A 113880-nucleotide genomic window follows, 5' to 3' on the forward strand; every position below is an offset into this window, starting at 1 on the left:
TGCGCCGCGCCGTGACGGCGCCGACGGAACCGCCGATCAGCAGCCCGAGCACGATCAGGCCGAAGCCACCGGCCGAAGGGAGCGCCAGCGCCAGCGTCGTGGCAATGGCGATGCCCATGCCGATCATGCCGTAGAGATTGCCCTGGCGGCTGGTGGTCGGATGCGACAGGCCGCGCAGCGCCAGGATGAACAGGATGCCGGAGACCAGATAGAGGAAGGAAGCGAAGTTGGCGTTCACGTCACTTGTCCTTCTTCTTGTACATGGCCAGCATGCGCTGAGTGACGAGGAAGCCGCCGAAGATGTTGACCGACACCAGCATCAGCGCAACGAAGCCGAAGCCGGTGGCGATGCCGGACGCCGAGATGCCGACGGCCAGCAGCGCGCCGACTACGATGACCGAGGAGATGGCGTTGGTGACGGCCATCAACGGCGTGTGCAGCGCCGGCGTGACCGACCACACGACATAATAGCCGACGAAGATCGCCAGCACGAAAATGGCGAAGCGGAAGACGAACGGATCGATGGCGCCGCCCGACAGTGCGTGCGCGGCGTCACCCGCCGCCTCGGTTGCGGGCGCCGTGGCCAGATCCTGTACGGCGAGCCGCACGGCGGCGGTCGCCTGGTCGAGCTGGTCGAGGGCTTTCTGCAAGGCTTCCATCACGCGATCCCCTTCGGCTTGGCAGCGGACTTGCCCGTGGCGGTTTTCTTTGCCGCAGCCTTCTTCGGCGCGGCATCGGCGACCATGGTCTTCGCCGGGATCGCCGCCGGTTCGAGATGTTGGCCCTTTGGCGGCTCTGCCGCCGCCTTGGCGAAGGCCGGATGCACCACCTTGCCGGCGTCGGTCAGCATGGTTGCCTTGACCAGTTCGTCGTCGCGCTTGATGGCGAGCGTCTTCGTCGTCTTGTCGACCAGCGTCTCCAGGAAGGCAAAGAGGTTCCTGGCATAGAGCAGCGAGGCCGAGGCGGCGACGCGGCCAGGCACGTTGAGATGGCCGACGATCTTGACGCCGTTGGCGGTCGTCACGACCTTGCCAGGCACGGCGCCCTCGACATTGCCGCCGCGTTCGACCGCGAGGTCGACGATTACCGAACCCGGCTTCATCGACGCGACCATCGCCGCCGAGACCAGCTTCGGCGCCGGACGGCCGGGGATCAGCGCCGTGGTGATGACGATGTCCTGTTTGGCGATGTGCTCGGCGGTCAGCGCCGCTTGCTTGGCCTGATATTCCTTCGACATTTCCTTGGCGTAGCCGCCGGCGGTCTCGGCCGCCTTGAACTCCTCGTCCTCGACCGCCAGGAATTTGGCGCCGAGTGACTGCACCTGTTCCTTCACCGCCGGACGCACGTCGGTGGCGGTGACGACAGCGCCAAGCCGGCGCGCCGTGGCGATCGCCTGCAGGCCGGCGACGCCGACGCCCATGATGAAGGCCTTGGCCGCCGGCACGGTGCCAGCCGCCGTCATCATCATCGGCAGCGCCCGGTCATATTCGGCGGCCGCGTCGACCACTGCCTGGTAGCCGGCGAGATTGGCCTGCGAGGACAAGACGTCCATCGGCTGCGCGCGGGTGATGCGCGGCATGAATTCCATCGAGAAGGCGGTGACGCCTGCCTTGGCAAGTGCGGCGACGGCGGCATCGTTGCCATAGGGGTCCATGATGGCGATGACGGCGGCGCCGGACTTGTAGCCATTCAGCTCCGCATCCGTTGGCCGGCGCACTTTCAGCACCACATCGGCCTTGGCGGCATCGCCAGCCTTGCCGATCACGGCGCCCGCTTTGGCGAACTCTTCGTCGGGGATGCGCGAGGCCGTGCCGGCGCCCGTCTCGACGACCACGTCGAACCCCAGCGCCGCCAGCCGTTTCACCGTGTCGGGCGAGGCCGCGACGCGCGGCTCGTTCGCATCGAGTTCACGAGGGATGAAAACCGTCTGTCCCACCGCATGATCCTTTCGGCTGGAACCTGTACTTGCTTGCTCAATGAGGCCATACGCAAGCTCTGTGCCAATACCACCAACTGCGCTGCGTCGCGCTTATCCGAGCGATCGGATACACTGCGTGTGTGTGAACGCGGACAGACTGTCGTTGTAGCAGGCAAAGCCTTGCCTGCTACGCGTACCCTTCGCTTGGCACGCACCTTGCAGCCCTGTCTTCGACAATTCTGAACACGGAGGAATATCGATGAGCCTTGGACTCAAGGGAAAGGTTGCGCTGGTGACTGGTGGCAGCCGTGGGATTGGTGCGGCGATCGCATGCCGGCTAGCAGCCGACGGTGCTGACGTTGCAATTACCTATGCGACGTCGGAGGCTCAGGCGACCGAAGTCGTGCGCCAGATCGAAGCACTTGGACGTCGCGGCCTGGCGATCCGCGCTGACAATCTCGACGCCAATGCGATGGACTTCGCCGTCGACGAGACGCTCACGAAACTCGGCCGGCTCGACATTCTCGTCAACAACGCAGGTATCTTGCACACGGCGCCGCTCGAGAAGCTTACGCTTGAGGACTTCGAGAAAACCATCACCATCAATGTTCGCGCGCCCTTTCTTGCAGCCAAGGCAGCAGCAAGTCACCTCGGTGAAGGCGGACGTATAATCTCTATCGGCAGCAATCTTGCGGCCCGTGCGCCGCGTCCGGGGCTTTCCCTCTATTCCATGAGCAAGGCGGCGCTCGTCGGGATGTCGAAGGCGTTGGCCCGCGAACTGGGTCCAAAAGGTATCACTGTAAATGTGGTGCAGCCGGGGTCTACCGATACGGAAATGAATCCCGCGGACGGTGATTATGCTGAAAACCAGCGTGCCCGCATGGCGCTGCCGGGACGATTCTGCAGTCCAGGCGATATTGCCGGCGTTGTTTCATGGTTGGCCGGCCCAGATGGTGACAGTGTCACCGGATCAGAATTCACGATCGACCGTGGCTCCAACGCTTGACCATTGCGGCCTGTTCGGCTCGAGGCAACAATACGCCTCGAGCCCGATCGCCAGTTGCGGCGCCGGTTGGGGCGCTAGTCAGATCTGGGAGCGGATATGGGGCGTGCGCGCATAGAGCGCGACCATCGGAATGATCAACAGCCCCACTACCGCCTGCTGTGCGGCGAAGGACATTCCCATCCCCACCAGCAGCGATGTGAGCACCGTCAGAACCAGTGCACCGATGACCGTCGAGCCATAGCCCCCGCCGCCGCCCAACAATGACGTTCCACCGATTACAACTGCCGCAACCGTCGTGAACAGGTAAGGATCGCCGACCGCGACGTAACCGCCACCTGAAAAGCCTAGTAGCAGCACACCAGTGAAGGCCGACATGCCACCGCTGATGGCGTGCACAGCCAGCCAGGTCCGAAACTCCGAGATGAGCAGGCGAGAGGCCGCGACCCGGCTTCCGCCGAGTGCATAGAGGCTGTGGCCGAACCACGTATTCCTAACGATGAACAGGGTCACAACGGTTACGGCGATCCAGATCACGATTACTGGCGGAATCGGCAGGCCGAAGAAGCGACCATTGAATGCTGCGATGTTGGTCAGCCAGGCGGGTATGGGCGCAAACACGTTTCCGCCCACCGCAGAACCCAGCGTCGTATAGATTTGCGCGGCGCCCACCACTGCAAAGCCGAAGCCGAGCGACATGATGAGCGCCTGGCCCTGAAGCTTATAGCTCAGTGCCCCGTTTAGCGCTCCTACGACCAATCCAGCAAGAACCAGGATCGCCATCGCCAAACCCGCTGGCATGCCGGTATTGATCAGTGAGGGAAGCAAGATGTTGGCCGCGCCAATCACATAGGGGATCGACAGGTCGAGCCCGCCAAGCAGGGCAACCATCGTTTGTCCAAGCGAGGCAAGTCCGAGAAAGGCCGCAAGCAACAGGATCGAGCGCGCATTCTGCACCGAAATGAAACCCGGAACGAGGAGCGATCCCATCACGACAAGGGCCACAAGGAGACCGACACCGATAACGCTGGGCCGGTTGCAACGGATCCATTGAAGCATCCTGCCACGAGCAGGCGCTTTCATGCGGGGGAATGTGGTATTTGGCGTCGACGTCATGGGATTATCTCATCGCCTGTATTTTGGGGGCAGTCAGAAGGACGTTGATCAACAGCGATATGATGAGGATCAGTCCGAACGAAATCTGGGTTGCGAAGCCAGAGAACATCCCGAAATTGAACGTAGCCAGCAGATGCGAAATCAGGAACATATTGAGCGCGCCCAGCACTGAGCCGATGGCGCCACCACGGCCGCCGCTGAGACTTGCGCCGCCCAGCACGAGAGCGGTGATCGCCTGGAGGGTATAGGTGCCTGCTTGCACTGGATCGCCGGATGAGATCAGCGCCGTGTGGCAGATAGCTGCCAGACCGACCAGCATGCCGCCCAGCAGATGTGCGCCGATGCGAACCCAGTTTGTGCGCACGCCGCTTGTGTAGGCCATCCTCTCGTCTGCGCCGGTCATCCTGAGATGGATATGGAATGCGGTCCGGGTGAAGACGAACCAAATGGCGAGCCCTGCGATCAGCACGAACAGGACCGGTGAGATGATGCTGGTACCAGCGCCCCATTTCGTCATCCATTCCGGCACGACGCCACCCGCCCGCGGCATGATCATCAGGTTGACGCCGGTTAGGAATAAATAGCTGCTGAGCGTCACGATAACCGGAGCGACGCGTACGTAGATGATGACCAACGCCTGCAGCACCTGGTAGGCTGCCCCCACGAATAGGGCCCAGGCAAAAATGGTTACCGGGCTGGTCCAGCCACTGCCTACGAGCCATTGAACGAGGGTCACATTGATGAAGCCGAGCAGCGGCCCCACGGCAAGGTCCACCGAACCGCGGCCGGCCATGACGATAGGAGTAAGCGCCATCGTAGCCAGGATCAGCGGAGCCGCCACCAGAATAGCACCGGCAACGCCGGAACTCGTGAAGAGGCCAGGGCTGCGCAGCGCGGCGGCGACGAGCAGGACGATGAAGAGCGCAATCGGAACGAAAAGATGTTCGTTTCGTCGCATCAGCGACCTAAAAGGTTTGGTATCGATCATGACGCTGCCCTTTGCATATCGAAGGTCATGGCGGCTTCCAGTGCCTGGCCGAACATTGCAGCTAGTATCGGTTCCTCGGCGATCTCGTCGCCAGTGAGGGAGCGGAAAATGCCGCCGTCGACGAACACGTCCACGCGGTCGGCGAATCCGATGAATTCCTCGATCTCGCTGGACAGATAGATGACGGCCCCTCCATCGTCAGCAAAGGCGCGAAGTTCGCGATAGAAGTCGCGTTTTGTGCCGAGATCCACGCCACGTGCGGGATCATTTAGGACGATCAATCTTGGCTTCTTGGCGAAGGCCCGGGCGACAAGAACCTTCTGCTGATTGCCACCGCTGAGCGATGTGATCTTGTTCGACGCATTGCCCACCTTGATCGAGAAGCGCTGCACTTCTCGTGCGAAAGCTGACACCGGCGCCGCCCTTTGGATGAATCCCATTGGCCCTAAATTGTCACGGTAAAGTCCCAGCGCGAGGTTTTCGAAAACGCTCAGATCCGGGAAAATTCCCTCGCGCTTACGATCGCCTGAGACATAGGCCACGCCCAACGCCTCTGCGTCGGAGAGTTTTTTGATAGCGGCGATGGAGCCGTCGGGCAGATGCACCAGTGGTGCGCCCTGATGAGCCGATGCAATGCCGACCGCCGTAGCGATGAAGCGTTCATGGCCTTGTCCGTCCAGCCCCGTGACGCCGACGATCGTGCCCGGCTCAAGCTTGAAATTGATAGGCTCAGCCCCTTGGACGGAGCGAAGATCGGAGATGCTCATGAGCGGCGGCAATGCCGCCTTCTTGCTGCTGCCGCGATTGTCTGCCTCCGATACATGGCGATCCCGAGGTGTCATCAGTTCAAGCAAGTTCTTTTCGTTGATGTCGACTTTGTCGAGCACGCCCATTGTGCTGCCATCACGAAGCACGGTTGCCCGATCTGCGATCCTGACAAGTTCAGAGATGCGGTGTGTGACGATCAACACGCATGTACCAGCGTCGCGCAGCCTGCTGATCTCCCCGTGCAACCGCATGGTCGCGTCCAGATCAAGTGCTGCCGAGGACTCGTCCAAAATAAGAAGCTTCGGCTGTCGCAAAATGGCCCGGCAGATCACGATCCACTGTTTGATGCTGAGTGGCAGCGTGCCGACAGGCATGGAGGGATCGATGTCGAGACCAGTGAAGCGTTTCAGAAGAGACCGCGCTTCTTGCTCTCGTTGGCGAGCCGAAAATTTTCGGCGCAATAACCCGTCAAGTCCGACATAGAGGTTGTCGATCACGCTGGCTTCATCCGCCACAAGTACTTCCTGGAATATGGTCGCAACACCTAGCGCCTGGGCCTCAACGGGATTTCGCGGCGTGGCACCAAGCACATGCACTTCGCCGGAGTCTTCCCTTAGGACGCCGGAAATGATTTTCGCTAGAGTGCTCTTGCCGCTGCCGTTTTCGCCGACGATCGCATGCACTTCTCCGGCCCGCGCCGAGAACTGGCAGTTTACCAGAGCTCGCGTCTCGCCAAAGGATTTGCTAACGCCGGAGAGATCTACGGCCAACGTTCTGTCATTCATTGTCGACCTCGGACTTTGACGAAGTGGTCAGGCCGGACCCGCTGTCAAGGCGTGTCCGGCCCACGTTGATGTGCCCTGTACGATCAAGGCTTCCAGGTAAGCGGATCGCTAGGTTTATCGAAGAAGCCGTCCAACACCTTGGATGGCGCCCAGTTGTCGCCTGTGGGCTCCAGCCAATCGGTAGAGTTCAGGTCGCAGTCCTCGGGAAGAGCGGCCTTCACATCATCGATTGTATAGGGCAGCGCAGGACGCAAGATCGATTGCACCTTGGGGCCTTGTCCTTGGAGCGTGCGCATCACGACATCCCAAACCATTCGTGCGTCGGCGCGCGGTGGCCAGAAATGGAAGCTCTTGCTTACGAATTCGGGATTCTTGCGCCAGAAACAGGCCGCCGAGGCCTCGCCGCCGAGCACGATAGGCATCAACGGACGGCCCGATTGCAGAACGGCGTTAACGACGCCATTTTCCGACGACGACTGAACCAGCATGCCGTCGATCTGCTGTGGGTTGGTTGCCAGGAACTTCTGGACTTCGACCTGCGCTACCTGGTCTGTCCAATTGCCCGCGACATTGCCCACGATTTTGACGTCAGGAAATGCCGTCAATGCATCCTTCGCACCGATGTCGAAGCTGTCCGACGTGGCGAAGCCGGGGATGCCCGATACGAGCAGTACATTGCCTTTGCCGCCAATCTCCTCGGCGAGCCACTTGCCGGCGATATAGCCGCCTGCGGCTGCATTCTCGGTGACGTTAATGGCGTATGGCGATGTCACGTAGCCCGAGAAGGAGAAGACCGGCACGCCTTTGTTATAAGCGTATTCGATTGTCTGGTTGATTGCTGTCACATTGGAGCAGCAGATGATGATTGCATCGACGCCATCATCAACCATCTGCCGCATCTGCTGGATCTGAACCGTGTCCTTCAACTCCGACTGGGTGACGACAAAGTCGGAAACCAATCCAGCTTCCTTGTATCGAGGCAGAAGCTTGTTCATGAACTCGTCCATGATCGCGGCACGCCAGCCATTGCCCGCATAATTGCTGGCGTAGCCGATCTTCCAGGGCGGGCCTTTCTTCGGCTTGAAGTCGCGAAGCGGACTTATGCCCAGTGGCACCTGCGGATCAATACGTTCGTATGCGGCCTTTTCGCTGGGCGGTATCTCATCGAGCCCTGCCGCGATACCGGCTTGCGATGACAACATCAACCCTGCGGTGATAAGCGTTGACGACAACTTAGCTTTCATTTTCGTTCTCCTCAGATGTCTAGATCAGTTCAGGATTTCGCGCGGCGCATGACGCCCGATCGCGAATTCAATTCCATGAATGTTGGCGCGGCTACGCCTGAGCATGAGCTTGCGACCCCCAGGTCGCACTCAGCGCAGACGGCCGACTTCAGTTGCTGAATGGGAGCACGATGGTCGCGGTCGTCCTCCAAAAACCCGCCTATCGCTTCGCTCGCAAGTTGGGATGGTTTTCAATAGTATCCCGTCAGCGGGACCCTCACCGCAAAGTTAAAGGCTATGCAGCTTCCATTCCTTGTCTACATGCGATCGACATAATTTCTTGTTCCCTATTGTTCCGGCCTCTTAGAACGGGCCGCCGGCAACTCTATTTGATACTTTGGCCTCCTTTCACTTGAGAGCGTTCTGGACATCATCGAGCGTGAGTCGGATTTCCCGAATCATGATGTCGATTTCCGTTTGAGTGATGACGAGGGGCGGCGAGAGCGTAATCCGGTCGCCTATCACACGTACAAGCAATCCCCGTTCACGGGCCGCCTGCATGACCATCGACCCTATGCGGCCGGCAGGTTCAAAAAAGCGCCTGGAAGCCTTGTCTTCAACCAGATCAATGCCGGCGACGAGACCGATGCCGCTTACGTCGCCGACGAGGGGATGCGACCTGAGTTCGTCGAGCCGATCCAGCATGTAGCCACCAACAGTGCGTACATGATCCAGAATATTGAGCTCGTCGTAGATCTTGAGAACTTCCAGCGCTACAGCTGCCGCTACCGGATGACCCGAGTAGGTTGACCCATGCGCAAAATTTCCATGCGTGCTGCTTTGCGCGAGCATAGATTCATAGACGCGGGAGCCGATCAACAGGGCGGAGATGGGCTGCATTCCGGCCGAGAGCGCCTTGGCAGAGGTGATGATGTCGGGTCGAAGATCATATGTGGTGCTACCCCACATATTGCCCGTCCGGCCAAACCCGCAGATCACCTCGTCCGCGATGAACAGGATATCGTATTTTGCCAAGACGGCCTGGATCTTGTCGAAGTAGGTCCTGGGCGGCGGAAGGGCGCCGCCTGCGCCGACGAGCGGTTCGGCTATGAAGGCGGCAATGGTTTCCGGACGCTCGGTGAGGATCATCAGCTCCAGCGCCTCGGCCAACCGGGTCGAATATTGCTCCTCGGTCTCTCCACTCTCGTGGAATTTGTAGTAGTGGGCCGGCAGCGTCTGCAGGAACCCGTCCAGCGGAAGATTGAAGGGGCGCTGCATGTCGGGTTTCCCAGACGCGCTGATCGTGGCGATCGTGGTGCCATGGTAGCCCAGATCCCGGCCGATTATTTTGCGCCGGCCTGGCTGGCCGCAGGCATTCCAGTGGTACCAGGCCAGCTTGATCGCAGTGTCGTTGGCTTCCGATCCGCTGTTGTGAAACAGCACGCGTGACATGGGCACCGGGGCCAATTTGAGCAGTTGCTCAGCCAGGTCAATGCTCTTCTCATGCGCAAAGTGCCAGTAGTTGTGGTAGTAGCCAAGCGTGCACATCTGCTCGTAGGCGACCTTGGCAAGCCGCTCACTGGAGAAACCCAATGTCGCGCACCAGAGCCCCGCAGCACACTCGAGGTAGCGGCGACCACTCTTGTCGAAGACATATACGCCCTCTCCCCGCGCCATGATCTCTGGCCCCCGATCCAGATGGGCGACCAGGTTCGTCTGCGGATGGATGAGCGATTGAATATCGCGCGCCTCGGCCGAATTCGGAGCACTCTGCAACATCTTCTTACCCTTATGTGCCGGCGCGGTTGAGTGAGTGCCAGCCTTCGATGGTTCGCTGGGCGGGTCGCTTCAGGATCTGGCGGTAAAGCCGGCGCGTGCCAGCGGGATCACTGCGCTGGCAATCGCGAGTTTGAGTATTTCCGCAGGCATGAACGGTAAAAGGCCGGCGGCGACAGCCCTCTCTGCGCCGATCATCCAGCCGAGCCACATCACTCCCGGCAGGTAAATTACGACCTCACCGAGTAACAGCACCGAGATGGTTGGCAGAACACCACCGCAGTAACCGCGATCGGATAGCCACCCGACGAGCGTGGCCGCGAGAAGGAAGCCCAAGAGGTAGCCGCCGGTCGGCCCAGCAAGATAGGCGAGCCCGGTACCTGTTGCGAAAACGGGAAATCCAGCGGCACCGCATAGGAGATAGGAAAGAAGCGTAGCGGAGGCATGGCGCATTCCATATGTCGCACCGAGGCATAATACCGCCAGCGTCTGAAGCGTCATGGGGACTGGCCAGAACGGCGCTTGAAGCTTTACGGACAAGGTCAGCACCGCAACGCCGCCCGCGACCATGACGAGTGATCGCATCATCGGCAAGGTGGCTGGGACTGCGACGAGGAATTCGTGCCTGCGGTCCATCCTCTCCTCCCTTACCTCGGTTTCCAATCTCCTGATGGTGCGGAAATTCCGCTAGAATGTAAAATTCAAAATAATGAGATCGCTCTATCTATTTTTTAGATAGAGAAATTCTCGATGGAGGCGATGATCGTTGACGGTTTCACTGCGTCAACGGCTCGCCACTGCATATGCGTTTGAGAAACGTAGAGAAAGTTCGGGCGGCTGGGCTAAGCCTTCGTTGTGTAGCTGTCACTATAGAGACGTCGACAGTAGGGATATGACCCTCCAGGTCGCGAGTCTCGATCCGTTGGCCGTCAAGTGACCATCGCCTGTAGATGATATCCGAGAGGATGGACACGCCTAGACCGGAGGCAACCATTGTGCGTATCGCCTCGACGGATTCGGTCCGATACAATACGTTTGGAGCGGCGGGCTGCCGGTCCCAGTACCGCCGTGCGTTATCCCAGGCATCGTCGATCGTCAGGGCGATGTATGGTTCTGACGCGATCATCTCAAGGCTGACGGAATCGTAGGCAAGCAGAGGATGATTGGCCGGCAGCCATAGCCGCCTGGACGACCGGTGCAGAGGGCGATAACTCAACTCGCCGTCCTCCGGAGCCTCCTGGATCATTGTGATGGCCAGGTCTGAGATACCCTTGGCGACTGCCTGTTCCGCCACGCGCCGAGACGACTCTTCAAGCGAGAGACGAATGTCGGGATAGACATAGTTGAAGCGGACAAGGAGCGGCGCAAGGAAATAGCCCGTGACAATAGACGTGACGCCTACGCGCACCTCTCCAGTGACATCGTGCTCTGCTCCACGTTGCAGGTGCAACGCCTGTTCAACCGTCGCCATTATGTCGCGCGCGCGCCGCAGGAATTGCTCGCCAGCCTGGGTAAGTGTGACACCGGCGGAGCTGCGGTTAAGCAGGACCATGCCGATCAGGTCCTCCAATTGCTTGATGGCCGTAGTCACCGCGGATTGGGAGACATTAAGCTGCATCGCCGCCCGGCTAATCTGTCCAGCTTCCGCGGTCGCAACGAAATAGCGGATCTGCTTCAAGGAAAAACTCAAGACCGGCTGCCTCCCATCTTTTCTATCTGAAATTCAGATAGAGCATCATCAGTATTCAATAATATCGCAATTGGCCTTGGTCGGCTAGCTTGTCTTGGCGCAGGCAAGGCGAAGGGACGATGCCGTCCTGGGAGCTTCAGCCATGATGGACGTCGCGGCGGGTTTCGCGAGCGCGTGCTCGGGCCGTCACCGAAGGGCGGCGGAAATCTCGCTTCGATCTGACCACGGTTGGGCAATTGAGAGGGAAGAGAATGAGCGGTCGAATTTTTGACATCAACCTCGACATGGGGGAAGGCTACGGCAACTGGCGCACCTGTGACGACGCCGCAGTTATGCCACTCATTAGCACAGCCAATATCGCTTGCGGTTACCATGCCGGCGACCCTTCGATAATGCGTACGACCATCGAACTGGCGCGGCAATCAAGCGTATCAATCGGAGCTCATCCTGGGCTGCCGGACCTTCTCGGGTTCGGTCGGCGAGTCATTGATGTCACCCCAAACGATCTTTACGCGTATATTGTCTATCAAGTTGGCGCGCTCCAAGGGTTCATGACTGCCGCCGGCCTGTCCTTGACCCACGTCAAGCCGCATGGTGCGATGTTTTACGTCCTGCGTGATCCCGTGCTGGCCGATGCGGCGCTTGACGCCGTTGCCGCGGTTGCTCCCGGAACCTCGATCTACCTTGCCGGTCCGGTGGGTCGCGAACTCTTTGCAACGCGCGCCATGGCGCGCGGTATCCGCATCTGTCCGGAAGCATACCCGGATCTGGAATATACCGACGATGGCTCAGTTATCGTCCAACGGCACAAGAAGCCGGTCGAGCCTGATCTCGTCTACGCGCGAGTCAAGGAGATCATCACAAAGAAGACTTTGACCACCCGCAGTGGCAAGGTGCTGCCGATGGATGTCAATAATGTCTGCCTCCACAGCGACGGACCCAATGTGCTGGAGGTCATCGATGCAGCGCGACGGGCAATTGCAGATTGCGAACTGACATTGGGCAGCATCGCGCAACACTGAGAATGGAGCGAAGTCATGGGCGTCAAAACTGTCCTAGCGCCTATCCCGGGCACCTTCTATCGCAGCGCGGCGCCCGATCAGCCAGCGTTGAAGAATGAGGGTGACGCAGTCGCCAAAGGTGACGTTATCGGCATCATCGAGGTGATGAAAACCTTCACCCAGATTCAGGCCGAAGAAGCCGGACAACTAGTCCGCTTTCTTGTCGATGACGAAGATGCGGTCATGGCGGGCCAGCCGCTGTACGAACTGGGGGTGTGATTTCCGTCCATGCCGATATCCAAGATACTTGTGGCCAACAGAGGTGAAATCGCGGTGCGGATCATTCGCGCAGCACGCGATCTCGGCATTGCAACTGCTCAGATTGTCAGCCGGGCCGACCACGACATGCTGGCTGCTCGCATGGCCGACGAAAAAATCGAGATTGGACCTGCCCAGGCGTCCAAGTCCTACCTGAATATCAATGCAATCATCGAGGCAGCGCGCGTCGTCGGCGCCGATGCCGTCCACCCCGGATATGGCTTTCTGTCGGAGAATGCCGATTTCGCGGATGCGGTCGAGGCCGCTGGCCTGATCTTTATCGGACCCAAAGGCCAAACTATTCGATCGATGGGAGACAAGGCCGCGGCGCGAAGCGTTGCCGCTCAGGCCGGCGTTCGCACTGTGCCTGGCAGCGAAGGCCGCACCTTGCCGTCCGGTGCAAGCCGCCTGGCCGAGGAACTCGGGTTGCCGCTGATGATCAAGGCTGCTGCCGGCGGTGGCGGGCGCGGTATCCGCGTGGCTCACAGCGTCCAGGATCTGGAGCAGATGATGCCGCTCGCCAGCGCTGAAGCACTCGCTGCCTTTGGCGATGGCGGTCTCTATCTCGAACGCTTTATCGAACGGGCCAGACATATCGAGGTGCAAATCCTGGGGGACGGGACAGACGCCATACATGTGTTCGAGCGCGAGTGCTCCCTTCAAAGGCGGCGGCAAAAGGTCTGGGAGGAAGCTCCGGCGGCTTGCCTCGCTCCAAATGTCCGCGCCGAGCTGTGTGCGTCCGCGGTGCGGCTGGCCAAGCATGTGAATTATCGGGGCGCCGGCACGCTCGAGTACCTCTACGACGACAAGACGGGAGAATTCTTCTTTATCGAGATGAATACCCGCATCCAGGTGGAGCATCCCGTCTCGGAAATGGTCACTGGCATCGATCTCGTGAAGGAGATGATCAAGATCGCGGGTGGAGATCCGCTTTCGATCCGGCAAGAAGATGTCACGCTTTCGGGGCATGCGATCGAGTGTCGGATCAATGCCGAGGATCCAACCGCTGATTTCCGCCCATCTCCCGGGACAGTCAGCTCCATCTCGTTGCCAGATGCTCCCTATGTCAGGTTCGATACAGGCGTCTATGCCGGCTACACGGTGCCGCCCTTCTACGATTCCCTGCTTGGCAAGCTGATCGTTTCGGGGGCGACACGCGGCGAGGCTCTGCAGCGGTTGCGTGAGGCGCTGGCGCGCTTCCAACTCACCGGCATCACGACGACAGCCTTGTTGCATGAGCATCTCGCCCGCGACCCCGACGTCGCTTCGCTCAACACACACACGCGCTGGCTGGAGCAGTGGCTGGAAGGCCGCTCACTCGAAGTCCCGGCCTTGGCCTCCTGAGGATAAGTCGATGGCCCGATATTCATTTGGCGGCGATGAACATATCGCGGTGGAAATGGACGAAGCAATGTCGCTTCGCGCATTCTTCGGTGCGCTGTCGATCTGCAATGCCGTGCGTGACAGCAAGATCCCCGGCGTAACCGAGATCTGTCCGGCCAATGCCTCCCTGCAGTTGCGTTTCGATCCGGACCTGATCGAACCAGACGACCTGATGAGAGAGGTCAAGCAGATCGAGGCTAGCGCCTCGGGACAGAAGCAGGCTTTGACCACGCGGATCATCGAAATACCAGTTTACTACGACGATCCGTGGACCCGTGAAACGCTCATGCGCTTTCGCGACCGGCATCAAGATCCGGACGCGACAGATCTCGAATACGCCGCCAGGATCAACAACTACGCCAGCGTCAACGATTTCATCGCCGCCCATTCGGGTTCGCCCTGGCTGGTCTCGATGGTCGGTTTTGGCGCCGGCAGCCCTTTCACCTTCCAGATGGTGGAACACGAGAAGCAGATCCAGGTGCCGAAATATGTTCGCCCCCGCACCGACACTCCCAAGCAATGCGTCGCACAGGGCGGCTGTTTTACAGGAATCTATCCGGTGCGTGGGGCGGGCGGCTATCAGATGTACGGCATTACGCCGACACCGATCTACGATCCTACCCAGACAACCAGCTATCTGCGCGAGTTTATGATCCTGTTTCGGCCGGGCGACATTGTGAAATTCCGGGGCATCGGCAGGGACGAGTACGATTCCCTTGTCGAAGACGTGAAGAAGGAAGACTTCTTCCTCAAGCAGCGGGCCATTTCCTTTTCGCTCGACGAATTCGAACAAGCACCCGCATTCTACAATCGGCAGGTTCTGGAGGCCCTCGATGGTCATTGAGGTGATCAAGCCGGGCTTGCGGACAACTGTCCAGGATCTCGGGCGTCCGGGTTACCATCATCTGGGAATTCCGATGTCGGGCGCGATGGACCGATATGCGTTGCGGGCCGCAAATCTGCTTGTCGGGAACAATGAGGAGGACGCTGCGCTCGAGGCCGTTTTCGCCGGGCCGGAGCTATCCTTTACGGACCGTCGCCTCGTCGCGGTTACCGGAGCAGAACTGCCGCCGAAGGTCGACGGCGAATTGCGCCAAACCTGGGAGGCCTTCATCGTCGAACCAGGCCAGATATTGTCCTTTGATTTTCTGAAGAAGGGCGCGCGTGCTTATATCGCGATCTCCGGGGGTATCGACGTTCCCCTCGTCCTTGGAAGCCGTGCGACCTATCTGCTTGGCGGACTTGGAGGCTTCCAGGGACGTGGTCTCGCGACTGAAGATCGCCTGCAACTTGGCCAGTCGATGGCCAGGACCCCAAAATCAACATCGGTGCCCGAAGATCTTCGCCGCGCCGATCCGGGGGAGCCGGTCCTGCGCGTGCTGCCAGGACTATACGCCCATCGCATAACCGAAGAAGCGGCACGGGGTTTCTACGAAGATGTATGGAAAGTCGCGCCGGAAGCCGATCGCGTCGGCTACCGTTTTCGTGGCGGTCGTCCACTTCAATTCGTGCCGCGCAAGCCACCCTTTGGCGCTGGCTCCGATCCATCGAATATCGTCGATGCGCCGTATCCCTATGGCTCAATTCAAGTTCCGGCAGGCACCGAACCCATCGTCCTGCACCGCGATGCAATATCGGGCGGCGGCTATTTCACACTCGGCACGGTGATCTCGGCTGACATGGACTTTGTGGGTCAGATGCAGCCGAACCAGAAGATCCATTTCACTCCGGTCGACATGAATGCCGCGCTTGCCGCCAGGCGTGTCGAAGCGGAGCGGCTGGAGCGCTTGCGTTCGCACTGCGTCTAAGGACTGCCGGCGACCTCGCCGCATACTTTTGACCGAACTTTTGGAGTGGGAAGGACGCGCTTCCCGAAGGAGGAGTTATGGACCATATGGTTGAAGCCAAAAACTACGCGATGCGCATCGGCGGCAAGGATGTCGCGCACGGCGCGATGATGGAGTCCGTCAACCCCTACACGGGCGTTACATGGGCCAAGGTTCCCGACGGCGACGCGTCGCACGTCGATGCCGCGGTTCGTGCCGCCCGCGAAGCCTTCGAAAGTGGCCCCTGGAGCACTTTCACCGCGACACAGCGTGGCCATCTCCTTCGCAAGCTCGGCGACATCGTCGCGCGCGACGCCGAGGAATTCGCGCGGATCGAGACGGCTGACAACGGCAAACTCTATCGCGAGATGATAGGTCAGTGGCGCTATCTACCGGAATATTTTTATTACTTCGCGGGACTTGCCGACAAAACAGCCGGCGATTTCCTGTCCTCGGATCGAACCAACTTCCACATCTTCACCAAGCATGAGCCGGTTGGCGTGGTCGGCGCCATCACGGCATGGAACTCTCCAGGCATGCTGCTGATTATGAAACTGGCGGCAGGCCTCGCCGCGGGTTGCACCTTCGTGGTGAAGCCTTCCGAGTTCACACCCATTTCCACCCTCGAACTCGCCAAGCGCATCGATGAGGCAGGCTTCCCGGCAGGCGTGTTCAACGTCGTCACCGGCGGCGGGGCGGTAGGCGCGGCACTGGTTAGTCACCCGGGAATCGACAAGATCGCCTTTACCGGGGGAACCGAGACAGGAAAACGCATCGCCGCCAGCGCAGCGGCCAACCTGACGCGCGTCTCGCTCGAACTGGGTGGCAAATCACCGAACGTGGTGTTTGAGGACGCCGATCTAGATGTGGCAGTCAACGGCGCAATCGCCGGAATTTTCGGAGCGAGTGGGCAATCTTGTTCAGCCGGCTCGCGCCTGCTGCTTCAGGACAGCATCTACGACCGATTTCTGGAGAAGCTGATCGAACAGACAAAAACTATCCGACTGGGCGACCCGATGGATCCGGAAACGCAGATGGGTCCTCTGGCCAACGAACCTCAGTACCGCAAGGTTCTAGCGTGCATCGAAATGGCCAAGAGCGAAGGCGCAAAACTGGTCGAGGGCGGCGACGCTGTCACCGATATCGGCGCTTACTTCGTCAGGCCGACAATCTTCGCCGAAGTCCGCAACGAAATGCGCATCGCCCAGGAAGAGGTTTTCGGACCGATCCTGAGCGTCATTCGGTTCAAGGATGAAGATGAAGCTATCAAGATCGCGAACGATACCCGGTTCGGACTGGCCGCGGCGGTGTGGACGCAAAACGTTCACCGAGCGCACCGCGTGGCAGCTCGCCTCCGCGCCGGAACAGTCTGGGTGAACGCCTATCGCGTCGTGACTTTTGCCGCGCCATTCGGCGGCTTCGGGGAAAGCGGAATCGGGCGTGAGAATGGCCTTGATGCAATCAAGGAGTTCATGGAAACCAAAGCGATCTATGTCGAGCTGTCAGGCCAGCCTCGCGATCCCTTCAAGATTGGGTAGTTGGGACGTGGCGGGATATGTTTACTTGGCCCAGCTCTCCATACCCGTGGAGCTCGATGTCGAGTTCAACGAGTTCTACGATTCCCGTTACGTGCCTGCGCTGCTCAAGGTTCCCGGTGTGCGCAGCGCCGCTCGCTATCGCCTCGAATGGACCGATGGCGACGCCATGCCTGAGTACCTGGCGGTCTATGAAGTGGATGGGGCGGACGTCCCCAAAACCGAGGCGTGGCGCAATGCCTCGGTGGATTGCGGCTGGGCCGAGGCGATCAGGCCACATCTTGCCACGCGTCGCCACGCCATGTTTCGCCGGCTGCCTTAGCCGACACCAGAAGCTGGATCAGCACCGACAAAAGGAACAATTGCCATGAAGGCTGTATGGGTTTCCGAGTTTGCGCCTTTCGAACAAATAAAAGTCAATGAGGTTGCGGCGCCGACAGCCGGTGAGGGTGAGGTGATCGTCGACGTGATGGCCGCCGAAGCCAACTATCCCGATATCCTGGTCATCGAGGGCAAGTACCAGATAAAGCCGGCGCTGCCGTTTTCGCCAGGCAAATGCGCCTCGGGTATTGTCTCGGCAATCGGGCTTGGCGTGAAAGGCCTCACGCCTGGTCAGCACGTCGTGGCTCAGACCGAATATGGGGCTTATGCCGAGAAGCTTCGCGTCCGGGCCGACAGCTGCTTTGCGATGCCGGACGGGATGCCATTCGACAAGGCGGCAGCGCTCGGTCTGGTCTACCAGACGGCCTGGTTTGCGCTTATGGACCGGGCTGGTTTAAAGCCCGGCGATAGCGTTCTGGTACTCGGCGCTTCGGGCGGCATAGGTGTTGCGAGCGTACAGCTCGCGAAGGCACTAGGCGCGCGCACCGTGATCGCCGGCGTCATCGGCGAAGGTAACGAGGCGATCGCGCGTCAGGCGGGCGCCGATCACGTGCTTGACCTCGGACAGGCCGATCTCCGGGATAGGCTGCGGGAGCAGGTCGGAGATATCACCGGCGGACAAGGGGTGGATATAGTGATCGACCCAGTCGGCGGCGAAGCCAATGCGGCTTCATTGCGCGCTCTCGCCTGGTGCGGGCGCATGGTGATTATCGGCTTTGCCAGCGGCACCATCCCGACAATCAAGGCGAACTACCTGTTGGTCAAGAATATCGCTGTGTGCGGGCTGCAATGGTCCGACTATCGCGATCGCCGCCCGTCGCGCGTCGTCGAGGCACAGCGAGAGATATTCTCGCTGTTCATGGCCGGCAAGATCGACCCCATCATTAGCCGCCTGCTGCCGCTGGAGGCTTTCGCAGATGGACTGGCGCTCCTGCGCGACGGTAGAGCGCAGGGCAAGATAATCCTGAAAATTGGCTAGACGCTATTGCCATGGAAGTAGGCGGCTCAAAGAACTCGATACAAATCGCAGCTACGAAATTGCTCGCGTTGTCGGTTCCGTGCTGGGAGACAACATGATGACTGACGCCTTCATCTGCGACTACATCCGCACGCCGATCGGCCGCTTCGGCGGCGCGCTGTCCGCGGTGCGCGCGGATGATCTCGGCGCCATCCCGCTGAAGGCGCTGGTCGAGCGCAATTCCGGTGTCGACTGGCAGGCGATCGACGACGTCGTCTATGGCTGCGCCAACCAGGCCGGCGAAGACAACCGCAATGTCGCGCGCATGGCGCTGCTGCTCGCCGGCCTGCCCCAGGACATTCCCGGCTCGACCGTCAACCGTCTCTGCGGCTCGGGCATGGATGCCGTCACCATCGCCGCGCGCGCCATCAAATCCGGTGAGGCCGAGTTGATGCTTGCCGGCGGTGTCGAATCGATGAGCCGCGCGCCCTTCGTCATGCCCAAGGCCGAAACCGCCTTTTCGCGCAACGCCGAGATTTACGACACCACCATCGGCTGGCGCTTCGTCAATCCGCTGATGAAGAAACAGTACGGCGTCGATTCCATGCCGGAGACCGGCGAGAACGTCGCCGAGGATTTTTCGGTGTCGCGCGCCGACCAGGACGCTTTTGCCGTACGCAGCCAGGACAAGGCTGTCGCCGCGCAAGCCAATGGCCGGCTGGCGAAGGAGATCACCCCGGTGGCCATCCCGCAACGCAAGGGCGATCCGGTTGTTGTCTCGAAAGATGAACATCCCCGCGCCGGTACCACGGTCGAGGCACTGGCAAAGCTGCCGACGCCGTTCCGGCAGGGCGGCACGGTCACCGCCGGCAATGCCTCAGGCGTCAATGACGGCGCGGCCGCCCTCATCATCGCTTCGGAAGCCGCTGCGAAAAAATACGGCCTGACGCCGATCGCCCGTATCCTTGGTAGTGCAGCCGCTGGTGTGGCGCCGCGCATCATGGGCATCGGCCCTACCCCGGCCACCAAGAAACTCTGCGCAAGGCTCGGCCTGGCGCCGGACCAGTTCGACGTCATCGAGCTCAATGAAGCCTTTGCCTCCCAAGGCATCGCCGTGCTCCGCCAACTCGGCATCGCCGAGGAGGCGGAGCACGTCAACCCGAATGGCGGTGCCATTGCGCTGGGCCATCCGCTCGGCATGTCGGGCGCGCGCATATCAGGCACGGCGGCACTGGAGCTTCGCGAGCGCGGCGGCCGCTATGCTTTGGCCACCATGTGCATGGGCGTCGGCCAAGGGATAGCCCTCGCCCTCGAACGGGTGTGAGTTTACCGGATGACGCGTGCTTAAGATTTGAAAATTATCTTTGAAGTACAGCTCGACGGCTTGAGACGGTGGTCTCCACCTCGCAAACAGGCATCGTAGCTGGACTGTCCCTGCCCCGACTTCCAGGGATTACCTGCTGAACATTGTGCGCCAAGACAATGATAGCGGTTACACAATCTGGCCGGCCGCGAGTGCGTCGCGCAGCTTGTTTCGCAGCCAGAGTGCGCCGCCGGCCGAATAGCCGCCATCGATGGCGATTTCTGCGCCAGTGATATACGTCGCCTCGTCGCTAGCGAGAAAAAGCACCAGCTGCGCACATTCGAGCGGCGTTCCCTGACGCTGCATGGGAACTGCACGGCGCCCCGATTCAGCGTGCCCGGCCTGGCCTTCCCGATAGAACGCGGTGTCGAGAATTTGCCCAGGATGGATCGAGTTGACGCGTATGTTCCACTCGACGAATTCAATCGAGGCCGACTTTGTCAGGCCACGCAAGGCCCATTTACTGGCTGTGTAGGCGGCATCGTAATGCGCGCTAAGCCCAGCAGTCGATGAGACATTGACGATCGAGCCGCCGCCAGAGTCACGCATGGCGGGAGCGGCATGCTTCATCCCGAGCATCGCGCCGGTCAGGTTGACGTCCATGGTCCGGTGCCAATCACTGAGCTGCGTGTTGGCTATGCCTTGCCGGCTGATCGTGCCCGCATTGTTGATCAGCGCATGTAAGCCTCCGAAGCGCGTCCGTGCGAGCGATACCGCTGTCTCCCAACCGGCCTCGTCGCGTACGTCGTACTCGCACCATGTCGCCTTGCCGCCTGACGCTTCGATCCCAGCGCACAGCTCTGCCAGTCTTGGTCCTGCAACGTCCGTCAGTATCAGTGACGCACCTTCAGCCGCAAAAAGCTGAGCCTCGGCCGCACCTTGTCCCCCGGCTGCGCCGGTAATGAGAACGACTTTCCCAGCCATCCGTTTCATAGAACTCTCCTGAAGTGTCCGGTTTGCCGCGGACTGCCTAAGCCGGCAGGGCCATTGCTCGCTGGTGGTTGACCGCATTGCGCAGCCCCAGCGAAGGGCGATAGCGGCTGTCACGTGTTGCGTCGAAAAGCGCCTCGATGACTGAAAGGACAGTCGACAGGCCGATCCGCTCTCCCCACGCTATTGGCCCAACCGGATAATTGACGCCAAAGCACATCGCCAGATCGATGGCTTGCGCGGACGCCACCTTGTGAAGAAGCGCCTCGAAGGCCTCGTTCACCAGCATGGCAACGATACGCATGACGACCATCCCTGGATGATCGGCTACCTGCGAAACGTCCAGGCCTTCTGCCCGCAGCGCATTGACAATCCTGTCGAGCGCCTCATTCGAGACATTTGGCGAGACGGCTATGCCGACCCGCGTGAGACCCTGGGTATCCAAAATGAGGTCGTGCAGGACCACTGGCAGGCCAATGGCAATCTCTAGTTCAGCGGCAGTTCGCCCATCTGTCTGGAGAATGCTTACACCATCGATCCTTACCGCCCGACCGCCTCCAAGCGCTGCCAGGATCGGCCGGTTGGACCGCGAACCTGAGGATGCGTCATTGGCGGCGGACGGCTTTTCCGAATAGTTGTAGAAACCGCGACCCGACTTGCGGCCGAGCCAGCCCGCATCGACGAGATCCTTCTGGATCAACGACGGGCGATAGCGCGGGTCCCCGAAATAGGCCTCGAAGATGGACCGTGTGACAGCAAAGTTAACATCGTTGCCGATCAGGTCCATCAGAGCGAACGGCCCCATGCGGAAGCCGCCGCTTTGCGTCATGAGCGAGTCGATGGTGGCGATATCCGCAACACTTTCCTCGAGAATGCGCAACGCTTCGCCATAGTAAGGCCGGGCGATGCGATTGACGATGAAGCCAGGAGTGGATCGGCAGCACACGGCTTTCTTACCCCATGCCTCGGCTGTGTCTGCAATCGTATCGATGATCGCGGCAGAGGTGGCTGCGCCCGCAACGACCTCGACCAGCTTCATCAGCGGCGCCGGGTTGAAGAAATGCATGCCAACGCACCGACTTGGGTCGTCAAGACCAGCGGCGATGGCCGTGATCGACAGCGAGGAAGTGTTGGTTGCAAGGATGGTTTCGGGGCCGACGCGTCGTTCGATCTCGCGAAGCAAAGCACGCTTTATCTCAAGATCTTCGGTGACGGCTTCGACAAAGAGGCGTGCATCGGCCAGTCCGTCCAGGTCGTTTACGGGTTCAATCCGATCAAGGATTCTATCACGATCGGCGCTCTCCAAGCGGCCTTTCGCAACCTGGATGGTCAGGCTCGCGGCAATGCCGTCACGCCCGCGCTGCGCCGCCCCTTCGAAGGCGTCAAAAAGCAGCACACGATGTCCAGCTTCCGCGGCCACTTGAGCGATGCCGGACCCCATCGCGCCCGCACCCGCGATTGCGACAATTGCGTCTATCGAAAGTGCGGTCATCAAGCCGTCTCCCCAGACACAACGACGGCCCCGCGGCCAGACGCTTTCGAGTGCTTCTCGTTTTCGGAGCCCAGAGTTGGGGCGGCGACTGCCGTTTGTGGGTTCGCCCTGAAGGCGGCGTCTATCGGCACCGGCAGCGCGGGCATGGTCGCTCCTTCTTCGTTGACGAGCCTGTGCTCGAAGATGCCCCGCGCCTTGAAATGAGGGTCGTTGAGGGCCTCCTCGATGCTCACGACGATGGAGCAGCAGCAGTCTTTGCCGGCGAAGCGATGGCGCCAGTGCTCAGCAGGCCTCGAGCGAATGATTTCAGCCGCGCGATGACCGGTCTTGTCAGCGTTCCGCGTGTCGTCTCGCAGATCGGCTTCGAGCTCGATAATCTCGCAGAATGTCTGCCAGAATTTCTCCTCGATTGGCGCCGCCGCGACGACCTTTCCATCGGCCGTGGGATAGAGCCGATAGCGTGGAGTTCCGCCCGTGACTAGGTCCGTCCCGTTGCCGGGCCACTGGCCGGATGCCAGCCCATTGCCGATCGCCCAGTACATGAAGGTGAACAGATTGTCCGTCATCGCCACGTCCAGACGCCGGCCCTTGCCGGTGAGGCGCTTTTCAAAAAGCGCAAGCAGGATGTTCATAACCGCCGGATAAGTGCCGCCGGCAATGTCGGCGATCAAGGCGGGTGGCACCACTGGATCAGCGGACGAACCCATCGACAGGCTCAAAAGCCCTGTATCGCCGATATAGTTCAGATCGTGACCCGCAAGGTCACGTTTCGATCCATCCTGGCCATAGCCGGTGATGGAACAGTAGATGATCCCGGGATTCATTACGGCGACGGTCTCGTAGTCGAGGCCGAGCTTGGTCATGACGCCCGGTCGGAACTGCTCGATCAGGACATCGGCTTTTTCAAGCAAGGGGCGCAACACCCGGCGATCGCCGGGATCCTTGAGGTTCAGCGCTAGACTTTTCTTGCCTCGGTTCAACAGCGAGAAATTGACGCTCTCACGCCCCCAGTTTGGTGCGTAGCCGCGCATGTCCTCGCCAGTGCCCGGACGCTCGATCTTGATGACGTCAGCTCCTGCTTCAGCCAGCAGGAGCGACGCCAGCGGGCCGGGCAGAAGCGTCGAGAAATCGAGAACAGTGATGCCTGCGAGCGGTCTCATTGTCAGGACTCCCGCCGGCGCGCAGCAACAACGGCGCGCCTCGCAGGTGCATAGCCAGGCGTGCCGTAGGTCTCGAAGAGCGCTTTTGTGATGTCATGATGATGAACGAGTCCGCCGCGGACAGCTCGCTCGATCGGCCCATCTGGATAGCCAAGCCCAAGCCGGCAAGTGAGGTCGATATCCTTCTGTATGGCCAATCCTTCATCGAGCAGCCGTAGAGCTGCATTGTATTTTGGCCGAACAAGGCGATCTACGATCCGCCCCGCCTGATCCGTGCAAATCGCGACCACCAGACCGGCAGCTTCGAAAATCGAGCGCGCGGCGGCAACAGCATCTTGCGGTGTCCGTGATTGAACCACCAGTTCGACCAGGCTCGACGGAGCATCCAACCCGTTGCGGTAGCGGGCAAAACCAACCACGTTGGAGCCCTCTTCGCCGAGCAATTCCCCGGTGTGCTCCCCCAGGCTTTCATTGCCGAGTTCGACCAAGACAACGCTCTTGGCATCGTTGTGGGCAAGTTTCGCGCCAGCCAGATAGATCACAGCTTCCGCTTGGCTGACCGCTACGCCCGCCGCTAGGAACGGGTCGCCGTCTGGAAACGACGGGCTTTCGCCTGCTTTGATAATTGCATAGTGCATCTTAAGCTCCAAACATCGCTTCGCCTTCATAGCGAAAGAAGCCTTGACCCGACTTGCGGCCGAGAAGACCGGCCGCAACCATTCTGCGCAGCAGCGGCGGTGCGGCTGCACGGCCGTCAAGGGTGATTGGATAGAAGGCTTCCGACAGGCGAACCTGGGTATCGAGCCCGATAAGATCGATCAGTTCCAGGGGTCCCATCTTGTAGCCAAGCGCCGTCTTGAGCGCCTTGTCGATGTCGGCTGCCGAGGCCACACCCGCCTCAACCGCCCGAATGGCGTCGTTGTTGAAGGGCACAAGCAATGCATTCAGGATGAAGCCCGGCTTGTCCTGCGTCTTGACGGGGATCTGTCCACACGCCAGCGTCCACTGCCAGGCTGACTGAAACGTCTCTTCGGATGTGAGCAGACCAGGCGACATTTCGATCAGTTTCATCAATTGCGCCGGAAGGCAGAAGTGCATCCCGACGACCTTGTGGGGACGCTTTGATCCGGCGGCTATCTCTGTGATCGAAAGGGTCGACGTGTTCGAGGCAAAGATCGTCCGCGGTTCGCAGACCGCGTCAAGCGCGCGCAGCAGGTCGCGCTTCACTGAGAGCTCCTCGAACACAGCCTCGATGATGAGATCGCATTCGCCCAGCACGTCCAAATCGGTCGTTGAGCGCATGGCTTTGACCGTCCGACCTCGCTCGCCGGGAGTCATCTTTCCCCGCTCTACGGATTTCTCGAAGAATGCGATGGTTGCATTGTGGGACCGCTCGAGAGCCTCCTGTGACCGGTCATAGGAGATTGTGTTGAAGCCTCCGCGCGCGGCGACTATGGCAATGCCGGCGCCCATGGTGCCACCGGCGCCGCAAATTCCAACGGTTCGAATTGCTGTCATCTGGAAACAAAGCTCCGGCCGATAAGTTGTCGATGTATCTGGTTGGTGCCTTCCCAGATCTGCGTAATCTTGGCGTCGCGCATCAGACGCTCGACACGATAGTCCTTGCAGTAGCCATAGCCGCCATGCATCTGGACGGCCTCGGTTGCCGCCCGCATCGCCAGGTCCGAGGCACGCATCTTGGCTATCGAGGCCTCGATGCCGAAGTCAGTCTCGCCATCCTCGACAAGGCTGGCGACATGGTCCAGCCAAAGTTCGGCCATGGCCAGCTCGGTTGCGAGGTCCGCGATGGTGAACTGGCTGCTTTGGAAGTCGATGATAGCCTTGCCGAATTGTCGGCGCTCGTTGATGTAGCCAACCGAATCCTTGAACGCGGCCCGTGCAATGCCCAGCGCATGGGCGGCGATGCTTGGGCGGGATTTGTTGAGCGAGCCAAGCAGGATTCTCAAACCGTCGCCCGGATCGCCGATCAAATTGTCGCGCGGCACACGGCACTCCTTGAAGGCAATCGCCGCGGTCGACGAAGCGCGATGGCCCATCTTGTCTTCCAGCCGGATGACCTCGAAGCCGGGTGTGTCTTTCTCAAAGACTAGTGTCGAAATCGACTTCCTTGGATCGTCGATGTCGCTCCATTTGCCGAACAGAAGAATGAGATCGGCGACATCGCCGCTGGTGATAAAAAGCTTGCTGCCTTCGATGATGATGTTGTCGCCGTCTGGCCGGAAGCGCGTCGTCATACCAGTCGCATCGGAGCCTGCCGCACTCTCCGTGATCGCGAGCGAACCGAGCCCACCCTCGGCGATCCGTGGCAGCAGCCGCTGCTTCTGTTCCTCGCTGCCGAAATCAACCAGTGGTTTCATACTGTGGAAGTTGGTGGCGTAGATGATGCCGGTCGACGCACATGCCTCGCTGATTGTCTTCACCACCTCCAGATAAAGGCGATACGACATCGGCGCGCCGCCATAGGCTTCGGGAATGAAGATGGCATTCAGGCCGAGCGCGTTGATCGCGTCTATGTTATCCGAGGGAAAATCCCCGGTGCGGTCATAGCGCTCGGCGTGTGGTGCGATCACGTCGTTGGCCAGACGCCGCACCTGGTCGAGCACCAGCTGTTCGTCGGCGGACCAGTTGCGGCGGCTGTCGAGTCGGTCGAGGATTTTCATCAGAGATAGGCCCCCTGCACGCCATCGAGGTAGATTGTCTCGCCGCTCAAAAATCCGATGTTCTCACTGAACAGGGCGCCGACCAGTTGCGCCACTTCGGGAGGCTGGCCGACACGCCCGACAGGAACTCTCTTATCGAGCCAGGCTTTGATCTTGTCTCTGGCCAGGAAGTCGCGATTGAGATCTGTCTCGATGTAGCCGGGCGCGACATTCATCACCCGAATGCCATCTCTCGCCCATTCTGCTGCAAGACATCTGGTGATTGCGCCAACGGCCGCTTTCGATGCGCAATAGGCAACGTTTTCCGGCACCGCCATCTTGTCGAGGAAAGAGCCGATGTTGACGATCAGAGCGTCGCCGGTTTCGGCAAGATGGGGATAGGTTTTCTGAGAGACGGCTAGCACCGATGTCGCATTGAGATGCATCATCGCCTCGAACTCGTCCACCTCGAGCTCGGTGCTCCGCTTCGAAGCATGGGCTCCCGCCGCATTGACCAAACCGACGATCGGACCTTTTGCCTTGACCGTTTCGATCGCCGCCTCGACCGAGGCAAGGTTGCCAACGTCGCAGATCAGCCCATAGCCTACCGGCGCCTCGCCCGATCGCGACAGACCCGCTACGGCAAAACCCCGGCGATCCAACTCTGCCGCGATCGCCGCGCCAATACCTCGGCTGGCCCCGGTCACCACAATCTGCGGCCTACTCATCGCGAAACTCCGGTTTGCGCTTTTCGAGGAAGGCAGCCATGCCTTCCTCGGCGTCGCGTGTCTGGTAGGCAAGGGTGGAGAGATCGGCCTCGACCTTCAACCCTTGATTGACAGGCAAGTCCAAAGCGCGCGCGACGGCTGACCGCGCCAGCTGCAGCGCGACCAGGCTGTGCGCGGTGAACTCCCCGGCGAATGCGATCGCGGCCTCGACTGCGTCGCCGTCGACGATACGATTGACCAGCCCGATACGCTCGGCCTCCTGCACTCCGATGGTGCGACCAGTCAGGATCAGTTCCGTGGCGCGCCCCTCGCCAATCAGCCGCGGCAGACGTTGCGTTCCGCCATATCCGGGGATCAGCCCGAGCTTGATTTCTGGAAGCGCCATGCGGGCGTGCGCGGTGGCGATGCGGAAGGTGCAGGCCAGCGCGAGCTCCAGTCCGCCGCCAAAAGCGTAGCCGTTTATGCAGGCGATCGAGACAATCCGAAGGTTGGAAAGCCGCTCGAAAACTGCCTGGCCAAACTCGGCGCTACTTTTTTGTTCGACAAGTGTGCGGCCTCGCAGCTCATCGATGTCGGCTCCCGCGCAGAATGCCTTTTCGCCAGCGCCGGTTATGACCAGTGCGCGCACCGGTCGCTTGTCAACCTCCGTCAATGCAGCGTCCAGTTCGGCTAGAATCGCAAAGGAGAGCGCATTGAGCTTCTCAGGACGGTTCAATGTGATGAGGGCGCAATCGCCCAATGTCGATATGTCGATTGTCATGCGTCCACCCGCGTCTTGTAGCGAATGGCGATCGGTCTGATCTCGTTGCTCTTGACGCTTTCGACCAGCTCGCGCTTCAAGACTTTTCCGCTCGGTGTGAGCGGAAATTCGTTCAGTCGAACAAAATATTCAGGCATGTCGAAGCGCGACAATCCCTGTTGGGCCAGATAGTCGAGCAAGTCGTCCGGTTCGATGTCGCCAATGATCGCGATGCAGACGCGTTCGCCCAGACGTGTGTCTGCAACAGGGAAACATGCCGCGCGGTCGACGCTTTCATGCCGCAGCGCCAGTGCTTCGATATGGGCGGGGTAGATGTTGTGTCCACCTCGGATGATCAGGTCTTTGATGCGCCCCTCAATACGCAGATTGCCATGCTCGTCGGTTGAGCCCAGGTCTCCGGACAAAAACCAGCCGTCGCGATTGAAGCTCGTCTCGGTCGCGACCTGATTGTCGAAATAGCCCAGCATCAAGGAAGGTCCCTTGCCGCCGATCTGGCCCACTTCGCCAGGTTTCGCGGGAAGATCAGCATCCACGGAGTCGAATATCTGCACTCGATACGCGCTGCCGCCGCGTCCGCACGTGTTGACGATCGTTGTCTCATCGTCATCGGGGTGTGTGTACTGGTGTGACGAGTTTTCGGTCATGCCATAGACGTTTTGCGCTTTGATGCCCTGGGAAAGAAACGCGCTGGCGACTGACGGGGGTATTGGTGAACCTGCCATGTAGAAAATATCGACATTGCCGAGACGCGGCAGTCCGCGTGCTTGCTGCTCGGCGAGGATGTCCATCGCATGGGTCGGAACGCCAAGCACATAAGTCGCCTTGGTGCGCATGATCCAATCCAGCCGGGTGGCACCACTCGGCGCATCGTCGGTTACGAACCGACATCCCGCCAGCAACCACTGTGCGACCGCTACCCACGCGATGTGATGTGAGAGCGGGGCAAGCGTCAACATCACAGTCTCAGGCCCGTGGCCCCAGTCGCGTACAAGTTCGCGGGCGTTTGCGAGGAGCGTATTGTCCGAATGCATCACGCATTTCGGGGTGCCCGTCGTGCCCGAGGTAAATGCGAGGTAGACGACCTTGTCGGGATCATCCGAAGGTTCGGTCAGATTGGGTGCAGCCTTGGGAAAACTCTCAGGCGTATAGACCATTTTCAACGAGCGAACGCCCGCCAGCACCGCATCGAACCTCGTTGTCGAGCGATCGGCTCCCCAGCCGTTCTCCGTGAGCAGCACGCGTGCCGACACGCGCTCCATCAGCGCTCCAACTTCGGCGCAGGTGTATGTCCGGTGCAGTGAAGGGTTGCACGCGAAGCCCTCGCGAGCGCAAGCAAGGAAAAGAATGACGGCCTCGACCTTGTTCGACATCCAGATCGACACTCGATCGCCGCGGACAAGTCCATAGATCCTAAGATCAGCGGCCACTCCGTCGACCTGAGCCAACACTTCGGCCCAGCTCAACGATTTGCGCCCATCCTGCAGAGCCAAGTCGTCGGGCCGCTCTTGTGCGTTTCGGCACAGAAGCGAATAGAATGTGTCGGACTGCCACAGGCCGTCCTCATAATATTGGCGTGCCACCGCGGGGTGATGCAGCGTCAGGAACGGTCGCATCTGCGTCAGCCCCCGAACTTCGAAGGGTCGGGCTTGCGGCGTTCGGCGAACGCACTGCCAAGTTCGTGACTTTCGTCAGTCTCGAGATAGGCCCGAAGAAGCAGGTCGTGGGCCATTCGCGACAGGCCGGATACGCCACCGTGGCGGGCGTTGAAGGCCGCCTTGATCGATGCCAATGCAAAGGACCCACGCTCGGCGATTTCAAGTGCGAACTTGCGTGTTTCGTCTTTCAGCGCGGCGTCGGGAACCACCTTGTTGATCAATCCCATCTCCAGCGCCTCGCGCGCCGCGATCTTCGGATTGCGGTACCAGATCTCCTTTGCCCGCTTCTTGCCGACAAGGTCTTCAAGATACCACGTCCCATAACCGGCATCGAAGGAGCCGACCATCGGGCCAACCTGGCGAAAGATCGCGCTTTCCTTCGCGATTGTGCAGTCACAAACCATCTGCAAGACGTTGCCGCCGCCGACTGCGAAACCGTTCACCGAGGCGATCACCGGCTTTTGCAATTTGTCGATCGCCTCGTACATTTCGAGCGTCGGGAGCGTGCCCGCGTAAAGGTTGGTATCCTCCATCCCATCCTTGCGCCCACCGAGACAGAAGAACTGCTCACCGGCGCCTGTCAGGACGATGACCCGGGTCCTGGTCTCGCGCCGGATCAACTCAATCACGTCGCGTAGCTCGTGACACATGGTGACATTGAACATATTGCCGTCATCAGGGCGATTGAGTGTAATCGTGCCGATCGGCCCGTCTTCTTCGTAGGTTATGGTTTCGTAGGTCATCGCGTTTTCTCAGTTGGCGCTGCGCCGGGCCGCGCGAGGTGTCTGGGCCGATTTCATCATATTTTGCAGGCGTTTACGATAGCTTCGAAAATGCGGTCGGCTGAAGAATCTGGTTGGTGATGTTCGCTGTGAGCGCGCCGTTTCTGTCGGTTTCCGCTCGGGCCGAAATCCAGTCCGGATCGCTCTGAAATGCGGTCCACCTCTGCTCGCGCTCCGCAAGCGATTCCCACGCGATGAGGTAGGTCAAATCGTTGTTCGATGCACCAACCATCGTGGTAAAGAAGCCGACCTGACGGATACCGTGCTTTTCCCACAGGTTCAGCGTTGTCGTCTCAAAACGCTTGAGCAGCGCCGGCAAATTGCCGACGGATGCTCGATAGACCCGTAATTCGTAGATCATCGAGTTCCTCCTTCCGTGCCGTTGCCGCTGCGGAGCGCTGCTATCTGGCGATCGTCGTATCCAAGCAATGCGCGAAGAATCTCGTCGGTGTGTTCTCCCAGCCTTGGCGGAGGCAGGCGAGCGAAGTTTGCCTCGTCGTCGACGCGAATACCTGTGCCGACCTGTGGAATCAGTCGTCCCTCGGACCGGAGGCTGTAGAACAGTCCCCGCTGTTGCAATTCGGGATCGGCCGCAACTTCGTCGATACGGTTGATGGGGCCTGCCGGAATGCGAGCCCGGCGAAACAATGAAAGCCAGTGCGCGCGTGTTTGAGTGAGCAACATTTCTTGGATCGCGGCCACAATCTCGGGCCTCGCCTCGCGGCGCTCGGCATTGGTTGAGAACCGTTGGCTGCCGCCAAATTCAGGCTTGCCGAGAACCTGCCAGAAACGCCCCCAGATCTTGTCGTTGCCAAGTCCCAGCGTGATCGGATGGTCCGCCGTCTGGAAGGATTGGTAGATAGCGATGACGCTGTCTTTTCCGCCAGAGCGCCTGGGCACTTCTCCCGAGCCCAAATGCGGAACGACCCGGCAGGCAAGGAATCTCACCATTGAATCCACCAGAGCGACATCCACGCATCCGCCGGTGCCCGTTGACATACGTCTCAGTAGTGCGGCTGTCGCGGCGAAAGCGGCGTCTTGTCCCGCCAACATGTCGGCAGCGGGCGCACCGATTTTCTGGGGCTCGCCGGTCATTTCACCGGTGATATCCATGATGCCTGAATAGCCTTCGGCGATCAGGTCGTAACAGGGCCAGTCCGCGCGCTCGCCTTCCATCCCGAAACCGGTGATTGACGCATAGACGAGCCTTGGGTTCAAAGCGCGCAATGCGTCAGCGTCGATGCCGAGCTTCCTGGCGACGGGTGCCGGGGTGTTGACGATCATCACATCACAGCAGCTGACCAGATCACGCAGTGCAACCAGCCCCTCTGGCGTTGCATAGTCGAGAACGACGCTGCGCTTGTTGCGGTTGACGCTGAGGAACCACAGGGACTGGTCATCGAGAAACGGCGGGCCCCAGGCGCGCGCGTCGTCGCCGCCTGGACGCTCGACCTTGATGACATCGGCACCCATGTCGCCCAACAGCATTGCCGAATAGGGGCCGGCAATTGATGTTGACAGATCCAAAACCCGAATGCCCTTCAGCATGTCGAAGCTAGGCCCGCAATTTGGGCTGGGAAGCTTCGCCAACGGGAAGTCTCGAATGTGTGCGCGATCTGCCATTTGATGCCTTGCGAAGCTATATCACCAAGCAATGAGCAATTCGCATGCCAAACTGCTTTTAGCTGCTACACATTGGCGAACATTACAGCTGTGGGGCTTGGAAATTTCCAATCCTCAGGTTTAGCTGGCTAGATTTGTCGCCGAGTGCTACACGACACCGTTTGCCTGTGTCTCTGTCGAAGACACAGCAGTTGGAGATATCTGGTGTCGGCCATTGATGGGATTGTCGTAACGCAGCAGGGAAAAGGGGTCGCCTTCTCGTCGGGAGTCGGCGCAGATCCGAGAGTTCAGACGCTTGCTACCGACCCTGCCTGGATCGAGGAAGCAGCCACACGACGCCTTCAGCCTTTGACCCTCGATCGTCGCCAATACGCAGTGCTTGTTGCCCCCGTTGCAAAGGGCCATCTCGTCCTGATCAGCATAGCTCGCGACGCTTTGCTTGAGTTCATCGGATCGGTGGATTTCGCTGCGGACATTATCGAGAAGCTTATCACCGATCCGTTCGATGCGATGACTGTCGTCGACGCGAATGCACGGGTCGTCTACGTGTCACCCGTACATGAAGCCTTCTTCGGACTGAAGCATGGCGAAGCAAATGGGCGACCTGTGCGCCAGGTGATCGAAAATACCCGCCTCGACACCGTTGTGCGGACGGGACGAGCTGAAGTCGGCGAAATCCAGCGGATGAAAGGCGTCGAGCGGGTTGTGTCGCGCCTTCCCATCCTGCGCGACGGCAAGGTCGTTGGTGCGGTTGGGCGGGTCATGTTCAAGGGTCCGGAACAAGTGACCGCGCTCAGCAATCGCATCAGCACTCTGGAAAGCGAGGTGGAATTTCATCGCCGCGACGCGGCGGCGTTGCGGCGTCGCAGCTACGGCCTTGACGATCTGATTGGCGACAGCGAGCCGATGCGCCGACTGAAGAGCGAGATTACCAAAGTGGCGCCTTTGGAGATTCCGGTGCTCATTCGTGGCGAAAGCGGAACCGGCAAGGAGCTCGTAGCCCATTCCCTTCATCGCCTGAGCCCGCGCCGCGATAATCCGTTGGTAATGGTCAACGCCGCGGCGCTGCCGGCGACGTTGGTTGAGTCGGAACTCTTCGGCTATGAAGCTGGCGCCTTCACCGGTGCCGACAAAAAGGGCAGGAAGGGCAAGTTTGAGCAGGCCGCCGATGGCACCATTTTTTTGGACGAAGTCGGCGACATGCCGCTCGATGTCCAGGCCAAGCTGCTCAGGGTACTGCAAGACCGCGTCGTGGAGCGTGTCGGAGGCGAACGGCCGCGGCAGGTCGATTTCCGCTTGGTGACCGCAACCAATCGCGACCTTCATACCTTCGTGTCGGAAGAGAAGTTCAGGCTCGATCTGTACTACCGCATCTCGCCGATCGTCCTCGAAGTGCCGCCCTTGCGCAGCCGTGTCGACGACATCGAGCTGCTTGTGTCGCATTTCCTCCAGGAGATATCGCGCATTCATCGCCAGCCCGCGCCGCAAATTACGGCAAGCGCAATCACCTATCTCATGGAGCAACCCTGGCCGGGCAACGTCAGGCAACTGCGGCACGAGATCGAACGCGCTTTTGTGTTCGCCGAAGAGGGTCTCATCACCACAGAGACGCTGGCGCGGCACAGCGATCGTCGCACGGTCGCGGCGCAACCAGTTTCGGTTATGGCGTCGCCCACCAGACCGACGATCTCCCGCCTGAAGGATGCGGTCGAACGCGCCGAGATCGATCTCGTTCGGGACGCCATGCAAATGTGCAATGGCAACAAGAAGCGGGTTGCTCAGGAACTCGGTATCTCGCGCTCCTATCTCTACAAGATTCTGGGCGAAGCCGAACAATAGTGCATCAGCGACGACACGTTCTGTCGTCACCGTGGACACTCTGTCTATGGCAGGGTCAACACGCGCTGAGGCGTGCGCTTTCCCTAGGCCGCAGGCAAATTGGCGCGGCTATTGCATGGTGCAAGCTATAGAGGGAGTTCCCTTCGGATGGATCCTTGATAGAGGACGTTTGCGATGAACCTAGCCTACATCGTTCGCTGCAATTTCAATGACGCGTCTCGCGAGACGGCGTGGAACGATTGGTACAGCGGACCAAAGCTAGCTCAGATGCTGCGAAAGCCGCATTTTCTAACCGTCCAGCGCTTTCATCGCACATCAGGCGTTGGTCGCGACTACCTGGCATTCTGGACCCTGTCCTCGGCCAATGCTTTCGACACCGTCGAATACACCAGCGATTGGGGCTTCTTCGAATGGAAGCCATACATCATCGACTGGAGCCGCGATCTCTTCGCCACCTTGAGTGGAGCATCCGTTACGGCGCCACGCCTGGAAGATGGCCAATTCCTGCGCCTCGTTTCGTTTGAGGGCCTCTCCGAAAGGGTCGCCGAAGCGAAGCAGGCAGAGCTCGAGGCGGTCCGGCCTGAGACGACCTGGCACAAATCAGTCGGTCTTGACCGCCACTCTCCGTTCCTAGGCATTTCCGTGGAGTCGAATGACAAGCTCCTGGGCGCGCCTGTTGGCGTGAACGAAGCCATCTATAGGCCGATATCGTTGCTGGCCATCACCAAGCGCCCTGCTGAATTCACCCTGGTGCGCTGACGCACCAGCGCGGCATTCAGAACTCGATACCTTGTCCGCGCGGCAGCCGTTGCGCGGGACTGGGAAGCATTTCCTGCGATGAAGTGGGCATCGCAGGAAAATACCGCGTCCCACTCATAAAATGGGAGACTATGAATGAAGAAGACTGTTGTGTTGGCCTTGACGCTCACCGCCGTTTTGTCCTTTTCCAACTTGGCGAAGGCCGATTTGTTGATCGGCGTCGCCGGACCGGTTACCGGGCCGAATGCAGCGTTTGGCGCGCAGCTCCAAAAGGGCGCGCAGTTCGCCGTCGACGCAATCAATGCGGCTGGCGGCGTCAATGGCGAGATGATTGTTCTGACGGTCGGCGACGATGCCTCGGACCCGAAACAAGGCATCTCCGTCGCCAACAAGTTCGCGGCCGATGGCGTGAAGTTTGTTGTGGGCCACTTCAACGCCGGCGTCTCGATCCCGGCATCCGACGTCTATGCGGAAAACGGCATCGTTCAGATCACGCCAGCAGCAACAAAGCCGGAGTTCACTGAGCGAGGCCTCTGGAATGTATTTCGGACATGCGGCCGAGACGACCAGCAGAGCACCGTCGCCGGCAAGTATCTTGTCGAGACATTCAAGGACGCGAAAATCGCGATCGCTCATGATAAGACACCTGGTGGCCAAGGCCTCGCCGACGAGACCCGCAAGGTCATCAATGCCGGCGGGCTTAAGGAGGCGATGTATGAAGGCGTGAATTTTGGGGAAAAGGACTTTTCCGCGCTGATCGGCAAGATGAAGGAAGCCGGCGTTTCGGTAGTCTACTGGGGTGGCATGCACACCGAAGCCGGTTTGCTGATCCGACAGATGGGAGACCAGGGCCTGAAGGCGAAGCTTGTTTCTGGAGATGGCATCGTTTCAAACGAGCTCTCTGCGATCGCGGGCGATGCGGTTGTCGGGACGCTCAACACGTTTGGTCCAGACCCGAGACTTGATCCCGCAAACAAGCAGGTGGTCGACACATTCAATGCCGCCGGTTTCAACCCCGAGGCCTATACGCTTTATTCTTACGCGGCAGTGCAAGTCATTGCCGCAGCAGCGACCGTCGCAGGTTCAAACGACCCGATAACGGTTGCCAAAGCCATGCACGAGAAAGGTCCGTTCAAGTCCGTACTCGGCGACTTGGCGTTTGACGAAAAGGGCGACCCCAAACTGCCTGGTTATATTATGTATGAATGGGTGAAGACCGCGGACGGGGCTTACATTTACAAGCCGCTCGGATCGTAGCGCCGAAGCTGGCCTTTCGCCGCAGCCGATGCGTGCCCAGCCTACGGTGTTGGCTTAGAGTTCAGGCCGGGAGAGAGGCCGGCATGGATGCGGTCTCGCCCCGGGTTAGGTGCCTCACGCGACAAGCTTCGGCAGCGTGGCCGCCAATGCATCGACGGCAAGACGTACCTTTAGCGGCAAATGAGGCGTCTGCAGCCACAAGGCATGGCAGTCGTAAAGAAAGTCTGGCTGGTCCACCAACAGCGGGACAAGCAGTCCGGCCTGAATGCGTTCGCGCACCAGCCACGACGGAAGCCAGGCAAGTCCCATTCCGACAACTGCGGCTTCGGCGATCGCGTCCAGATCGTCGAGCCGCAGCCGACCGAGCGGCATGACCTGCATGGGCGGTTGGTTGCCGAGCGGAAACAGCCATGGCTGAACGGTACGACCTGAGCGGTGGTAGATAATGGCACGATGGCCGCCGAGATCCTCTATCCGGCACGGCCGACCGTGTTTCTCGAGATAGGATGGGGCGGCGCAGACGACCATGCGCTGGCTCGCTACGCGCCGCGAGATGACCCCGGCCCTGTCCTGCAGATCGCCGGTGCGGATGGCAAGGTCGTAGCCATCCTCGGCAAGGTCCGCGAAGCGGTCGGTAAGTGAAAGATCCATTTCCAGCGCGGGATAGCGCCTCGCCAGCTCCAGCAGGATTGGCGTTACGCAGTGCCGGCCGAAATGGGCGGGCATGGTGACACGCAGCCTTCCTCGCGGCTCGGACAACTGGTCGGCGGCGAGTGCATCGGCGGCGTCGGCTTCGGCGAGCACCACCCGGCAGCGTTCATAATAGGCGCGGCCGAATTCGGTCAGGCCCTGGCGGCGTGTGGTCCGATTGAGCAGACGCATACCCAGACGCTCCTCCAGAAGCCGCACATGCTTGCCGATCATCGGAGCGGATAGTTCGAGCGCGGCCGCCGCCGCCGCGAACGAGCCAAGGTCAACGGCTTTGACGAACACCGCCATGCTTGCGAGACGATCCATATTCAAAACCCCTGGTTTCTACAGTCGTGCCAGTAGTGGCATTTATCCATCAAAAACCAGATGGCATAGCCTATTCGGTTCAAATATTTTGGAGTTCAATCGAATGGCACGCGTCATACGTTTTCATAAAACTGGTGGTCCAGAGGTTCTTCGCGTCGAAGACATCGATGTCCCGGCACCTGGTCCAAACGAAGTTCAGATCCGCGTGAAGGCGCTAGGTCTCAACCGTGCCGAAGCGCTGTTGCGCGCGGGCACCTATATCGAGACACCTACTTTTCCCTCGCGTCTGGGGCTGGAAGCAGCGGGTATCGTCGAGTCGGTAGGAGCAGGCGTCAAAGGCTTCAAAGCAGGCGATGGCGTCAGTCTCGTGCCGCCGATCTCGATGTTGCGCTGGCCGACCTACGGCGAACTCATCAACTTCCCCGTTGAGCATGTGGTCAAGCACCCGGAGACGCTTAGCTGGGAAGAAGCGGCTGCGGTCTGGATGAAGTACCTGACGGCCTATGGCGCGCTGATTGACATCGCCAAGCTCACCAGCAAGGATTTCGTGGTCATCACCGCGGGCTCGAGCAGCGTTGGCCTTGCCGCCATCCAGATCGCAAAAATGGTGGGCGCGACACCAATCGTCGTGACACGGACTTCAGCCAAGAAACAGGCTCTGATCGACTTCGGTGCAGTGCATGTCATTGCGCAGGCTGAAGAAGACCTTCTGTCCCGGCTCACCGAAATCGCCGGTCCCAATGGCGTTCGCGTTGTCCTGGATCCCATCGGTGGTCCGATCTTCGAGCCGCTGACGGCGGCGATGGCTCCGGGCGGCATTTTGCTCGAATTTGGTGGCTTGAGCCCTGAGCCGACGCCCTTTCCTTTGTTCACCGTTCTGGCCAAGACACTGACGCTGCGTGGCTACCTAGTCCACGAAATCGTCCGCGATCCGGTGAAACTCGAGGCTGCGAAGACCTTCATTCTCGGCGGTCTGAAGTCGGGAGCGCTCAAGCCGGTCATCGCCAAGACATTCGCGTTCGAGCAGATCGTCGATGCGCATCGCTACCTGGAGTCGAACGAACAATTCGGCAAGGTTGTCGTGACGGTTTGACCGGATATGCGAACTCCGGTCTGGCACCGCGCAGTCGGGTGGGTATCTTCAATGATTGTCAGACGCAGAAAGCCCGAATGCTGCGGCGCTTGGCCGCAGCGCCGGTCGGCGCTGCGATTGCTTGCGCAGGATAGATCTGCATTCGGCCTCAAACCAATCAGATCATCGATTGGTCTCTAAGTTTCGTGATTCAAGCTTGAACAGCGGACTTTGGATCATGGCGGGTGAATTCTGGCTGAGCGATCTGCAGTGGACAGCGATCGAACCATTGCTGCCGAGGAACCGCCCCGGCGCGCGACGGGTGGACGATCGCCGCGTCATCAGCGGCATCGTTCGACTGCCCCTATGATCGGTTCCATCGCTGGGGCAGGGCGCTTTCTGTGGCAGGGTCTGCTTGCAACTCTCTTCGCGGTCAATCCAGGCGACATGCAGATGATCGACAGCACGACGGCGAAGGAGCACCGTTCGGCCGCCAGCGGAAAAGGCTGCGCAAGCCCGCGGTGGCAGGACAACGAAGAATCCACGCCGTCATACACGGCTTCGGACGGCCGCACGCATTCGAACACGCCAGGACAACTGGGCGACTTGCGTGCCGCAACAGCCTCGATAGCGCCTTTGCCGCCCGCTCTCTTCCTCGCCGTGGATATGGCCCACGAAAACTACCGCGACGCGCATAAAGTATTGAAATCATTGGCGCACCCGACAGGATTTGAACCTGTGATGTCCCCATATCTGAGAACCAGGCCCCGAAAATGAACCCACCGGCAGACAGGCCACTTTGTCGACGTCAAGAGAAGGTAGAGCGAGGCGATCGTTTCCCGATCCACGATCGCCAGTCGATCTCGCGCCACATGAACCTTCGACCGCGGGAGCGAGATTTATTGGGGGGAAGAAGACTCGAGTCTCATATTTCTATAACGAAAACATGGGATTAGGGGCAACGATGGGGAGTGGGCGTCGCTAGCTACCATGTCGCTCTGAAGGCTCCTGCCCTGCGCGCATAGTATCGACCAGATCTGCCCACGATTGCATCATTTGAACACGTTCGTCCCAGTGGTCACCGCGATGGTATGCTCGCCTCACTGCATCGGCGTCCTTATGCGCCAGCTGCCGTTCTATCGCGTCAACCGACCACTTGCCGCTTTCATTAAGCAACGTGCTGGCCGTGGCGCGGAAGCCATGAGCGGTTGCCTCTTTCTTTGTGAAGCCCATCCGCCGCAACGCCGCATTCAGAGCGTTATCGGATAAAGGCTTCTTGCCGGACCGAACCGACGGGAATAGCAAAGTTCCCCAGCCCGTAATCGAATGTAGGTCGCGTAGCAGCGCGACCGCTTGATTCGCCAGCGGTACTCGATGCTCACGGCGCATTTTCATTCGTCCTGGAGGCACCGTCCACAAGCCGGCGCTTAGATCGAATTCGTCCCATTCCGCCTGCCGAAGCTCGCCAGGGCGCGGAAACAACAGCGCGGATAGTTCGAGCGCCATCCGGACCTCCGGCGTGCCATCGTACGTACGGATCGCCCTGAGAAGCCCTCCAAACGCTTTGGCTTCGAGGATGGCGGCATGATGCCTCGTTTGTGGGCCCGCTATAGCTCCTCTCAACGCTTGAGTGGGGTCGGTGTCACAAAGAGCCGACGCGATGCCGAAGCGAAAGATTGCTCCGATAACCCCGCGCATTCTGCGAGCAGTCTCCAGTCGCCCGCGCTTTTCAACCTGGCGCAACGCCACAAGGATCTCGGGTGCCGTGATTGCATTCATAGGCCGCGGACCCAGCGTCGGACGCGCAAGGTCGATGACCCATTCTGTTTTGACAATCGTCGCAGGAGAACGACCTTTGCGCTTCTGCAAGACAACGTATTCGTCTGCAACTGCGTTGAAAGTATTAGCGCGTGCCAGCGCGCCGGTTATTTTGTCGAGACGTTTTTGAGCGCTTGGGTCGACTCCATCTCGCAGCAAGCGCTTAGCATCATCTCGCTTCATACGCGCTTCGGCCAAGCCGACGTCCGGGTAAGCGCCGAAAGCGAGCGTTTTCTCCTTGTTGTCAAACCGATATTTTAGCCGCCAAAGCCGAGCACCCTTTGCCGTTACCAGCAAAAACAGGCCGTTGGCATCCGCCACCTTTCGATCCTTGCCACTAGGCTTAATTGCTCGAACAGCAACATCTGTAAGGGGCATTTTTGGGGGTATCGCTCAAAGCTAGCGTTTCGATACCCCCAACGATACCCCCATTTTGGTCGAATGCAACCGGACATTGCTGGAGTTCAGTGAACGACGTTCTGCGCTAAGCCCAGGAATTTAGGACCATTTCCCGACTTAGTTGGACGAAGTCGGATGAGGTAATGGTGCCGCTTAGGTGACTCGAACACCTGACCCCATCATTACGAATGATGTGCTCTACCAACTGAGCTAAAGCGGCCCGGGAAGCCGAGGCCTCCAAGATGGGCTGCGTGATAGACTCAACCAGGCGGGAATTCAAGATGGGCGGCCGCGAATTCAGGTCGGGACGCGGCAATTCGTGTTGGCGTTCCACGCAGAACCGAACTCCCACCGCACGCATCCGCCACCTGCTCGGCGGGCGGCGCGCGGGCAGGTTGCGCTCGAAGGCACCGGGTGATCTGGCGAAATCTGTTGATTCTCTTGCTGAAAACCGCCGAAATCGGCCCTGGATGCATGCCCGGGGCAGAATGCGGCCGCTCGCTTGTTGATTGATTGGTCGCCTGCGGCTAACGATCATGGCAATGTGAGCGAACGTGCAGAGGGAATTCGCTTGGACCCGATCGAAAAAGCGATCCGCAACGCCTTCGACAAGGGCAATGCCGAGGACCGTGCGTTTCGCGAGCGGGTCTACCGCTCGGCCTTTGCCGCGCTGGACCGCGTGCTCCAGGCCAATCCGAATGTGACGGTGGAAGTCGCCATCAAGCGCCGCAAGGCGGTGCAGGCCAAGATCACCGAGATCGAATCCGAATTCCTGCCGGCGGTTCCGGATATTGCCCTGCAGACGGAAACTGACGCGGCAGCGCCCGCCGTGGAGGCGCCGACGGTGGCTGCGGCTGAAGCCGCGCCGTCACCCGCTGTCGTCATCGACGGGCCGGTCCAGCCGCCTGCATCCGACGCGCCAAGGTCGCGCGTCCTGCCTGTCGTTCCCGACATCATGCCGGATGCGGTTCTTCCCGGTGCGCCGGCGCTCGATTCCCCGGCCGCCGTCTCGACGGAGAGCGGCGAGGCCGAGGTGGCGCCGGACCGCGATGAGCGGCGCATAAGAGGGCGGCGCCTGCCGCTGACCGCGATCTTCCTCGGCGTGACGCTGCTCGCCGCGGCCGGCATCGGCCTCTATTTTGCCAAGCAGACCGGCGTGTTCAAGACGCCGGCCCAGCTCGACACGGCCCCACCCGAAGCGCCGCCGACGGTCGAGGATGACGACTTCACGCCGCCTGCCGGCTCGCCGGAAAAGTCGGGCGAGGACGAACTGGCGCGTGACTGGATCAATGTGTTTTCGCCTGCCGACCCGACCCATGTCGCGGCACCCTCCGATGCCAAGGCCGAGGTGATGGAGGACGACACCGGTTCGTTCCTGCGCATCCGCTCCGGCACCTCCGGCTCGGCCATCGCCTTCGATGTCGGCCAGGGCGTACTGGAAAAGCTTGCCGGCAAGCACGCCGTGTTCGACATTGTCGCCCGTTCCGAAGAGGGCAAGGAGACGCAGATTTCGGTCGATTGCAATTTCGGCGAACTCGGCGATTGCGGCCGCAAGCGCTATGCCGTCGGCAACGAGCGCAACGAGTATCTGTTCGACGTGCAGTTTCCGGACAAGGCCCCCGGCGCCGCCGGCACGATCGCCATCAATTCCGACTTCGACAAGCAGGGCAAGTCGGTCGACATCTACGAGATCCGCGTCTCGATCGCGCAGTAAATCTTGTTGTTTCAGCGCGTGTCGTTATCCCAAAACCGCTGCACACTTTGGGCGACACGCGCTCACGCATCGAGCAGCGCCTGCAGCGTCTCGATGCGGTCGGCTTCGGCTGCCGGCTTGTCCCAGCGCAGCCGCGAGATGCGCGGAAAGCGCATGGCAACGCCCGATTTGTGCCGTGTCGAGCGGTTGAGCCCTTCGAAGGCCACTTCCAGCACCAGCCCGTTCGTGCGGTCGGCCCGCACCGAGCGCACCGGGCCAAAGCGCTCGACCGTGTTGTCGCGGACATATTTGTCGATCTGCTTCAGTTCCTCGTCGGTGAAGCCGAAATAGGCCTTGCCGACCGGCACCAGCTCTTCCGCGCCTTCCGGGCCCGACCAGACGCCGAATGTGTAGTCCGAGTAGAAGCTCGATCGCTTGCCGTGGCCGCGCTGGGCATACATCAGCACCGCGTCGACCGTGTGCGGATCGCGCTTCCATTTGAACCACGGCCCCTTCGGCCGGCCGGCGAGATAGGGCGAATCCCAGCGCTTCAGCATCACGCCTTCGATGATCGGATGCGGCGGCGCCTGGCGCAGCCGTTCCAGCGCCGGCCAGTCCTCGAATGCGACCAGCGGTGAAAGATCGAAGCGGCTGGGGTCGAGCGTGCCGACAAAGGCCTCGAGGCGGAGGCGGCGCTCGCGGAAGGGCAGCGTGCGAAGGTCCTCGCCGTCGATTTGCAGCGCGTCGTAGCAGCGCATGAAGGCCGGATATTGCTGCTGCATTTTCGGCGTCACGGTCTTGCGGTTCAGCCGCTGCTGCAGGTCGGAGAACGTGCCTGTCGCCGAGGGCTCGCCGACCAGCAGCTCGCCGTCGAGCGCGGCCGAAAAATGCATGGCGTCAGCAAGGTCGGGAAAGGCGCCGGAGACGTCGTCGCCGGTGCGCGAATAGAGCCGGCGTACGCCGTCTTCGCAGACCGCCTGGACGCGGATGCCGTCCCATTTCCACTCCGCGGCATAGTCGGCCGGGTCGAGCTTTTCGAGATCGCCGTCACCGATCGGGTTGGACAGCATTACCGGCCGGAACAGGGCCGCCGCCGTCCTTTGCGGTTTGTCCGCCTTGCCCTCCAGCCAGGCGAACAGGCCGGCATAGGGCGGCGTCAGCCCGTGCCACAATTCCTCGATCTCGGCGACGTCGACCTTGCCGAAATCGGCCAGCGCCTGCTTGGCCAGCCGCGCCGAGACGCCGATCCGCAGCCCGCCGGTGACCAGCTTGATGATGGCGAAGCGGGCCGAGATGCCGGCGCTGTCGAGCAGCCTTGCCAGAACCTTCGGCCCGTCGGAACGGCTCGCCGCCTGCAGTTTCGCCACCACCTCGCCGAGCGTCGGCTCCCGGTTCGGAATATGTCCGGGCATTTGCGGCCAGACCAGGGACACGGTCTCGGCGAGGTCGCCGACATAGTCGTAGGAATAGCCGAACAGTACCGGGTCCATGCGCTCGACGACCAGCGCGCGCAGCATCGCCGGCTTGACCGCCGCGATCGACAGGTCGCCGGTGATCGCCGCCAGCGCCAGGCCGCGATCCGGATCCTCGACGCTGCGGAAATAGTCGATGAGCAGCGTCAGCTTGCCGTTGCGCGACGGCGTCAGCACGAGACGGTCGAGGAGTTCGGCGAAGCGGTTCATGGCTCGGCCAATAGGGAAAGCTTGCGATCCTTCGCGCGCCCCTCTGTCCTGCCGGACATTTCCCCCACTTGGGGGGAGATTGGCAGTTTCGTTCTTGTCGCACGTCTCGCAACGTCAGCGATTGGCGAAAGCCGCGAAGGTAGCCGATCTCCCCCCAAGTGGGGGAGATGTCCGGCAGGACAGAGGGGGGCGCCGTAGTGCGCGACTCTCGCGGTTGACAAACCCGCCATCATCAATCGCCCTCGTCCTCATAACCAACGAGATGCAGCGGCCGTGCCGCAATTCCCTCCAGCTCGCACCAGCGCACCAGCGCCTCCTCGCGGCCATGCGTCACCCAGATCTCCTCAGCCCCCGTCTCCTTGATCGTGGCGGTCAGTTCGTCCCAGTCGGCATGGTCGGAAATGATCAGCGGCAGCTCGACACCGCCTTGCTTGGCGCGTTGGCGGATGCGCATCCAGCCGGACGCAAAGCAGGAGATCGGATCGGGAAAGCGCCGTGCCCAGCGGTCGGCGAAGGCCGACGGCGGGCCGATGACGATGGCGCCGGCGAAATCGTCCTTGCCGCCGCTGTCGACCGTTGCCGGATCGAGCTGCCCGAGGTCGATGCCCTGGCCCTGATAATACTCGCTGAGCTTTGCCAGCGCGCCGTGGATGTAGATCGGCCTATCGTAGCCGGCATCGCGCAGCAGCCGCATGACGCGCTGCGCCTTGCCGAGCGCATAGGCGCCGACCAGATGCGAGCGTTCGGGAAACTGTGCAGCCGATTTCAGCAACCGCGCGATCTCCTCCGTGTCTGGCGGATGCCGAAACACCGGCAGGCCGAATGTCGCCTCGGTGATGAACACGTCGCAGCGGACCGGTTGGAACGGCTCGCAGGTGGCGTCCTTCTGGCGTTTGTAGTCGCCGGAGGCGACGATGCGCAGCCCCTGATGCTCAACCGCGATCTGCGCCGAACCGAGCACATGGCCAGCCGGATGGAAGGTGACCGAGACGCCGTTGAGCGCCATCGTCTCGCCAAGCGTTGCCGCTTGCATGGTCTCGGCAAAGCCCTCGCCATAGCGCAGTCCCATGATGTCGAGCGTTTGCCTCGTGGCAAGCACGGAGCGATGGCCGGAACGGGCATGGTCGGAATGGCCATGCGTGATCAGCGCCCGGTTGACCGGCCGCACCGGGTCGATGAAGAAATCGCCGGGCGGGCAGTAGAGGCCTTCCGGCCGGGGATGGAGCAGGTCGCTGGCGCGCATGCCGCCAAGATAGTTGCTAATTCAGCCGCGGGAAGCCTGTTGCAAGAGACTGCTGACTCATCCTACAGCCAGCGGCCGATTACATCCTGCCGGCAGGATACTTTCGCCATGAAACCGTTCCAGGCCACGTCCGGCGACTTGACCGCAGACCGTCGCGCCGACTTCGCCGAGATGCTTTACGCCTCCGGCGAGCCGGCAGCGGCGGCCGAACTGCTGCTTGGTGCACTGGAACTGGCGCCGCAATGGGCGGCCGGCTGGTTCCGTCTCGGTGAGATGCACGAGGCGGCCGCCGACCTCGCCCAGGCCGCGCAAGCCTGGACCATGGCGCTGACGCTGGAGCCGACGGACCGGCTGGGTGCCGCGCTGAAGTTGCAACTGATCGGCAAGGCGCCCTCCGCCACGGCACCGCCGAGCGCCTTCGTCGAAATGCTGTTCGACCACTATGCCGAAAGCTTCGAGGAGTCGCTGGTCGACAAGCTTGGCTACCGGCTGCCCGACTTTCTCGACCAGGCCGTCCGGAGAGCGAGGCCGGGACGTTTCCGGCTGGTACTCGATCTCGGCTGCGGCACCGGCCTGATGGGGCAGAGGCTGCGACCGGTGGCCGACCGGCTGGAGGGCTACGACATCTCCGCCGCCATGCTCAAGAAGGCACGCGCCAAGGGCGTCTACGATCTGCTCGCCAAGGCGGATTTGCAGGACTTTTCCTATGCCGGGCCGAAAGCCGATCTGGTGGTGGCGGCCGACGTGTTCATCTATGTCGGCGCGCTCGATCGCGTGATCAGCAGGATCGCCGGCCTGCTTGCCGGTGACGGCCTGTTTGCCTTCTCCGTCGAGACATTGGTGGGCGAAGGCGGGTTCGCGCTGCAGCCGTCACGCCGCTACGCGCATTCGCACGCCTATGTCGGGCAGGCTCTGGCAGCCAACGGCTTTTCGGTCCTGTCGATGGACCCTACCGTGATCCGGCTGGATCGCAGCCAGCCGGTCGAAGGGCTCGCCGTCGTGGCGGCGCTGCCGGCCAACACCTGACGTCTTTTCCTGTTTGAAAATGTGATTATGTTTTTTCGGTCCGCGCCTGCATCACTCGTGCCGGCTCGCGAAACGGGCTGGTTTGTGGGCGAAGGCCATACTCGATACGGAGCAGATCCCATGCGCTGGAACTTGGTGGTTTTGGCATCTTGCCTGGCTATGGCCGGTTGCGTTGGCGGCACTTCGATGGCGGAACGCCAGGACGAAAATGTCCAGTCCTCGCTGCAATATGACAATGTGCCTTGCGATCAGTTGCTGGCGCAGCGCAATGGGTTGGCGCAGCAATACAAGCTTCCGACGACTGCGAAGCCGACCTTCTCCAATCCCGCGATGGGCTTCGGCCCGTTCACGCCCGACATGCGCTCCAAGGCCAAGCGCGATAGCGACAAGGCCAGCGGCGAGATCGACGCCATGAACCGGTCGATCGAGCGCCGCGACTGCGGCAAGCCGAAGAAGAAAGAAACCTTCGCCCTGCCGGGCGCTAAAACTGGTTGAAGGCGAAGCCTCAGTAACCCGCCTTGCGATCCACCAGATTCTCTAGCTTTTCGCCGCGCTCGTAAGCCGCCATCTGCCGCAGCATGATCGGCACCAGATGGACAGGGTCGGACGTCGCCGCCGCATGCGGCGTGACGAACACTTTTGGATGCGCCCATAGCGGGCTGGTCTTGGGCAGCGGCTCGACCTCGAACACGTCGAGGCTGGCTTCCTTCAGCGTCCCATCCTCCAGCGCGCGCAAGATGTCTGCGTCCTTCTGCAGCCGTCCGCGCCCGGCATTGATCAGCACCGAGCCGCCGAGGCCGTTGCGCTTCCTGAGCTCCTTCAGGAGATTGTAGTTGACGATGCCTTGCGTCTGGGCGGTTAGCGGCAAGAGCACCACCAACATGTCCGTGGCGTTGAGGAACGGGATCAGCCCGGCATCGCCCGCATAGGTGGACACGCCCTTCATAGGGTGCTCGCTGCGCGACCAGCCATTGACGGCAAAGCCGAGCGACAAAAGCACCGAGGCCGCCGCGCGGCCGAGATTGCCGAGCCCCATGATGCCCACGGAGATGTCGCCGGCCGGCCGCTGCGGCGGCTCATGCCAGGTTTTCTTCCGCTGCTGCGCGCGGTAGAGCGCGCCCTGACGGTGATGGTCGAGCACGCGCCAGACGACATATTCGGTCATGTATTGGGTGAGGTTGTCGGCGACGACCTTGACGATCGGCACGTCCGGCAGGCCTGGGTCGGCGAAGATATGGTCGACGCCGGCGCCGATCGAGAAGATGGCGCGCAGATTGGGCAGTTTCGACAAGAGGTTCGGCTTCTGCTTCCACACCACCGCGTAGCTGATCGAGGGATCGCTGGCCCCGTCCGGCTCGAGCACGACCTCGCGCTCGACCGACAGCAGCTCGCGCCAGCGCTGCGGATGAAAGCCGGTGACGGCGAGCAGGATACGGCCCTTTTCCATCTGCGGATGTTTTCCTGTTGCTTCAGCCTACTCGCTGACGATGCCGGCAGGCGCGGTCTCTATTCTGAACGCGGCCGATATCAGCGCCCGAGTATAGTCGGTTTGCGGGTTTCCAAAAATCTGTTCGGAAGGCCCGGCTTCGACAATTTGGCCATTGCGCATGACGATGACGTCGTTGGCAAGCGCGCGGATGACTTTCAGATCGTGGCTGATGAACAGATAGGCCAGATCATGCTTGGCCTGAAGGCTGCGCAGCAGATCGACGACCTGCGCCTGAACGCTCATGTCGAGCGCCGAGGTCGGCTCGTCCAGCATGACGAAGCGCGGGTTGAGCACCATGGCGCGCGCGATGGCGACGCGCTGACGCTGGCCGCCGGAGAATTCGTGCGGATAGCGGTTGCGGGTGGCCGGATCGAGCCCAACCTCCTTCAATACGTCGACGACGCGCTCGTCACGCTGGTCCGGCGACAGCTTCGGCTCGTGGATCTTCAGCCCTTCCTCGATGATCTCGGACACCGACATACGCGGGCTGAGCGAGCCGAACGGATCCTGGAACACGATCTGCAACTCGCGCCGAAGCGGCCGCATGGCGTTGAAGGACAGCTGGTTGATGTCGCGACCGTTGAACTGGATGGTTCCGGTCGACGAGATCATCCTGGCCAGCGCCAGGCCAAGTGTCGTCTTGCCCGAGCCAGATTCGCCCACGACGCCGAGCGTCTGGCCGGCGCGCACGGTGACGTCGATGCCGTCGACCGCCTTCACATTGTCGACGGTGCGGCGGAAGAAGCCCTTCTTGATCGGAAACCAGACCTTTATGTCGCTGCCCGTCATCACCGGCTTGGCGGTCGCGTTGGCGGCCGGCGGCTTGCCCTTCGGCTCGGCGGCCAGCAAATGCTGGGTATAGGCGTGCTGTGGGGTCGCGAAGATATCCTTGGTCGGTCCGGTCTCGACGATCTTGCCCTTGGTCATCACGCAGACCCGGTCGGCGATCTTCCTGACGATGCCGAGATCGTGAGTGATGAACAGCATCGACATGCCCTTGCGGCTCTTCAGCCCCGCCAGCAGTTCGAGGATCTGCGCCTGCACGGTGACGTCGAGCGCCGTCGTTGGCTCGTCGGCGATCAAAAGCTCCGGCTCGTTGGCCAAAGCCATGGCGATCATGACGCGCTGGCGCTGGCCGCCGGACAGCTGGTGCGGATAGGCGTCGAGCCGCTTCTGCGGCTCGCGGATGCCGACCTCGTTGAGCAGTTCCAGGGTGCGTGCCCTGGCCTGGCGGTCGCCCAGGCCCTGGTGCAGCTTCAGCACTTCGACGATCTGCTGCTCGATCGTGTGCAGCGGATTGAGCGAGGTCATCGGCTCCTGGAAGATCATAGTGATCTTGTTGCCGCGCACCTGGCGAAGCTGCTTCTCGCTCATGGCAAGCAGGTCGGCACCATGGAACAGGATCCTTCCCGACGGGTGGCTGGCGCTCGGATAGGGCAGCAGCTTCAGAACCGACAGCGCCGAGACCGACTTGCCGGAGCCGGACTCGCCGACCAGCGCCACCGTCTCGCCCTTGGCGATGTCGAAGGAGATGTGGTCGACGGCCATCGACTGGCTGCCACCTTGCGCGAAGGCGACGCCGAGGTCGCGGACGGAGAGCAGGGCGTCGCTCATTTGAACGTCTTGCGCGGGTCGAAGGCGTCGCGCGTCGCCTCACCGACGAAGACCAGCAGCGACAGCATCAGCGAGATGACGACGAAGCCGGAAATGCCGAGCCATGGCGCGTTGAGGTTGCGCTGCGCCTGCTTCAGCAATTCGCCGAGCGAGGCAGAGCCGGGCGGCAGGCCGAAGCCGAGATAATCGAGCGAGGTCAGCGTCGAGATAGATCCGCTGAGCAGGAACGGCAGGAAGGTCAGCGTCGCCACCATGGCGTTGGGCAAAAGATGGCGGAACATGATGGTGAGGTTGCGCACGCCGAGCGCGCGCGCCGCGTTGACATATTCGAAGTTGCGGGCGCGCAGGAACTCGGCCCTGACCACGCCGACCAGCGCCACCCAGGAGAACAACAGCATCAGCCCGAGCAGGATGAAGAAGCCGGGCGGCAGGATGGCGGCGACGATGAGCAGCAGATAGAGCACCGGGATCGCCGACCAGATTTCGATGAAGCGCTGGAACAGAAGGTCGGTCCAGCCGCCGAAATAGCCTTGCACGGCGCCGGCCGCCACGCCGATCAGCGCCGAACCGAAGGTCAGGATCAGGCCGAACAGCACCGAGATCCTGAACCCGTAGATCACGCGCGCCAGCACGTCGCGCGCCTGGTCGTCAGTGCCCAGCCAGTTCCAGTTGCCGACGATGCAATTGGGGTCGGCAGCACCTTGCGGGTACTGGCTGCAGCGCTTCGTGGCGTCATATTGCCAGGAAGGCTTGGCGGGTGCTGCCTCCGGGATGGCGTTGTTGACGGTCTGGTAGGAGTAGCGCACCGGCGGCCAGATCATCCAGCCATTGGCGTTGATCTCGTCCTGGATGACCGGATCGCGATAATCAGTGACCGCGTAGAAGCCGCCGAACTTCTCTTCCGGATAGGCGACCAGAACCGGAAACAGGATCTCGCCCTTGTAGGAAGCGATGATCGGCTTGTCGTTGGCGATCAATTCGGAAAACAGCGACAGCACGAACAGGAACAGGAAGATCCACAGCGACCAGTAGCCGCGCCGGTTGGCCCTGAAGTTCTGCAGGCGCCGCTTGTTGAGCGGCGACAGCCAGGGCCGGGCGATCCGTTCCGGCGCCGTGCCGGCAGCGGCCTCTGCCATCAGACGTCTCTCCGCTCGAAATCGATGCGCGGATCGACCCAGGTGTAGATCAGGTCCGACAACAGGCCGACGAACAGGCCAAGCAGCGAGAAGATATAGAGATTGGCAAACACCACCGGATAGTCGCGCTCGACCACCGACCTGAAGCCAAGCAGGCCGAGGCCGTCGAGCGAGAAGATGTTCTCGATCAGCAGCGAGCCGGTGAAAAAGGCCGAGATAAAGGCGCCCGGAAAGCCGGCGATGACGATCAGCATGGCGTTGCGGAAAACATGGCCGTAGAGCACCTTCCGCTCCGACAAGCCCTTCGCGCGCGCCGTCACCACATACTGCTTGCGGATCTCCTCGAGGAACGAGTTCTTGGTCAAAAGCGTCGTCGTCGCGAAGGCCGACAGCACCAGCGCCGTCAGCGGCAAGGTCATGTGCCAGAAATAATCGACGATCTTGCCTGACCAGGACAGCTGATCCCAATTGTCAGAGGTGAGGCCGCGCAACGGAAACCAGTCCCAGAAGGATCCGCCGGCAAACAGCACCATCAGCATGATGCCGAACAGGAAGCCGGGAATGGCATAGCCAACGATCACCACCCCGCTGGTCCAGACGTCGAAGGTCGAGCCGTCCTTGACCGCCTTGCGGATGCCGAGCGGGATCGAGATCAGGTAGGACAGAAGCGTGATCCACAGTCCGATCGAAATCGACACCGGCATCTTTTCCAGGATCAGGTCGAGCACCGAAATGTCTCGGAAATAGCTGTCGCCGAAATCGAAGCGGGCATAGTTCCACAGCATCATGCCGAAGCGCTCGAGCGGCGGCTTGTCGAAGCCGAACTGCTTTTCCAGCTTCTTGATGAATTCGGGGTCGAGCCCCTGCGCGCCGCGATATTTCGAGCTGACGTCTCCGGCGACATCGACATTGCTGCCGCTGGCATCGCCACCGCCACCACCGAGCCGGTCGCTGCCACCCTGGTTGGTCAGCCTGGCGATGACCTGTTCGACCGGCCCGCCGGGCGCGAACTGGATGACGGCGAACGATATCGCCATGATGCCGAACAGCGTCGGGATCATCAGAAGGATGCGGCGGAGTATATAGGCGCCCATCAGGCTGCCGGCCCTGCGTGAACTGGAATGTCAGGCTTTGCCAATTTTTGCCGCCTTGCCCTTGTCGAACCACCACAGCGCTTCGACCGGAAAGCCGAAATCGGGTTTTTGCTCGGGAAAGCCGAACATGTCCCAATAGGCGCTTCGGTGATTCGCCAGGAACCAACTTGGAATCCAATCGCGCCGCGCACGCAAGGCCCGATCGAGTGCCCGCATTGCAACGGTCAGGCTTTCGCGGTCCTTGGCGGCGCCAACCGCGTCGATCAGTACGTCGATGGCGGGGCTCGATATGCCGGGAAGATTGCGCGACCCGGACACTGTCGCCGTGCTCGAATGGAAGAAGATTTCGAGATCATCTCGAGTCGGTGTCGCCGAAAACGAGAAGGCGACCGAGATCAGGTCGAAATCGAAGGTCGACTGCCTGAGCTGATATTGCGCTGGATCGACCAGTCCTATCGTGGCGTCGATGCCGACCGCCCTCATATTGGCGATCCAGGGCGAATAGACCTTCACGAAGGTGTCGTCGTCGACGAGGAATTCGGCTGACAGCCGCTCGCCCTTGTCGTTGACAGCGAAATCGCCGGAACGTTTCCAGCCTGCCTCGGCGAGAAGTTTCGCAGCCTTCCCCAGCATCTTGCGATCCCGCCCTGAGCCGTCCGAGGCAGGCTGCGTCACCGCCTCGCCGAAGGTCTCCGGCGGCAGCTTGTCACGCAGCGGCTCCAGCAGAGCGAGTTCTTCAGGCGAAGGCATGCCTTCGGCGCGATAGTCCGACTTCTCGAAGCAGGATTGCGAGCGCTCGTAGGAACCGTAGAAGAAGTTGCGCCGTGTCCATTCGAAGTCGAAGCAGAGCGCAATCGCCTGCCGCACACGCGCGTCGCGAAACTGCTCGCGCCGCTGGTTGACGGCTGTGGCCTGCATGGAAGGGACTGTTTCAGCGGGAAATTCGTGCTTGACCACCTTGCCGGCGGTGAAGGCCGGAAAGTCATAGGCCGTCGCCCAGACCCGCGAGGTGAACTCCTCCCGGTAGAGGATCTCGCCCTTCTTGAAAGCCTCGAATCCGGCGGTGCGGTCCTGGTAGAATTCGATGCGGATGCGCTCGAAATTGTTCTGGCCGCGATTGACCGGGAGATCCTTGCCCCAATAGTCGGCGACACGTTCATATTCGATCCACGACCCCGCCGACCACCGCCCGACCTTGTAGGCGCCGCAGCCGAGCGGAGGGTTCAGTTGCGAGGAATCGAAGGGATTAGCGCTGTAGAAGGCCTTCGACAGGATCGGGAATTCGGCGACGTTGAGGATGGTGCGAACGGAGTGCTTGCCGGAAAAGCTAAGCCTGAGCGTGCGCGGATCGACAGCGACCGCATCCTCCAGATGCGTCAGCGACAGCGACAGGTCGGGATGACCCTTTTCCTTGAAAAGCTTGAAGGTAAAGGCCGCGTCCTCGGCGGTCAGCGGCGTGCCGTCGTGGAAGCGCGCCTCGGACCGGAGCGAGAATTCGAAGTTCTTGCGGTCGTCCGAAATGGTCACGCCGTCGGCAATCAGGCCGTAGATGGCGTCCGGCTCGTCCAGCGCCCTGGCCATCAGCGAATCGAAGCACATCCCCATGCGTGGCGGCGCGTCGCCCTTCGGCGTGAAGGAATTCAGCGTGTTGAAGGTCTCTGTGTTCTGATTATAGCCCCAGTTGGGCGGCGAGAAGTTGAAGGTGCCGCCTTGCGGCGCATCGACATTGACGTAGTCGAAATGGGCAAAATCAGGCTTGTATTTGAGATCGCCGAAGGCCGACAGCCCGTGCAGCTTGACGCCGGTCGGAATGGCGGCGAAGGCGCGGCCGGGGAGCAGCGCTGCAGCGCTGGCCGCGGCGCTAAGCGCCAGAACGTCGCGGCGGGTCGCCATAAATTGCCGCCCCATCAATTGCTGCCCTTGTACTTCGCGGCCAGCGCCTTTTCCTTCTCGGGATCGATCCACCACGAGTCGGTGTCGGCGCCCCTGTAACTCGGCTGCTTTTCCGGAATGCCGAACTTGTTCCAGTAGGCGAGCCACACCACGGAGCGGTAGTATTGCGGCACGACGTAGTAGTTCCACAACAGCACCCGATCGAGCGCGTGGGTGGCGGCGACGAGATCGTCGCGGTCGGTGGCAAAGATGATGCGGTCGACCAAGGCGTCGACGACCGGGTTCTTGATACCGGAATAATTGCGCGATCCCGGCGCGTCGGCGGCCTTCGAACTCCAGAAATCGCGCTGCTCATTCCCAGGTGATTCCGACTGCCCAAGCTGCCCGATGATGACGTCGTAATCGAAATTGTTGACGCGGTTGATGTACTGGGTCTGGTCGATCATTCGTAGCGTAGCGTCGACGCCAATCTTGCGCAGATTGGCGATGTACGGGCTGGAGATGACCTGGTCGGTGTCGCTCGTGCCGAGGATCTCGAATTTGAACGGCTCGCCGGTCTTGGCATTGACCATCTTGCCGCCCTTGATCACCCAACCGGCCTGGGCGAACAGGTCGACGGCCTGCTTCAGGTGCTTCCGCTCCGCCTGCGGTGAATCATAGACCGGCAGCTTGAATTCCTGCGTGAACAGTTCGGGCGGCAGCTTGTCGCGGTATTGTTCCAGGATTTCCAGTTCCTTGCCTTGCGGCAGGCCGCTTGAGGCCAGTTCTGTGCCCTGAAAGTAGCTGCTGGTGCGGGTGTTGAAACCGTAGAACAGCGTGCGGTTCATCGTCTCGAAGTCGAAGGGGTAGGTCAGAGCGGCGCGCACCAGGCGATCTCCGAACAGCGGACGCCTCTGGTTGAGCATGAAAGCCTGCATCGGTTCGGGCGATGTGGTCTTGAATTCCTGCTTGATGACATCGCCGGCCTTGACCGCCGGAAAATCATAGAATGTCTTCCAGCGCTTCGAACTGTTTTCCGGCTTGATGTCGTCAAATCCGCCCTTGGTGAAAGCCTGCCAGGCGGCGTTGTCGTCGAGGATATAGGTGAAGCGCTGGGTGTCGAAATTCTCGCGGCCGATCTTCACCGGCAGCTTGGCGGCCCAGTAGTCGGGCACGCGCTGCCAGACGATTTCCGAACCCGGCTTGAAGCTGGCGATCTTGTAGGCGGCGGAGCCGAGCGGCACTTCCAGCGTCGGTTTGGTGACGTCGCGCTTCTTGCCGTTGGCGTCGGTGCCTTCCCACCAGTGTTTGGGCAGCACGGCGAGGTCGCCGAGGATTTTCGGCAGCTCGCGGTTGCCTTTCTGGTTGAAATGGAATTCGACCTCGCGGTCCGAGACAGCGACCGCATCGGTGACGTTCTCGAAATAGCGGCTGTATTGCGGGCTGTTGGCCTTCAGCACCTGGAACGACCAGATCACATCGTCGACGGTGATCGGCTGGCCGTCATGCCATTTTGCCCGCGGATCCAGCCGATAGGTCGCCGAAGAATAATCGGCCGGGTATTTGTAGGCGTCGGCAATCAGCGGGTGGCTGACGCTGCCTTCGTCGGTCGCCTGATCCATCAGCGTGTCGTAGAGCAGGCCGCCACCGAAGGGCACGAGGCCGGCCGCCGGCGACCCCTGCACGATGTAGGGGTTGAAGCTGTCGAACGTGCCAAGCTGGACCGAGTTGTAGGTGCCGCCCTTGGGCGCGTCGGGATTGACGTAGTCGTAGTGCTGGAAATTGTCGCCGTATTTGGACGGGCCGATCAGTGAGGAGGTGGTACGCCATTCATCCGGGAAGGCCGCCTGCAGCCCACCGGCAAGGGCGGCCGCGACCAGCACGGATTTGAGAAGCGTTCGGCCAACCGTCATGCGTTCTCCTCTTCGCGATGCACGTCCACAGGCAATCTAGATCATTTGACGCCCATGAAAACCGCAATGGTCGGGCTCTGTCGCCGCGTATGCGGTTTTCCTAACAGAAAAGCCGGGCTGAACCCGGCTTTTCTGTGAATGTCCGCATGACAAATTCGTTATTTGGCGGGTGCTGCACCTTCGGCCGGCTTTGCCGGAGCGGCTGGTGCCGCACCTTCGGCCGGCTTGGCCGGCGCCGCACCTTCGGCTGGCTTGGCCGGCGCGCTCGCATCGGCGGCGGCGCCTGGCGCCGGCAGCGGCTTCGGATTGTCGGACAGCGTGCGCAGATAGGCGATGACGTTGGCGCGATCCTCATCCTTCGCCAGGCCGGCGAAGCCCATTGCCGTGCCCTTCACGAACTTCTTCGGCGAAAGGAGGAAGTGGTTGATGTTGTCGTAGGTCCATTTCTCGGCGCCGCCCTTGGAGAATTCCTTCATGCCGGCCGAATAGGCAAAGCCCTCATGCTCGGCCACCGGGCGGTCGACAAGATCCCAAAGGTCGGGGCCGACCTTGTTCGGACCGCCCTTTTCGCCGGTATGGCAAGCCTGGCATTTCTTGAACACGGCAGCGCCCGCCTCGGCATTGGCGGTGGCTAAAAGATCGGCGATCGGCTTGGCTTCGGCCGCCGGACCAGCCGCGCCGCCTTCGGCGGGCTCGGTCGCCTCGATCGCGAAGCCGGGCTTTTCGGGCGCGGGCGAAGCAAACAGCGCGTCTGAGACGATGCCGACGGAAAAGACGATGAAACAGGTGCCAAGGAATCCGGCGAGCAGCTTGTTGACTTCGTTGGAATCCATACGCCCCTTGCTCCCTTTTCCGGCGGACCGACCGTCCACTCCGTCCGTCGGTATCGTGGCCCGCCCCGCTGGGGCAGTCAAATCGGGCGGAAACTAGGTCTTTTGCTCTGGCGTTGCAACACCTATAAGGGCGCTTCCAGTGAGACCTTTTGCCACTTTCCCATCCGCTTTTCCAACGCCCCACAACCTCGATGTCCACGCTCATCCTCATCCCGGCCCGCATGGCCTCGACCCGCCTGCCGGGCAAGCCGCTGGCCGACATTGCCGGCGCGCCGATGATCGTGCAGGTCGCCCGCCGCGGCGCCGAGGCCGGGCTTGGGCGGGTTGTGGTGGCGACGGATAGCGAAGCCGTGGCGGAAGCCGTGCGTTCGCACGGTTTCGAGGCGGTGATAACCCGAGACGATCACCAATCCGGCTCCGACCGCATCTTCGAGGCGCTGACCGTCATCGACCCCGACCGCAAGGTCGAAACCATCGTCAATGTCCAGGGCGATCTGCCGACGATCGAGCCTGAGATCATCGGCGCGGCGCTAAGGCCATTCGAGGACGCATCGGTCGACATCGCCACGCTCGGTGTAGAGATCGTCCGCGACGAGGAAAAGGCCAATCCGAACGTCGTCAAGATCGTCGGCTCGCCGCTGTCGGCGACGCGGCTCAGGGCGCTCTATTTCACCCGCGCCACAGCGCCCTGGGGCGAGGGGCCGCTGTATCACCACATCGGCCTTTACGCCTATCGGCGCTCGGCGCTCGAGCGCTTCGTTGCCCTGAAGCCGTCGCCGCTGGAGCGGCGCGAGCGGCTGGAGCAATTGCGGGCGATCGAGGCCGGCATGCGCATCGATGCCGAGATCGTCCAGTCGCTGCCGCTCGGCGTCGACACGCCGGAAGATCTCGAACGCGCCAGAGAAATCCTTTCTAACTGAGATTTGGGCATGCCTGAAAAGACCAACAGAATATCCTTCCAGGGCGAGCCGGGCGCCAATTCCGACACCGCCTCCCGCAACATGTTCCCGGCGATGGAGCCGTTGCCGTGCCCGACCTTCGAGGATGCCTTCAACGCGGTCGAGACCGGCAAAGCCGAGCTCGCCATGATCCCGATCGAGAACACCATCGCCGGGCGCGTCGCCGACATCCATCATCTGCTGCCGGAATCGAAGCTGCACATCGTCGGCGAATACTTCCTGCCGATCCACTTCCAGCTGATGGTGCTGCCGGGTGTGAAGCGCGAAGAGATCAAGACCGTGCACAGCCACATCCATGCGCTCGGTCAGTGCCGCAAATACATCCGCAAGAATGGCTGGAAGCCGGTGGTCGCCGGCGACACGGCAGGTTCGGCGAAGCTGGTTTCCGAAGTCAAGGACCGCACCATGGCCTCGCTCGCCCCGGCGCTCGCAGCGGAGCTCTACGGGCTCGACATCATCGAGAAAAATGTCGAGGACACTGACTCGAACGTCACCCGCTTCGTCGTGCTGACCAAGAACAAACACTGGGCCCAGCGCCCGGCGCCGGACGTCAAGATGATGACGACCTTCATCTTCCGCGTTCGCAACGTGCCGGCCGCGCTCTACAAGGCCATGGGCGGCTTCGCCACCAACGGCATCAACATGACCAAGCTCGAGAGCTACCAGCTCGGCGCCTTCACCGCGACGCTGTTCTACGCCGATATCGAGGGCCATCCCGACGATCCGCTGGTCAAGCTGGCGCTCGACGAGCTGCGCTTCTTCTCGCGCGAAATGCGCATCCTCGGCGTCTATCCTGCCAGCCAGTCACGCGAGCAGTGGAAGGTGGCCGACTAGCGCCCTCGTTTGAACGGGATCGTCCGCGATCGGTGGACCGCGCGTGCTCAGCTCTTGCCGTCGAAGGCTCGATCCGAACCAATGAGCCGTGCAATCTTGTCGATCGTCGCGCGCACCTCCGGCAATTTGCGATCGTCGCCATGCACCACCAGCCATTGTTCATGTGACAGATCGTCGATCACATCATCGGTGCGGACCAGATCGTTGTGGGCGTCGCCGACGAAGCAGGGCAATACCACATGGCCGGCGCCGGCAAGCGCAAGGTCGAGGAGCGAGCGCGGCTGAGTGACTTCAAAGCGTATTTGATCTCGTCTGTTGGCGCGCACCCAGATTGCCGATGGCGTGTTCACCGTAGCCGCGATCCAATCAGCCTTTCGAACCGCATTCGGATGCGCGTAGGGAGCAAATGCGACGGTCTTTGTTCTGCGAGCCGCAACTCCCGGCTCGGACGGCCTCCGGTTCCGAATCCCGATCAATGCCTCGCGCCTGCCTATGTTCTGCACCTCTTCAACGGCGCTGAAGACGATGTTCCGGTCGCTCAACCCCAGTTTTTCGATGTTGCGTGCCAGATACCACGTCATCCAGGTGCCGGCGGACACACGGATGGGCGCCGACACGTTTCGTCGCGAGAACTCCCTGGCGATATCCAGGAACCGTTGCTCGATGGTCTCTGCCTGCGATGTCAGCGCTCGACCTGCCGCCGTCAGTTCATAGCCGGACGGCAGCCGGGAGAACAACTCGGCGCCCAGCGCCCTTTCAAGATCGACGACATGCCGGCTCAGCGTCGCCGCACTCTGACCTACAGCCTTGGCTGCGGACGAAAGGCTCCCATCGCGCGCGACCGCCAGAAAGATCCTCAGATCCGACCAGTCGATATCTGTTTCATTCATGCACTGCCCTCTCCATTTTTGCCGACTCCCATCTGAGGTCGGTCTGGCGCCATATCAAGACCGGGTGGCCTACGGAGAACATGATATGGCAATGAGAATTCACCTGGGTTCGCGGATCGGCATGGGCTGCTGGGCAATCGGCGGTCACTTCTGGTCAGGAGAGACACCGGTCGGATATTCCGGCGCTGACGACAGCCAATCCGTGGAAACCATTCATGCGGCATGGGATGGTGGAATTCGGCTCTTCGATACGTCGGCGGTGTATGGAGCCGGCCACTCGGAGGAGCTTTTGGGCGAGGCGCTCGCGGGCCGTTCGGAAGCAATTATCGTGTAGAAATTCGGCCATTCCTTCGATCCGGTTTCCCGCCAGATGACCGGCCCGAGGTTCGACCCCGACTATGTGCGCTGGTCGGTTGCTGAGAGCCTCCGCCGACTGGGCCGTGATTGCATCGACGTGATGTTGCTCCACCTGAACGATCTCCCCATCGAACATGCGGCACCAGCGTTCGAGGTTCTGGAGCAACTTGTCCAGGCTGGCGATATTCGAAGCTATGGCTGGAGCACCGACTTTCCGCCAAGCGTCGACGCCTTCGCTGACCGGAGTGGCTTTTCAACGGTCCAGCATGCGATGAATGTCTTCTTCGATGCGCCGTCCATGTGCAAAACCGCACATGACAACGGCTTGGCGCAGTTGATCCGGTCGCCGCTCGCCATGGGCGTGTTGACGGGGAAATTCTCGGATGGACGGGCGGTCCCATCCGACGATGTCAGGTCGGTTCCAGCGGATTGGCAGGTATATTTTGAAGCATCGCGCGCCCGTTCCGACCTGAGCAGGCAGATCGATGCAATCCGCGATCTGCTCACCGTCGGTGGGCGGACGCTCGGTCAGGGTGCGTTGTGCTGGCTGCTGTCGAAAGGCGACAACATTCACCCCATCCCTGGCGCAAAAACGCCTAGGCAGGCTGTCGAGAACGCCGCGGCCACGGAATTTGGGCCGTTGCCGGAGGGCGTGATGGCTGAGATCGAAACCATTCTCCAAAGACCGCCAGAGGGTGAGTTTCGCGCTCGATAGCTGCCGCTTCGTTGTGGCTTCGCGTGGCCACTTTGGGCGGGATCCTAGCTCCAGCCCAACGGCACGTAGTCGATCTCCATGAACGCCTCGACCTCCGGCAGCCAACGGTCGCGGACGAAGGCGACATGATCAGGGTGGTCGTTGTAGCGCGTGTAGGCGGCCTGGTCGGCGAACTCCATCGAGAAGCCGAAGCGATAGTCGTTCTTGGGGCTGACCTGCCGCAACTGCTCGAAATGGGTGACGCCCTTGATCGCGGTGAGGATCCTCTTGGCGTCGGCGAGAAACCTCTTTTCCTCCAGCGAATGCAGCGGATGCTTCAGCGTGAACACGACGGTATGACGGATCATTTTTCTGCTCCTACTCGCTATCGACCCAGGCGCGGATAAGGTGGTGGGCGATCGCCCCTTTCGGCGGTGTGACCAGGCCGCCCGCATGCTCGCGGGTCAGCATGAGCCGCACCTCGTCGCGATAGAACCAGCGGCAGTCTTCCAATTCGTTGAGGTCGGCCTGGATGTCGTCGTTGAGCGGTTCGCCGAAGCAGCCGATCATCAACGAATAGGGGAACGGCCAGGGCTGGCTGGCGTGGTAGACGACGCGGCCCAGCCGGATGCCGGCCTCCTCCAGCGTTTCGCGCCGCACCGCCGCCTCGATCGTTTCGCCCGGCTCGATAAAGCCGGCTAGCGCCGAATACATGCCCGGCCCAAAATGCCGGCCGCGGCCGAGCAGGCATTTTTCCGGCGTCACCGTCAGCATGATCGCCACCGGATCGGTGCGCGGGAAATGCTCGGTGCCGCAGGCCGGGCAGTGCCGCTTGTAGCCGCCCGCCCGCATTTCGGATTCATTGCCGCATTTGCTGCAGAAGCGATGGCTGGCATGCCAGGCCAGCAAGGCCGCGCCTTGCGCCAGCGCGCCGGCCGCCGCCTCGTCGATCAGCCCTTGCATATAGACCGAGCGGTAGTCGATGGCCTTGATCGTTTCGGGAAGCTGCTCGGGTTCGATCCCGACCGGCACGGCAAGCACCGGGCCGCTCTCGGAAAAGCCGAGCAGGACACCTTGTGCAAGGGAAGGCTGGAGTAGCCCGCTTTCGGCTATATGGAACCATGGGTCGAACGCTCCGTCGCTCAGCTTCAGGTAAAGCCGGCCGCCATGCATCAGCAAAAGCCTTGCCGAAGGGTCGGCCAGCGCCTTTTCGACGGAATCGTCGGCGCGGTTCTCGGACTGCCGGTCGATCGTGTTGCCGGCAAAGCCGACGAACTGGCTCGGCTCGCGCAAGGGCGCGTCAAACAGGCGGAAGCTCATGGAGACTCAGAATTGCTCAGGATGGACTCAGGGGTCAGCTTATAACGCCGCCTTGATCGTTTGGGCAAACCGGCGGATGTCGGATTTTTGGTAGGGCTCGCGCATGCCGTGCCCCCAGACCGGCCCCGGCCAGCCGGGATCGCCCTCCGAGCGCGCGATGACATGGACGTGCAGCTGGCGCACGATATTGCCAAGCGCGCCTGTGTTGATCTTGGTGCAGCCGGTGGTCCTTTTCAGCGCCTGCGCCACCATATTGGTCTCGAAGGTCAGCATGGCCTGGTCGAGTGGCGTCATGTCGTGGATTTCCTCCACGCCCGGCCGCTGCGGCACCAGGATCAGCCATGGCCAGCGGCGGTCGTTCATGACCCTGAGTTCGCACAGGCCGAGCCACATCAGCTGCTCGCTGTCCGCCTCCAGCCTGGCGTCGAGCGTGAATCCGGCCTTGAGGCCCGGCAGCATCGGCGTTTTCCTCATTTTTATGGGCTTTGCAGCGCTTTTTTTGACTCATGAACGCTAGAGCGGCAGCAAGGGGGCTGCAAGCGATTCATTGGCCGGTATTGCGGATTTGAAGGCCTGCCGGGCGAAGAACCTTCCGGGCCACATGGCGCCAATTCTCGTGCGCCCTTGCATTTCATCGCCGAATTGCCGATATGGAGCCTGGGAGGTTGGTGGTGGACGATCCACTCGCCAACCGGGTCAGGTCCGGAAGGAAGCAGCCCTAACGAGCCCGGAACGGGTCATTGTTCCAGCCTCCCGCCTCTTCGCCTTTCTGTCGCGACATTGACGGCGCCAAGCCGTGCGGGCGAAACTATGCGCAGGAATCGGCCGCCTTCCGTCGCGGTCCTGGGAGCTTTGACGGCGAATGAGCGAAGCCGGAAATTTGGGGCCTGAAAGTCCGCAGACAGGCAAGGCCGGCGCCTATCGCGTCCTGGCGCGCAAATACCGGCCTTCGAATTTCTCCGAGCTGATCGGCCAGGAGCCGATGGTCCGCACGCTGACCAATGCCTTCGCTTCCGGCCGTATCGCCCAGGCCTGGATGCTGACTGGCGTGCGCGGTGTCGGCAAGACGACGACGGCGCGCATCCTGGCGCGGGCTCTGAACTACAAAACATCGACAGTCGACCAGCCGTCTGTCGACCTTGCCGTTCTGGGCGAGCATTGCCAGGCGATCATGGAAGGCCGCCATGTCGACGTCATCGAGATGGACGCCGCCTCGCACACCGGCATCGACGACATCAGGGACATCATCGAGCGTGTCCGCTATGCGCCGGTGTCGGCTCGCTACAAGGTCTACATCATCGACGAAGTGCACATGCTCTCCACCCAGGCCTTCAACGGCCTGTTGAAGACGCTGGAAGAGCCGCCGCCGCATGTCAAGTTCATCTTCGCCACCACCGAAATCCGCAAGGTGCCGATCACGGTTCTGTCGCGCTGCCAGCGTTTCGATCTCAGGCGCATCGACGCCGGCGCACTGGTCGCGCATCTGACGTCCATTGCCGGCAAGGAAGGCATTGCGGTCGACGACGATGCGCTGGCGATGATCGCTCGCGCCGCCGAAGGCTCGGCCCGCGATTCGCTTTCCATCCTCGACCAGGCGATCGCCCATGGCAGCGGCGCGGTCAGCGCCGAAGCCGTGCGCGCCATGCTCGGCCTGGCCGACCGCGCCCGCATCGTCGACCTGTTCGAGCATGTCATGAAGGGCGACGTCGCGGCGGCACTGGCCGAATTCCGCAACCAATACGACACCGGCGCCGATCCGGCCGCGGTGCTCACCGACCTCGCCGAGTTCAATCATCTGGTTACCCGGCTGCGCTTCGTGCCGACGGCGCTGGATGACGCCTCGCTGTCCGAGGATGAGCGCCGGCGCGGCGCCGACTTCGCCGGGACGCTTTCGGTCAGGGTGCTGTCCAGGACATGGCAGATGCTTCTGAAAGGCATCCCCGAGGTGCAGTCGTCCAACCGGCCGGTCAGCGCCGCCGAAATGGTGCTGATCCGGCTGGCGCACGCCGCCGACCTGCCGACGCTGGACGAGGCGCTGAAGTCGCTGGAGGGTGCCGCAGCGGTCCCCAACAGCGCGCCGCGTTCGAACGGTGCCCCCGCAAATCCCGGCAATGGTGGCAGCGCCAGCGCGGTTGCGCAGGCGCGCATGCCAACGACCGGCGGCGGTGCGCAGACGATGCGGCTGGTCGAGCCGGCGCCGATGCCCGCTGCCTTCGTGCCGGCGCCGGAACCAGTCGTGGAGGCGCCTGCGGTTCCGGTGAAGTCGCTGGCCGATATCGCCGCGCTCGCCGACGTCAACCGCGACATAGCCTTCAAGGTGCTGATCAAGCGCTGCGTGCGCCTGGTGCGCATCGAGCCCGGCCGCATCGACGTCAGCCTGACCGACGACGCGCCGAAGATGCTGCTCAACGACCTGACGACCAAACTGCGCGCCTGGACCGGCCGCAACTGGCTGGTGTCGCTGTCGAAGGAGGCCGGCGGCCAGACAATGGCCGAGATGGAATCGACGAAACGCGAAAACGCCTTCCTCGATGCCAAGAGCGATCCGACCGTCGCCGCCATCCTGGCGCGCTTTCCCGGCGCCAAGATCATCGACGTGCGCATTCCCGACACTCCGGAAGCCGACGACGCCGGGGCCGACCTGCCGGTCGATCCGGCGGCGGACGACGAAGAAAACTGAAAACAGAGGACCAAGCGATGAAAGATCTTCTCGGCCTGATGGGCAAGGCGAAGGAAATGCAGGCCAAGTTCCAGGCCATGCAGGACGAGATCGCCACGCTGGAAGCCACCGGCCAGGCCGGCGGCGGCCTGGTCAGTGTCACGCTGACCGGCAAGTTCGAGATGAAGTCGCTGAAGATCGATCCGTCGCTGTTCAAGGAAGACGAGGTCGAGATTCTCGAGGACCTGCTTCTCGCCGCCCACAATGACGCCAAAAATAAGGTTGAGCAGGTCATGCAGGAGAAGACCAAGGCGCTGACGGCAGGCTTGCCGATACCGCCGGGAATGAAATTGCCGTTCTGAGCCGGCTCCGACCAGTTAATTGATTATGAACGAAAATTGGACGCAGGGGCTGTTGTTAAGGCTTTCCCCGGCTTTGTTCACGCTGGCATTTCCAAGCATTTATAAAGTTTTACCTATGCTGCACGAATGCTAATCCTTTAGCCATCTTTTTGCCGTTAAGAGTCTCATTCTTGCCACATCTCGGGGCGGGCTGGCAGCTGAAAATGAGGCATTTTTGTTGATCGCGACGCGATGGAAGACGCCGCTGCTGCTTAGCATCGTCACTTCTCCCCTGTTCCTGGCCGGTTGCAGCCAGACCACCACGCACGGCATGTCGGTCGCCAGCCTGACCAATGCCATCACGCCAAGCTTCCTCAGCACACGCGCCTACGGCCACACGCCGAAGGAAAAGGAGTGCCTGGAGCGGGCAATGTTCTTCGAGTCCAACCGGTCGAGCCGCGACGGCATGATCGCCGTCGGCACGGTGGTGATGAACCGGCTGCGCTCGGGCCAGCATGGCAACACCATCTGCGAAGTCGTCGGCGAGAAGGGCCAGTTCGCCCCCGGCGTGATGACGCGGCCGATGAACTCCAAGGCGATGCCCGATGTCGAGGAAGCCGCCGAGGCGGTGCTCAGGGGCGAGCGCAAGACAAAACTCAAGAACACCATGTTCTTCCACACCGCCGGCCTGCGCTTCCCCTACAAGAACATGCACTACACGATGGTTGCCGGCGGCAATGCCTTCTATGAGAAGCGCGGCCGCAACTGGCAGCCTCTGCCGGACGAGCCCACGACGATGGTTGCCTCGGCGACGCCCCGGTCGTCAGAGCCCGCCGCGCCGGTGACGCTCGTGGCTTCCGCGGAACCTTTGCCTGGTGTCAAGGCGACCACCGTCAAGGCGACGACCGCCAGGGCGACGGCCGACAAGACCGTTCCCACCCAGGCAGCCCCCGCCCAGGCAACTTATGTCACTGCAGCAGTGGTGGCGCCGCCGGCGAAATCCTCGCGCGTCGCGGCGGAGGCGAAACCCGCGCCACCCAAGCAGACCGTTGTGGCGATGCAGGAGCCCATGCAGGAACCGGACGCTTCGCGTTTCGGCGGACCCGCACCCCAGCAGGTCATCACCTCGTTCCCGGCGCCGCAAGAGGCAGCGATGGGGTTCCAGTCGACGCCTGAGAACACCGATGCCATCGGCGCGATGATCGTCAGCCAGAGCCGGCCGCTCGAAGCCTACTGAGGAACGGTCGGCGCTCTTCGTCCTGGCTGGCTGGTTTTAGGCTGGTTTTGGCAGGATGGCGCGGGAACGCGCGGCGTTGCGCTGTTTCAAAGCGCGCGGAAAAATCCTAGATCAGTGCGATGTCCAAGCGAATCGCCGGTCCCGAGATCGAACGCCTGATCCAGCTCCTGGCCAAGGTGCCGGGGCTCGGTCCCCGTTCGGCTAGGCGTGCCGCCCTTCATCTCATCAAGAAGAAGGAGCAGCTTTTGTCGCCGCTCGCCGCCGCCATGGGCGAGGCGGCCGACAAGGTGCGCATTTGCACCACCTGCGGCAATGTCGATACCTCCGACCCCTGCATGATCTGCACCGATCCGCGCCGCGACGCCGCCACGCTGATCGTCGTCGAGGATGTCTCCGATCTCTGGGCGCTGGAGCGCGCAGCCGCCATGAACGTGCGCTATCATGTACTCGGCGGCACGCTGTCGCCGCTCGACGGCATCGGCCCCGAACAGCTTAACATCCGATCGCTTGTCGACCGGGTGGCGGGTGGTGAGGTGAAGGAAGTCATCCTCGCCGTCAACGCCACTGTCGAAGGCCAGACCACCGCGCATTACCTGACAGACCAGCTGTCCGGTTTCGAGATCAAGATCACGCGGCTGGCGCATGGTGTACCGGTCGGCGGCGAGCTTGATTATCTCGACGAAGGCACGCTCGCGGCAGCACTACGCTCGCGGACGGCGTTTTGACGCAATTGGCGGGGAGGATCTGTGATGGATGATTTTCCTGAAACGATTGCACTCCAATCTCTGAGGCTGGCTCTGCTTTCGTTGTTTGCAGCGCTTGTTGCCCTCGTCCTCGTCACCCCCGCCTCTGCCGCAAAAATCGACGACCAGTTCTACGCCTGGCTGCAGAACGACCTCTGGCCGGAAGCCAAGGCCAAAGGCATCTCCAAGAAAACCTTCGACGAGGCCTTCATCGGCGTAAAGCCGAACCTCAAGCTGCCGGACCTGGTCATGCCGGGCGAGAAGCCGACGACGCCGCAGAAGCAGCATCAGGCCGAGTTCGGGTCGCCCGGCGCCTATTTCGCCGAAAAGACCGTTCGCGCCGTCACCGCCGGCGGACGGACGCGCGAGGGCGCCAATGCGCGGGTGCTCGGATTGCTCGAGAAACGCTATGGCGTGCCGGGCGAGGTGCTGCTGGCGATCTGGGGTCGCGAAAGCGGCTTCGGCGGGGCCAAGATGCCATACGACGCCTTCGAGGTGCTGGGCACCAAGGCGTTCATGTCGACGAAGAAGGAGTTCTTCCGCACCGAGCTGATGGCGGCGCTCGAGATCGTCGAGCGCGGACTGGCTCCGGTCGGGGCGATGAAATCGTCGTGGGCCGGCGCGCTCGGCCAGCCGCAATTCATGCCGACATCCTTCCTCAAACACGCCGTCGACTTCGATGGCGACGGCCGGCCCGACATCTGGAACTCGACCCCCGATGTACTCGCCTCGATCGCCAACTATCTCGTCCACTATGGTTGGGTGAGGAACCGCGGCTGGGGGTTCGAGGTGACGGTGCCGCAAAAAGTCTCCTGCTCGCTCGAAGGCCCCGACCAGGGCAAGAAGATCGCCGAATGGGTGGCGATGGGCATCCGGCGCGTCGGCACGAAAGCCTTCCCGGCAAGCGAATTGAAGGCCGAGGGCTTCCTGTTGATGCCGGCCGGGCGCAGCGGCCCGGCCTTCATCGTCACGCCGAATTTCTACGTGCTGAAGGAATACAACACCAGCGACCTCTATGCCCTGTTCATCGGCCATGGCGCCGATCGCATCGCCCATGGCGACCAGAATTTTACCGGCAGTTGGGGTCCGGTCGGCGGCCTGCACAGATCCGACATCGCCGCCCTGCAGCGGGCGCTGGAGGCCGAGGGCTACGATGTCGGCAGCGCCGACGGCCTGCCCGGCTTCAAGACGCGCCGCTCAATCGGCAGCTGGCAGGCCAAGAACGGCCGCGCCGCCACCTGCTTTCCGGACGCCGATCTGGTCGCCGTACTGAAGTAGCCCAAGCATTAGTAGTTTTTTCCGACGGCGGCATTGGTTAGCCGGCGTTTGCCTTGGCTCGCCAAGCCATTCTGGACCAATATGCGGTCCTGCAAATGCGCGTTGCCGGCTTGGAAGCCGCCGGATATGGTGTTGACCAATTGGACAAAAACCACGACGCTAAAGGTCATGGGACCGTCGTTCGGCCCCGAAAGAATTCTGCAATCCTGAGCCGGGAACTCAGGTCAACAAACCAACAAAACAGGGAACGATCACCATGATGCTGGAAAAGTTTGCTCTACGCTCACGCGCCTTGCTTGCAGGTGCCGCACTGTCCGCGCTGCTCGTAGCACCCGCGTTTGCCGTCACACCCGCCGACACGCTGGTCGAAGGCTTTGCCATCGACGACATCATCTCCATGGATCCCGGCGAGGCGTTCGAGCTGTCGACCGCGGAGGTCACCGGAAACACCTATGACCTGCTGGTCCGCCTCGACCTCAGCGACACCTCCAAGGTCAAGGGCGACCTCGCCGAAAGCTGGACCGTCTCCGACGACGGCCTGACCTACACCTTCAAGCTCAAGCCCGGCCTGAAATTCGCCTCCGGCAATCCGATCACGGCGGCCGACGTCGCCTATTCCTTTGAGCGCGCCGTCAAGCTGGACAAGAGCCCGGCCTTCATCATCAGTCAGTTCGGCATCAGCGGCGACAATGTCGCCGAGAAGGCCAAGGCCGTCGACGACACCACCTTCCAGTTCACCGTCGACAAGGCCTATGCGCCGAGCTTCGTGCTGAATTGCCTCTCGGCCACCGTCGCCTCGGTCGTCGACGCCAAGCTGGTCAAGGAACATGTCGCGGCGGTGACGCCGAGCGCCGACTACAAATGGGACAATGACTTTGGCAATGCCTGGCTGAAGACCGGCTATGCCGGCTCCGGCCAGTTCAAGCTGCGCGAATGGCGTGCCAACGAAGCCGTCGTCATGGAGCGCAATGACAATTACTTCGGCGAAAAGGCCAAGCTCGCCCGCGTCATCTATCGCAACATGAAGGAGAGCTCGGCGCAGCGCCTGGCGCTTGAGGCAGGCGACATCGACGTTGCCCGCAACCTCGAGCCCAACGATCTCGACGCCATCGCCAAGAATGCCGATCTGACCACCACCAGCGCGCCCAAGGGCACGGTCTACTACATCAGCCTCAACCAGAAAAACCCCAACCTCGCCAAGCCCGAGGTCCGCCAGGCCTTCAAATATCTGGTCGACTATGACGCGCTGAGCACGACCATTCTCAAGGGCATTGGCGAGATCCACCAATCCTTCCTGCCCAAGGGCGACCTTGGCGCCATCGATGAGAACCCGTTCAAGTTCGACGTCGCCAAGGCCAAGGAACTGCTGGCGAAGGCCGGCCTGGCCGACGGCTTCAGCGTCACCATGGACGTGCGCACCGGCCAGCCGACGACCGGCATGGCGGAATCGATCCAGCAGACGCTGGGCCAGGCCGGCATCAAGCTGGAGATCATCCCCGGCGACGGCAAGCAGACGCTGACCAAGTACCGCGCCCGCAACCACGACATCTATATCGGCCAGTGGGGACAGGACTATTTTGATCCGAACTCCAATGCCCAGACCTTTGCCTCGAACCCCGACAATTCGGATGAAGGCAAGACCAAGACGCTGGCCTGGCGCAATGCCTGGGACATTCCGGATCTGACCAAGGAGACCGAGGCGGCTTTGCTCGAGAAGGATTCGGGCAAGCGCGCCGACATGTACAAGGATCTGCAGAAGAAGATCCTCGACACCAGTCCCTTCGTCGTCATCCACCAGCAATTGGAAGTCGCGGGCCTGCGCAAGAACCTCAAGGGATTTGCGCTCGGGCCGAGCTTTGACTCCAACTTCGTCGGTTCGGTCTCAAAGGAGTGATGCCGGCGGACGCGCCGCATGAGCGCGGCTGAAAACCAGGTGGCGGCAAGGCGCGGCAGTGCCCGTGCCGTCACTGTTCTATCAGCAATCGGCCGCTTCCTGGTCATCGCGATCACGACCTATCTCGGTCTTCTCGCGGTGACCTTCTTCATCGGCCGCGTCATCCCGATCGATCCGGTGCTGGCGGTGCTGGGCGACCGGGCGCCGGCCAATGTCGTCGAGCGCACGCGCCGCGAGATGGGGCTCGATCTGCCGCTGATCGAGCAGTTCTATATCTACGTGAAAAATGCCCTGAACGGCGATTTCGGCACCTCGGTGCTGACCACCAACCCTGTCATGACCGACATCCGCCGCGCCTTTCCGGCGACTATAGAACTGGCGACTCTCGGCACGCTGATCGGCTCGGTCATCGGCGTGCCACTGGGCGTGCTGGCAGCAGTCCGGCGCGGTAGCCTCATCGACCAGATCGTGCGCATCATTGGCCTGATCGGCTATTCCGTGCCGATCTTCTGGCTCGGTTTGCTGGGTCTCGTTCTGTTCTACGCCAAGCTGCAATGGGTCGCTTTCCCGGCGCGGCTGGATGTGGTCTACGAATACACCTTCACGCCGATCACCGGCTTCTACCTTCTCGACGCGGCGATGCAGGGGCAGTGGGATGTCTTCTACGACGCCTTTCGCCACATCATCCTGCCGGCCTCGTTGCTCGGTTACTTCTCGCTCGCCTATATCAGCCGCATGACACGCTCCTTCATGCTGAACGAGCTTTCGCAGGAATACATCGTCGCCGCGCGCGCCAAGGGCCTGTCGGAAAGGCGCATCATCTGGGCCCACGCGCTGCGCAATGCCGCGGTGCCGATGGTCACGGTGATCGCGCTCTCCTATGCCGGGCTGCTCGAAGGCTCGGTGCTGACCGAGACGGTGTTCTCGTGGCCGGGCATCGGCCTCTACATCACCAATTCGCTGCAGAACGCCGACATGAACGCCGTGCTCGGCGGCACCATCGTCATCGGCTCGGTCTTCATCGCCATCAACCTTTTCTCCGACCTGCTCTACCGCGTGCTCGATCCAAGGACCAAGGCAGGATGAGCGCGGAAGCAATCCAGACCCGGCGCGACTGGCTGCTCAGCGATCGACCAGCCTCGCGCATGCAGGCAAGGCTCGGCCGCGCCTATGTGGCCTGGCGGCGCTTTTCCGCCAACCCGCTGGCATTTGTCGGCCTGCTCATCATCATCGGCCTGCTGGTCGTCGCGGCCTTCGCTGACGTGCTGGCGCCCTATTCGCCGACCATCGGCGACCTCAAGGGCTCGCGGCTCTTAGCGCCAAGTGCCGCGCACTGGTTCGGCACCGACGATCTCGGCCGCGACATCTATTCGCGTATCATCTATGGCTCGCGCTGGACGCTCTACGTCGTCATTCTCGTCGCCATCATCGCGGCACCGATAGGCTTGCTGGTCGGCACCGTCGCCGGCTATGCCGGCGGCTGGACCGATGCCATCCTGATGCGCATCACCGACATCTTCCTCGCCTTCCCGAAGCTGATCCTGGCGCTGGCCTTCGTCGCGGCCCTTGGCCCCGGCATCGAGAATGCGGTGCTGGCCATCGCCATCACCTCCTGGCCGCCTTACGCCCGCATCGCGCGCGCCGAAACGCTGACGGTGCGCAATTCGGACTACATCAAGGCGGTGCAACTGATGGGCGCCTCGCCATTCCGCATCGTGCTGCGCCACATCATGCCGCTCTGCATCTCCTCGCTGATCATCCGCGTGACGCTCGACATGGCCGGTATCATCCTCACCGCCGCCGGCCTCGGCTTCCTCGGCCTCGGCGCGCAGCCGCCGCTGCCGGAATGGGGCGCGATGATCGCGTCCGGCCGCCGTTTCGTGCTCGACCAATGGTGGGTCGCCGGCGCGCCGGGCTTCGCCATCCTCATCGTCAGCCTCGGCTTCAATCTGCTCGGCGACGGCCTGCGCGATGCGCTCGATCCAAGGAGTGGTGACCAATGAGCGCGCTTCTCGAGGTCGACGACCTGCGCGTCAACTTTCCGACCCGCACCGGCCTGGTCCAGGCGGTGCGCGGCGTTTCCTTCTCGCTCGGCCGGGAGCGCCTCGGCATCGTCGGCGAGAGCGGCTCCGGCAAGTCGCAGACCGGCCGCGCCATCATGGGCTTGACGCCGCCGCAGGCCGAGGTGACGGCGAAAAAACTAGCCTTCGACGGTATCGATCTTCTGGCGGCGCCGGCTCGCCAACGCCGGGCGCTGCGCGGCAAACGCATCGCCATGATCCTGCAGGATCCGAAATATTCGCTCGACCCGGTGATGAGCATCGGCCGCCAGATCGTCGAGACGCTGCGCACGCATGAGAAGGTCGGAAAGGCCGAAGCGCGCGACCGCGCGCTGGCCATGCTGGAGGCGGTGCAGATCCGCGATCCCGCCCGCGTCTTCGACCTGCATCCGCACGAGGTCTCGGGTGGCATGGGCCAGCGCGCCATGATCGCCATGATGCTGATCGCCGGCCCCGAGATGATGATCGCCGACGAGCCGACCTCGGCGCTCGACGTCACCGTGCAGCTCGACGTGCTCGGCATCCTCGACAAGCTGGTCAGCGAACGCGGCATGGGGCTGATCTTCATTTCGCACGATCTGCGCCTGGTCTCCTCCTTCTGCGACCGGGTCATCGTCATGTATGCCGGCAAGGTGGTCGAGCAGCTGAAGGCCTCGGAATTGCGCGACGCGCAGCATCCCTACACGCGCGGCCTGCTCAACTGCATGCCGAGGATCGGCTTCGAACGCCACCCGCTGCCAGTGCTCGACCGCAAGCCGGAGTGGGCGGCATGAATGCGGCTCTTTCCATCGACGGACTGGAAGTGGTCTTCGACCGCTTTCGCGCGCTGAAGGGCGTCAGCCTCGAAGTCAAATCAGGCGACACCTACGGACTGGTCGGCGAGAGCGGTTCCGGCAAGTCGACGCTGCTGAAAGCCATCGCCGGGCTGGTGCCAGCTGCATCTGGAACCATCGCCGTCAACGGCAAAACGCTGGGCGCGCGCCGCGACAAGGCCTTCTACCGCGAGGTGCAGATGGTCTTTCAAGATCCCTACGGTTCGCTGCACCCGCGCCAGACGGTCGACCGCCTGCTGCAGGAGCCGCTCGCCATCCACGGCTTTGCCGATGGCGAGAAGCGCATTCAGCGCGCGCTCGACGAGGTGGGCCTCGGAACCGGTTTCCGCTTCCGCTACGCGCACCAGCTTTCCGGCGGCCAGCGCCAGCGCGTGGCGATCGCGCGCGCGCTCATCCTCGAACCCTCGATCCTGCTGCTCGACGAGCCGACCTCGGCGCTCGACGCCTCGGTGCAGGCCGAAGTGCTCAACCTGCTGGAGGAGATCCGGCGGCGGCGCAAGCTCACCTTCCTGATGGTCAGCCACGACCTCGCCATCGTCACCCATATGTGCGAGCGGCTGATGGTGATGCAGAATGGCGAGGCGGTGGAGAACCTTACAGCGAGCCAGTTGATAGGGCATCGCGTGACCAAGGATTACACGCGCAATCTGCTCAGGGCGAGTGAAGGGTTTGTGAGAACTGCTTGAGTTCGTCTTCCTGCGCATGACCAACGGTATTCGGGGGAAAAGGGGAACCTTTTCGTACGCGTATCGGCCGGTTGGTTAAGCGCAGGCCGGCACAGCCTCCGGCGCGCGGCGGCAGGCCCAATCGCCCGGCAATGCTGCCGACTTGAGGAAAACGTGAAATAAGGTCAGAAGAGGTCTGGAACAGCCAGCAACGAGAACGGGCGCCGGCCCGATGAGGGATGAAATGAAGAATTCAGCCATTTCCGAGCGCAAGAACCAGTCGATTTCACGCGGCGTCGGCATGACGACGCAGATCTATGCCGACCGCGCCGAGAATTCGGAGATCTGGGATGTCGAGGGCCGCCGCTATATCGACTTCTCGTCGGGCATCGCCGTCGTCAACACGGGCCACCGCCACCCCAAGGTGATCGAGGCCGTCAAGGCGCAGCTCGACCGCTTCACCCACACCTGCCACCAGGTGGTGCCGTATGAGAGCTATGTGCGGCTGGCCGAGCGGCTAAACGGGCTGCTGCCCGGCAAGTTCGACAAGAAGACGATTTTCGTCACCACCGGCGCCGAGGCGGTGGAGAACGCCATCAAGATCGCCCGTAACGCCACCGGCCGTCCGGCGGTCATCGCCTTTTCCGGCGGCTTCCACGGCCGCACCTTCATGGGCATGGCGCTGACCGGCAAGGTCGTGCCCTACAAGGTCGGCTTCGGCGCCATGCCGGCTGACGTCTTCCACGCGCCGTTCCCGGTGCCGCTACATGGCGTTTCCGTCGCCGATTCGCTGGCAGCGCTCGACCGCCTGTTCAAGGCCGATGTCGACCCGGCCCGCGTCGCCGCGATCATCCTCGAGCCTGTGCAGGGCGAGGGCGGTTTCTACGAAGCGCCACGCGATTTCATGGCGGCGCTGCGCAAGATCTGCGACCAGCACGGCATGCTCTTGATCGCCGACGAGGTGCAGACCGGCTTTGCCCGCACCGGCAAGATGTTCGCCATGGATCATCACGAGGTCGCCGCCGACATCACCACCATGGCCAAGAGCCTGGCCGGCGGCTTCCCGCTGGCGGCGGTCACCGGCCGCGCCGAACTCATGGATGCACCGGGCCCCGGCGGCCTCGGCGGCACCTATGGCGGCAGCCCGATCGGCGTCGCCGCAGCCCACGCCGTGCTTGGCGTGATCGAGGAGGAAAAGCTCTGCGACCGCGCCAATGCGCTCGGCGCCCGGCTGAAGCAGCGGCTGCAGTCGTTCCGTGACGATGTGCCGGAGATCGTCGATATCAGAGGCCCGGGCTTCATGAACGCGGTCGAGTTCAATGATGTGAAGAAGGGCCTGCCGTCGGCCGAGATCGCCAATGCAGTCCGGCTGAAGGCGCTCGACAAGGGCCTGATCCTGCTCACCTGCGGCGTCTACGGCAATGTCATCCGCTTCCTGTCGCCGATCACCATCCAGGACGGCGTGATGAACGAAGCGCTCGACATCCTGGAAAGCTCGATCCGCGAAGCGCGCGCCGCTTAACCAGCCGCTCGTGCAGGCTCATCCTGCTGGAAGGCGGCTAGCGCCGCCTTCAGTCCCTCGGGTCCGGCCGCGACCGTTTGCGGCGTCGGCGAGAAGCCGGCGCCGAGCATCTTGCGGCCGAGCATATGGTCGCCCGGCCGGTTGACCGATTCGATGCCGAGCAGCCGGTTTGCCGCATAGTGGTAGATCGAAAACTTGTTCTCGTTGATGTCACCCAGCACGACATGGCTGTCGCCGCCCGACGTCAGGCCGACCATCTGCAGCTTCATGTCGCCAATGTCGGACCAGAACCAGGGCACGGCGGAATAGGCGTCCGCATGGCCGAGCAGGGTGCGCGCGGCGAGCCGCGCCTGGTCGGTGGCGTTCTGCACCGATTCCAGGCGCACGTCGGCGCCGGTGAACCAGTGCCGGTAGGACGCAGCATCGCCGATCGCGAGAATCTCAGGCATCGAGCTGCGCATCTGCTGGTCGACGCGGATGCCATTGGCGGTCGCGATGCCGGCCGCCTTGGCCAGTTCGACATTTGGCACCACGCCGATGCCGATGATGACCATCTGCGCCGGCAGTTGCTCGCCGCTGGAGGTGACAGCGCCCGACACATGGCCGTTTTCGCCTTCGAGCCGATCAATGGTGGTGCCGGTGAGGATGCGCACGCCCGTCGCTTCCAGCCGCTGCCGGACATGGCTGGCGATGACCGGCGCCACCGCCCGGCCAAGCAGCCGGTCGACGGCTTCGACCACGGTCACGTTGCGCCCGGCCGCTCTCAGCGTCGCCGCGATCTCCAGGCCGATGAAGCCGCCGCCGAGGATGACGACGTCCTCGCTTTGCAAACTCAGCTCGCGGATCAGGCGGGCGTCGGCGATCGAGCGCAGCGACAGCACCCCGGCAAGCTCCGAACCCGGCAACTTGAGACTGCGCGGCCGCGAGCCGGTCGCCAGGATCAGCCGGTCGAAGCCGAGCGCGCCGCCGCCTGATATCACCAGCCTGCGGGCGCCGGCATCGATAGCGTCGATCCGGACGCCCGGCCTGTAGTCGACGGCGCTGCCGGTGTAAAAAGCCTCGCCACGCAAAGGCTGCGGCTTTGCATCCTGGTCCTTGATGAAGGTCTTCGACAGCGGCGGCTTGTGGTAGGGCAGCTCGTTTTCGTCGCCGATCAGGATAACCGGTCCGTCATAGCCCTCTTCGCGCAGGCCTGCGGCCGCTTGCACGCCCGCATGCCCCGCACCGACAATGACCACACCGTTCTTCATCGCAATCCTGCTTTTCCCATCAAATCTAGGCTGTTGCGCCAAGTGGCGATTGTCCGCCGCCGCCGCAAGACCCCCGATCCGGGTCGCACCGGGAATGGTCGCCTGTCAATCGCCGTGTTTCTAGCGGCATAAAGCTTAAAGTTGACAGTCGTAGTTTAGAATAATTCTAAACTGTTGTTTCAATTGAATTTTCTGATGCGTGCCAGTTGACTTCCGCCCCCTTCGCCGCTTTATGGAGGCTCGCGCGTCAGCGCATCCCTTTGATGTCTGGGCCTTGAACCCTTTCGATTGGAGGCATTTAGGTGTCTTTCTTCCGCGAACCGCGCAATGGCGCGGCGTCACTTGTGTCCTACGGCATGCCTGTGCCTGGCACCGGTCGGCACGCACGCCTTTTCCCGAATTCCCAATGAACTGGAGAACGATGATGACAGCACGATATGGCGGCAGGCTGGCTGCGATCGGCGCTACGGCTCTGTTGACGGCGGCGGTGTTCGTGCTGCCGGCCAAGGCGGAAACCGACGCCAATGCGGTCATCAAGACCTATGCCGACATCGCGCTCGCCAAATATGAGGATTCGCTGACCACCGCGCAGGCGCTCGACAAGGCCGTCGACGCACTGCTCGCCAAGCCCTCGGTGGACACGCTGAACGCCGCCCGCGAGGCCTGGAAGGCATCGCGCGTTCCCTACCAGCAGACCGAGGTCTACCGCTTCGGCAACAAGATCGTCGACGACTGGGAGGGCAAGGTGAACTCCTGGCCGCTGGACGAGGGCCTGATCGACTATGTCGCCAAGAGTTACGGCACCGAGTCCGACACCAACGCGCTCTACACCGCCAATGTGATCGCCAACAAGGAGATCGAAATCAACGGCAAGAAGGTCGACGCCTTGAAGCTGTCGCCGGAATTCCTCTCCAGCACGCTGCAGGAGGCCGGCGGGGTCGAGGCCAATGTCGCGACCGGCTACCACGCCATCGAATTCCTGCTCTGGGGCCAGGACCTGCACGGCACCGGTCCCGGCGCCGGTGAGCGGCCCTACACCGACTATGACCTCGCCAACTGCACCGGCGGCAATTGCGACCGCCGCGCCGAATACCTGAAGTCGGCGAGCGACCTTCTGGTTTCCGACCTGCAGGACATGGTCAACGACTGGAAGGAAGACGGCGCCGCCCGCAAGAACCTCGTTGACGGCGAGCCGAACACAGCCATCACCGCGATCTTCACCGGTATGGGCTCGCTGTCCTATGGCGAACTTGCCGGCGAGCGCATGAAGCTCGGCCTGCTGCTGCACGATCCGGAAGAGGAGCACGACTGCTTCTCCGACAACACCTACAACTCGCATCTCTACGACGCCATCGGCATCCGCGCCGCCTATCTCGCCAGCTACACGCGCCTCGACGGTACCGTCGTTCAGGGGCCTTCGGTGCACGACATGGTCAAGGCGGCCGATCCGGCGATCGACAAGGAGCTGTCGGACAAGCTGGATGTCTCCGTCACCAAGATGGAGGCCATCAAGGCGCGCGCGTTGGCCGGCGAGGCCTATGACCAGCAGATCGCCGAAGGCAACACCGAAGGCAATGCCACGGTGCAGGCGGCGATCGACGCGCTGATCGACCAGACCAAGTCGATCGAACGCGCCGTCGGCTCGCTGAAGCTCAACACCATCGCCTTCGAGGGTTCCGACAGCCTCGATGCGCCGGACAAGGTGTTCAAGTAGGATCAAGAAAGTACCAGCCAAACGGCGCGAAAGCGCCGTCAGCCAGAGCAAACTATGCTGATTTGCCATTGCAACATTATCACCGAGAGGGAGATCGAGCAGTCGATCGTCGAGCTGCTGGACCAGGATCCGTGGCAGCTTATCGTGCCGGCAAAGGTCTATCATGCCATGCACAAGCGCGGTCGCTGTTGCGGCTGCTTCCCAAATGTGGTGGAAACGATCATTCGGGTAACCGAGAACTACCACGCCCGCTCGGAGGCGAGCGGCGTGGACATCGTTTCACACCTGGATCGCGTCAGAGGCCTGCGCGTCCAATACGGGAGCAGAACCCATGAAAGGCGAAAAGCAGATCATCGAGCGGCTTAACGAGGCTCTGTTTCTGGAGCTTGGAGCCGTCAATCAATATTGGGTGCATTTCCGGCTGCTCGAAGATTGGGGATACGCCAAGCTGGCAAAGAAGGAACGGGCCGAATCGATCGAGGAGATGCACCATGCCGACAAACTCGTCGCCCGCATCATCTTCCTCGAAGGGCATCCGAATCTGCAGTCTGTGGCGCCGCTGCGCATCGGCCAGAACGTCAAGGAAGTGCTCGAGTCCGATCTGGCCGGCGAATATGACGCGCGAACCGCCTACAAGCGCTCGCGCGAGATTTGCGAAGAAGCAGGCGACTACGTGTCGATGAAACTGTTCGAGGAATTGCTGTCCGACGAGGAAGGTCACATCGACTTCCTCGAGACGCAGCTCGACCTGCTTGCCTCGATCGGCGAGGAAAAATACGGCCAGCTCAACGCCGCATCGGCCGACGAGGCGGACTAAGGACATGCGGGAATGCGGCGCCCCGTAGAAGTCTTGCGCCGCTTGCGGCGGGCCGGAGATCATGGCCCGTCGCTCCAGAAGACCCCGCGGTATCAGCTGTTTCGCGGGGCTTCGCTTGCAGTCGGGTTGACACTTTCGGCTTCGGCCCTGGCCGGCGCGCCGGAACCGGCAGGCCTGGCGACGAGCCGCACCGATCTGACGCCGAAGGATCAGGCCCGCATCCTTGCCGTCACACGACCGACAACGGATTTCTCCAAGCCCGAGCAATTCGAGTTGATGCAGGGCGGCGCCGGTACGTCGCGCAGGGACGCCAACCGCGACGCCTTCTCGCAATTCTCCGCCAACATCACCTTCGAGGAAGAAGGCAACTTCAAGCTCGGCAATGCCCTTTTCCGCAAGAACTGGGTCTCGTCGCCGTCCTCGACCCAGGCTTCGGACGGCCTTGGCCCCCTGTTCAACGAGCGCGCCTGCCAGAATTGCCATTTGAAGGACGGCCGCGGCCGTCCGCCGGAAGGCGACGTCGGCTCCACCTCGATCTTCCTGCGGCTGGCGCGCGATGCCGGCAGCGCGGAAGAAAGGGCTGAGATCGCCGACCACAAGGTGCTCAATTTTCCCGACCCGGTCTACGGTTCGCAACTGCAGGATCTCGCCGTTCCCGGGCTGCGCGGCGAAGGCAGGATGCATGTCGCCTATCAGGAACAGGAGGTGACGCTCGGCGACGGCAGCGTCGTTTCGCTGCGCAAGCCCAGCTATTCGGTCGATGGCCTGGCTTATGGGCCGCTCGACCCGCACACCACGCTGTCGCCGCGTTTGACGCCGCCGATGATCGGCCTTGGCCTGATCGAGCAGATTGCGCCGGCCGATATCCTCGCCCATGCCGATCCGGAGGACCGCGATGGCGACGGCATTTCCGGCAAGCCCAACATCGTGCGTGACGGCCAAAGCGCCCAACTGACGCTCGGCCGCTTCGGCTGGAAGGCGCAGACGCCGTCGATCCGCGAGCAGGCTGCCGACGCCTTCGCCGGCGATATCGGCATCTCTACGCCGGAGATGCCAAAAAGCGAGGGCGATTGCACCGCTGCCGAGAAGGCATGCCTTGCCTTGCCGAACGGCGTGCAGCAACGCCTCGGCCCGGTCGAGGCGCCGCCGCCGGTCATGGACCTGGTCACCTTCTATTCGCAAAACCTTGCCGTCCCGGCGCGGCGCGATCTCGACACGCCGCAAGTGCTTGCCGGCAAGAAGCAGTTTTACGAAATGGGCTGCATTTCCTGTCACACGCCGAAATTCGTCACCCTTCGCGGCACGCCGAACAAGGCGCAAGCCTTCCAGTTGATCTGGCCCTATTCCGACTTTCTGCTGCACGACATGGGCCCTGATCTGGCCGACGGGCAGGCAGTCGGCGAGGCGACGGGCAGCGAATGGCGCACGCCGCCGCTGTGGGGCATCGGCCTGACCCGGACGGTCAACGGCAACACTTTCTATTTGCATGATGGGCGGGCGCGTAGCCTGGCCGAGGCGATCCTCTGGCATGGCGGCGAGGGCCGGAAGGCGCGCGACCGCTTTGCCGCCGCCGATGCGGCCGACCGCGATGCGCTGGTCAAGTTCCTGGGGTCACTCTGATGCTGAAGCGTTTTTTGCTTGCTCTCGTTCTTCCGCTGGCCATGCTCGGTGCTTCCCCGGCGTCGGCGGAGGTGAAGGCCTCCGATGTCATCCAGCGGGCCATCGACGGCTTTGTCCGCCCGGCCTATGCCAGCCTGCACCAGCACGCTGAAGCTATGACCACGTCGATGCGGGCACTGTGCGATGCGCCTTCGCAAGGCGCTCTCGATGCGGCGCGTGCCGAGTATTCGGACACGGTCGAGGCCTGGTCGGAAGCCGAGATCATCGGCTTCGGGCCGATCAAGGAGAGCAACCGGCTGGAACGCATGCTCTATTGGCCGGATCGCAAGAGCATCGGCCTGAAGCAGGTGCAGGCGGCATTGGCCGGCAAGGACCCGACCGCTACCGATCCGGTACAACTGGCCGGCAAGAGCGTCGCCATGCAGGGGGTAGGCGCGCTTGAGTTCGTGCTTTATGGCGACGGCGCCGAAGCCCTCGCCAGCAAGAACGACCCCTACCGCTGCGCCTACGGCGCGGCGGTCGCCAGCAACATCGAAACCATGGCCGCTGACGTCGATGCGGCCTGGAAGAAGCCCGATGGTTTTGCCGCACTCTGGGCCAATCCGGGACCGCAAAACCCGCTCTACCGCGACGGCACCGAAGCGGTGACCGAACTGGTGGGCGTGTTCATCAACGAACTCGAAATGGTCCGCGACGTGCGCCTCAAAGGCTTCCTTGGCGGCAAGCCGGATGCGGACAAGCCCAAGCTGGCCATCTTTTGGCGCTCGCAAAACACCGCCACGTCACTGGCTGGAAATCTCTCCGGCATGGATACGCTGTTCCAGGCCTCAAAACTTGGCGATGCGTTGCCGGAAGACGCGCGCTGGATGGCCGAATCGATCCATATCCAGCTCACCAACGGCATCGCGACCGCCAAGTCCGTGAACGGCCCGATCGACAAGGCACTCGCCGATCCGGCGCAGCGTGACAAACTCGACCATTTCGCGCTGATCACCTCCAGCCTGACAGCCCTGATCGGCACCAGGCTGACCGCCGAATTCGGCCTGACCGCCGGCTTTTCTTCGCTGGATGGGGATTGATCATGAGGACGCCGCTGATCGACCGCCGGGATTTCCTCAAGGCCGCAGGCGCGGGCTTCATCGCTGCAATGGCACCTCAGGCCTGGGCTAACACGCTTGGCACGGATGCTGTCTTTGCCACCGCCTTCGTCAAACGCGACGGCAGCTATGGCGCCGCGGTGCTGTCCGAGGCCGGCAAGCTGCTGCACGCCATCGACCTGCCCGATCGAGGCCACGACGTCACCTTCGATCCGGTGTCGAAGCGCTCGGTGGTTTTTGCCCGGCAGCCCGGCACCTTCGCCGTGGTCTTCGACCATCAAGGCCGCGACAGGCCACTGACCATTGCCAGCATCACCGGCCGGCATTTCTTCGGCCATGGCGTTTTCTCGACCGACGGGGCGCTGCTTTACGCCACCGAAAATGATTTCGACAACGCCGCCGGCGTCGTCGGCGTCTATGACGCGCGCGCGAAATTCAGCCGCGTCGGCGAGTTTCCGACCTATGGCATGGGGCCGCACGAGCTCTTGCTGCTGGGCGACGGCAGGACGATCGCCGTCGCCAATGGCGGTATCGAGACGCATCCGGACTACGGCCGCGCCGAGCTCAACATCGCGACGATGAAGCCGTCCTATGTGCTGGTCGACCGCATCACCGGCGATCTCATCGAAAAGCACGAATTGCCGGCAGCACTGCACCAGCTGTCGATCCGCCACATGGATGCATGTCCGTCCGGCACGGTCTGGTTCGGCTGCCAGTATCGGGGGCCGGGCACCGATCGTCCGCTGCTGGTCGGGCGGGCCGCGCGCGGCAAGGAATTGCAACTGCTCGACATGCCGCAGGATGTGCTCTCCGGTTTCCGCAACTATGTCGGTTCGGTCGCCGCCAATCCTGCCGCCGGCACGGTCGCCGTCTCCTCGCCGGAAGGCAATTCGCTTGCCGTCATCGACGCTGGGAATGGTCGTATCGTCGCCACCAGGGCGCTGGTCGAGGTCTGCGGCCTGGCACCGGATGGTTCGGGCTTCATGGCGACGACGGGTGCCGGCGAGATCGTCGAGGGCAATGGCACGACGCGCTCCGAGCCTGATTATGTCTGGGACAATCACATGCTGCGCATCGAGCAGGCTGCATAGGCAGCGGCCCGGAGGCCGACGGATCTGGACCCTGGCCGAAGCGAAGCCGCTTAACAATTGTGCACCATCCCCCTTGCGGCGGCGGGCCATGGCGGGCACAGGGAATTGTTTTCAACCCTGGGCGCTAACCAGACACCATGAAGCTGCTTGCCATCGACTGTGCCGCCAGTCTCTGCGCCGCCTGCGTCTATGACGCGGCGGCCGGTAGCGAGCTTGGCCGCCAGGTGCTCGATCTCGGCAAGGGCCATGCCGAGCACCTGATGTCGGTTGTCGATGCGGCGCTGAAGGCCACCGGGACCGGATATCCCGGCCTTGGCGCCATTGCCGTCTCGATCGGCCCGGGATCCTTCACCGGCCTGCGCGTCGGCGTGTCGGCCGCGCGAGGCCTGGCGCTGGCGCTGAAAATCCCGGCAATCGGCGTAACGACGCTGGAAGCACTGGCGGCGGAGGCGGCGACGATGTTTCCGGACCGGCCGGTGCTGGCCGCGCTCGATGCCGGACGCGACGAGATCCATGCTGCTCTGTATGATAAAGCGTCAGTTTTGACTTACGGTCCGGCAGTGACGACACTTTCTCAGGCCGCCACCATGGCGGTGGACATGTCTGCGGTGCTCGCCGGCACGGCTGCCCGGCAAATTGCGGCATCGGTCGGCCTCGCCTTCGACATCGGCTCGACCGCGGCCACTGCCGACATCGCCGTCTATGCGAGGCTGGCCGCCATCAAGGGGCCAGGTGAGAAGCCAAAACCGCTCTACCTTCGTGGTGCCGACGCCAAGCCGCAGGCTGGCTTTATTTTACCGAGGCAGCAACCCTGATGCGCATTCCTTTCTTTCACCCGCGCCGCAGGGACTATGCGCTCGAACCGCTGACGCTTGCCGATAGCCCCGCTGCCTCGGCGCTGCACCAGGAGGATTTTGTCCGACCCTGGACCGACGGCGAGTTTGCCTCGCTGCTCGAGCAGGACACGGTGTTCGGCTATGCCGCGCGCGAGACCGGACAGGGCTCCAAGCCGCCGGTAGGCTTCGTGCTGGCGCGGCTGGCTGCCGGCGAAGGCGAGATCCTGACCGTCGCCGTCGCCCGCTCGCATCGCCGCCAGGGCCTTGGCTGGCAGTTGATGGATGCGGTCCTGCGCGAATTGCACGCGCAGCGCGCCGAGGCGCTTTTCCTCGAGGTCGACGAGACCAACGTGGCGGCCATCGCGCTCTACCGGCGGCTCGGCTTTCGCGAAGTCGGCAGGCGCGCCAACTATTACAGATCGACGGAGCACGGCCCGACCGGCGCGCTTGTCATGCGCCGCGATCTTCGCTAGCCAGACGCCGCATGACCCCGAAAATCGGATCCAATTTTCGCAAAGGATCATGCGCCAAAATTAAAGTGTTGCGGCGTTCTTTGCGCGTCCAAAAGGACGCGCGGCGCTGTAACGGCAGGGCCGGCGAATGATCAAGAAGTTCAGGATTTTCGTGGCGCTGGCCCTCGTCGTCGCCGTCTCGCTGGTCTTCGTGCCGTTGCAGATCCTGTCGATGAAGACCGGGCTCTGGCCGGAGACGTTCATCCTGAAAATCTGGCACAGGGTGATCGCCAGGGCGCTGGGACTGCGCATCCACGTCAAGGGAACGCTCTCCAGCCAGCGCCCGCTGCTGGTTGCGTCCAACCACATCTCCTGGACCGACATCATGGTGCTGGGGTCCATGGTCGATGTGAAATTCATCGCCCGCGCCGATATGGAAGGCTGGCCACTGATCGGCATGCTGTCCAAACTGCAGCGTACCGTCTTCATCGAGCGCGAGCGCAAGCGCACGTCGGGCGAACAGGCGAGCGAGATCGCCGGTCGCATGGCCAAGGGCGATGCCATGGTGCTGTTTGCCGAAGGCTCGACAGGTGACGGCAATCTGGTGCTGCCGTTCAAGAGTACGCTGTTCGGCGCCGCCTCGATGGCGATCGCGGAAGGCGCGACGGAACAGGTTTTCATTCAGCCGGTGGCAATCGTCTACACGCGGTTGCACGGCGTGCCGCTCGGCCGCCGCCACCGGCCGATCGCCGCCTGGATCGGCGACGAGGATTTGATGCCGCACCTCAAGGTGCTGCTGGCCGAAGGTGCTCTGGACGTCGAGGTCCATTTCGGTGAACCGATCGCCTTTGCCAAGGGCTCGAACCGCAAGGAGACGGCAAGGCTGATGGAAGCCAGGGTGCGCGAGATGGTGCAGGCGGCCCTCGCCGATCCGCGCCCGAGTCGGTAGGCTGAAAGCGCTAGGCCAGAATCGTCTGTTTTTTGTCACGGAAAGGCGTTAGAAGCCGCCCAATGGACTTGAACACGATAGAGCGCGACGACATCGGCCCTGCGGCTGACAGCGCACCTGCACCCGCTGGCACGGCGAAAAAAGTCTTCGTCAAGACCTATGGCTGCCAGATGAACGTCTACGATTCGCAGCGCATGACCGATGCGCTGGCCGCCGACGGCTATGTCGCGACCGATGCCATCACCGAGGCCGATCTGGTCCTGCTCAACACCTGCCATATCAGGGAGAAGGCGGCGGAAAAGGTCTATTCCGAGCTTGGCCGCATCCGCGACATGAAGGCCGAGCGCGCCGCGGCCGGGCGCGAACTGCTGATCGGCGTCGCCGGCTGCGTGGCCCAGGCCGAAGGTGCCGAGATCATCCGTCGCTCGCCCGCCGTCGATCTGGTCATTGGCCCGCAGACCTACCACCGGCTGCCCGACGTGCTGGCAAGGGTGCGCGGCGGCGAGAAGATCGTCGAGACCGACTACGCCGTCGAGGACAAGTTCGAGCATTTGCCGCAGCCGAAGCGCGCCGAAGTGATCAAGCGCGGCGTCACCGCCTTCCTCACCGTGCAGGAGGGCTGCGACAAGTTCTGCACCTTCTGCGTCGTACCCTATACGCGCGGCTCCGAAGTTTCGCGGCCGGTGGTGCAGATCGTCGCCGAGGCTGAGCGCCTCGCCGAGGCCGGGGTGCGCGAAGTGACGCTGCTCGGCCAGAACGTCAATGCCTGGCACGGCCTGGGCGAGGATGGCAGCGAATGGGGCCTTGGCCGCCTGCTGTTCCGGCTGGCCGAAATCCCCGGGCTGGCGCGGCTGCGCTACACCACCAGCCATCCGCGCGATATGGACAACGAGCTGATATCGGCCCATCGCGACCTGCCGGCGCTGATGCCTTATCTGCACCTGCCGGTGCAGTCGGGCTCCGACCGTATCCTCAAGACGATGAACCGCAGGCATACCGCAAGCGACTATCTGGCGCTGATCGAGCGTATCCGCGCTGCGCGCAACGACATTGCGCTGTCCGGCGACTTCATCGTCGGCTTCCCAGGCGAGACGGAGGCGGATTTCGAGGCGACGATGGAACTCGTGCGCCAGATCAACTATGCCTCGGCCTTTTCGTTCAAATATTCGCCGCGTCCCGGCACGCCGGGCGCCGAAATGGCCGATCACGTGCCGGAAGCCGTCAAGGACGAACGTCTGCAGCGCCTGCAGGCCCTGCTCCTGAAGCAGCAGCAGGATTTCGGCACGAGCCTGGTCGGCAGGACCATCGACACCCTGATCGAGAAGCCCGGCCGTCAGGCCGGCCAGAAGGTCGGCCGATCGCCATGGCTGCAGCCGGTTATTGTTGATGAAAAGGCCGGCGAAATCGGTGACATTATCCAGGTGCGAATCACAAGGACGGGCTACAATAGCCTGTTCGCCGAATTGGCCTGACGGCCTCGGCAGATGAGGAGAGACGGTTGAGCGCTGCTGAACTGAAGAATCTGCCCCCGAGCCAGGCATCCGGGGCCTCTGACATGGCGCATATCGTTCTGACCTTCGACAACAACAAGCTTGCCAGCGCCCTATATGGCCAGTTCGACGAGAACCTGGCCAGACTCGAGCAGAAACTCGGCGTCGATATCCGCTCGCGCGGCAACCAGCTGACCATCAAGGGCTCGGCCTCCGCCGCCGAGCAGGCGCGCCGCGCCTTGGACAATCTCTACGGCATTCTCCAGAAAGGCGTCGACATCGGCCAGTCCGACGTCGATGGCGCCGTGCGCATGGCGATCGCCGCCGACGACCAGCTGACGCTGCCGACGCTGGAGCGCAAGGGCAAGATGTCCGCCGCCCAGATATCGACGCGCAAGAAGACCATCTATGCCCGCTCGCTCAACCAGGACGCCTATATGCGGGCGCTGGAGCGGTCCGAGCTTGTCTTCGGCATCGGCCCGGCCGGCACCGGCAAGACCTATCTGGCGGTGGCGCATGCGGCGATGCTGCTCGAACGCGGCATGGTCGAACGCATCATCCTGTCGCGGCCCGCCGTCGAGGCCGGCGAGCGGCTGGGTTTCCTGCCCGGCGACATGAAGGAAAAGGTCGATCCGTATCTGCGGCCGCTCTATGACGCTCTCTACGACATGATGCCGGCCGACAAGGTCGAGCGCGCGATTGCCGCCGAAGTGATCGAGATCGCGCCACTGGCCTTCATGCGCGGCCGCACGCTGGCACATGCCGCCGTCATCCTCGACGAGGCGCAGAACACCACGCCGATGCAGATGAAGATGTTCCTCACCCGTCTCGGTGAGAACTCGCGCATGATCGTCACCGGCGATCCGACGCAGATCGACCTTCCCTCGAACACCAAATCGGGCCTGGTCGAAGCACTGCGCATCCTCGATGGCGTCGCGGGCGCGGTGACCGTTCGCTTCGGCGACGGCGACGTGGTTCGCCATCCGCTGGTGGCGGAAATCGTCAGGGCCTATGACCGCGACGCCAAGCTGGCGCGCGGCCTGGGCACCGAAAGCTGATGTGACGATGCGGGCTCATGCCTGAAGACATAAAACCTGGCGGCGGGGATCTTTCGGTTCCCATCGACATCGATATTTCGATCGAGTCGGGCGACTGGCCTGATGAGGCGGCGCTGGCGCGTCTGGTCGATCGCGCCGTGTCGGCCGCCTTTGCCGAAACCGGCGCCGCCGGCCGTTCCGAGCTCAGCATCGTCTTTTCCGACGACGCCCATATCCGCACCCTCAACGCCGGCTGGCGCGGCAAGGACAAGCCGACCAACGTCTTGTCTTTCCCGGCTTTTCCGTTTCCGAAAGGCGGTCCGCTGCCGCCGATGCTGGGCGACATCGTGCTGGCCGCCAAGACGGTCGCCAAGGAAGCGGGCCTGGAAGACAAGCCGCTGGAGAACCATATCACCCATCTCGTCATCCACGGCCTGCTTCACCTTCTGGGCTACGATCACGAGACCGACGCCGAGGCCGAGGAGATGGAAGCGATCGAGCGCTCAGCGCTTGCGAGGCTTGCCATTCCCGATCCCTACGCGTAACTAAAAAGATCAATTGACCGGACGACGATGAACGACAAACCAGAGACTGCCGCCCGCCCCGACGCCGGCAGTGCGACCAAGCCTTCCGAAACGACGGAAGAGGGCTCGAGTCCGAGTACAACGACCGGCAGCATCGCCAGCGAGCCATCGCCTGCCGGTCCTTCCCTGTTCGATCGCGTGCTTGGCCTGTTCAGGCAGCGCAACGGCACCAGCCTGCGTGAGGAAATTGCCGGCGCGCTTGCCGAAACGACCAGCGATGCCGGCGCCTTTTCGCCCGGCGAACGGGCAATGCTCAACAACATCCTGCGTCTGCGCGAGGTGCGCGTCGAGGACGTCATGGTGCCGCGCGCCGACATCGAGGCTGTCGAGATCACGACGACGCTGGGCGATCTTCTCGGCCTGTTCGAACAGTCCGGACATTCGCGCATGCCTGTCTATTCCGAGACGCTCGACGATCCGCGGGGCATGGTCCATATCCGCGACGTGCTTGCCCACATCACCAAGGTCGCCCGCGTCAAGAAGGGCCGAACCAGTCGGAAGGCGCCGGCCACGACGCTGCTTGATCTCGCCCAGGTCGATCTCGCGCGAACCATCGGTGATCTCAACCTGATCCGACCGGTGCTGTTCGTGCCGCCGTCAATGCTTGCCTCCGATCTGATGGGTCGGATGCAGACGACACGCACCCAGATGGCGCTGGTCATCGACGAATATGGCGGCACCGACGGCCTCGCCTCGCTGGAAGACATCGTCGAGATGGTGGTCGGCGACATCGAGGACGAGCACGACGACGACGAGCCGATGATCACCCAGACCGGCGAAGGCGTCTTCATCGTCGACGGCAAGGCCGAGATCGACGAGGTCGCCAAGATGATCGGCGAGGATTTCGCCGCCGGCGAGCATGGCGAATATGTCGACACCATAGGCGGTATGATCTTCAACACCCTTGGCCGCGTGCCGGCCCGTGGCGAAGTTGTGCAGGCCATACCTGGCTTCGAGTTCCACGTGCTCGACGCCGATCCGCGCCGGGTCAAGCGCGTGCGCATCGTGCAGAGCCAGAAGGGCGAGCGTCGCCGCCGCGCCGCCCGCGCCGAACAGGCCTAAGCGCCGATCGATGTCGGTCGGCGACCCGTTCAGGCACTCGACCATAGGTTCCGGCGTATTCTACAAGGACGCGCGGGCCGCGTTGAAATGGCTCGAAAAGGCCTTCGGATTCGAGCCGAGCATGGTCGTCAGCGACACCGACGGCAGGCTGGTCCATTCCGAGATGCGCTTCGGCGACGGCTACATGATTGTCGATTCCGAATGGGCCGATCATGTCGCCAGCCCGGCTTCTGTCGGCGGCCGGAACACGCAATCAATCTATATCCGCCTCGATGCCGGCCTGGACGTGCATTGCGAGCAGGCGAGGGCAGCAGGTGCCGACATCACCCAGGAGCCTGCCGACCAGTTTTATGGCGAACGGCTTTACCGGGCGCGCGACCCCGAAGGCCATGTCTGGACATTCACCCAGACCATACGCGTCGTGCCACGCGAAGAGGCTGAGCGGCTCGGCGATCTGAAGATCGAGGGCTGGCACCGATAGCGCGGTGATTGGCCGGTCGGGGTTTCTCGGCGCAAGCCCCGTTCCGATAAATCTGATAAATCTGCTGTCGTGATTCGCGCGACTGGAAGTGTGTATGCAGCGCCTGGCCGGCCGGATAATACTGCTTTGGGGTTGGCGCCGCGCGCTGGTGGCGTTTCTCGCTGGAGCGTTGGCGGTTCTCGCCCAAGCGCCCTATGATTTCTTCGCCGTCTGCTTCGTCTCCTTCCCGCTCCTGGTCTGGCTGCTCGACGGCGCGACCGGCGAGGCCTCCGACGGGTGGCTGAGGCGGCTCAGGCCCGCCTTCGCCATCGGCTGGTGGTTCGGCTTCGGCTATTTTCTTGCCGGCCTGTGGTGGATCGGCGAGGCGCTGCTGGTCGAGGCCGACAGTTTCGCCTGGGCTCTGCCCTTCGCGGTGGTCGGAATCCCCTTTGCAATGGCCTTCTTCTACGGCTTCGCCACGGTCGTCGCGCGACTCCTGTGGAGCAACGATATCGGCCGCATTGCGGCACTCGCCTTCGGTTTCGGCCTGGCGGAATGGCTGCGCGATTTCCTGTTCACCGGCTTTCCCTGGAATGCCGTCGGCTACGCGGCAATGCCGGTGCCGCTCTTGATGCAGAGCGTGTCGGTAACCGGCATGATCGGCATGAACGCGCTGGCGGTCTTCGTCTTTTCGCTGCCCGCGCTCGTTGCGGGGCGCCGGCACCTTCGCCTGGGCTTTGGGCTGCTTATCCTGCTTGTCGCCGCCCATGTCGGCTTCGGCTATGTCAGGCTTGCCATGCCGGTCGAACCGGCAACCCGCTCGATCGATGTCCGCATCGTTCAGCCGGACGTCGATCTCAGCGAAAAGTGGGACGCTTCGGTGCGCGACCGCATCTTCGCCACACTGCTCGGCCTGTCGGCGAAGGAACCGGAACCCGGCCATGCCAAGCCGCAACTGATTCTGTGGCCGGAGACATCGGTGCCTTTCCTGTTCACCGAACGCCCGGACGCGCTGACCGCGCTGGGCGATATGCTGGGCGAAGGCCAGATGCTGGTCGCCGGCGTCGTTCGCGAGGAGGGCGGCTCGGCGGCCGGCGCCGACAGCCGCTACTACAATTCCGTGGTGGCGATCAACGACAAGGGCGAGATCACGGACGCCGTCGACAAGGTCCACCTGGTGCCGTTCGGCGAGTATTTGCCTTTCGCAGGCCTGCTCGGCCGCTTCGGCATCGAACAGCTCGTCGCCGGGCCGATGAATTTCGCGGCCGGCAACGAACGGCATCCGATCACGCTGCAGGACGGTGTGCGGGCGCTCCCGTTCATTTGCTACGAAGTTATCTTTCCCGATCTGGTTGCAGTTGACGCTACGTCATCCGAGCTTATTGTGAATGTCACGAACGACGCTTGGTTCGGGGATACACCGGGTCCGTACCAGCACTTCAGGCAGGCTCAGATCCGGGCCGTGGAGAATGGTTTGCCTTTGTTGCGCGCGGCTAACAATGGCATTTCCGCCGTTGTCGACCCGCGCGGACGCATCGTCGACGCGCTCGCCGTCGACGCGCGTGGAGCCATTGATGTGCGGGTGCCGATATCTGGGCGCGCTCTCATTTCCGCCGCCCAGCGGCGAATTAACGGATTGCTGATCATATTCCTGTTCGCCCTGGGAGGGTTCACATCGAATGTAAGGCAACGGCTACGGGTGAATTGACAGCCGACACATTAGAAACTCATACTGTAAGTGCCTAAAATTTTCTCGAAGTCGGTTGGTGGTTCTGTTGGGGCAGTTGGCTCCGGCTTCGTTTGGGCAAGAAAAAATAGAAAAAGCCGGAAAAATTCGGCGAGGAGAAAATGACAGAAGAAAACAAGAAAAAGCCGAACCCGATCGACATCCATGTCGGAAGTCGCATCAGGCTCCGGCGCAATATGCTTGGAATGAGCCAGGAGAAGCTGGGTGAGAATCTCGGCATCACGTTTCAACAGATCCAAAAGTATGAGAAGGGCACGAACAGAGTGGGCGCCAGCCGTTTGCAGGCGATAGCCTCCATCCTTAGCGTGCCGGTTGCCTTCTTTTTCGAGGATGCCCCGGGTCAGGAGGCCGTGGGCAATCGTGGATTTGCCGAAGATGCGTCGATGGCTTTCGCCGTCGAGTTCTGCGGCAGTCCGGAGGGGCTTCAACTCAACCGCGCCTTCGTCAAGATTGGCGACGTGAAGGTGCGCCGCAGGATCATAGATCTGGTGAAATCCCTTTCCACCGATGACGCCGACTGATCCAGGGGCTTGTGCCACCGGCGGCGCCCTGCCGTCGCTGGCACAAGCCAACTGTGCCGACATTTCATGCCAGAACCGCGGCAGCGCTTGACGAGCGGCGCCCGGCACCGCTAACACGTGGCGCGCCAAAATCGGCAGCCTGCCGATTTTTTTCAAGAGGGGACACCCGTGACGCGGCAGAATTACTTCTTCACCTCGGAATCCGTTGCCGAGGGCCATCCCGACAAAGTTTGCGACCGTATCTCCGACGAAATCGTCGATCTGGTCTATCGCGAGGCCAAGAAGACCGGCATGGACCCCTGGAAGGTCCGTGTCGCATGCGAGACTCTGGCTACAACGAATCGCGTCATCATCGCCGGTGAGGTCAGGGTTCCCGAGACGCTGCTGAAAAAGGACAAGGCCGGCAACATCCTGATGGATGCCGCCGGTCATCCGGTCGTCAATCCGGCCAAGTTCAAATCGGTAGCCCGCAAGGCAATCCGCGAGATCGGCTACGAGCAGGCCGGCTTCCACTGGAAGACGGCGAAGATCGAGGTCCTGCTGCACGGCCAGTCGCCCGACATCGGCCAGGGCGTCGACAACGCCGCCGACCGGCAGGGCGAGGAAGGTGCCGGCGACCAGGGCATCATGTTCGGCTATGCATGCCGCGAGACGCCGGACCTGATGCCGGCGCCGATCTACTACAGCCACAAGATTCTCGAACTGCTGGCCGCCGCGCGCCATGAAGGCAGCGGCGATGCGGGCAAGCTCGGGCCGGACGCCAAGAGCCAGGTAACCGTCCGCTACGTCGACGGCAAGGCCGCCGAAGCGACGCAGATCGTGCTGTCGACCCAGCACCTCGATTCGAGCTGGGATTCGAAGAAGGTCCGCAAAGTCGTCGAACCCTATATCCGCGAGGCGCTGGGCGATCTAAGGATCGCCGACGACTGCAACTGGTACATCAATCCGACCGGCAAGTTCGTCATCGGCGGGCCGGACGGCGACGCCGGACTGACCGGCCGCAAGATCATTGTCGACACCTATGGCGGTGCCGCACCGCATGGCGGCGGCGCCTTCTCCGGCAAGGACACGACCAAGGTCGACCGCTCCGCCGCCTATGCGGCGCGCTACCTTGCCAAGAACGTTGTGGCGGCCAAGCTTGCCGACCGTTGCACCATCCAGCTGTCCTACGCTATTGGCGTCGCCCAGCCGCTGTCGGTCTATGTCGACCTGCATGGCACCGGCAAGGTCGAAGAGGCCAGGCTCGAAGACGCACTGCGCACCGTGATGGACCTGTCACCGTCCGGCATCCGCCGTCACCTCGACCTCAACAAGCCGATCTATGCCAAGACCTCGTCCTATGGCCATTTCGGCCGTAAGGCAGGCCGCGACGGTTCCTTCTCCTGGGAGAAGACCGATCTCGCCAAGGCGCTCAAGGACGCGGTCGCCGCCTGACGGCGGCGCGGAACCCGTCCATGGATCCGAAAGGCAGGCCGAGCCGCGCGACCGAAGGGTTCTTCGGCCGCCGGCGTGGCAAGACCATTCGCCCGCAGCAGGCGGCGGCGCTGGAAAGCGGTCTTGGGATCTACGGTCTCGACCTGTCCGTCGAATCGCCTGCCGAACTGCGCAAGCTGTTCAAGGCGGATGTCTCGGCGGTGCGGCTGGAAATCGGCTTCGGCGGCGGAGAGCATTTGCTGCATCGCGCCACGGAGGCCCCGGGGACCGGCTTCATTGGCGTCGAGCCGTTCGTCAACGGCATGGCCAAGCTGATGAAGGCGGTGAATGAAAAGCCGCTCGCCAATCTGCGCGTCCACGACGATGACGCCACGCGCCTGCTCGATTGGCTGCCGCAAGCCTCGCTCGACGGCATCGATCTTCTCTATCCCGACCCCTGGCCGAAGAAAAAGCACTGGAAGCGGCGTTTCGTCGGTCCGTCGAATCTCGATCGTTTTGCCAAGGTACTGAAATCAGGCGGAAAATTCCGCTTTGCTTCCGACATCGACAGCTATGTGAACTGGACGCTGCTCAATTGCCGGGCGCATGGTGCGTTCGCCTGGCGGGCGCAGGCCGCGGCCGACTGGCATCGGCCATATGAGGGCTGGCCGGGAACGCGCTACGAGGCGAAGGCCATCCGCGAGGGCCGGCGCCCGGCCTATCTTACCTTTATCAGGAAATAGCTGCGCAAAGGCGGGCTTGCGTCGAGGTTCAACGCCCCCGCGCCAGACGCCCGGCGTTATTTTAGAAGCGGCCGATCCTGTCGAAAGCGGCCGGATCGATACCCAGATTGCGCAAATCCCGGTCACGGGGCTTGCGGCCTGCCTGCACAGCAGACGAGGCCGCAGCCGCGCTGCCGAATGCGGTAAAGAAGCCACCTATGGCGGAAAACATCGGGCGATTACTCATGGTCATATCCTTTCGCGCGCCACCGCGCGCCGGTCATACTTGTGCAATGCAACACAGATAGGCACGCGATGCCGGCAAACACAGGTGGATTACCGCATAGGCACCATGCGCCTGGTGCAACGCTGGCGCCGCTGCCGTGGCTTTGGCCTGCCCGGCACGGCAGACTTGAAACGCCGGCCGGTATCGTCTATATCAGCGTCAAATTCTTGGTCGGTATGACGAAGAGTGGGTCCACCCGGTCCCGCTCTTTTTTATTACCTGCCGGTCAGCCACCAATCGAACGACAGGGATCGAATGACTGCAACGGCAAGCGAAGGCGACGACCGCATCATCCGCGAAAGCGGTATCGATGCGCGCATCGCGCTGATCGTGCAGCCGGTGCTGCGCGGGATCGGCTTTCGCCTGGTGCGGGTGCATCTGTCGGGCCAGAACGGTCTCACGCTGCAGATCATGGCCGAGCGCGAGGACGGCACCATGACCGTCGAGGATTGCGAAGAGGTCAGCCGGGCCGTGTCGCCGGCGCTCGATGTCGATGATCCGATCGAAAAGGCGTATCATCTCGAAGTGTCGTCGCCGGGCATCGACCGGCCGTTGGTGCGCAAGTCGGATTTCGCGACATGGACCGGCCATCTGATCAAGATGGAGACCTCGATCCTCGTCGCCGAACGCAAGCGCTTCAAGGGCAAGATTGCCGAAAGCGACGCCGATGGCGTGCTGATCGCGCGCGACAAGGCGGCCTATGGCGAGGAGCCGACGGTGCGCGTGCCCTATGATGCGATCGCCGATGCCCGGCTGGTGCTGACCGACGATCTCATCCGCGATGCCCTGTCGAAGGACAACAGGGCGCGTAAGGAAGCAAAAAAGCGCCGTGGCGAACCGGAAGATGCGCCAGAGGGTGCTGAACCGGACGCTGAAGACGGAACCGAACAGGACAATTGATTGAGCTGCCGAACGAGAGGTTCGGCAACAAGCTCGGGAGAAAGACAATGGTTGTAAGCGCCAACAGACTTGAACTGCTGCAGATCGCCGACGCGGTCGCGCGCGAAAAGTCGATCGACAAGTCGATCGTCATCGCCGCCATGGCCGATGCGATCCAGAAGGCGGCGCGCTCGCGCTATGGCCAGGAGACCAACATCCGCGCCGACATCAACGCCAACACCGGCGAGATGAAGCTGCAGCGGCTGATGGAAGTGGTCGAGAAGGTCGACGATTACGCCACACAGATCGCCATCTCCTCGGCACGCGAGCGCAATCCCGACGCCCAGCTCGGCGATTTCATCGCCGAACAGCTGCCGCCGATGGATTTCGGCCGCATCGCTGCCCAGTCGGCCAAGCAGGTCATCGTGCAGAAGGTGCGCGAAGCCGAGCGCGACCGCCAATATGACGAATACAAGGACCGCATCGGCGAGATCGTCAACGGCACCGTCAAGCGCGTCGAATACGGCAACGTCATCGTCGATCTCGGCCGTGGCGAGGCGATCATCCGCCGCGACGAGCTGATCCCGCGCGAGAACTACAAATATGGCGACCGCGTTCGCGCCTATGTCTACGACGTGCGCCGCGAGCAGCGCGGCCCGCAGATATTCCTGTCGCGCACCCATCCGCAGTTCATGGCCAAGCTCTTCACCATGGAAGTGCCGGAAATCTACGACGGCATCATCGAGATCAAGTCGGTCGCCCGCGATCCGGGCTCGCGCGCCAAGATCGCCGTCATCTCGCGCGACTCGTCCATCGATCCGGTTGGCGCCTGCGTCGGTATGCGCGGCAGCCGCGTCCAGGCGGTGGTCGGCGAGTTGCAGGGCGAGAAGATCGACATCATTCCGTGGTCGCCCTCGGCCGCCTCGTTCATCGTCAACGCGCTGCAGCCGGCCGAAGTAGCCAAGGTCGTGCTCGACGAGGATGCCGAGCGCATCGAGGTCGTGGTTCCGGACGACCAGCTGTCGCTGGCCATCGGCCGCCGCGGCCAGAACGTCCGTCTTGCTTCGCAGCTCACCGGCTGGGACATCGACATCCTGACCGAGCAGGAAGAGAGCGAGCGCCGCCAGAAGGAATTCGTCGAGCGTTCGGCGCTGTTCATGGAAGCTCTCGACGTCGACGAGATGGTCGGCCAGGTGCTTGCTTCCGAAGGTTTTACCAGCGTCGAGGAAGTGGCTTACGTCGATTCCGGCGAGATCGCCTCCATCGACGGCTTCGACGAGGACACCGCCTCGGAAATCCAGACCCGCGCCCGCGAGTATCTGGAGAAGATCGAGGCCGAGCACGACGACAAGCGCAAGGCGCTCGGCGTTGCCGACGAACTGCGCGAAATCCCCGGCATCACCACCGCCATGATGGTGACGCTCGGCGAGGACGGCGTGAAGACGATCGAGGACTTTGCCGGCTATGCCGCCGACGACCTGACCGGCTGGAAGGAACGCAAGGACGGCGAGACCAAGGTCTATCCCGGCGTGCTCGCTGCCAACCACGGCGTTTCGCGCGCCGATGCCGAGCAGATGGTTCTGGCCGCCCGCCTCAAGGCTGGCTGGATCACCGAGGACGAGATTGCCGCGCAGGAAGCGCCGGCTGACGAAACCGTCGGTGCGTGAGGTGAAACCGCATCGCACAGAACCCGCCCTTGAACGAGATGAACGATCGCACCTGCATCGTCACCCGCAGGCAGGCCGAACCGGATGAACTGATCCGGTTCGTCGTCGGCCCGGATTCGGCCGTCGTTCCGGACATCAAGAGAAATCTGCCCGGCCGCGGTTGCTGGGTCAGCGCCGAGCGCCTACATGTCGACAAGGCAGCGGCGAAGAACCTGTTTGCCCGCGCCTTCAAGGCGCAGGTGACCGTTCCCGCCGATCTCGGCGGCATGGTCGACGGGCTGCTTTCCAGATCCGCACTAGGCATGCTCGGCCTTGCCCGCAAGGCAGGCGCAATCGCGCTCGGAGCCACCAAGGTGGAGAGCGCCGTGCGCTCAGGGCTGGCACTTTTCGTGCTCCACGCGACTGAAGCGTCCGACGATGGCGTGCGCAAGATCAGCCAGGCGCGGCGGGCAACCGTGCATCTCGGTGGCCCCGCCATCCTTGCCTACAAACTTTTCCCCGAGGCCGAGTTGAGCTTGGCATTGGGGGGTACAAATGTGATACATGCTGCCGTTCTCGCGCAAGACGCGGGCAGGGCGGTCCAGAGGCGCATGGTTGCGCTCGACCGGTATCGGGGCGGTTCCCCGGACGATCTGGCAATGCTTGCGGCCGTTGCTGACGAAGATGATGCCGCAGAGGATATGGAATGAGCGATACGAAATCGGGCGACGACAAGACGTTGAGCGTTACGCCGAAGAAGACCTTGACGCTGAAGCGGCCCGGCATGGAGCAGAGCACCGTGCGCCAGAACTTCTCGCACGGACGCACCAAGGCGGTCGTCGTCGAGACCAAGAAGCGCAAGTTCTCGCTGCCCGGCGACAAGCCGGAGCCGGCCGCCGCTCCCGTGTCCGTCTTCACGCCGAAGCCCACTGTTGCGGCCGCGCCCGTCGTGCAGGAAGCGCCCAAGGCGCCACCGCCTCCGCCGCCGGTCGAGCGCAGCGGCATGGTGCTGAACGAATTGTCGCGTGGCGAGATGGAAGCCCGCCGCAGGGCTCTCGAAGGCTCCAAGGTCCGTGAGGTCGAAGACCGCCAGCGCGCCCAGGAAGAGGCCAAGCGCCGCGCCGAGGATGAAGAGCGCCGCAAGCGCGAACGCGAGGAATCAGCGCGCCGCCAGGCCGAGGAAGAAGCGCGGCTGCAGACCGAGGCCGAATCCCGGCGCCGCGCCGAGGAAGAGGCACGCCGTCGCGCGCCGCTAGCCGCCGAACTGGCGACAGTCGACGACGATGAGGACGTCAAGCCGAAGCGCACTGGCGCCGGCGCCCCCGTGCGCCGTCCGGTCACGCCCGAAGTGGCGCGTCCGGCCAAGCCCACCAAGGGCGAGGAAGACCGCCGCCGCGGCAAGCTGACCCTCAACACGGCGCTTTCCGACGAGGATGCGCGCGCCCGCTCGCTGTCGTCGATGCGTCGCCGTCAGGAAAAATTCAAGCGCGCGATGCACAATGAGCCGCGCGAGAAGGTTATGCGCGAAGTGATCTTGCCCGAAACCATCACCATCCAGGAACTGGCGCAGCGCATGTCCGAGCGCGCGGTCGATGTGGTCAAGTTCTTCATGAAGCAGGGCCAGATCATGAAGCCGGGCGACGTCATCGACGCCGACACAGCTGAACTGGTCGCCACCGAATTCGGCCATACCGTCCGCCGCGTCGCCGAGTCTGACATCGAGGAAGGCCTGTTCAATATCGCCGACAATGCCGAGGACCTGGTGTCACGTCCGCCGGTGGTGACGATCATGGGCCATGTCGACCACGGCAAGACCTCGCTGCTCGACGCCATCCGCAGCGCCAACGTCGTCTCTGGCGAAGCCGGCGGCATCACCCAGCACATAGGCGCCTACCAAGTCGAGAAGAACGGTCAGAAGATCACCTTCATCGACACGCCCGGCCACGCCGCCTTCACGGCGATGCGCGCCCGCGGCGCCCAGGCGACCGACATCGCCGTGCTGGTGGTGGCGGCCGACGACAGCGTCATGCCGCAGACGATAGAATCGATCAGCCATGCCAAGGCGGCCGGTGTCCCGATCATCGTGGCGATCAACAAGATCGACAAGCATGATGCCGACCCGCAAAAGGTGCGTTCGGAACTGCTGCGCCACGAGGTCTTCGTCGAATCCATGGGTGGCGAGGTACTGGACGTCGAAGTGTCGGCCACCAAGGGCACCAATCTCGACAAGCTGCTCGAAGCGATCCTGCTGCAGGCCGAAATCCTCGACCTGAAGGCCAATCCGGACCGCACGGCCGAAGGCGTCGTCATCGAAGCCCAGCTCGACAAGGGCCGCGGTCCCGTCGCCACCGTGCTGGTGCAGACCGGCACGCTGATGCCGGGTGACATCCTGGTTGCCGGCAACGAATGGGGCCGGGTGCGCGCGCTGGTCAACGACCGTGGCGAGCATGTCAAGGAAGCGCCGCCGGCGATGCCGGTCGAGGTGCTTGGCCTCCAAGGCACGCCGCAGGCCGGCGACCGCTTCGCCGTGGTCAACAACGAGGCCCGCGCCCGCGAGATCACCGAGTATCGCCAGCGCCTGGCGCGCGAGAAGGCGGTGGCCAAGCATGCCGGCCAGCGCGGCTCGCTCGAACAGATGATGTCGCAGTTGCAGACGAGCGGGCTGAAGGAGTTCCCGCTGGTCATCAAGGGCGACGTGCAGGGTTCGATCGAAGCGATCAACGCCGCATTGGACAAGCTCGGCACCGACGAGGTGCGCGCACGCATCGTCCATGCCGGCGCCGGCGCCATCACCGAAAGCGACGTGTCGCTGGCGGAAACCTCGGGTGCCGCGATCATCGGCTTCAACGTCCGCGCCAATGTGCAAGCGCGCGCCGCGGCCGCTGCGGCAGGCATCGAGATCCGCTACTACTCGATCATCTACAATCTCGTGGATGACGTGAAGGCGGCGCTTTCCGGCCTGCTGTCACCCGAGCGTCGCGAGACCTTCATCGGCAATGCCGAGATCCTCGAGATCTTCGACATCACCAAGGTCGGCAAGATCGCCGGCTGCCGTGTCACCGAAGGCAAGGTCGAGCGTGGAGCGGGCGTGCGCCTGATCCGCGACAACGTCGTCATCCACGAAGGCACGCTGAAGACGCTGAAGCGCTTCAAGGACGAGGTTTCGGAAGTGCCGGGCGGCCAGGAATGCGGCATGGCCTTCCAGAACTACGAAGACATGCGCGTCGGCGACGTCATCGAGTGCTTCCGCGTCGAGATGGTGACCCGAACGCTCTGAGTTCGTATACTGTCGATACGACCGGGCGGTGGTCGAAAGGCCGCCGCCCAAGCCGTATTGAGAAAGCCCTATTGAGACATGCGGTGCGGTCCCATCCCGCACCTCACGATTTCAGGATCGAGAAAAATGCCCCGTTCAACCACATCAGGTCCATCCCAGCGCATGCTGCGCGTAGGCGAGCAGGTGCGCCATGCCTTGTCCGAAACCTTGCAGCGCGGCGAGATCATCGATCCGCTGATCGAGAACGCCGTGGTCTCGGTGTCGGAAGTGCGCATGTCGCCCGATCTGAAGATCGCCACCGCTTTCGTCTCGCCGCTCGGCGTCAAGGACACCGACGCGGTGGTCGAGGCGCTCAACAAGCATGCGAAATTCGTTCGCGGCCGTGTCTCGGGCGCGCTGCGGCAGATGAAGTACATGCCGGAATTCCGCTTTAGACTCGATACGTCCTTCGACAATTTCGCCAGGATCAACGACCTCTTGAAATCGCCCGAAGTGGCGCGCGATCTCGACAACGACAAGGACGAGAAATAATGGGACGCCGCGGCAAGAAGAAGGGCCGGCCGGTCTCGGGCTGGCTGGTGCTGGACAAGCCTGTGGGCATGGGCTCGACCGAAGCCGTCTCCAAGATCAAGTGGCTGTTCCAGGCCGAAAAGGCCGGCCATGCCGGCACGCTCGACCCGCTCGCCTCCGGCATGCTGCCGATCGCGCTCGGCGAAGCCACCAAGACCGTGCCCTACGTCCAGGACGGCGCCAAGATCTATCGCTTCACCGTTGCCTGGGGTGACGAGCGCTCGACCGACGACCTCGAAGGTCCGGTGACGAACAGCTCGGACAAGCGTCCCGCCGAGACCGAAGTAAGAGCGCTGCTGCCGAAATACACCGGCATCATCATGCAGACGCCGCCGCAGTTCTCGGCCATCAAGATAGCCGGCGAGCGCGCCTACGATCTCGCCCGCGACGGCGAGACGGTCGATATACCCGCGCGGGAGATCGAGATCGGCCGCCTCGATCTGGTCGAGCACAGTGGCGAGCAGACCATTTTCGAAGTCGAGTGCGGCAAGGGCACCTATGTCCGCTCGCTGGCCCGCGACATGGGCCGCGACCTCGGCTGTTTCGGCCACATCGCCGAATTGCGCCGGGTCGAGGTCGAACCGTTCACCCAGGAAGACTTCGTCACCATCGCCGAGCTGGAGGCCGCCCGTTTCGGCCAGCAGGGCGATGAGGGTTCGGATACGACCGATGATGCATCCGACGCTGCCGATCTGCCGGTCGACTTCACGGCCATCGATGCGCTGCTGGTCGACACGTCAGCCGCGCTCGATTGCCTGCCGCAGGTCGCCATCAGCGACGATGCGGCGGTGAAAATCCGGCTCGGCAATCCGGTCATCATTCGCGGCCGCGACGCGCCTGTGGAGGCCGAGGAAGCCTGCGCCACGGCGCGTGGCAGGCTGGTCGCCATCGGCGCCATCGAACAGGGCATGTTCAAGCCCAAGCGGGTCTTTGCCGGGTGACGGCACTCAGCTAGTTTCGGCCAGACATTACGCTTGAGGGGGCACATGGCAAAAGCTGAGACGGTCAGGAAGCGGGCGCCGCTGAAAACAAGGCGGCCGCCCGTCGGCGCCTCGCCGGGCACGCTGATCGCCGACCCGTCGGCGCGGCGCAGCGAACTCAGGCTGACGCTGATGTCGCCGGAGAAATTCGAGACCATCGAAAATGCCAGCATCGACGACCTCAACACGCATTGCGACAGCTGGCCGGTCATCTGGCTGGATTGCACCGGCCTTGCCAACATCCCGCTGATCGAGGAGATCGGCCGCATTTTCAGCCTGCATCCGCTGGCGCTGGAGGACGTCGTCAACACCGGCCAGCGGCCGAAGGTGGATTTCTTCGAGGATCACGCCTTCGTCGTCGTGCGCATGATCGACGACGTCACGGCGCATCGCTACGAACAGATCGCCGTCTTCTTCGGCAAAAATTTCGTCATCACCTTCCAGGAGCGCGAGGGCGACCCGTTCAATCCCGTGCGCAAGCGTATCGAAAGCTCGATGCCCAACCGGCTGCGCTCGCGTGGCGCCGATTATCTCGCCTATGCGTTGATCGACGCCATCGTCGACAGCTATTTCCCGCCGATCGAGGCAGCCGGCGAACAGGTCGACAGCATCGAGGACCAGATGCTGAACATGCCGCACAAGCACCAGATGCGGCAGCTGCATGAGTTGCGCCGCGACGCCAATGTGCTGAAGGGCGTGCTGTGGCCGATGCGCGACGCGCTGGCGACGATGATCCGCAACGACGTGCCCTATGTGAAGGCGGAAACCAAGATCTTCCTCAACGACACGCTCGACCATTCGCTGCGGCTCATCGAACTGGTCGAGACCCAGCGCGACATGCTGACCGGCCTGATCGAGATGCATCTGTCGCTGAGCCAGGCGCGCACCAACGACGTCATCTCCTATCTCACTATCGTCTCGGTGATCTTCATGCCGCTCACCTTCCTGGTCGGCGTCTGGGGCATGAACTTCGACCCTGACAGCTCGCCGTGGAACATGCCGGAGCTGAAGTCCCAGTACGGCTATCCAGCTTCACTGTTGTTCATGGCGCTTGTTGCTGTCGGGCTTGTCGCCTTCTTCAAATGGAAGAAGTGGCTTTAAGGCCATTTCGGCCGCGGAATTCTTGATTTTCCTAACAAAAGCCTGCGACAAGCCGGCTTGTGAATTAGGCTGGTGTTTTTGTCGGAATTGCCCTATATGCGCCGCAGCTTCGCGCCCTGACGCGTTGCTTGCACCGGCCCCTGCTGGACGACATCCCGGCTGAGGGCGTCCCGTTTCCTCGAACAGATAAGGAAAAACACGATGTCGATTACTGCTGAGCGCAAACAGGAATTGATGGGTGAATTCGCAACCGCCAAGGGCGATACCGGGTCTCCGGAAGTCCAGGTGGCCATCCTTTCCGAGCGCATCAAGAACCTGACCGACCACTTCAAGGACCACAAGAAGGATAACCATTCCCGCCGTGGTCTGCTTGCTCTCGTCTCCCAGCGCCGCAGCCTGCTTGATTATCTCAAGCGCAAGGATGACGCGCGCTATCAGACGCTGATCGAGAAGCTCGGTCTGCGCCGTTGACGAATTGACCGGCGGGCTTTCTTCGGAGAGCCCGCCGGTCGCGCATTGGAGCATCGGGTCAATCCAGTACTCCAACGCAAGGAATGGAGCGCCGTGCGTCCCCCTTTGGACGCGCAAAAGGACGCTCCAAAAAGTTTGAATTTGCGCGTGATGCTTCCCGAGATTTCGGAGTCAGGCGCAAGGCCGGTCGGATCGATTGGCCAGACCCGGTTTCGAAAGTGCAGAGGGCCATTCGGAACCGCCCATGGACGGTCATGGGGCAGGATTGCAGGATGCTCGTGCGGCCACCGTGCCGATTGACCGAGCTTCCCGTTGTCTTGCCCGTGGCTGCCCGAGAAAGGAAGCCAGGCAAGGGCATACGCGCACCGTGAAACGGCGCGGCCCTTTCCGCATATAAAGGACAAGATATGTTCAATCACCACAAAGTGGAAATCGAATGGGGCGGCCGTCCGCTCGTTCTGGAGACCGGCAAGATCGCGCGCCAGGCTGACGGCGCGGTGCTGGCCACCTACGGCGAAACCAAGGTTCTCGCCACCGTCGTCTCGATGAAGGAGCCGAAGCCCGGCCTCGACTTCTTCCCGCTGACCGTCAACTACCAGGAAAAGACCTATGCCGCCGGCAAGATCCCGGGCGGCTACTTCAAGCGCGAAGGCCGTCCGAGCGAGAAGGAAACGCTGGTTTCCCGCCTGATCGACCGCCCCATCCGCCCGCTCTTCGCCGATGGCTACAAGAACGACACGCAAATCGTCGTCACCGTCGTCCAGCATGATCTTGAGAACGATCCGGACATCCTGTCGATCGTGGCCACCTCGGCCGCGCTGACGCTCTCCGGCGTCCCCTTCATGGGCCCGATCGGCGGTGCCCGCGTGGGCTACATCAACGGCGAATACGTGCTCAACCCGCATGTCGACGAGATGCAGGAATCCAAGCTCGACCTCGTCGTCGCCGGCACCACTGATGCCGTGCTGATGGTCGAGTCCGAAGCCAAGGAGCTTGGCGAGGATCTGATGCTCGGCGCCGTCATGTTCGGTCACAAGGGCTTCCAGCCGGTGATCGATGCGATCATCAAGCTGGCCGAAGTCGCCGCCAAGGACCCGCGCGACTTCACTGCGCCGGACTATTCGGCGCTCGAGGGCGAGATGCTGAAGATCGTCGAAAACGAGCTTCGCGACGCCTACAAGATCACCGACAAGCAGAAGCGCTACGCTGCCGTCGACGCCGTCAAGGCGAAGGTCAAGGCCGCGTTCACCCCGGCCGAAGGCGAAGACGCCAAGTACACCTCCGAGCAGATCGGTAGCGTGTTCAAGGAGCTCCAGGCCAAGGTCGTGCGCTGGAACATCCTCGACACCGGCTCGCGCATCGACGGCCGCGATTTGAAGACGGTCCGCAAGATCGTCTCGGAAGTCGGCGTCCTGCCGCGCACCCATGGTTCGGCGCTGTTCACCCGCGGCGAGACCCAGGCGCTGGTCGTCGCTACGCTGGGCACCGGCGAAGACGAGCAGTATGTCGATTCGCTGACCGGCATGTACAAGGAGAAGTTCCTCCTGCACTACAACTTCCCTCCCTACTCGGTCGGTGAAACCGGCCGCATGGGTTCGCCGGGCCGCCGCGAAATCGGCCACGGCAAGCTTGCCTGGCGCGCTATCCGCCCGATGCTGCCGACCGCTGACCAGTTCCCCTACACGCTGCGCGTCGTCTCGGAGATCACCGAGTCCAACGGCTCGTCGTCGATGGCCACCGTCTGCGGCACCTCGCTGGCGCTGATGGATGCCGGCGTTCCGCTGGCAAAGCCGGTCGCCGGCATTGCCATGGGCCTGATCAAGGAAGGCGAGCGCTTCGCGGTGCTCTCCGACATCCTTGGCGACGAGGATCACCTTGGCGACATGGACTTCAAGGTCGCCGGTACTGCCAACGGCATCACCTCGCTGCAGATGGACATCAAGATCGACGGCATCACCGAGGAGATCATGCAGATCGCGCTCGGCCAGGCCAAGGACGGTCGTTTGCATATCCTCGGCGAAATGGCTCATGCGCTCTCCGGCGCGCGTGCCGAGCTCGGCGAATTCGCGCCGCGCATCGAGGTCATGCACATCCCGACCGACAAGATCCGCGACGTCATCGGCTCCGGCGGCAAGGTCATCCGCGAGATCGTCGAAAAGACCGGCGCCAAGATCAACATCGAGGATGACGGCACGGTCAAGATCGCTTCGTCCAACGCCAAGGAGATCGAGGCGGCGAAGAAGTGGATCCACACCATTGTCGCCGAGCCGGAAGTCGGCGAGATCTACGAAGGCACGGTTGTCAAGACCGCCGACTTCGGCGCTTTCGTCAACTTCTTCGGTCCGCGTGACGGCCTCGTCCATATCTCGCAGCTGGCCAACGATCGCGTCGCCAAGACCTCCGACGTCGTCAAGGAAGGCGACAAGGTCTGGGTCAAGCTGATGGGCTTCGACGAGCGCGGCAAGGTTCGCCTGTCGATGAAGGTCGTCGACCAGGCCACCGGCAAGGAAATCGTCCGCGACAAGAAGGCCGAAGGCGAAGAAAACGCCGCCTGATCGGCCTGACGATAGAGTTGAAGCGGGCGCGGCTGAAGTCGCGCCCGTTTTCTTTTACAGGGCACCAGAATGGCCGCAGAACCGCTGAAGACGCTGTTCCATCCCTATGAGGTCGACGCCGTCGCCCTGCCGCGGAAGGACGCCCGTGTCCTTTTTCTCGGCGCCGAACCCGGCTTCCGCCCGCCCGAAGGGTTCACAGCCGCACCTCATCTGGTGCAGGGCTTCCGGCCGCATTTCCGCGCCCTGCAGGCGTCGGGCTTCAATGTCACGCCGCAAGCCGAAGGTGCCGGCTTCGACGCCGCACTGGTGCTTGCCGGGCGTCATCGCGGCCAAAACGAATTGCGCATTGCCGAGGCGATCGAACGTGTCTCCCCCGGCGGATCGATCATCGTCGCCGGCGGCAAGGAGGACGGCATTGCCAGCCTGCGCAAGCGCATCGACGAGCTTGTGCTGCTTGACGGCCATCTGCCGAAACATCACGGCATCGCCTTCTGGTTTGCCCGACCGGCCGATACCGGGGCCGCGTCGGCGCTTCGCGCCGCCAATCCCGACTTTGTAGTAGAAGGCCGCTACCATACTGCGCCCGGTATGTTCTCCTTCGATAAGGTCGATGTGGGTTCGAAACTGCTGGTGGACAACCTGCCGTACGATCTGCGTGGCAGCATTGCTGATTTCTGTGCCGGCTGGGGCTATGTGGCAGCTGAAGTCGCGGCGCGCTCGTCCGGCATATCCAGCCTCGATCTCTTCGAGGCTGACTTCGCCTCGCTGGAGGCAGCGAAGGGCAATATCGGCAACACGGCAGCCGAGACACATTTCTTCTGGACCGACCTGCTCAGCGAGCCTGTCGAACGCCGCTATGACGTGATCGTCATGAATCCGCCCTTTCATCGCAGCCGGGCTGCCGAGCCGGAGATCGGCGCCGGCATGATCCACGCAGCGGCCAAGGCGCTGAAGCCGGGCGGCAAGCTGTTCATGGTGGCGAACCGGCAGCTTCCCTACGAACCGGTGCTGGCGAAGGCGTTTTCAAGCCATGCGGAGATCGCCCGCGACGGCATGTTCAAGGTTTTCTCGGCGCGCCGGTAACTGGCTTAATGCACGCTGACGATGCGCGCTTCGCTCTTGACGTGGATGACCTGCGCCTCGGGCCCGATCTTGAGCGGCGCCGGCCGGCCGAACAGATAGCCTTGCACCATCTCGCAGCCGGCGGCCCTGAGCAGTGTCGCCTGGTTCTCGGTTTCGACGCCTTCCGCGATGATGCCGACACCAAGAGCCCGCGAGAGCCCGACAATGGTCGACACGACAGCACCTGAATTGGAATCCGTGTCGATGCGGCTGACGAAGGAGCGGTCGATCTTCAGCTTGCCAAACGAGAAATCGATCAGGTAGCTCAGATTGGAATAGCCGGTGCCGAAATCGTCGACGGCGACCGAGATGCCCATGTCGGCGAGCTCCCGCAGGATGACGGCGGCGCGCTCGCGGTCCTGCATCATCGCCGTCTCGGTGACTTCCAGTTCCAGCCGCGACGGCTTGATGCCGGTGCTTGCCATCGTCTCGCGCACGATGCCGACGAAATCCTTGGTCATGAACTGGACCGGCGAGATGTTGACGGCGACGAAGCAGTCCTCGGGCAGATGGCGGGCGTCGTTGCACGCCTTGCGCAGCACCCACTCGCCGATCGGGTTGATCATGCCGGTTTCTTCCGCGATCGGGATGAACTCCATCGGCGGGATCATGCCGCGTTCCGGGTGCTTCCAGCGGATCAGCGCCTCGTAGCCGATGATGCGGCCGCTCGGCAGGTCGAGCTGCGGCTGGTAGTGGAGGTCGAAATCGCCCCGCTCGAATGCGGTGTGCAGTTCGGCTTCGATCCACTGCCGATGGTCGGCGACCCGACCCATGTCGGCATGGAAGACCGACCAGTTGCCCATCCCTCCGGCGCGTGCGTTCTGCAGCGCCAAATTGGAGCGGCGCAGCACCAGGACAGGATCGACGCCATCCTTCGGCATGGCCACGATGCCGACCGACAGGCTGACCGATTGCAGATGTGTATCGAGCTGGTAGGGCTGCATCATCTCGTCGATGAGCTTCTCGATGATCCGTTCCACGGATCCCTTGATTTCGCGATCCGGCAACAGGACCGCGAACTCGCCGGCGCCGATGCGCCCGATCACCGCGCCTTCCGGCATGCTGGTCTTCAATCGCTGGGAAAAGGCGCGGATCAGCTCGTCACCGTGGCTGTAGCCGATGGCGTCGTTGATTTGCTTGAAACGGTCGATGTCGATGTCGACCAGAAACACCGGTTCGCCGCTGCGGATCGTCGCCGATGCTGCGTCCGCGATCTTGCCGACCATGGCTGGGCGCGTCAGCAGGCCGGTCAGCTTGTCGAAATTGGTTTCGTTGAAGACGTAGTCCACCGATTCATCGACACCGGCGAAGAAGGACAGCGAGGCCCCCGCGGCGGCCAGCGCGCCAAGCGTGGCCATGACGGCGACCATCGTCGAGGCCGGCATGCCGGCAAGGCCGTCACCGAAACCGAACTTCAGGCCCCAGATACCGAGGATGAAACTGCCCAAGCCCGAGCTGGCGATGGTGATCAGCCGGAACAACGGTGTGCGCTTCGGGTTGCTGACAGCAGGCATGCGGGTCCCTAAGTTACGGGACTTCTAGCGGATATCCCCTTAAAATGGGTTTCCGCCATTGCGTCCAATTTTACCGGACAGGAATTATTCTTCCGATCGCAGACTATTCCCGGCCGTCGCTCTGCTTCAGCTCGTCGAGCGTCGGCATGGAAACGATGTGATAGCCGGAATCGACATAGTGAATTTCGCCGGTGACGCCGGAAGACAGATCGGACAGCAGGTAAAGAGCTGAACCGCCGACCTCGCCGATGGTCACCGTGCGGCGCAGCGGCGAATTGCGCTGCTGGTAGGAAAACATGTGGCGCGCGTCCGAGATCCCGGCGCCGGCCAGCGTCCGGACCGGTCCCGCCGATATGCCGTTCACCCGAATCCCGCGCGGACCGTAGTCGTTGGCGAGATAGCGCACGCTCGCCTCCAGGCCGGCCTTGGCGACGCCCATCACATTGTAGTTGGGCATGACCCGGACCGAGCCGGCATAGGTCAGCGTGATCATCGAGCCGCCGTCCTTCATCAGCGCGGCGGCGTGCCGGGCGATCTCGGTGAAGGAATAGCAGGAGATGACCATGGTGCGGACGAAATTGTCGCGGCTGGTGTCGGCATAGAGCCCCTTCAACTCGTTCTTGTCGGAAAAGCCGATGGCATGGACGACGAAGTCGAGACCGCCCCATTCTGTGCCGAGCGTCTCGAAGGTAGCGGCGACCGAAGCGCTGTCCTCGACATCGCAGGGCACGACCAGCGCCGCGCCAAGCCTGTCGGCGAGCGGCTTGACCCGGCGGCCAAAGGCGTCGCCCTGATAGGTGAAGGCGAGTTCTGCACCGTGCTCGGACAATTTCTGGGCGATGCCCCAGGCGATCGAATGATCGTTGGCGACACCCATGACAAGCCCGCGCTTGCCCTTCATCAATCCGTCCATGGCTGGCAATCCTTATGCCGAATAGCGCTGGAAAATCAGCGTTGCGTTGGTGCCACCGAAACCGAACGAATTGGACAAAACGGTGTCGATCCTGGCGTTGTCGATGCGCTTGCGTACGATCGGCATGCCCTCGAATTCGGGATCGAGTTCTTCGATATGGGCGCTCTCGCCAATGAAGCCGCCCTGCATCATCAGGATCGAGTAGATCGATTCCTGTACGCCGGCCGCGCCCAGCGAATGGCCGGTCAGCGACTTGGTCGAGGTGATGAAAGGCATCTTGTCGCCGAACACTTCGCGGATGGCGCCCATCTCCTTGGAATCGCCGACCGGCGTCGAAGTGCCATGCGTGTTGATGTAGTCGACCGGCGAGGAAACCGTGGCCAGCGCCTGGCGCATGCAGCGCACCGCGCCTTCGCCCGAGGGCGCCACCATGTCGTGGCCGTCCGAAGTCGCGCCATAGCCGACGATCTCGGCATAGATCTTGGCGCCGCGCGCCTTGGCGTGCTCGAGTTCTTCCAGCACCAGCACGCCGGCGCCGCCGGCGATGACGAAACCGTCGCGATTGACGTCATAGGCACGTGAAGCGGCCGACGCCCTGTCGTTGAACTTCGACGACATGGCGCCCATGGCGTCGAACAGGTCCGACATCGTCCAGTCGAGGTCTTCGTGACCGCCGGCAAAGACCATGTCCTGCTTGCCCCACTGGATCAGCTCGTAGCCATTGCCGATGCAGTGCGCCGAGGTGGAGCAGGCCGACGATATCGAATAGTTGACGCCGTGGATCTTGAACCAGGTGGCGAGCGTCGCCGACGCAGTCGACGACATCGCCTTTGGCACCGCGAACGGGCCGATGCGCTTGGGGCTGCCGTTCTTGAGCGTCGTTTCGGCCGCTTCGACGATGGTGCGCGTCGATGGTCCGCCTGAGCCCATGACGATGCCGGTGCGCTCGTTGGTGATGTCGCTCTCGCCAAGGCCGGCGTCCGCGATCGCCTGGTCCATGGCGACGTGGTTCCAGGCCGCGCCTTGCGACAGGAAGCGCATGGCGCGCCGGTCGATCATGGCCGACGGGTCGAGCGACGGGGCGCCCCAGACCTGGCAGCGGAAGCCGTGTTCGGCGAATGAATCCGAGAAGCTGATGCCGGACTTGGCATCATGGAGCGAGGCCTGCACCTCATTGGCATTGTTGCCGATCGACGACACGATGCCGAGGCCTGTCACTACGACCCGTCTCATGGGCTGCTCCTTCCAAGTGTCTGGTGGCGATCAGGCGACCGCCGACTGCTTTGACAGACCCACTTTTAGGTCCGTTGCCGCGTATATGGGTTCGCCGTCCGCCTTGAGCCAGCCATCGGCGATGCCGAGCACCAGCCGCCCGCGCATCACGCGCTTGAAATCGATACCGTACTCGACCTTCTTGACCGACGGCGTCACCATGCCTTTGAACTTCACCTCACCGGTCGACAGCGCCATCCCCTTGCCGGGCTCGCCGAGCCAGCCGAGGTAGAAGCCGGTCAACTGCCACATCGCATCAAGGCCGAGGCAGCCTGGCATGATCGGGTTGCCGATGAAATGGCAGGCGAAAAACCACAGGTCCGGCTTGATGTCGAATTCGGCGCGAATGAAGCCCTTGTCGAACGCGCCGCCGGTTTCGCTGATCTCGGTGATACGGTCGAACATCAGCATCGGCGGATAGGGCAGCTGCGCATTTCCCGGTCCGAACAGCTCGCCGCGGGCGCAGGCAAGCAGTTCCTCGTAATCGTAGCTGGACTTCGAACCTGCCATCAATTTCGTCCCCGTGATCGTCCTGGGCGGCAGGGCGCCCTTTGTCGTTGGTTTCCTAACACAGTCTGTTTATGGCCGGAAACCGGCGTCTGCGCTTAACCCGCCCGCCTGCCGGGGTCAATGCGCACCGGGATATCTGCGCGCATGTTGCTCTATTGATCGAATTCGGCCGACAGAATATATGTCAGGAGCTGTCCAGTTTCGGCCGATGCCGTTTTTTCGCCATTCTGGGCGGGTTTTTGGGGCCGAACCGCGAGTTTCGACGGATAGGATGGATCAGGGCTGCCGGAAGGATAATGTCGCTGTGGACAAGCGGGTTCGCGAAGCCGGCCTGAGGCCGACACGGCAGCGCATCGCGCTGGCCGATCTGCTTTTCGCCAAGGGCGATCGCCATCTGTCGGCCGAAGAACTGCACGAAGAGGCGATCGCCGCCGGCGTGCCGGTGTCGCTTGCCACCGTCTACAATGCCCTTCACCAGTTCACCCAGGCGGGCTTGCTGCGCATCCTGGCCGTCGAGGGCTCGAAGACCTATTTCGACACCAACACCTCCGATCACCATCATTTCTATATCGAAGGCGAAAACCGCATCTTCGATATCGCCAGCGGTCCGGTGACGGTTTCCAACCTGCCCGACCCGCCGGAGGGCATGGAGATCGCCAATGTCGACATCGTGGTGAGGCTGCGCCCGAAGCGCCGCGATTGATCCGCGCTCGATGAGACCAGTCGATCTGGCAATCCGGCTCGAATGGATTGCCGTTGCGGTGGTTGCGCTCGTCCTCTACGCGCTGGCCGGTGTCTCCTGGTGGCTGTTTGCCCTGCTCATCCTGGCGCCGGACCTGTCGATGCTGGGCTATCTCGCCGGGCCATGCGTCGGCGCCATCACCTACAATGCCCTGCACATCCTGATCGTCCCACTGCTGCTTGCGCTTGCCGGACTCGCTTTTGCCAATCCGATGGCGATCGCGATCGCCCTGACCTGGGTATCCACATCGCCGTCGACCGCGCGCTGGGTTACGGGCTCAAACTGTCGAGCGGTTTTCAGGACACCCATCTCGGCCGCATCGGCCGCTAGACCATGATCCCGAAAAGTGGAAACTGGTTTTTGCTACGCTGACCTACGGTTCGGATACGATCATGGTCCAGACAAGAAACCTCAGTTCTTGACGTGTTCGCCCGGATAGGCGCCCCAGACGACCGATTGGGGCAGCCAGCCGGTGTGGCCGTCGAAGGTCATTTCGCACCACTGGCCGTCGCAGGTCTTGATCGACCCCATGACGCCCGGCTCGATGATGGCCACCACGCTGGCGTCCTTGTCCTTGTCGTCGAGCAGGTTGATTCGGCCGCCCTTGCCGCGTTGCCAGGGCGCGACGATCGCCGTACGGCGGCCAGACAGCAGCGACTGGTTGATCCAGCCTTCCGAACCGTCGGCATCGCGCACGCGGCGCCAGGTATCGAATTCCTGGATGATTTCCATCGGCAGCCCGGCCTTCATGTACATCCAGTTCACGGAGTAGTTGGCGCCGGGGCCGACGCGCGCGTTGACGCGACCCGATTTCAGGCTGACGAAACGCGGCAGCGGCAGGCCGCTCGGCCCGAGCGTGATCGTCTGCGCGGGGGCCGCGGCGCTTTGCGCCACCGTTTGCGGGGAACAAAGGAGGGCGCCGAGGACTGCTGCGCTGAAGGCCAGGCGGAGCGACGCGAAACCAGACACTTTCATTCCTTTCGGCGCTTGCCCGTCGGCACCGGCGCCCCTTTTTCTTTGTCTTCGGCGGCACCGCTTGTTACAGAGTGGCAGGCACCGCGACCGGCTTCGATTTTCGCCTGTCTTGGTTAAAGAGGTCTCAACGAGATCGGGTTCGAGGAAACAATGGCAGGCAAGAAAAGGCCCCTCGTCGTCATCACGCGCAAGCTGCCCGATCCGGTCGAAACCCGCATGCGCGAACTGTTCGACGCAAGGCTGAATGTCGAGGACAGGCCGATGACGCAGCCCGAGCTGGTCGCGGCGATTAAGGAGGCCGACGTCCTGGTGCCGACGATCACCGACAATATCGACGCGGCGCTGATCGCCCAGGCCGGCGACAATCTCAAGCTGATCGCCAATTTCGGCAACGGCGTCGACAAGATCGACGTGGAGGCGGCGGCCAAGAAGGGCATCACCGTCACCAACACGCCGAACGTGCTGACCGAGGACACGGCTGACATGACCATGGCGCTGATGCTGGCGGTGCCGCGGCGCCTGGCGGAAGGCGCCAATGTGCTGACCAGCGACAAGAAATGGGCTGGCTGGTCGCCGACCTGGATGCTCGGCCGCCGCATCTGGGGCAAGCGGCTCGGCATCGTCGGCATGGGCCGCATCGGCACCGCCGTCGCCAGGCGTGCCAAGGCCTTCGGCCTGTCGATCCACTATCACAACCGCCACCGTGTACTGCCGGCCGTGGAAGACGAGTTGGAGGCGACGTATTGGGAAAGCCTCGACCAGATGCTGGCCCGCATGGACATCATCTCGGTCAACTGCCCGTCGACGCCGGCGACGTTCCACCTGCTGTCGGCGCGAAGGCTGGCGCTCATGCAACCGTCAGCCTACATCGTCAACACCGCGCGCGGCGACATCATCGATGAGGAATCGCTGATCAAGCTGATCCACGACGGCAAGATCGCCGGCGCCGCGCTCGACGTCTACGAGCACGAGCCGGCGCTGAACAGCAAGCTTCTGAAGCTCGCCGGCAAGGGCAAGGTCGTGCTCTTGCCGCATATGGGCTCGGCGACGCTCGAAGGCCGCATCGACATGGGCGAGAAGGTGATCATCAATATCCGCGCCTTCTTCGATGGCCATCGCCCGCCGGACCGTGTGCTGCCGCTCAGGACATAGAGTCGCGCTGTTGGGCAGCGATGGCGAGCGCGCCGTCGTCGGTGACTGTTACCGTGCTTCCGCGATAGGCATCGAAGACATCGCGCCCGAGCCGCAGCGCCATCGGCGTCTCCCAGCCCATTTCCCTGGCGACGATCAGCCCGAGCAGCAAGATCGCGTCGGGTTCGTGCAGCACAAGTGCCGCCGGTGCATGGCCGTTGTGGACGAGTTCCAGCAGCACGGCCGAAGCCGAGGACGAGCCGATCGTGCCCGGCAGAAACAGCACCCGCCCCGCAAGATTTTCGCCGTGCTGCGGATGGCGGACATCGGCGATTCGGCCGCTCTTCGGATCGACGCCGCCCCAGAAGCTGATCGGCGCCGTCAGCACCAGCGCCTCGCCCTCGCCGGCCCGGCCCGGCACCAGAATCTCGGCCATCGCGCTCATGCGGCGATGTCCGTAAATGTCGGCTTACCGAGCACCGCGCTTTCGACGCAATCGGCCAAGGAGCCGTAAAGCACGGCGTAACCGGTATTGCCCGGCGCGTAATGCGCGAATTTTCCGGAGTTGGTCATCAATATGCCGCCGGCAAGCTCGGGCATGATCGGTGTCACCACCACGCAGGTGTCGGCCACGATGATCACCCCGCTTGCTTCGAGCGTCTTGCGCCGGCCGTTCTGTTCGAGCGACGAAAGCACGTGGCGCCCGGTGCAGGCATAGACAGGCACGCTGAGCCGTCGTCCGGCGATCAGTCGCTCCAGCATGTCGAACTCGTCGAGCGACAGATGCGGACTGCCGATCGCTACAGCATCGATGGTCTTCGCCGCCGTCGCCGTCGACAAGCCAGCACGGGCTTTCGCCGCCATCTCCGGCGTGACACGAACGACCGTTTCCGGTGCCGCGCCGTCCAGAATGGTCAAAAGATCGGGCGCCTCGGGCGTCACGCCGGCAATGTGGAAAAGGCCGACCGCGCCGGATGAGGCGGAGGCCGCACCGAACGCCTTCAGCGCATCTTCCCCCGGATGACGCTGGACGCCGGTGACGACGCCGATTGTGTTGCCGACTTCGCGGCCATAGAGGCTGCCCAACACCGGCCAGGCGATCTCGGAGCCAAGGAACGATGCGGAAAGCCCCGAGACGTCGAACACCAGTTGCGCCCGCCGGCTCTCGGCCCGGTGCAGGCCATAGTCCGGCGCGCGGCCCGATATGGCG

109 protein-coding genes, 1 tRNA gene, 1 other RNA gene and 2 pseudogenes (1 of these 113 only partly in view) are annotated in these 113880 nt (G+C 62.3%); 65 read left to right on the forward strand and 48 right to left on the reverse strand.

Going from position 1 to position 113880, the window contains the following annotated elements; translation table 11 throughout:
- The 3 genes from DH08_RS09500 to DH08_RS09510 all read right to left on the reverse strand — a co-directional run.
- Nucleotides 1-238, reverse strand: a 238-nt coding sequence (locus DH08_RS09500) for an NAD(P)(+) transhydrogenase (Re/Si-specific) subunit beta (protein WP_192179069.1), incomplete at its 3' end; no start/stop codon positions are given.
- A gap of 1 nt (nt 239) precedes the next feature.
- Nucleotides 240-659 (reverse strand): NAD(P) transhydrogenase subunit alpha part 2, encoded by a 420-nt coding sequence (locus tag DH08_RS09505; protein ID WP_192179070.1) that lies wholly within the window; start codon nt 657-659, stop codon nt 240-242.
- Complete coding sequence (locus DH08_RS09510; protein ID WP_192179071.1) at nt 659-1936, reverse strand: Re/Si-specific NAD(P)(+) transhydrogenase subunit alpha; 1278 nt, start codon at nt 1934-1936, stop codon at nt 659-661. The genes DH08_RS09505 and DH08_RS09510 overlap by 1 nt, the downstream gene beginning before the upstream one ends.
- Nucleotides 1937-2177: 241 nt before the next feature.
- Between DH08_RS09510 and DH08_RS09515 the strand changes: the two genes are divergently transcribed.
- Nucleotides 2178-2924, forward strand: coding sequence for a 3-oxoacyl-ACP reductase family protein (locus tag DH08_RS09515; protein WP_192179072.1), 747 nt, complete (start codon nt 2178-2180; stop codon nt 2922-2924).
- Nucleotides 2925-3002: 78 nt separating this feature from the next.
- On the opposite strand, the gene DH08_RS09520 is transcribed toward DH08_RS09515, so the two are convergent.
- The 7 genes from DH08_RS09520 to DH08_RS09550 form a co-directional block, all read right to left on the reverse strand.
- On the reverse strand, nt 3003-4004 hold the full coding sequence (locus tag DH08_RS09520) for an ABC transporter permease (protein WP_192179208.1): 1002 nt from the start codon (nt 4002-4004) through the stop codon (nt 3003-3005).
- A 37-nt stretch (nt 4005-4041) separates the two neighbouring features.
- The gene (locus tag DH08_RS09525; protein ID WP_192179073.1) at nt 4042-5025 is read right to left on the reverse strand and encodes an ABC transporter permease; all 984 of its coding nucleotides are present in this window, start codon (nt 5023-5025) and stop codon (nt 4042-4044) included.
- A complete protein-coding gene (locus tag DH08_RS09530) occupies nt 5022-6578 on the reverse strand; it encodes a sugar ABC transporter ATP-binding protein (protein ID WP_192179074.1) in 1557 nt (518 codons plus the stop codon). Before DH08_RS09530 ends, DH08_RS09525 begins: the two co-directional genes overlap by 4 nt.
- An 83-nt stretch (nt 6579-6661) precedes the next feature.
- Entirely contained in the window at nt 6662-7780 is a 1119-nt protein-coding gene (locus DH08_RS09535) for an ABC transporter substrate-binding protein (protein ID WP_246800761.1), read from the reverse strand.
- A 429-nt stretch (nt 7781-8209) separates the two neighbouring features.
- Nucleotides 8210-9577 carry an aminotransferase gene (locus DH08_RS09540; RefSeq protein ID WP_192179209.1) on the reverse strand — a complete coding sequence of 456 codons (1368 nt, stop codon included), beginning with the start codon at nt 9575-9577 and terminating at the stop codon, nt 8210-8212.
- A 72-nt stretch (nt 9578-9649) separates the two neighbouring features.
- Nucleotides 9650-10213 carry a biotin transporter BioY gene (locus tag DH08_RS09545; RefSeq protein ID WP_192179076.1) on the reverse strand — a complete coding sequence of 188 codons (564 nt, stop codon included), beginning with the start codon at nt 10211-10213 and terminating at the stop codon, nt 9650-9652.
- A gap of 139 nt (nt 10214-10352) precedes the next feature.
- A complete protein-coding gene (locus tag DH08_RS09550) occupies nt 10353-11255 on the reverse strand; it encodes a LysR family transcriptional regulator (RefSeq protein ID WP_192179077.1) in 903 nt (300 codons plus the stop codon).
- A gap of 263 nt (nt 11256-11518) precedes the next feature.
- Between DH08_RS09550 and DH08_RS09555 the strand changes: the two genes are divergently transcribed.
- The 9 genes from DH08_RS09555 (at nt 11519) to pcaF (ending at nt 19993) form a co-directional block, all read left to right on the forward strand.
- Entirely contained in the window at nt 11519-12289 is a 771-nt protein-coding gene (locus DH08_RS09555; RefSeq protein ID WP_192179078.1) for a 5-oxoprolinase subunit PxpA, read from the forward strand.
- Nucleotides 12290-12304: 15 nt separating this feature from the next.
- Entirely contained in the window at nt 12305-12547 is a 243-nt protein-coding gene (locus DH08_RS09560; protein WP_192179079.1) for an acetyl-CoA carboxylase, read from the forward strand.
- A 9-nt stretch (nt 12548-12556) separates the two neighbouring features.
- Nucleotides 12557-13930: an acetyl-CoA carboxylase biotin carboxylase subunit gene (locus DH08_RS09565; protein WP_192179080.1), complete on the forward strand. Its 1374-nt coding sequence runs from the start codon at nt 12557-12559 to the stop codon at nt 13928-13930.
- Between the two features lie 10 nt (nt 13931-13940).
- Nucleotides 13941-14813 (forward strand): 5-oxoprolinase subunit B family protein, encoded by an 873-nt coding sequence (locus DH08_RS09570; protein ID WP_192179210.1) that lies wholly within the window; start codon nt 13941-13943, stop codon nt 14811-14813.
- Nucleotides 14803-15777 (forward strand): 5-oxoprolinase subunit C family protein, encoded by a 975-nt coding sequence (locus tag DH08_RS09575; RefSeq protein ID WP_192179081.1) that lies wholly within the window; start codon nt 14803-14805, stop codon nt 15775-15777. Before DH08_RS09570 ends, DH08_RS09575 begins: the two co-directional genes overlap by 11 nt.
- Before the next feature lie 86 nt (nt 15778-15863).
- The gene (locus DH08_RS09580; RefSeq protein WP_210328604.1) at nt 15864-17333 is read left to right on the forward strand and encodes an aldehyde dehydrogenase; all 1470 of its coding nucleotides are present in this window, start codon (nt 15864-15866) and stop codon (nt 17331-17333) included.
- Between the two features lie 25 nt (nt 17334-17358).
- The gene (locus DH08_RS09585; RefSeq protein ID WP_192179083.1) at nt 17359-17652 is read left to right on the forward strand and encodes a DUF4286 family protein; all 294 of its coding nucleotides are present in this window, start codon (nt 17359-17361) and stop codon (nt 17650-17652) included.
- 45 nt (nt 17653-17697) lie between these two features.
- Nucleotides 17698-18690, forward strand: coding sequence for an NADPH:quinone oxidoreductase family protein (locus tag DH08_RS09590; protein ID WP_192179084.1), 993 nt, complete (start codon nt 17698-17700; stop codon nt 18688-18690).
- A gap of 97 nt (nt 18691-18787) precedes the next feature.
- Nucleotides 18788-19993 (forward strand): 3-oxoadipyl-CoA thiolase, encoded by a 1206-nt coding sequence (pcaF, locus tag DH08_RS09595; protein WP_192179085.1) that lies wholly within the window; start codon nt 18788-18790, stop codon nt 19991-19993.
- Between the two features lie 168 nt (nt 19994-20161).
- Here pcaF and DH08_RS09600 read toward each other — a convergent pair whose 3' ends face one another.
- The 12 genes from DH08_RS09600 to DH08_RS09655 form a co-directional block, all read right to left on the reverse strand.
- Complete coding sequence (locus DH08_RS09600) at nt 20162-20965, reverse strand: SDR family NAD(P)-dependent oxidoreductase (protein ID WP_192179086.1); 804 nt, start codon at nt 20963-20965, stop codon at nt 20162-20164.
- Nucleotides 20966-21002: 37 nt separating this feature from the next.
- Nucleotides 21003-22454 (reverse strand): 3-hydroxyacyl-CoA dehydrogenase, encoded by a 1452-nt coding sequence (locus DH08_RS09605; protein ID WP_192179087.1) that lies wholly within the window; start codon nt 22452-22454, stop codon nt 21003-21005.
- Entirely contained in the window at nt 22454-23614 is a 1161-nt protein-coding gene (locus DH08_RS09610) for a CaiB/BaiF CoA transferase family protein (RefSeq protein ID WP_192179088.1), read from the reverse strand. Before DH08_RS09610 ends, DH08_RS09605 begins: the two co-directional genes overlap by 1 nt.
- A gap of 2 nt (nt 23615-23616) precedes the next feature.
- The gene (locus DH08_RS09615; RefSeq protein WP_192179089.1) at nt 23617-24252 is read right to left on the reverse strand and encodes a 3-hydroxyacyl-CoA dehydrogenase family protein; all 636 of its coding nucleotides are present in this window, start codon (nt 24250-24252) and stop codon (nt 23617-23619) included.
- Between the two features lies 1 nt (nt 24253).
- Entirely contained in the window at nt 24254-25132 is an 879-nt protein-coding gene (locus DH08_RS09620) for a 3-hydroxyacyl-CoA dehydrogenase family protein (RefSeq protein WP_192179090.1), read from the reverse strand.
- Nucleotides 25129-26295, reverse strand: a complete 1167-nt coding sequence (locus DH08_RS09625; protein WP_192179091.1) for an acyl-CoA dehydrogenase family protein — start codon at nt 26293-26295, stop codon at nt 25129-25131. The genes DH08_RS09620 and DH08_RS09625 overlap by 4 nt, the downstream gene beginning before the upstream one ends.
- Nucleotides 26295-27002 (reverse strand): SDR family NAD(P)-dependent oxidoreductase, encoded by a 708-nt coding sequence (locus DH08_RS09630; RefSeq protein ID WP_192179092.1) that lies wholly within the window; start codon nt 27000-27002, stop codon nt 26295-26297. Before DH08_RS09630 ends, DH08_RS09625 begins: the two co-directional genes overlap by 1 nt.
- Nucleotides 26995-27741 carry an enoyl-CoA hydratase/isomerase family protein gene (locus DH08_RS09635; RefSeq protein ID WP_246800758.1) on the reverse strand — a complete coding sequence of 249 codons (747 nt, stop codon included), beginning with the start codon at nt 27739-27741 and terminating at the stop codon, nt 26995-26997. Before DH08_RS09635 ends, DH08_RS09630 begins: the two co-directional genes overlap by 8 nt.
- A gap of 17 nt (nt 27742-27758) precedes the next feature.
- Nucleotides 27759-29375 carry a class I adenylate-forming enzyme family protein gene (locus DH08_RS09640; RefSeq protein WP_192179094.1) on the reverse strand — a complete coding sequence of 539 codons (1617 nt, stop codon included), beginning with the start codon at nt 29373-29375 and terminating at the stop codon, nt 27759-27761.
- Between the two features lie 5 nt (nt 29376-29380).
- On the reverse strand, nt 29381-30160 hold the full coding sequence (locus tag DH08_RS09645) for an enoyl-CoA hydratase-related protein (protein WP_192179095.1): 780 nt from the start codon (nt 30158-30160) through the stop codon (nt 29381-29383).
- Between the two features lie 73 nt (nt 30161-30233).
- Nucleotides 30234-30560: an NIPSNAP family protein gene (locus DH08_RS09650; protein ID WP_192179096.1), complete on the reverse strand. Its 327-nt coding sequence runs from the start codon at nt 30558-30560 to the stop codon at nt 30234-30236.
- Nucleotides 30557-31747: a CaiB/BaiF CoA transferase family protein gene (locus DH08_RS09655; protein WP_210328605.1), complete on the reverse strand. Its 1191-nt coding sequence runs from the start codon at nt 31745-31747 to the stop codon at nt 30557-30559. Before DH08_RS09655 ends, DH08_RS09650 begins: the two co-directional genes overlap by 4 nt.
- A gap of 279 nt (nt 31748-32026) precedes the next feature.
- On the opposite strand from DH08_RS09655, the gene DH08_RS09660 reads away from it, so the two are divergent.
- The 3 genes from DH08_RS09660 to DH08_RS09670 all read left to right on the forward strand — a co-directional run bounded on the left by DH08_RS09660 (nt 32027) and on the right by DH08_RS09670 (nt 35677).
- Complete coding sequence (locus tag DH08_RS09660; RefSeq protein ID WP_345892371.1) at nt 32027-33661, forward strand: sigma-54 interaction domain-containing protein; 1635 nt, start codon at nt 32027-32029, stop codon at nt 33659-33661.
- A 267-nt stretch (nt 33662-33928) separates the two neighbouring features.
- Nucleotides 33929-34420 carry a hypothetical protein gene (locus tag DH08_RS09665; RefSeq protein WP_192179098.1) on the forward strand — a complete coding sequence of 164 codons (492 nt, stop codon included), beginning with the start codon at nt 33929-33931 and terminating at the stop codon, nt 34418-34420.
- 135 nt (nt 34421-34555) lie between these two features.
- A complete protein-coding gene (locus DH08_RS09670) occupies nt 34556-35677 on the forward strand; it encodes a branched-chain amino acid ABC transporter substrate-binding protein (RefSeq protein WP_192179099.1) in 1122 nt (373 codons plus the stop codon).
- Nucleotides 35678-35791: 114 nt separating this feature from the next.
- On the opposite strand, the gene DH08_RS09675 is transcribed toward DH08_RS09670, so the two are convergent.
- The gene (locus DH08_RS09675; RefSeq protein ID WP_192179100.1) at nt 35792-36694 is read right to left on the reverse strand and encodes a LysR family transcriptional regulator; all 903 of its coding nucleotides are present in this window, start codon (nt 36692-36694) and stop codon (nt 35792-35794) included.
- A gap of 103 nt (nt 36695-36797) precedes the next feature.
- Between DH08_RS09675 and DH08_RS09680 the strand changes: the two genes are divergently transcribed.
- The 3 genes from DH08_RS09680 (at nt 36798) to DH08_RS09690 (ending at nt 38543) form a co-directional block, all read left to right on the forward strand.
- Nucleotides 36798-37787 (forward strand): zinc-dependent alcohol dehydrogenase family protein, encoded by a 990-nt coding sequence (locus tag DH08_RS09680; protein ID WP_192179101.1) that lies wholly within the window; start codon nt 36798-36800, stop codon nt 37785-37787.
- Between the two features lie 217 nt (nt 37788-38004).
- Entirely contained in the window at nt 38005-38136 is a 132-nt protein-coding gene (locus DH08_RS36180; protein WP_428338292.1) for a hypothetical protein, read from the forward strand.
- Entirely contained in the window at nt 38133-38543 is a 411-nt protein-coding gene (locus DH08_RS09690; RefSeq protein ID WP_192179102.1) for a hypothetical protein, read from the forward strand. Before DH08_RS36180 ends, DH08_RS09690 begins: the two co-directional genes overlap by 4 nt.
- A 204-nt stretch (nt 38544-38747) precedes the next feature.
- On the opposite strand, the gene DH08_RS09695 is transcribed toward DH08_RS09690, so the two are convergent.
- Complete coding sequence (locus DH08_RS09695; RefSeq protein WP_192179103.1) at nt 38748-39962, reverse strand: tyrosine-type recombinase/integrase; 1215 nt, start codon at nt 39960-39962, stop codon at nt 38748-38750.
- A 165-nt stretch (nt 39963-40127) separates the two neighbouring features.
- Nucleotides 40128-40203, reverse strand: a tRNA-Thr gene (locus DH08_RS09700).
- A gap of 351 nt (nt 40204-40554) precedes the next feature.
- Between DH08_RS09700 and DH08_RS09705 the strand changes: the two genes are divergently transcribed.
- On the forward strand, nt 40555-41697 hold the full coding sequence (locus tag DH08_RS09705; protein ID WP_192179104.1) for a hypothetical protein: 1143 nt from the start codon (nt 40555-40557) through the stop codon (nt 41695-41697).
- 62 nt (nt 41698-41759) lie between these two features.
- Here DH08_RS09705 and DH08_RS09710 read toward each other — a convergent pair whose 3' ends face one another.
- Nucleotides 41760-43358, reverse strand: coding sequence for a cisplatin damage response ATP-dependent DNA ligase (locus tag DH08_RS09710; protein ID WP_192179105.1), 1599 nt, complete (start codon nt 43356-43358; stop codon nt 41760-41762).
- Between the two features lie 232 nt (nt 43359-43590).
- Nucleotides 43591-44601 carry a ligase-associated DNA damage response exonuclease gene (locus DH08_RS09715; RefSeq protein ID WP_192179106.1) on the reverse strand — a complete coding sequence of 337 codons (1011 nt, stop codon included), beginning with the start codon at nt 44599-44601 and terminating at the stop codon, nt 43591-43593.
- Between the two features lie 108 nt (nt 44602-44709).
- On the opposite strand from DH08_RS09715, the gene DH08_RS09720 reads away from it, so the two are divergent.
- A complete protein-coding gene (locus DH08_RS09720) occupies nt 44710-45627 on the forward strand; it encodes a class I SAM-dependent DNA methyltransferase (RefSeq protein ID WP_192179107.1) in 918 nt (305 codons plus the stop codon).
- Between the two features lie 57 nt (nt 45628-45684).
- Nucleotides 45685-46122: a hypothetical protein gene (locus tag DH08_RS09725; protein ID WP_428338293.1), complete on the forward strand. Its 438-nt coding sequence runs from the start codon at nt 45685-45687 to the stop codon at nt 46120-46122.
- Nucleotides 46123-46132: 10 nt separating this feature from the next.
- Here the strand turns inward: DH08_RS09725 and DH08_RS09730 are convergent, their stop codons facing one another.
- The 7 genes from DH08_RS09730 to DH08_RS09760 all read right to left on the reverse strand — a co-directional run bounded on the left by DH08_RS09730 (nt 46133) and on the right by DH08_RS09760 (nt 55578).
- Nucleotides 46133-47074 (reverse strand): 2-hydroxyacid dehydrogenase, encoded by a 942-nt coding sequence (locus tag DH08_RS09730; protein WP_192179108.1) that lies wholly within the window; start codon nt 47072-47074, stop codon nt 46133-46135.
- A 27-nt stretch (nt 47075-47101) separates the two neighbouring features.
- Entirely contained in the window at nt 47102-48730 is a 1629-nt protein-coding gene (locus tag DH08_RS09735; RefSeq protein WP_192179109.1) for an ABC transporter ATP-binding protein, read from the reverse strand.
- A complete protein-coding gene (locus DH08_RS09740) occupies nt 48727-49866 on the reverse strand; it encodes an ABC transporter permease (protein WP_192179110.1) in 1140 nt (379 codons plus the stop codon). The genes DH08_RS09735 and DH08_RS09740 overlap by 4 nt, the downstream gene beginning before the upstream one ends.
- A complete protein-coding gene (locus DH08_RS09745; protein ID WP_192179111.1) occupies nt 49866-50960 on the reverse strand; it encodes a microcin C ABC transporter permease YejB in 1095 nt (364 codons plus the stop codon). The genes DH08_RS09740 and DH08_RS09745 overlap by 1 nt, the downstream gene beginning before the upstream one ends.
- Nucleotides 50961-50990: 30 nt before the next feature.
- Entirely contained in the window at nt 50991-52853 is a 1863-nt protein-coding gene (locus tag DH08_RS09750; RefSeq protein WP_192179112.1) for an extracellular solute-binding protein, read from the reverse strand.
- 14 nt (nt 52854-52867) lie between these two features.
- Nucleotides 52868-54745: an extracellular solute-binding protein gene (locus DH08_RS09755; RefSeq protein WP_192179113.1), complete on the reverse strand. Its 1878-nt coding sequence runs from the start codon at nt 54743-54745 to the stop codon at nt 52868-52870.
- Between the two features lie 158 nt (nt 54746-54903).
- Nucleotides 54904-55578: a c-type cytochrome gene (locus tag DH08_RS09760; protein WP_192179114.1), complete on the reverse strand. Its 675-nt coding sequence runs from the start codon at nt 55576-55578 to the stop codon at nt 54904-54906.
- 191 nt (nt 55579-55769) lie between these two features.
- Here DH08_RS09760 and DH08_RS09765 point away from each other — a divergent pair, with 191 nt between their 5' ends.
- The gene (locus tag DH08_RS09765; RefSeq protein WP_192179115.1) at nt 55770-56498 is read left to right on the forward strand and encodes a 3-deoxy-manno-octulosonate cytidylyltransferase; all 729 of its coding nucleotides are present in this window, start codon (nt 55770-55772) and stop codon (nt 56496-56498) included.
- A gap of 9 nt (nt 56499-56507) precedes the next feature.
- Nucleotides 56508-57371, forward strand: a complete 864-nt coding sequence (locus DH08_RS09770) for a prephenate dehydratase (RefSeq protein ID WP_192179116.1) — start codon at nt 56508-56510, stop codon at nt 57369-57371.
- A 47-nt stretch (nt 57372-57418) separates the two neighbouring features.
- Here DH08_RS09770 and DH08_RS09775 read toward each other — a convergent pair whose 3' ends face one another.
- A complete protein-coding gene (locus tag DH08_RS09775) occupies nt 57419-58261 on the reverse strand; it encodes a LysR family transcriptional regulator (protein ID WP_192179117.1) in 843 nt (280 codons plus the stop codon).
- 121 nt (nt 58262-58382) lie between these two features.
- On the opposite strand from DH08_RS09775, the pseudogene DH08_RS09780 reads away from it, so the two are divergent.
- Nucleotides 58383-59333 (forward strand): annotated as a pseudogene (locus DH08_RS09780) (aldo/keto reductase).
- A gap of 44 nt (nt 59334-59377) precedes the next feature.
- Here the strand turns inward: DH08_RS09780 and DH08_RS09785 are convergent.
- Genes DH08_RS09785 through DH08_RS09795 form a run of 3 tightly spaced genes read right to left on the reverse strand, consistent with a single transcriptional unit; the run spans nt 59378 to nt 61091 of the window.
- A complete protein-coding gene (locus DH08_RS09785; protein ID WP_192179118.1) occupies nt 59378-59680 on the reverse strand; it encodes a Dabb family protein in 303 nt (100 codons plus the stop codon).
- Between the two features lie 10 nt (nt 59681-59690).
- Nucleotides 59691-60632 (reverse strand): NAD(+) diphosphatase, encoded by a 942-nt coding sequence (gene nudC, locus DH08_RS09790; RefSeq protein WP_192179119.1) that lies wholly within the window; start codon nt 60630-60632, stop codon nt 59691-59693.
- Between the two features lie 39 nt (nt 60633-60671).
- Nucleotides 60672-61091 (reverse strand): HIT domain-containing protein, encoded by a 420-nt coding sequence (locus DH08_RS09795; protein ID WP_120015023.1) that lies wholly within the window; start codon nt 61089-61091, stop codon nt 60672-60674.
- Nucleotides 61092-61292: 201 nt separating this feature from the next.
- Here DH08_RS09795 and ffs point away from each other — a divergent pair.
- From ffs to DH08_RS09825, 6 genes are all read left to right on the forward strand, one after another.
- Nucleotides 61293-61389, forward strand: an RNA gene (gene ffs, locus DH08_RS09800) — signal recognition particle sRNA small type.
- Nucleotides 61390-61494: 105 nt separating this feature from the next.
- A complete protein-coding gene (locus DH08_RS09805; protein WP_192179120.1) occupies nt 61495-63312 on the forward strand; it encodes a DNA polymerase III subunit gamma/tau in 1818 nt (605 codons plus the stop codon).
- Between the two features lie 17 nt (nt 63313-63329).
- Nucleotides 63330-63653: a YbaB/EbfC family nucleoid-associated protein gene (locus DH08_RS09810; protein WP_006199387.1), complete on the forward strand. Its 324-nt coding sequence runs from the start codon at nt 63330-63332 to the stop codon at nt 63651-63653.
- Nucleotides 63654-63870: 217 nt separating this feature from the next.
- Nucleotides 63871-64869, forward strand: coding sequence for a cell wall hydrolase (locus DH08_RS09815; protein ID WP_192179121.1), 999 nt, complete (start codon nt 63871-63873; stop codon nt 64867-64869).
- 119 nt (nt 64870-64988) lie between these two features.
- Nucleotides 64989-65594, forward strand: coding sequence for a recombination mediator RecR (gene recR, locus DH08_RS09820; RefSeq protein ID WP_192179122.1), 606 nt, complete (start codon nt 64989-64991; stop codon nt 65592-65594).
- Nucleotides 65595-65618: 24 nt separating this feature from the next.
- Complete coding sequence (locus tag DH08_RS09825; protein WP_192179123.1) at nt 65619-66890, forward strand: lytic murein transglycosylase; 1272 nt, start codon at nt 65619-65621, stop codon at nt 66888-66890.
- 8 nt (nt 66891-66898) lie between these two features.
- Here the strand turns inward: DH08_RS09825 and DH08_RS09830 are convergent, their stop codons facing one another.
- Entirely contained in the window at nt 66899-67060 is a 162-nt protein-coding gene (locus DH08_RS09830; RefSeq protein ID WP_192179124.1) for a hypothetical protein, read from the reverse strand.
- A gap of 86 nt (nt 67061-67146) precedes the next feature.
- Between DH08_RS09830 and DH08_RS09835 the strand changes: the two genes are divergently transcribed.
- The 6 genes from DH08_RS09835 (at nt 67147) to DH08_RS09860 (ending at nt 73864) form a co-directional block, all read left to right on the forward strand.
- Nucleotides 67147-68784 carry an ABC transporter substrate-binding protein gene (locus DH08_RS09835; protein WP_428338294.1) on the forward strand — a complete coding sequence of 546 codons (1638 nt, stop codon included), beginning with the start codon at nt 67147-67149 and terminating at the stop codon, nt 68782-68784.
- Between the two features lie 18 nt (nt 68785-68802).
- Entirely contained in the window at nt 68803-69870 is a 1068-nt protein-coding gene (locus DH08_RS09840; RefSeq protein ID WP_192179125.1) for an ABC transporter permease, read from the forward strand.
- The gene (gene nikC, locus DH08_RS09845) at nt 69867-70787 is read left to right on the forward strand and encodes a nickel transporter permease (protein ID WP_192179126.1); all 921 of its coding nucleotides are present in this window, start codon (nt 69867-69869) and stop codon (nt 70785-70787) included. Before DH08_RS09840 ends, nikC begins: the two co-directional genes overlap by 4 nt.
- Nucleotides 70784-71617, forward strand: a complete 834-nt coding sequence (locus DH08_RS09850; protein WP_192179127.1) for an ABC transporter ATP-binding protein — start codon at nt 70784-70786, stop codon at nt 71615-71617. The genes nikC and DH08_RS09850 overlap by 4 nt, the downstream gene beginning before the upstream one ends.
- Complete coding sequence (locus DH08_RS09855; RefSeq protein ID WP_192179128.1) at nt 71614-72363, forward strand: ABC transporter ATP-binding protein; 750 nt, start codon at nt 71614-71616, stop codon at nt 72361-72363. The genes DH08_RS09850 and DH08_RS09855 overlap by 4 nt, the downstream gene beginning before the upstream one ends.
- Nucleotides 72364-72586: 223 nt before the next feature.
- Complete coding sequence (locus tag DH08_RS09860) at nt 72587-73864, forward strand: 4-aminobutyrate--2-oxoglutarate transaminase (RefSeq protein ID WP_192179129.1); 1278 nt, start codon at nt 72587-72589, stop codon at nt 73862-73864.
- Here the strand turns inward: DH08_RS09860 and DH08_RS09865 are convergent.
- Nucleotides 73861-75114: an NAD(P)/FAD-dependent oxidoreductase gene (locus tag DH08_RS09865; RefSeq protein WP_192179130.1), complete on the reverse strand. Its 1254-nt coding sequence runs from the start codon at nt 75112-75114 to the stop codon at nt 73861-73863. The two genes, DH08_RS09860 and DH08_RS09865, sit on opposite strands and share 4 nt — an antisense overlap.
- Nucleotides 75115-75538: 424 nt before the next feature.
- Here DH08_RS09865 and DH08_RS09870 point away from each other — a divergent pair, with 424 nt between their 5' ends.
- From DH08_RS09870 to trmB, 18 genes are all read left to right on the forward strand, one after another.
- On the forward strand, nt 75539-76828 hold the full coding sequence (locus tag DH08_RS09870; RefSeq protein WP_192179131.1) for an imelysin family protein: 1290 nt from the start codon (nt 75539-75541) through the stop codon (nt 76826-76828).
- A 54-nt stretch (nt 76829-76882) separates the two neighbouring features.
- Nucleotides 76883-77194 carry a hypothetical protein gene (locus DH08_RS09875; protein ID WP_006201122.1) on the forward strand — a complete coding sequence of 104 codons (312 nt, stop codon included), beginning with the start codon at nt 76883-76885 and terminating at the stop codon, nt 77192-77194.
- Nucleotides 77160-77645 (forward strand): bacterioferritin, encoded by a 486-nt coding sequence (gene bfr, locus DH08_RS09880; protein ID WP_065518165.1) that lies wholly within the window; start codon nt 77160-77162, stop codon nt 77643-77645. The genes DH08_RS09875 and bfr overlap by 35 nt, the downstream gene beginning before the upstream one ends.
- 12 nt (nt 77646-77657) lie before the next feature.
- Nucleotides 77658-79265 (forward strand): di-heme oxidoreductase family protein, encoded by a 1608-nt coding sequence (locus tag DH08_RS09885; RefSeq protein WP_192179132.1) that lies wholly within the window; start codon nt 77658-77660, stop codon nt 79263-79265.
- Complete coding sequence (locus tag DH08_RS09890) at nt 79265-80344, forward strand: imelysin family protein (RefSeq protein ID WP_192179133.1); 1080 nt, start codon at nt 79265-79267, stop codon at nt 80342-80344. The genes DH08_RS09885 and DH08_RS09890 overlap by 1 nt, the downstream gene beginning before the upstream one ends.
- 2 nt (nt 80345-80346) lie before the next feature.
- On the forward strand, nt 80347-81453 hold the full coding sequence (locus DH08_RS09895) for a DUF1513 domain-containing protein (RefSeq protein WP_192179134.1): 1107 nt from the start codon (nt 80347-80349) through the stop codon (nt 81451-81453).
- A gap of 137 nt (nt 81454-81590) precedes the next feature.
- Nucleotides 81591-82268, forward strand: a complete 678-nt coding sequence (tsaB, locus tag DH08_RS09900) for a tRNA (adenosine(37)-N6)-threonylcarbamoyltransferase complex dimerization subunit type 1 TsaB (RefSeq protein WP_192179135.1) — start codon at nt 81591-81593, stop codon at nt 82266-82268.
- Nucleotides 82268-82762 carry a ribosomal protein S18-alanine N-acetyltransferase gene (gene rimI, locus DH08_RS09905; protein WP_192179136.1) on the forward strand — a complete coding sequence of 165 codons (495 nt, stop codon included), beginning with the start codon at nt 82268-82270 and terminating at the stop codon, nt 82760-82762. Before tsaB ends, rimI begins: the two co-directional genes overlap by 1 nt.
- Nucleotides 82763-82889: 127 nt before the next feature.
- On the forward strand, nt 82890-83690 hold the full coding sequence (olsA, locus tag DH08_RS09910) for a lyso-ornithine lipid O-acyltransferase (protein ID WP_192179137.1): 801 nt from the start codon (nt 82890-82892) through the stop codon (nt 83688-83690).
- A gap of 62 nt (nt 83691-83752) precedes the next feature.
- Nucleotides 83753-85162 (forward strand): tRNA (N6-isopentenyl adenosine(37)-C2)-methylthiotransferase MiaB, encoded by a 1410-nt coding sequence (gene miaB, locus DH08_RS09915; RefSeq protein WP_192179138.1) that lies wholly within the window; start codon nt 83753-83755, stop codon nt 85160-85162.
- Nucleotides 85163-85245: 83 nt separating this feature from the next.
- Nucleotides 85246-86238, forward strand: coding sequence for a PhoH family protein (locus tag DH08_RS09920; RefSeq protein ID WP_246800759.1), 993 nt, complete (start codon nt 85246-85248; stop codon nt 86236-86238).
- A gap of 17 nt (nt 86239-86255) precedes the next feature.
- Nucleotides 86256-86762 carry an rRNA maturation RNase YbeY gene (ybeY, locus tag DH08_RS09925; protein ID WP_192179140.1) on the forward strand — a complete coding sequence of 169 codons (507 nt, stop codon included), beginning with the start codon at nt 86256-86258 and terminating at the stop codon, nt 86760-86762.
- Nucleotides 86763-86789: 27 nt separating this feature from the next.
- Nucleotides 86790-87863, forward strand: coding sequence for a hemolysin family protein (locus DH08_RS09930; RefSeq protein ID WP_120015045.1), 1074 nt, complete (start codon nt 86790-86792; stop codon nt 87861-87863).
- A gap of 10 nt (nt 87864-87873) precedes the next feature.
- Nucleotides 87874-88344, forward strand: coding sequence for a VOC family protein (locus DH08_RS09935; RefSeq protein WP_192179141.1), 471 nt, complete (start codon nt 87874-87876; stop codon nt 88342-88344).
- 94 nt (nt 88345-88438) lie between these two features.
- The gene (lnt, locus tag DH08_RS09940; protein WP_192179142.1) at nt 88439-90031 is read left to right on the forward strand and encodes an apolipoprotein N-acyltransferase; all 1593 of its coding nucleotides are present in this window, start codon (nt 88439-88441) and stop codon (nt 90029-90031) included.
- A gap of 140 nt (nt 90032-90171) precedes the next feature.
- On the forward strand, nt 90172-90591 hold the full coding sequence (locus DH08_RS09945; RefSeq protein WP_006202918.1) for a helix-turn-helix domain-containing protein: 420 nt from the start codon (nt 90172-90174) through the stop codon (nt 90589-90591).
- Nucleotides 90592-90759: 168 nt separating this feature from the next.
- Nucleotides 90760-92025, forward strand: a complete 1266-nt coding sequence (gene metK, locus DH08_RS09950; RefSeq protein ID WP_006202919.1) for a methionine adenosyltransferase — start codon at nt 90760-90762, stop codon at nt 92023-92025.
- 20 nt (nt 92026-92045) lie between these two features.
- The gene (gene trmB, locus DH08_RS09955; RefSeq protein WP_192179143.1) at nt 92046-92747 is read left to right on the forward strand and encodes a tRNA (guanine(46)-N(7))-methyltransferase TrmB; all 702 of its coding nucleotides are present in this window, start codon (nt 92046-92048) and stop codon (nt 92745-92747) included.
- 61 nt (nt 92748-92808) lie between these two features.
- On the opposite strand, the gene DH08_RS09960 is transcribed toward trmB, so the two are convergent.
- On the reverse strand, nt 92809-92973 hold the full coding sequence (locus tag DH08_RS09960) for a hypothetical protein (protein ID WP_192179144.1): 165 nt from the start codon (nt 92971-92973) through the stop codon (nt 92809-92811).
- Nucleotides 92974-93267: 294 nt separating this feature from the next.
- Between DH08_RS09960 and rimP the strand changes: the two genes are divergently transcribed.
- From rimP to DH08_RS10010, 10 genes are all read left to right on the forward strand, one after another.
- Nucleotides 93268-93912, forward strand: a complete 645-nt coding sequence (gene rimP, locus DH08_RS09965; protein ID WP_192179145.1) for a ribosome maturation factor RimP — start codon at nt 93268-93270, stop codon at nt 93910-93912.
- 47 nt (nt 93913-93959) lie between these two features.
- The gene (gene nusA / locus DH08_RS09970; RefSeq protein ID WP_192179146.1) at nt 93960-95558 is read left to right on the forward strand and encodes a transcription termination factor NusA; all 1599 of its coding nucleotides are present in this window, start codon (nt 93960-93962) and stop codon (nt 95556-95558) included.
- A 38-nt stretch (nt 95559-95596) separates the two neighbouring features.
- The gene (locus tag DH08_RS09975) at nt 95597-96247 is read left to right on the forward strand and encodes an RNA-binding protein (RefSeq protein WP_192179214.1); all 651 of its coding nucleotides are present in this window, start codon (nt 95597-95599) and stop codon (nt 96245-96247) included.
- Nucleotides 96244-98814, forward strand: a complete 2571-nt coding sequence (gene infB / locus DH08_RS09980; RefSeq protein ID WP_192179147.1) for a translation initiation factor IF-2 — start codon at nt 96244-96246, stop codon at nt 98812-98814. The genes DH08_RS09975 and infB overlap by 4 nt, the downstream gene beginning before the upstream one ends.
- A 126-nt stretch (nt 98815-98940) precedes the next feature.
- Nucleotides 98941-99345: a 30S ribosome-binding factor RbfA gene (gene rbfA / locus DH08_RS09985; RefSeq protein ID WP_006202926.1), complete on the forward strand. Its 405-nt coding sequence runs from the start codon at nt 98941-98943 to the stop codon at nt 99343-99345.
- Nucleotides 99345-100325, forward strand: coding sequence for a tRNA pseudouridine(55) synthase TruB (gene truB / locus DH08_RS09990; RefSeq protein ID WP_192179148.1), 981 nt, complete (start codon nt 99345-99347; stop codon nt 100323-100325). Before rbfA ends, truB begins: the two co-directional genes overlap by 1 nt.
- A 45-nt stretch (nt 100326-100370) precedes the next feature.
- Nucleotides 100371-101465: a magnesium/cobalt transporter CorA gene (corA, locus tag DH08_RS09995; protein ID WP_192179149.1), complete on the forward strand. Its 1095-nt coding sequence runs from the start codon at nt 100371-100373 to the stop codon at nt 101463-101465.
- A gap of 201 nt (nt 101466-101666) precedes the next feature.
- Entirely contained in the window at nt 101667-101936 is a 270-nt protein-coding gene (rpsO, locus tag DH08_RS10000; protein WP_006202929.1) for a 30S ribosomal protein S15, read from the forward strand.
- Between the two features lie 407 nt (nt 101937-102343).
- The gene (gene pnp / locus DH08_RS10005) at nt 102344-104491 is read left to right on the forward strand and encodes a polyribonucleotide nucleotidyltransferase (protein ID WP_006202930.1); all 2148 of its coding nucleotides are present in this window, start codon (nt 102344-102346) and stop codon (nt 104489-104491) included.
- Between the two features lie 69 nt (nt 104492-104560).
- Entirely contained in the window at nt 104561-105574 is a 1014-nt protein-coding gene (locus tag DH08_RS10010; RefSeq protein ID WP_192179150.1) for a class I SAM-dependent methyltransferase, read from the forward strand.
- A gap of 5 nt (nt 105575-105579) precedes the next feature.
- Here DH08_RS10010 and DH08_RS10015 read toward each other — a convergent pair whose 3' ends face one another.
- From DH08_RS10015 to fabA, 4 genes are all read right to left on the reverse strand, one after another.
- The gene (locus DH08_RS10015; RefSeq protein WP_192179151.1) at nt 105580-107127 is read right to left on the reverse strand and encodes a putative bifunctional diguanylate cyclase/phosphodiesterase; all 1548 of its coding nucleotides are present in this window, start codon (nt 107125-107127) and stop codon (nt 105580-105582) included.
- A gap of 103 nt (nt 107128-107230) precedes the next feature.
- Complete coding sequence (fabI, locus tag DH08_RS10020) at nt 107231-108040, reverse strand: enoyl-ACP reductase FabI (RefSeq protein ID WP_192179152.1); 810 nt, start codon at nt 108038-108040, stop codon at nt 107231-107233.
- Between the two features lie 12 nt (nt 108041-108052).
- Nucleotides 108053-109273, reverse strand: coding sequence for a beta-ketoacyl-ACP synthase I (gene fabB, locus DH08_RS10025; protein ID WP_192179153.1), 1221 nt, complete (start codon nt 109271-109273; stop codon nt 108053-108055).
- 30 nt (nt 109274-109303) lie between these two features.
- A complete protein-coding gene (gene fabA / locus DH08_RS10030; RefSeq protein WP_006202935.1) occupies nt 109304-109822 on the reverse strand; it encodes a 3-hydroxyacyl-[acyl-carrier-protein] dehydratase FabA in 519 nt (172 codons plus the stop codon).
- Between the two features lie 271 nt (nt 109823-110093).
- Between fabA and irrA the strand changes: the two genes are divergently transcribed.
- Nucleotides 110094-110525 (forward strand): iron response transcriptional regulator IrrA, encoded by a 432-nt coding sequence (gene irrA / locus DH08_RS10035; protein ID WP_040582976.1) that lies wholly within the window; start codon nt 110094-110096, stop codon nt 110523-110525.
- Between the two features lie 10 nt (nt 110526-110535).
- Nucleotides 110536-110894, forward strand: a pseudogene (locus DH08_RS10040) (DUF4260 domain-containing protein).
- An 81-nt stretch (nt 110895-110975) separates the two neighbouring features.
- Here the strand turns inward: DH08_RS10040 and DH08_RS10045 are convergent.
- Entirely contained in the window at nt 110976-111533 is a 558-nt protein-coding gene (locus DH08_RS10045; RefSeq protein WP_192179154.1) for an SH3 domain-containing protein, read from the reverse strand.
- 156 nt (nt 111534-111689) lie between these two features.
- Here DH08_RS10045 and DH08_RS10050 point away from each other — a divergent pair, with 156 nt between their 5' ends.
- A complete protein-coding gene (locus DH08_RS10050; protein ID WP_192179155.1) occupies nt 111690-112691 on the forward strand; it encodes a 2-hydroxyacid dehydrogenase in 1002 nt (333 codons plus the stop codon).
- Here DH08_RS10050 and DH08_RS10055 read toward each other — a convergent pair.
- Both DH08_RS10055 and DH08_RS10060 read right to left on the reverse strand, forming a co-directional pair.
- Complete coding sequence (locus tag DH08_RS10055) at nt 112681-113115, reverse strand: aconitase X swivel domain-containing protein (protein ID WP_192179156.1); 435 nt, start codon at nt 113113-113115, stop codon at nt 112681-112683. The two genes, DH08_RS10050 and DH08_RS10055, sit on opposite strands and share 11 nt — an antisense overlap.
- A protein-coding gene (locus DH08_RS10060; protein WP_192179157.1) for an aconitase X crosses the window boundary here: on the reverse strand, nt 113112-113880 show its 3' portion. 485 nt of this gene lie beyond the right edge of the window; 769 of the gene's 1254 nt are visible here — the last part of the coding sequence; its start codon lies beyond the right edge, outside the window; its stop codon occupies nt 113112-113114. Before DH08_RS10060 ends, DH08_RS10055 begins: the two co-directional genes overlap by 4 nt.

Source organism: Mesorhizobium amorphae, from assembly GCF_014843845.1.
Taxonomy (GTDB): domain Bacteria; phylum Pseudomonadota; class Alphaproteobacteria; order Rhizobiales; family Rhizobiaceae; genus Mesorhizobium; species Mesorhizobium amorphae_A.

Coding starts and splice junctions, on each gene's coding strand:
- DH08_RS09795 (WP_120015023.1), bottom strand. CDS start 61,091: ATGCTGCCGGGCCTCAAGGCCGGATTCACGCTCGACGCCAGGCTGGAG.
- infB (WP_192179147.1), top strand. CDS start 96,244: ATGAGCGATACGAAATCGGGCGACGACAAGACGTTGAGCGTTACGCCG.
- DH08_RS09805 (WP_192179120.1), top strand. CDS start 61,495: ATGAGCGAAGCCGGAAATTTGGGGCCTGAAAGTCCGCAGACAGGCAAG.
- DH08_RS09560 (WP_192179079.1), top strand. CDS start 12,305: ATGGGCGTCAAAACTGTCCTAGCGCCTATCCCGGGCACCTTCTATCGC.
- DH08_RS09590 (WP_192179084.1), top strand. CDS start 17,698: ATGAAGGCTGTATGGGTTTCCGAGTTTGCGCCTTTCGAACAAATAAAA.
- DH08_RS36180 (WP_428338292.1), top strand. CDS start 38,005: ATGGCGGGTGAATTCTGGCTGAGCGATCTGCAGTGGACAGCGATCGAA.
- DH08_RS09770 (WP_192179116.1), top strand. CDS start 56,508: ATGCCTGAAAAGACCAACAGAATATCCTTCCAGGGCGAGCCGGGCGCC.
- fabB (WP_192179153.1), bottom strand. CDS start 109,273: ATGAGACGGGTCGTAGTGACAGGCCTCGGCATCGTGTCGTCGATCGGC.
- DH08_RS09650 (WP_192179096.1), bottom strand. CDS start 30,560: ATGATCTACGAATTACGGGTCTATCGAGCATCCGTCGGCAATTTGCCG.
- DH08_RS09960 (WP_192179144.1), bottom strand. CDS start 92,973: ATGAGTAATCGCCCGATGTTTTCCGCCATAGGTGGCTTCTTTACCGCA.
- tsaB (WP_192179135.1), top strand. CDS start 81,591: ATGAAGCTGCTTGCCATCGACTGTGCCGCCAGTCTCTGCGCCGCCTGC.
- DH08_RS09625 (WP_192179091.1), bottom strand. CDS start 26,295: ATGAAAATCCTCGACCGACTCGACAGCCGCCGCAACTGGTCCGCCGAC.
- ybeY (WP_192179140.1), top strand. CDS start 86,256: ATGCCTGAAGACATAAAACCTGGCGGCGGGGATCTTTCGGTTCCCATC.
- DH08_RS09670 (WP_192179099.1), top strand. CDS start 34,556: ATGAAGAAGACTGTTGTGTTGGCCTTGACGCTCACCGCCGTTTTGTCC.
- pcaF (WP_192179085.1), top strand. CDS start 18,788: ATGACTGACGCCTTCATCTGCGACTACATCCGCACGCCGATCGGCCGC.
- corA (WP_192179149.1), top strand. CDS start 100,371: ATGGCAAAAGCTGAGACGGTCAGGAAGCGGGCGCCGCTGAAAACAAGG.
- DH08_RS09690 (WP_192179102.1), top strand. CDS start 38,133: ATGATCGGTTCCATCGCTGGGGCAGGGCGCTTTCTGTGGCAGGGTCTG.
- fabI (WP_192179152.1), bottom strand. CDS start 108,040: ATGGACGGATTGATGAAGGGCAAGCGCGGGCTTGTCATGGGTGTCGCC.
- DH08_RS09580 (WP_210328604.1), top strand. CDS start 15,864: ATGGTTGAAGCCAAAAACTACGCGATGCGCATCGGCGGCAAGGATGTC.
- rimI (WP_192179136.1), top strand. CDS start 82,268: ATGCGCATTCCTTTCTTTCACCCGCGCCGCAGGGACTATGCGCTCGAA.
- DH08_RS09525 (WP_192179073.1), bottom strand. CDS start 5,025: ATGATCGATACCAAACCTTTTAGGTCGCTGATGCGACGAAACGAACAT.
- DH08_RS09675 (WP_192179100.1), bottom strand. CDS start 36,694: ATGGATCGTCTCGCAAGCATGGCGGTGTTCGTCAAAGCCGTTGACCTT.
- DH08_RS09785 (WP_192179118.1), bottom strand. CDS start 59,680: ATGATCCGTCATACCGTCGTGTTCACGCTGAAGCATCCGCTGCATTCG.
- miaB (WP_192179138.1), top strand. CDS start 83,753: ATGGACTTGAACACGATAGAGCGCGACGACATCGGCCCTGCGGCTGAC.
- nusA (WP_192179146.1), top strand. CDS start 93,960: ATGGTTGTAAGCGCCAACAGACTTGAACTGCTGCAGATCGCCGACGCG.
- DH08_RS09890 (WP_192179133.1), top strand. CDS start 79,265: ATGCTGAAGCGTTTTTTGCTTGCTCTCGTTCTTCCGCTGGCCATGCTC.
- DH08_RS09630 (WP_192179092.1), bottom strand. CDS start 27,002: ATGAGTAGGCCGCAGATTGTGGTGACCGGGGCCAGCCGAGGTATTGGC.
- DH08_RS09605 (WP_192179087.1), bottom strand. CDS start 22,454: ATGACCGCACTTTCGATAGACGCAATTGTCGCAATCGCGGGTGCGGGC.
- DH08_RS09875 (WP_006201122.1), top strand. CDS start 76,883: ATGCTGATTTGCCATTGCAACATTATCACCGAGAGGGAGATCGAGCAG.
- DH08_RS09680 (WP_192179101.1), top strand. CDS start 36,798: ATGGCACGCGTCATACGTTTTCATAAAACTGGTGGTCCAGAGGTTCTT.
- DH08_RS09505 (WP_192179070.1), bottom strand. CDS start 659: ATGGAAGCCTTGCAGAAAGCCCTCGACCAGCTCGACCAGGCGACCGCC.
- DH08_RS09735 (WP_192179109.1), bottom strand. CDS start 48,730: ATGAGCGACGCCCTGCTCTCCGTCCGCGACCTCGGCGTCGCCTTCGCG.
- DH08_RS09640 (WP_192179094.1), bottom strand. CDS start 29,375: ATGCGACCGTTCCTGACGCTGCATCACCCCGCGGTGGCACGCCAATAT.
- DH08_RS09840 (WP_192179125.1), top strand. CDS start 68,803: ATGAGCGCGGCTGAAAACCAGGTGGCGGCAAGGCGCGGCAGTGCCCGT.
- DH08_RS09600 (WP_192179086.1), bottom strand. CDS start 20,965: ATGAAACGGATGGCTGGGAAAGTCGTTCTCATTACCGGCGCAGCCGGG.
- DH08_RS09615 (WP_192179089.1), bottom strand. CDS start 24,252: ATGCACTATGCAATTATCAAAGCAGGCGAAAGCCCGTCGTTTCCAGAC.
- DH08_RS09895 (WP_192179134.1), top strand. CDS start 80,347: ATGAGGACGCCGCTGATCGACCGCCGGGATTTCCTCAAGGCCGCAGGC.
- DH08_RS09570 (WP_192179210.1), top strand. CDS start 13,941: ATGGCCCGATATTCATTTGGCGGCGATGAACATATCGCGGTGGAAATG.
- bfr (WP_065518165.1), top strand. CDS start 77,160: ATGAAAGGCGAAAAGCAGATCATCGAGCGGCTTAACGAGGCTCTGTTT.
- DH08_RS10050 (WP_192179155.1), top strand. CDS start 111,690: ATGGCAGGCAAGAAAAGGCCCCTCGTCGTCATCACGCGCAAGCTGCCC.
- DH08_RS09825 (WP_192179123.1), top strand. CDS start 65,619: ATGGATGATTTTCCTGAAACGATTGCACTCCAATCTCTGAGGCTGGCT.
- DH08_RS09535 (WP_246800761.1), bottom strand. CDS start 7,780: ATGTTGTCATCGCAAGCCGGTATCGCGGCAGGGCTCGATGAGATACCG.
- DH08_RS09720 (WP_192179107.1), top strand. CDS start 44,710: ATGAAACCGTTCCAGGCCACGTCCGGCGACTTGACCGCAGACCGTCGC.
- DH08_RS09555 (WP_192179078.1), top strand. CDS start 11,519: ATGAGCGGTCGAATTTTTGACATCAACCTCGACATGGGGGAAGGCTAC.
- DH08_RS10015 (WP_192179151.1), bottom strand. CDS start 107,127: ATGCCTGCTGTCAGCAACCCGAAGCGCACACCGTTGTTCCGGCTGATC.
- DH08_RS09565 (WP_192179080.1), top strand. CDS start 12,557: ATGCCGATATCCAAGATACTTGTGGCCAACAGAGGTGAAATCGCGGTG.
- DH08_RS09740 (WP_192179110.1), bottom strand. CDS start 49,866: ATGGCAGAGGCCGCTGCCGGCACGGCGCCGGAACGGATCGCCCGGCCC.
- DH08_RS09850 (WP_192179127.1), top strand. CDS start 70,784: ATGAGCGCGCTTCTCGAGGTCGACGACCTGCGCGTCAACTTTCCGACC.
- DH08_RS09920 (WP_246800759.1), top strand. CDS start 85,246: ATGGCGCATATCGTTCTGACCTTCGACAACAACAAGCTTGCCAGCGCC.
- DH08_RS09870 (WP_192179131.1), top strand. CDS start 75,539: ATGACAGCACGATATGGCGGCAGGCTGGCTGCGATCGGCGCTACGGCT.
- DH08_RS09855 (WP_192179128.1), top strand. CDS start 71,614: ATGAATGCGGCTCTTTCCATCGACGGACTGGAAGTGGTCTTCGACCGC.
- DH08_RS09755 (WP_192179113.1), bottom strand. CDS start 54,745: ATGACGGTTGGCCGAACGCTTCTCAAATCCGTGCTGGTCGCGGCCGCC.
- DH08_RS09730 (WP_192179108.1), bottom strand. CDS start 47,074: ATGGAAAAGGGCCGTATCCTGCTCGCCGTCACCGGCTTTCATCCGCAG.
- olsA (WP_192179137.1), top strand. CDS start 82,890: ATGATCAAGAAGTTCAGGATTTTCGTGGCGCTGGCCCTCGTCGTCGCC.
- DH08_RS09865 (WP_192179130.1), bottom strand. CDS start 75,114: ATGAAGAACGGTGTGGTCATTGTCGGTGCGGGGCATGCGGGCGTGCAA.
- fabA (WP_006202935.1), bottom strand. CDS start 109,822: ATGGCAGGTTCGAAGTCCAGCTACGATTACGAGGAACTGCTTGCCTGC.
- nikC (WP_192179126.1), top strand. CDS start 69,867: ATGAGCGCGGAAGCAATCCAGACCCGGCGCGACTGGCTGCTCAGCGAT.
- DH08_RS09575 (WP_192179081.1), top strand. CDS start 14,803: ATGGTCATTGAGGTGATCAAGCCGGGCTTGCGGACAACTGTCCAGGAT.
- DH08_RS09775 (WP_192179117.1), bottom strand. CDS start 58,261: ATGAATGAAACAGATATCGACTGGTCGGATCTGAGGATCTTTCTGGCG.
- DH08_RS09645 (WP_192179095.1), bottom strand. CDS start 30,160: ATGACCTACGAAACCATAACCTACGAAGAAGACGGGCCGATCGGCACG.
- trmB (WP_192179143.1), top strand. CDS start 92,046: ATGGATCCGAAAGGCAGGCCGAGCCGCGCGACCGAAGGGTTCTTCGGC.
- DH08_RS09830 (WP_192179124.1), bottom strand. CDS start 67,060: ATGACCTTTAGCGTCGTGGTTTTTGTCCAATTGGTCAACACCATATCC.
- DH08_RS09975 (WP_192179214.1), top strand. CDS start 95,597: ATGAACGATCGCACCTGCATCGTCACCCGCAGGCAGGCCGAACCGGAT.
- DH08_RS09695 (WP_192179103.1), bottom strand. CDS start 39,962: ATGCCCCTTACAGATGTTGCTGTTCGAGCAATTAAGCCTAGTGGCAAG.
- DH08_RS09885 (WP_192179132.1), top strand. CDS start 77,658: ATGCGGCGCCCCGTAGAAGTCTTGCGCCGCTTGCGGCGGGCCGGAGAT.
- DH08_RS09810 (WP_006199387.1), top strand. CDS start 63,330: ATGAAAGATCTTCTCGGCCTGATGGGCAAGGCGAAGGAAATGCAGGCC.
- lnt (WP_192179142.1), top strand. CDS start 88,439: ATGCAGCGCCTGGCCGGCCGGATAATACTGCTTTGGGGTTGGCGCCGC.
- truB (WP_192179148.1), top strand. CDS start 99,345: ATGGGACGCCGCGGCAAGAAGAAGGGCCGGCCGGTCTCGGGCTGGCTG.
- DH08_RS09610 (WP_192179088.1), bottom strand. CDS start 23,614: ATGAGACCGCTCGCAGGCATCACTGTTCTCGATTTCTCGACGCTTCTG.
- DH08_RS09860 (WP_192179129.1), top strand. CDS start 72,587: ATGAAGAATTCAGCCATTTCCGAGCGCAAGAACCAGTCGATTTCACGC.
- rpsO (WP_006202929.1), top strand. CDS start 101,667: ATGTCGATTACTGCTGAGCGCAAACAGGAATTGATGGGTGAATTCGCA.
- DH08_RS09935 (WP_192179141.1), top strand. CDS start 87,874: ATGTCGGTCGGCGACCCGTTCAGGCACTCGACCATAGGTTCCGGCGTA.
- DH08_RS09520 (WP_192179208.1), bottom strand. CDS start 4,004: ATGAAAGCGCCTGCTCGTGGCAGGATGCTTCAATGGATCCGTTGCAAC.
- rbfA (WP_006202926.1), top strand. CDS start 98,941: ATGCCCCGTTCAACCACATCAGGTCCATCCCAGCGCATGCTGCGCGTA.
- DH08_RS09545 (WP_192179076.1), bottom strand. CDS start 10,213: ATGGACCGCAGGCACGAATTCCTCGTCGCAGTCCCAGCCACCTTGCCG.
- DH08_RS09655 (WP_210328605.1), bottom strand. CDS start 31,747: ATGCTGAAGGGCATTCGGGTTTTGGATCTGTCAACATCAATTGCCGGC.
- DH08_RS09515 (WP_192179072.1), top strand. CDS start 2,178: ATGAGCCTTGGACTCAAGGGAAAGGTTGCGCTGGTGACTGGTGGCAGC.
- DH08_RS09620 (WP_192179090.1), bottom strand. CDS start 25,132: ATGACAGCAATTCGAACCGTTGGAATTTGCGGCGCCGGTGGCACCATG.
- DH08_RS09835 (WP_428338294.1), top strand. CDS start 67,147: ATGATGCTGGAAAAGTTTGCTCTACGCTCACGCGCCTTGCTTGCAGGT.
- DH08_RS09710 (WP_192179105.1), bottom strand. CDS start 43,358: ATGAACCGCTTCGCCGAACTCCTCGACCGTCTCGTGCTGACGCCGTCG.
- DH08_RS09665 (WP_192179098.1), top strand. CDS start 33,929: ATGCTGCGAAAGCCGCATTTTCTAACCGTCCAGCGCTTTCATCGCACA.
- DH08_RS09765 (WP_192179115.1), top strand. CDS start 55,770: ATGTCCACGCTCATCCTCATCCCGGCCCGCATGGCCTCGACCCGCCTG.
- recR (WP_192179122.1), top strand. CDS start 64,989: ATGTCCAAGCGAATCGCCGGTCCCGAGATCGAACGCCTGATCCAGCTC.
- DH08_RS09930 (WP_120015045.1), top strand. CDS start 86,790: ATGAACGACAAACCAGAGACTGCCGCCCGCCCCGACGCCGGCAGTGCG.
- DH08_RS10055 (WP_192179156.1), bottom strand. CDS start 113,115: ATGAGCGCGATGGCCGAGATTCTGGTGCCGGGCCGGGCCGGCGAGGGC.
- irrA (WP_040582976.1), top strand. CDS start 110,094: ATGGATCAGGGCTGCCGGAAGGATAATGTCGCTGTGGACAAGCGGGTT.
- rimP (WP_192179145.1), top strand. CDS start 93,268: ATGACTGCAACGGCAAGCGAAGGCGACGACCGCATCATCCGCGAAAGC.
- DH08_RS09745 (WP_192179111.1), bottom strand. CDS start 50,960: ATGGGCGCCTATATACTCCGCCGCATCCTTCTGATGATCCCGACGCTG.
- DH08_RS09760 (WP_192179114.1), bottom strand. CDS start 55,578: ATGGATTCCAACGAAGTCAACAAGCTGCTCGCCGGATTCCTTGGCACC.
- DH08_RS09715 (WP_192179106.1), bottom strand. CDS start 44,601: ATGCGCGCCAGCGACCTGCTCCATCCCCGGCCGGAAGGCCTCTACTGC.
- DH08_RS09945 (WP_006202918.1), top strand. CDS start 90,172: ATGACAGAAGAAAACAAGAAAAAGCCGAACCCGATCGACATCCATGTC.
- DH08_RS09530 (WP_192179074.1), bottom strand. CDS start 6,578: ATGAATGACAGAACGTTGGCCGTAGATCTCTCCGGCGTTAGCAAATCC.
- DH08_RS10010 (WP_192179150.1), top strand. CDS start 104,561: ATGGCCGCAGAACCGCTGAAGACGCTGTTCCATCCCTATGAGGTCGAC.
- nudC (WP_192179119.1), bottom strand. CDS start 60,632: ATGAGCTTCCGCCTGTTTGACGCGCCCTTGCGCGAGCCGAGCCAGTTC.
- pnp (WP_006202930.1), top strand. CDS start 102,344: ATGTTCAATCACCACAAAGTGGAAATCGAATGGGGCGGCCGTCCGCTC.
- DH08_RS09750 (WP_192179112.1), bottom strand. CDS start 52,853: ATGGCGACCCGCCGCGACGTTCTGGCGCTTAGCGCCGCGGCCAGCGCT.